Genomic DNA, 115343 nt, shown 5'->3' with positions numbered 1-115343 from the left:
AAATAATCAAGCTTTGTTAAATACAGCAAATCTTTGATTTTCTTCTCAAGCTTTTCCGCTTCGCCTTCAATCACTTCCACCGTTTGTTCAAGATCTCCTTTAGGAAAAATTCCATCTTTAATAGACTGCGTATAACCGCGGATGACCATCACAGGTGTTTTTAAGTCGTGTGATATATTTTGCAAAAGTGTTCGTTCTGTTTCATCCTTTTGAATGAGCTTTTGTCTCATTTCTTCAATCGTATGCCCCAGCTTGCCGATTTCATCTTGCCGGTCAACAATCACAGGATCGTCCCAGTCTTCTTGTGCAATGCGCTTGACGTGCTTTTCAAACGCAACAATTGGACGTGATAAGTAGCGGGCGAGCCAAATCGATGGAATCCAGCTTAGTAAAATAACCGTTCCTAAGATGAATATCAGCTGTTTAAACAGCGTAAAAGACAAGTCATCTCGATAAGAATCGGGTGCATATGACAAGAGAATATATTGTGTATTGCCTGTTGAGACTTTTTTGATCACAAAAAAGATATGCTGGCCATTCACTTCTTCAGAATAGCGTTTTGTTGCGCTTTTTTGTTTTTTAACAAAGGACTGCACTTTTTCAATAAAGGCATGCGGGAAAAACTGAGCCATTTGATTTAATTCATCTGACGGAATCAGAATGTGCTGAACCGAGCGGTTTTCTGGTGTCGACTTTGGTGAGCCGTCTCGATTCAGAGGGTATTCTGTTAACACTTGCTGCTCGTTTTCGATGTTTTTATAAATTTCATTCGTAAAGAAGCTGCGTAATGTATTTGAAAATAAAATGATCAGGACAATCGAGATGGTGAGTAAAATGCCAGAGATGACAACCCAGATTTGAAAAGCGAGCGGTTTGTTCTTCATCCTTTTAGCATCCTATAGCCAAATCCATAAATGGTCTCGACTTTTAAGTCAGGCATTTTTTTGCGCAGCCGTCTGACAAGATCATCGACCACACGATCTGTCCCGAAGTAATCGTGCCCCCAGATCTTGACGAGGATATCTTCCCGGGAAAAGGCATGTCCTTGATGATGGGTAAATAAGAGCAGCAAATCAAATTCCTTAGACGTTAAGTTAATCAGCTGATCTCCTTCATACACCTCTCTTACGTCCTCATGAATGATATAGGAAGAAACGGGTGTGACGCTTTGCTGCGGTGTGTCACTGTTTTTATATACAAGCTCCAGCAGCTTTTGCACGCGGATGATCAGCTCGCGCGGGAGAAAGGGTTTCGCAATATAATCACTGCTCCCAAGTTCTAAGCCAAGCACACGATCAATATCTGCATCACGTGCCGAAATAAAAATAACCGGTACGTCAGGCGAGGCTGCTTTGATTTCTTTAATGAGTGTGTAGCCGTCTGTATCAGGCAGCATAATATCTAAAATCCATAGATGCGGGGGCTTGTTCATTGCTTTGCGTGCCGCTTCTCCGGTTAAAAAAGAGGAAACATTCCAATTTTCACTCTCTAAATATTTGGTCAACAGTTCATTTAAATTCTGCTCATCTTCAACTAAATAAATGGTGTACGACAAAGTCTTCCACATCCTCTCAACGTCATTATAACGGGATACAAAGGCGGCATGTCAACAATCACACGCTTTTTTCACAATTTCACATATTCTTCTCATCATTATCCCATAATGTTTGTTTATGATAAGCTCAAGGGAAAAAAGGGCATAGACAAAAGGCTAATGAATAGGTGCTTTTCACCAATGTGCGCACCTTGCTTTTTTTCTATGAATAAGTATTATATAATTTGACATATTGTCATAAAGAATTTTTCAATGATATTGCCATTAAGAGGACATGAGTCCTGTCTAGACATATGAATGAAGCATTTCATGAAAATGATGCAAAGGAGTGCAAGCGATGGATTTCCGAAGAGAAGATGAAGAGAAAAAGATGAATGATCAAGAACACACACATCAAGAGAATGAGAAACAAATAGAAGAACCAGAAAAAGAGAAAGAACTCGTTTTTCACCACCATGAAAACGAAGCATCTGCCTCTCAAGAGAGGGTGACAAACGGATCTCCTCAAGTGATTGATGACCGTTCGTCTAAAAAGGAGAAAAAACGAAAGGCTGCATGGCTGAGTCCTATTCTTGGAGGGATTATTGGCGGCGGTCTTGTGCTTGGCATTACACCGCTTTTACCGCAGTCGCAAGATACAGCGGCAAACACTCAAACCCAAACAGCATCAAGCGAACCGGCTTCATCTGAAAATTTCTCAACAAAACAAATCACCAATGCGACGAATGTTGCTGATATGGTAGAAGATTTAGAGCCGACGATTGTAGGGGTCTCAAACTATCAATCTACACAAAACTCGTTCGGTCTTAGCGGTGATTCAACTGAAGCAGAAGCTGGAACGGGTTCTGGTGTCATCTTCAAAAAAGATGGCAAAAAAGCATACATTATCACAAATAACCATGTAGTCGAGGGTGCCAATAAATTAAAAGTCACACTATACGATGGAAAAACAAAAGATGCGAAGCTTGTCGGCAGTGACGTAATGACAGATTTAGCTGTCGTGGAAATAAATGCTGACGGCATTGATAAAGTTGCAAGTTTTGGAGATTCCTCTAAGCTTCGTGCTGGGGACAAAGTCATCGCAATCGGGAACCCGCTCGGTGCGCAGTTCTCTGGTACAGTAACAGAAGGGATTATTAGTGGTCTCGATCGTACCGTTGAAGCCAATACATCATCTGGAACCGTTGAGATGAATGTGCTTCAAACAGATGCAGCCATTAACCCTGGAAACAGTGGTGGTCCGCTGATCAATACAGACGGTCAAGTCATCGGCATCAACAGCTTGAAAATTAGCGAAAGCGGAGTAGAATCACTCGGATTTGCGATCCCAAGTAATGATGTAAAACCGATCGTAGATCAGCTGTTGAAAAATGGAAAAGTCGAACGTCCTTACCTTGGCGTACAAATGATTGACCTTGAGCAAGTGCCTGAAACGTATCAGGAAAATACACTTGGCCTATTTGATAAACAAATCGGTAAAGGCATCTATGTAAAAGATGTTTCTAAAGGATCTCCTGCACAAAAAGCAGGCTTGAAGTCTGGAGATGTCATCATCAAGTTCAAAGGAAAAGATGTAGCGAACAGCTCACAACTGAAAGAAATCCTTTATAAAGAAACAAAAATTGGCGATAAAACGACAATGACTGTCATCCGTGATGGAAAGAATAAAAATCTTGATATTACCCTTGGGCAGTCTGATAACGAATAAAAGAAAACAGGTGGATAAAAGATCCACCTGTTAGATTGTTGACAAAGGGCTAAAATGAACTTGATTTTAGCCCTTTGTCTTCTTTTTTTCAGCGTGATAGAAAACCTTTGAAGTCTAGGAAGGACGAGTACTGGCGCGGAGCGAATTTGACATTCGTGAGCACCAGCACGCAGGACTGACAAAGAATGCGAAGGTTTGTCTACACGCTGACAGGTGGATAAGCGATCCACCTGTTTTTTTGTGCCTATTTTTTTGAGGATAGTGTCCGTAAAATAATGTTTTCCCATACATTCCAAGGCAAGAGCTGCTTTGCTATGAATGAAAGCCGAACACCTTTCCCGACAAGATACCTTAGCTTTTTTAGCCGCTTCTTCTCTGCAAGCGAAACCACAAGCTCTGCAACTTCGCCAGGATCTCCATAGTTGTTTTTTTGCGCCTCTATATAGGACATCATTTTTTCATAAATAGCTGTGTATTTAGAACCTTCTGCTGGCGGCGTCATTTGCTCATTCATGGAGGTGTTCCAAATGTTCGTTTGGAAAGAACCCGGCTCAATCAAAGCGGCCTGAATGCCAAACGCAGCCAGCTCAATTCGCAAACTCTCTGTATAGCCCTCTAGCGCAAACTTTGACGATACATATGGAGAGAGTGCGGGCATTCCCATGAGTCCGCTGATACTGCTCATATTCAATATTTTTGCACCTCTCGTCATCAACGGAAGGACTGCTTGTGTCATTTCCATCACACCAAAGACATTCACTTCAAATTGCTCTCGGTACTGATCAACAGGCACTTCTTCAGCAAAACCAGCATAGGCCGTTCCTGCATTGTTCACAAGCAGGTGAATCGGAGCATAGGCATTAAGCCTTTTCTGAAATGTTTGAATGGACTGTGTATCTGTCACATCTAATGCTTCAATATGTATCGATTCGGATAAAGCGGCGTTCTTTACTTCTTCGGCAAGCTTTTTCGCTTTGGTCTCCTGTCTTACGCCAGCAATCACAGTGTACCCTTGCTGAGCAAGACGCAGTGTGATGAGCTTTCCGAAACCGCTGTTGGCACCAGTCACAATGGCTGTTTTATTCATCATCCGGTTCTCCTTTTTGTTTTAATCTACCATAGTCTGCTGTTTTATTGAATAACGAAAAGGGGCTTGGAGAAGAATAAAAAACGATGCTATGAAATAGGAGGAAATACATGATGTGCTGGAAGAAGGCGGGACTGCTAGGAGTGCTGTTCTTTATGCTGTCTGGCTGTCGTTCAATCGAACCAATACAACATCCACATGAAGCAGAAGCTGAAAGTCTGTCAGCTGTTCAAATGAAGGAATTGCCGTTTCAGCATTTGCAATTGCACGTACAATATGGACAAAAAAGCGAATTATATGAAGCTACCTATCGTCAAGCTGGTGGAAGAGAAGAAGCACTAATTCGAGATCATATGAATGGTGTCCGCTATGAAGGAGAAGAAGCTTTACGTGAAATGAAGATGAAGCTCAATGATATGTCGATTCCTAGTGCAAAGCTGAACGAAACATATGTCAATGAATTATTATCTGCTTTTAATTTAGATGATGATTATCAGCGGATACGAGTCGATATCAAGCTCGAAGATGGGACAAAACGTGCATTCGAAAAGAAAAAGTAAACGAGACTTTCTCATTTTTTAATTGAAAATGATTTTCAAGATCACTTAAATCTGATACACTAAATTGAGATAAGTGATCTTTGACGTCTACATAGACGATATTCAATATAAAAAATTTGGATGAGAAAAGGAGCGTTTGAGCGGAATGAGTGCCATTTCTACTGAAGGTTTAAGCTTAGGTTACGGAGAAACAATGATCATAGACGAACTAAATGTGTCAATCCCTAAGGGTGAAATCACAGTATTTATTGGCAGCAATGGATGCGGTAAATCCACGCTACTTCGCTCTTTGGCCCGTCTCATGAAGCCAATGGGTGGTTCTGTCCTGCTTGAAGGTCATTCCATTGCCAAATTACCAACAAAGGAAGTGGCGAAACAGCTCGCCATTCTTCCGCAAGGACCAGAAGCGCCAGAAGGATTAACGGTGCATCAGCTCGTCAAGCAAGGGCGATATCCTTATCAAAATTGGCTGAAGCAATGGTCAAAGCAAGATGAAGAAGCGGTTAATCGCGCACTAAAGTCAACGAAGATGGAAGATCTTGCTGATCGAACGGTTGATTCATTATCAGGTGGACAAAGGCAGCGTGCATGGATTGCGATGACACTGGCTCAGGAGACGGATATTATTCTATTAGATGAGCCAACAACGTATTTAGACATGACGCACCAAATTGAAATCCTGGATCTTCTTTTTGATTTAAATGAAAAAGAGCAGCGCACGATTGTCATGGTTCTGCATGACCTCAATCTCGCTTGCAGATATGCGCATCACCTTGTGGCCATTAAAGACAAGTCGATTTATGCAGAAGGAAGACCGGAAACTGTCATTAACTGTGATCTTGTGAAAAATGTCTTTGATATGAACTGCCAAGTCACAACAGATCCTTTATTCGGAACACCGTTATGTATTCCGCACGGCAGAGGACGCTGTATTGTCCAACAGGCACAAGCTGAGACATTTCTTGCTGCAAGATAATCGTATGTGAAAAGCCTGACATCTGTTACACGCAGAGTCAGGCTTTTTTCTGAAAAAAGGAGCGGAATACCAATGGGAAATGAATTAGATGAAAAGCTCGAAGGCCTGCTTGATAAATATACAGAGCTGCTGCTTGGTGAAACGAATGAGGAACTGAAAAGAGATGTCACGCAGTGGATCATCTATTCTCATATTGCCAAAAGCATGCCGCCTTTAGCCAAGCATTTTAATGACACGTATCCAGAGGCAAAAGAAGACATCAAAGAAACCATTCAGCGGATCAAACAATTAAATGAAGCTCATCGTGCGAATAAAGACCGTTAAAAAACTGCCAGTACGAGCTGGCAGTTTTTCTTTATGACATGGGTGATGATCCGTACGGTGATTGATCAGTCAGTGTTTGCTGGAATTTCTGGTGTGCCTGCTGGAGCTTTTGCTGTTCAGCAGCTTCGACAGAGTACCAGCCATATTTGAACATGACATCATATAAATGTCTTTGCGTTTTTTGTGTTTCTAGCGCAATTCGCTGAATATCTTGGTAAAGAGATTCATGGCTGAATTCATTGAGCGCTGTGTTATATCCGTTTGTCATATATTTTTCAGTCGACAACAGGTCTGTGACAAAGTCGCGATCGTTCATGTTCGTAGTGGTTGGAACCGGCGTTTGTGGATTCCCGATTTTTTGTTGGTTTTGCTGTTCCATGTCTGTTACCTCCTATTGCATAAAGCCAGAAGACTGGCCTTGCCCTGAGCTGCCTAAATGCTGAAGAATTTGTGTGTAATGCTGATGATGCATTTGGCCAACTTGATTGAGTTCTTGTTTCAATGTTTGATCCTGACAATGCTCGGCCATAAAATGAGCCTTTTTCATGGCGATCAAATTCCAGTTCAGCATATCCTCTAGGTACAAGGAATCCTTTACTGAAATCACCTGTGGGGGCATATTCATTTGCTGGTTGTTCAAGATGTGTTCCTCCTTACGATTTCTTTTTATATTGCTGATTTTGACTGGTCTTTTTACCACCTAGGTCTGCTTCTTGTGATGGACCTGCGTTTCCTTTCACACTTGCAGCACTTACGCCTGCTTTTGATGGGTTCTTTTGCAAACGAGACATGTGGACATCACCTCCATTCTTACAATTCCCCCTCGTCTTTAATTCATACGCTGTAAAGAAAGACGCATGAGAATGTGTAAATTTTTGAAATCTGCTATTGAACTGTTTCGGAAAATCTTTTAAGATAAAGAAAGAGGCATTGCTTTTTTTTGGACAAAAAATGAATGACTGTTCATTCAAAATGTTTAGGGGGATATTTATGGGCAAACATATTCGCAAGGCGGCTGTCATTGGTTCAGGTGTCATGGGCTCAGGCATTGCTGCACATCTAGCCAATATCGGGATACCAGTAACATTGCTAGATATTGTGCCACATGAACTGACAAAGGAAGAAACGGCAAAAAAGCTAACGCTTGATCACCCTAGTGTTCGGAATAGATTAAGCCAAGACGCAATGAAAAAATTGTTAAAGCAAAAGCCAGCACCTCTTACTTCAGCCAAAAACCTATCATACATCACACCCGGAAATCTCACAGATCACCTTTCCTTATTACACGATGCTGACTGGATCATTGAAGTCGTCACTGAAAAGCTCAGCATTAAACAACACGTATTCTCTCTCATCGACGAACACCGCAAAGAAGGCAGCATCGTATCCAGCAATACATCCGGTATTTCTGTTGAAAAAATGGCAGAAGGCCGATCAGCTGATTTTAAACGCCACTTTTTAGGCACTCACTTTTTTAACCCAGCTCGTTATTTAAAGCTGTTAGAAGTAATTCCTATTCAAGAAACAGATCCAGAAGTACTCTCATATATGAAAACATTTGGTGAAGATGTACTTGGCAAGGGTGTGGTCGAAGCAAAAGATACACCGAACTTTATTGCCAACCGAATTGGCACTTATGGGCTTCTTGTCACAGTGCGTGAAATGCTTGAGAACAAATACACGATCGGAGAGGTCGATTCTGTTACAGGTCCACTCATTGGCAGACCGAAAAGTGCGACCTTCCGCACACTTGATGTGGTGGGACTCGACACATTTTCTCATGTAGCCCGCAATGTGTATGAACAGGTAGAAGGAAAGGAAAAAGATATTTTTCAGCTGCCTGAGTTTATGGAAAGAATGCTCGAAAAAGGGTGGATCGGCAGCAAAGCAGGGCAAGGATTTTATCAAAAAAACGGAAAGAGCATTTTAGAGCTTGATCCTGTCACACTCACATACGGAGAACGGACAAAGCTGAAGGATCCGGGCATTGACATTGCCAAGCAGCAAAAGGGGACAAAAGCGAAATTGAAAGCGCTTATTTATCAAGATGGCCGTGCTGGGCAATTGCTTTGGAATATGACCGCACCTGTTCTTCTTTATTCAGCTCATCTAAAAGGCGACATTGCGGATGATATTCAGTCCATCGATAACGCCATGAAATGGGGATTTGGCTGGCAGCATGGCCCGTTCGAGCTATGGGATGCGATTGGCGTGAAAAAAGCCGTCAGTCGAATGGAAGCGGAAGGGCACAGCATCCCGTCCTGGGTGCAAGATATGCTTGCAGAAGGACATGACACGTTCTATCAAGAAAATGCCGAAGGAGACCGTGCATTTTATCAGAATGGTGCTTATGAACAGGAAAAGGGAAACGACAAGAATATTTCGTTAGCTAGATTGAAAAAGAAACACGATGTCATTTTTAAAAATACGGGTGCAAGCTTGATCGATATCGGGGATGATGTTGCCTTGCTTGAATTTCATTCGAAAAGTAATGCCATTGGGCTTGATGTCATTGATATGATCAACCGTGCTGTAGATGAAACGGAAAAGAATTATAAAGGGCTGGTCATCGGTAACCAAGGAAAGAACTTCTGTGTTGGTGCGAATCTCGCCTTAATTTTAATGGAAGCACAGGACGACAACTTCTTCGAAATTGATTTTGTCATTCGCAGGTTCCAGCAGGCGATGATGAAGGTGAAGTATAGTGACCGTCCAGTTGTGGCTGCACCATTTGGTATGACACTTGGCGGAGGGACGGAGCTTTGTCTACCAGCAGCCGCAATTCAAGCGTCTAGTGAAACGTATATGGGGCTTGTCGAAGCGGGGGTCGGACTCATTCCGGGCGGAGGCGGAAACAAAGAACTCTATATTCGCCATCTGCAAGGAGCGGAAAAGCCATCAGCAACTGCGATCCAAGATGCTGCGCTACAAACCTTTGAAGCCATTGCGATGGCAAAGGTATCTACATCAGCAGAAGAAGCGCGTGATATGAAGATGCTCCGAGTGAATGACCGGATCAGCATGAATGGTGATCATTTAATCCATGATGCGAAACAACTCGTTCTTTCTCTTGATGAAGCGGGTTATCGTGCACCTCTGAAGCGAAAGGTGCCCGTGATGGGGGAAACAGGATACGCAGCAATGGTGCTGGCTGCTGAAAACATGAGATTGTCTGGATACATTTCAGACCATGACATGACCATTGCGAAAAAACTAGCACATGTCATTTCTGGCGGCAAATTGCCATTTGGTACAGAGGTGGATGAACAATACTTATTAGAGCTTGAAAGAGAAGCCTTTTTAAGTCTTGTAGGGGAAGTCAAATCTCAGGCACGCATGCAGCACATGCTCGTTAAAGGAAAACCTTTACGTAACTAGGGGGGAGTCAAAATGAGAGAAGCAGTGATTGTAGCTGGCGCAAGAACACCAGTAGGGAAAGCCAAAAAAGGATCATTAAAACATGTCAGACCTGATGATATGGGCGCATTGTGTGTAAAAGAAACGCTAAAGCGTGCCGGTGATTATGATGGAACAATCGATGATTTAATCATCGGATGTGCGACACCAGAAGCAGAGCAAGGGCTGAATGTGGCCCGGAATATCGGGGCATTAGCAGGTTTGCCATATACAGTACCTGCTATTACCATTAACCGCTATTGCTCTTCTGGTCTGCAGTCAATTGCTTATGCAGGTGAACGAATTATGCTTGGGCAGGCAGAAACCATTTTAGCCGGAGGCGTCGAATCGATGTCGCAAGTCCCAATGATGGGTCACTCCATTCGTCCAAACGCTCTTTTGGCAGAGCAAGCGCCTGAATACTATATGAGCATGGGCCACACAGCGGAGCAAGTGGCGCAAAAGTATCAGGTCACAAGGCAAGATCAAGATGCTTTTGCGGTGAGGAGCCATCAAAAGGCAGCAAAGGCACTTCAAGAAGGGAAATTTTCAGATGAAATTGTTCCCGTTGATGTGACAGAAAGACGGGTAGGAGAGCAGAATCAACTAGAAGAACGCCAATTTACGTTCTCACAAGATGAAGGTGTCAGAGCGGGCACAACAGAGGAGGTTCTCTCAACGTTACGACCTGCCTTCTCAACAAAAGGCACAGTGACTGCAGGAAACTCTTCGCAGACGAGTGATGGAGCGGCATGTGTCATGATGATGGATCGCGAAAAAGCATCTTCTCTTTCTCTTCAGCCGCTCGCCAAGTTCAGGGCGTTTGCTGTTGGCGGTGTACCACCTGAAGTCATGGGGATTGGGCCGGTTGAAGCCATTCCGCGTGCGCTGAAAATCGCTGGTCTAGAGCTGAAGGACATCGGGCTGTTTGAATTAAATGAAGCATTTGCTTCTCAGGCGATTCAAGTCATTCGTCATTTAGGGATCGATGAAGAGAAGGTAAATGTCAACGGCGGCGCCATTGCATTAGGACATCCGCTAGGCTGTACAGGAACGAAACTCACGCTGTCCCTCATACATGAAATGAAACGGCGAAATGAACAATTTGGTATTGTGACGATGTGTATCGGCGGGGGCATGGGAGCAGCAGGCATTTTTGAATTGATCTAAAGGGGGAAAACAGGATGAAAGCAATGGAAGATGTAAAAAAGGGTGGCAGTTTCTTAATTGATGAGACGAATTATGAGCATATCTTTACACCAGAGGATTTCTCAGATGAACATCAAATGATCGGGAAAACAACAGAAGATTACATTTTACAAGATGTCGTTCCGCACATCGATCAAATTGAAAATCATGAATTCGAGCATTCTGTTCGTCTCTTGAAAAAGGCTGGAGAGCTTGGCCTGCTTGGTGCTGATGTTCCTGAGGAATTTGGCGGGCTCGGGCTAGATAAAATCAGCTCAGCCATCATTACTGAAAAATTTGCAAGAGCAGGCAGCTTCTCTCTTTCTTACGGCGCCCATGTCGGGATCGGTTCTTTGCCGATCGTGCTGTTCGGCAGTCAAGCGCAAAAGGAAAAGTACCTGCCAGGACTCGCCTCTGGAGAAACAATTGCGGCCTATGCCCTAACAGAGCCAGGGTCAGGTTCTGATGCGCTAGGTGCGAAAACATCGGCAGTCCTGAATGAAGCTGGAACACATTATGTCCTCAATGGGGAAAAACAATGGATCACAAACTCTGCATTTGCCGATGTGTTTGTCGTGTATGCGAAGATTGATGGGGAACAATTCTCTGCTTTCATCGTAGAAAAGGATTTTCCTGGAGTCAAAACAGGGCCTGAAGAGAAAAAGATGGGCATTAGAGGGTCTTCGACGAGAACGTTAATCCTTGAAGATGCCGAAGTGCCAAAGGAGAATTTGCTTGGTGAAGCAGGCAGAGGTCATGTCATTGCCTTTAATATTTTGAACATTGGACGCTATAAACTGGCTGTAGGGACAATCGGTGCATCAAAACGAGTCATTCAATTATCAGCAGAGTATGCCAATCAGCGTAAGCAGTTTAAAACACCAATTTCTCAATTTAGCTTAATTGGCGAAAAAGCAGCCAACATGTCGGCAAAGCTTTATGCCATGGAAAGTGCTGTATACCGCACAGTCGGGTTATTTGAACAAAGAATGGGTCTGTTAAGTGACGAGGAGCAAAAGGATGGGAAACAAATTGCGCAATCCATTGCAGAATATGCGATTGAATGCTCTCTTTGTAAAGTGCTTGGCTCTGAAACGCTCGATTATATTGTGGATGAAGGTGTGCAGATTCACGGCGGATATGGTTTCATGCAAGAATACGAAGTCGAAAGAGCCTATCGCGACTCACGAATTAACCGTATTTTTGAAGGAACGAACGAAATTAACCGATTGCTTGTGCCAGGCACATTCTTGAAGAAAGCGATGAAAGGAGAGCTTCCGCTTCTTCAAAAAGCGCAAACCCTGCAGGAAGAGCTGATGATGATGATGCCGGAAGAGCCGGGTGATCAGCCGCTTGATCAAGAGAAATACTTACTTGCCCATGCGAAAAAGATTGCCTTAATGGTATCTGGAATGGCGGCGATGAAATATGGGAAAGCATTAGACAAAGAGCAAGAAATCCTTGTGAATATAGCAGATATCGTCAATGAACTCTTTGCGGCTGAGTCGGCGGTCTTGCGTACGGAAAAAGCAATCGCTGCATCAGGCGCAGAAAAAAATGCACAAAAGCTGGCGTATACACAAATTTTCACACAGGAAGCCTTTTTAAAGATTGAAGCTCATGCGAAAGAATCATTGATTGCCATGGAAGAAGGAGATTCACTCCGTATGAGTCTGTCAGCCCTTCGCAAGCTGACAAGATTCACGCCAATGAATGTCATCGCCAAAAAGCGCGAAGTGGCGAAACGAATCTTTGAAGCAGAGAAATATATCGTATAAGACGGCTTAAAAGGTGCGGATATCATGTCGCACCTTTTTGTAAGCATACATTTAGGTTTTTCATATGTTTTGTGATAAAATGTTGTCACTATTTGCAGGAGGTGAAAATGGTGGCTTTAGATTTTTACGAATACCCATCTTGCGGTACATGCCGAAAAGCAAAGAAATGGCTGGAAGAACACAATAAAGACATCAACAGCATACATATCGTCGAAGAGACGCCTGATAAAGAAACATTAAAAGCCCTTTACGAAAAAAGCGGTTTAGAGCTGAAGAAATTTTTTAATACGAGCGGTCAGAAATACAGAGAGCTGCAGCTGAAAGATAAACTTCCTGCAATGTCAGAGGACGAGCAGCTTGAATTACTTGCGTCTAACGGAATGCTGATCAAGCGTCCAATTACAACAGACGGCAAACGAGTGACAGTTGGATTTAATGAAGATACATTTAAAAGCGTCTGGAAATGATGTAACTTTCATTCAGATTGTGGTATCTTCAATATAGATTGTAAGAAAAGACTGGAGGGGTATGAAATGAGCACACCAAAAGATTTACGTTATTCAGAAGAACACGAATGGGTCAAAGTAGAAGGAGATAAGGTGCGTATCGGTATTACGCATTTTGCTCAATCTGAGCTAGGCGATATCGTGTTCGTTGAGCTTCCTGAAGTAGGAGACAAAATTACAGCGGACGAGCCTTTCGGAAGTGTAGAATCAGTCAAAACAGTTTCTGAACTATACGCACCGATTAACGGCACAATCGTTGAAGTAAACGATGAGCTTGATGACAGCCCAGAGTTCGTCAACGACTCTCCATACGAAAAAGCTTGGATGATCGTAGTAGAGCCAGCGGATGCGTCTGAAATCGAGAACTTAATGACAGCTGAGCAATATGAAGAAATGACAAAAGAAGACTAATTCATGTGAAATTGGACACTCTACCTATATGGGGGGTGTCCAATTTGTCTTTTCAAAAAGAACAGGTGGATATAACAGAGCATGTCACTGGACGATTCAAAGAGAGCGGCATGGTGCTTTACCATCAAAACGAAGAGATTGGCACGATGATTAGTGAAAATCAATATGAATTAAAATCAGGTTATTCCTATGATCAAAACCGTTTTTATCGTCTGTCAGATACGTTGACCCATGGGACTGAAAAATATGTAGACTGTGACGATGAAAATGGCTGGTGCTGATCACAGATAAGGCTGCAGTGATTGCTGCAGTCTTTTTGTTGATCAATTGCCCAATCTTTACAACCTGAATGAAAGATTGTAATCTAAGGAAGAAGTGAATCAACGTCAAAAGGGCCGGGTGATCGTGATGAATGTCGAGATAGAAAAGGTCATCATTGTAGAAGGTAAATCAGATAAACAGAAGCTAAAAGAAGTCATAAGTGAACCTGTTACCATCATTTGCACCAATGGCACGATCAGTACTTCGAAGCTGGATCAGCTTGTGGACGATTTATTCGGGAAAGACGTTTACATATTAGCAGACAGTGACGATGCTGGCGACAAACTGCGGAAGCAATTTCGAAAAGAATTCCCTGAAGCACTGCATCTTTTTGTCGACAGAACGTACCGCGAAGTGGCCGCTTCACCGTCAGCCCATATTGCATCTATTCTATTAGCTGCAAACATTGATGTTCATTCGAAATATTTATAAGGGTGACGTATATGAAAGAGATTGAAGAGCATGAATTCAAGGAGATAGAGGACGATTTATTTCTTTTGTACTTATATACACCATTTTGCGGAACATGCCAGCTGGCAAAGAAGATGCTGGCAGTGGTTGATGCCATGCAGCCGGAAGTTCCTTTTTATGAAAATAACTTAAATTACTCGCCAAGTTTTGCAAAAGCATTTGAGATCGAAAGTGTCCCTTGCTTTCTCCTGTTTAAAAAGGGTGAAATCGTGCAAAAAGGCTATGCCTTTCACTCCGTTCCATATCTTCACGAAATGATTGAAACCGCTAAATAAAGCGGTTTTTTGTCATATTTCAAGCAATTCATTTGAAAATTTGTCGAGCTATTTATAAAGGACAAGCCGATGTTTGTAGAGAAATGTTATGTATAACCAAATGACAGGGAGGTTATACATGTGGAAAATGTGAAAGCCCATGGAAGTGCAGGGCAGCGATTATTGTTAAAGCCGTTGCTCTCATCATCATCCTTGAAGATTACATTTGAGGCGGAAACGGACTCTTGTACATTGATTGTGGATGAACGTGGTGAAGTGAAGAAACTACCTGCAATTGAGTTATCGGATCTCATCTTTTATGGTGAGCGAAAAGAGATTTTGCAATTATTAGATGGAGACATGTCCTTACAGCAGCTGATCAGCAGAGGACAAGTGAAAGTGAAAGGCTCATTTCGAGCACTTCTTAGACTAGAAGCGGTACTTTGGCTGACGAACGGTTTTTTTCGAAAAATGATAACGTAGTCGTTTACTTGGAAATTAGCGATTTACAGCGTTGACATATCTCAGATAGCATGATATTCTACGTTAGTAAAAACATGAACATCACATAAAACAACATATTTTCTCTTATTAAGAGAGGTGGAGGGACGTGCCCTATGAAACCCGGCAACCGTCAGCATAGCTGAAATTGGTGCCAATTCACTCAAAGCCGCAACGCTTTGAAAGATGAGAGAAAGGCGTATTTGATATAAAAGGCCTTTCTGCTTGCGTTGCAGTTAGGTCTTTTTTACTGACCTTGCGTCAGGCTAGAGTCATAACAGTCGGAAGAATAAATGAACGTATGTGATGGCAACCTATAGATTCAGCAAGAAAGCAGGTGAACAGACTGTGATCCATTTACAGAATGTATCAAAAACGTATCATTCAAAAAGCGGAAATGTTGATGCCGTGAAAGACGTCAACTTGGATATCGATAAAGGTGAAATATTCGGAATTATCGGGTATAGCGGCGCTGGGAAAAGCTCCCTGATTCGCCTATTAAACGGTCTGGAGTTGCCAACAGAAGGAATCGTTGAAGTGGCAGGCAACCGGATCAATGAAGTATCGAATGCGAAACTTCGGAAAGCAAGACAAGAAATCAGCATGATTTTCCAGCACTTTAACTTGCTCTGGTCAAGAACAGTGAGACAAAATATTATGTTCCCGCTCGAGATCGCAGGTGTACCAACGTCAAAACGGAGAGCTCGTGCAAACGAACTGATTAAATTGGTCGGTTTAGAAGGAAAAGAAAATGCATATCCTTCTCAGCTCAGCGGCGGGCAAAAGCAGCGTGTAGGGATTGCGAGAGCATTAGCGAATGACCCAAAAGTTCTGCTATGTGACGAAGCCACTTCTGCGCTTGATCCACAAACAACGGATTCCATCCTTGAGCTTTTAGCCGATATTAATAAACGACTAGGACTCACCATTGTATTGATCACACACGAAATGCACGTCATTCGCAAAATTTGTCACCGTGTGGCAGTGATGGAGAATGGCCGTATTGTCGAAGAAGGCGAAGTATTACGTGTCTTCAGACAGCCGAAAGAAGAAATGACGAAGCGATTCGTGAAACAGCTTGCTGAACCAGAAGAAGCAAAAGAAACGATCGAGCACGTCCTAGAGAGAGTAAAAGAAGGTCAGGTCGTCAGGTTGTCCTTTATTGGAGATTCTGCCGAACAGCCGCTGATCACGGAAATTATTCGATCCTTCAAGGTCGATGTGAACATCCTGCAAGGAAAGATTTCTCAAACGCAGGAAGGCGCGTTTGGAACACTCTTTATCCATATTAATGGAGACGAGAACGAAGTTAAAAAAGCCATCGCCTATATCCAAAGCAAACAGGTTGAAATCGAGGTGATGACACATGTTTGAGAAATGGTTTCCGAACGTTGATCTAGAGGTTATTTGGAACGCGACGGGTGAAACGGTGTATATGACACTCATTTCATTGGCATTTGCCTTTGTGATCGGCATTATTCTTGGCCTGCTGCTCTTCCTTACAGGAAAAGGCGGTCTTTGGGAAAATAAACCGATCAATGCTGTCATCGGCGGAGTCGTCAACATTTTCAGATCGATTCCTTTTATCATTTTAATTATTCTTTTACTAGGGTTTACGAAATTTTTAATGCATACAATTTTAGGTCCAAATGCAGCATTACCAGCCCTTGTCATTGGCTCAGCCCCTTTCTACGCACGTCTTGTTGAAATTGCACTGCGTGAAGTAGACAAAGGAGTCATTGAAGCAGCACGATCTATGGGAGCAAAAACGTCGACCATTATTTTCAAAGTATTGCTTCCAGAATCACTGCCAGCCCTTATTTCAGGAATTACTGTAACAGCGATTGCTCTGATTGGCTCTACTGCGATTGCAGGAGCAATTGGAGCAGGCGGACTGGGTGACCTTGCTTATGTAGAAGGATACCAATCTGGTAATACAGATGTCACACTTGTAGCCACTGTGTTTATTCTGATCATCGTCTTTATCATTCAAATAATCGGTGATTTGATTACAAATAAAATTGATAAACGTTAAGGGAGGAATTATTCATGAAGAAATTGATTTTAAGTGCACTATTTCTAGCATTTGCAGGCATTTTAGCTGCTTGCGGTTCATCAAATAACGCAAGCGATAACAAAACCATCACGGTTGCAGCTTCAAAAACACCACATGCCGAGATTCTTGAAGAAGCAAAACCACTTCTAAAAGAAAAAGGGTACGATCTAAAAGTGAAAGTACTGAGCGATTATAAAATGTACAACAAAGCATTAGCTGAAAAAGAAGTGGATGCGAACTTTTTCCAACATATCCCTTACTTAAACGAAGAAAATAAATCAAACAAAGATTACAACCTAGTAAGTGCTGGTGCCGTTCACCTTGAGCCTTTCGGTATCTACTCTAAGAAATACAAATCAGTAAAAGATATTCCAAACGGCGGCACGATCATCATGACAAACAACGTAGCTGAGCAAGGACGTATGCTTGCTCTATTACAAAATGCTGGTGTGATCAAGCTTGATCCAAAAGTAGATACAATCAACGCAACAGTCAAAAACATCAAAGAAAACCCGAAGAACCTAAAATTCAAAAAAATCGCTCCTGAACTAACAGCGAAAGCTTATGAAAATAGTGAAGGCGATGCAGTATTTATTAACGTTAACTATGCCATCCAAAATAAATTGAATCCGAAAAAAGATTCAATTGAACTTGAGCAAACGAAAAACAACCCGTATGCAAACATCGTCGCTGTTCGCAAAGGTGACGAAAAATCAGAGAAGATCAAGGTATTAATGGAAGTTCTTCACTCTGATAAAATCAAAGAATTCATCGACAAAAAGTATGATGGTGCAGTGTTGCCTGTATCTGAATAACAACTTGTAAACCTCGCTTTCATGAAAGCGAGGTTTTTTGTGTATTTTTTCAAATCTCGCTCATAATAAAAACGAACAAATGACCTGAAGGGATGGAATGAAGATGAATGAACAACATATGAGCGGATCGATGCAGCAATCATTGACGGATTATAAAACGGCAATGGGTGAATTCCAGAAGAAAATGCCGGTGTTTGGCAAGAAATTTAATGAATTTACGGAGCAGTGCTTCCAGAGCGATTCATTAACGCAAAAAGAAAAACAAATGATTGCCCTTGGCATCAGCATTCATGCACAGGATGAATATTGCATGATTTATCATACAAAGGGAGCGCTCGACCAAGGCGCAACAGAAGAGAATTTGCTGGAGGTCGTCAGTGTGGCTGCAGCGTTTGGCGGCGGTGCTGCGCTAAGTCAAGGCATCACAGTTGTTCAGCAATGTATTGATGAATTTGGAGGACAGACGCATTAAGGGAAGGATAAGGTGGTATTTTTCCATATCAGGGAGTTGAGTTCTTCTCAGCCAAGTGTGTGAGAAAATATGCCAGTATACCGCGTCATATCCTTTTTGAGTGAAGCAGCATGCCTTTGATACAATAAAGCTACACTCAGAGAAGGGAATGGTTTATTATTTGTTCGGACCAGAGTACACTGGGATTGGATTATACCGCCGAGATGGAAAAGGCCATGCATCAATCTCATGGCATGAGTTATGCAGAGTACGAAAGAGACCATGACTTACGAATGAAAGTAGAACTTAAACGAGAGCAGTCCTATCGAGATGAGAAAAGACAGCTCGCAAAAATGAATATACGAGGCTATTGATAGCTAAGGGGCGGGGAGAACAGTTTCCCGCCCTTTCTTTATGAAAACAGTCTTTTCGACATAAATCCTTTTATCTACCTGTATTTTTTGTTAGAATTTTGAGAGCATCCTCTCACGCTTGTCGTGAATGTGTTGTATTCACTTTTAATTTGTTATAAAATTAGAATGAGAATAAATTGAGAATAATGATTATTTTGGAGGTATCGATATATGACTGCTTCGACATTAACAATTAAGGACTTGCACGTTGAGATTGAAGGGAAAGAAATCTTAAAAGGTGTAAACCTAGAAATAAAAGGTGGAGAATTCCACGCAGTAATGGGACCAAACGGTACAGGTAAATCTACTTTATCTGCTGCAATCATGGGCCATCCTAAGTATGAAGTGACAAAAGGCAGCATTTTGCTTGATGGCGAAGATGTTCTTGAAATGGAAGTAGATGAGCGCGCTCAAGCGGGTCTTTTCCTTGCAATGCAATATCCATCTGAAATTAGTGGTGTAACAAATGCAGACTTCCTTCGTTCGGCTATTAACGCACGCAGAGAAGAAGGCGATGAAATCTCTCTCATGAAATTCATCCGCAAAATGGACGAAAACATGGAATTCCTTGAAATGGACCCAGATATGGCACAGCGCTACCTAAACGAAGGTTTCTCAGGTGGGGAGAAAAAACGTAACGAAATTCTTCAATTAATGATGATTGAACCAAAAATCGCCATCCTTGACGAAATCGACTCTGGTCTTGATATCGATGCACTGAAAGTTGTTTCTAAAGGGATTAATAAAATGCGCGGCGAAAGCTTCGGCTGCTTAATGATCACTCACTATCAGCGCCTATTGAACTACATCACACCAGATCACGTTCATGTTATGATGCAAGGACGTATTGTGAAATCTGGCGGACCAGAACTCGCGCAGCGTCTAGAAGCAGAAGGTTATGACTGGATTAAAAAAGAGTTAGGAATTGAAGACGAAACTGTTGGTCAAGAAGCGTAAGCGTTAGGAGGATTATTGATGACATTAGAAACGAAATTATCAGTAGATCAAGATTATGTCAAAAGCTTCTCCGAGAAGCATCAGGAACCGGCATGGATGAGTTCCCTTCGCTTACAGGCTCTTGAAAAAGCAGAAGACCTTCCAATGCCAAAGCCTGACAAAACGAATATTTCAAAATGGAATTTAACCAATTTCAAACAGCATACAGTCGAAAGTGCGCCATTTGGATCTTTAGAAGAGCTTCCTGAAGAAGTGAAGTCTCTTATTGATTTAGAGGACACAGATAAGACAGTCTATATACAGCGTGATCAAACGCCAGCATACTTGTCTCTTTCTACGGAAGCAAAAGACAAAGGCGTGATCTTCACTGATATCCATACAGCGATTCGCGAACATGGAGACTTAGTAAAGAAATATTTCATGACAGATGCAGTGAAAGTGGATGAGCACAAACTAACAGCTCTACATGCTGCTTTAGTGAATGGCGGAGCTTTCCTCTATGTACCGAAAAACGTAGAGCTTGAAGCACCAATTCAAGCCGTTTATCTTCATGAAAATGACGAAACAACGTTGTTCAACCATGTCATCGTTGTAGCAGACGATCATAGTGCTGTGACATATGTCGAAAACTACATCAGTACGGCAACACCAGAAGAAGCGATCTTCAATATCGTGTCTGAAGTCTTCACAGGTGCAAATGCCCGCGTCACTTACGGTGCAGTGGATAACCTTGCAGAAGGTGTGACAGTCTATGTGAATAGACGTGGTATGGCAAATGGTCGTGACAGTAAAATCGAATGGGCGCTTGGTCTGATGAATGATGGAGACGTTGTGTCTGAAAACATCACAAAGCTTATGGGCGACGGTACATTCGGAGATACGAAATCAGTTGTTGTTGGCCGCGGGAATCAAACGGAAAACTTCACAACAAGCATCATCCACTTCGGTAAAAACTCTGAAGGGTATATCTTGAAGCATGGTGTCATGAAGGATCAAGCATCCTCTATCTTTAACGGAATTGGTAAAATCGAGCATGGCGCAACGAAGTCAAATGCAGAGCAAGAATCTCGTGTTCTCATGCTGAGTGAGAAAGCACGCGGTGACGCTAACCCAATTCTTTTAATCGATGAAGATGATGTAACAGCAGGACACGCTGCGTCTGTTGGGCGTGTTGATCCAATTCAACTCTATTACCTCATGAGCCGTGGGATTTCCAAAGAAGATGCAGAAAGACTTGTCATTTATGGCTTCTTAAATCCAGTCGTCAAAGAACTGCCGATTGAAGGAGTTAAAAAGCAGCTCGTTTCTGTGATTGAAAGGAAAGTAAAATAATGAATATCAAAGACGTTCGTGAGCAGTTTCCAATCCTTCATCAGCAAGTGAACGGACATGATTTGGTGTATTTGGACAGTGCAGCGACATCTCAAAAACCACGAGTTGTCATTGATGCAATGAATGAGTATTACCGGTCTTACAACTCGAACGTCCACCGGGGTGTTCATACCCTTGGCACAAAAGCAACGGACGCATACGAGGGTGCAAGAGAAAAAGTTCGAGCATTCATTGGCGCTTCTTCTGTCCAGGAGATTATTTTTACTAGAGGTACAACAACAGCACTGAACACAGTGGCAATCAGCTATGCTAGAGCAAACCTTAAAGAAGGCGATGAGATCGTCATTACGCATATGGAACATCATGCGAATATCATCCCTTGGCAGCAGGCAGCAAAAGCAACTGGCGCCACATTGAAATATATTCCGTTACAGGAAGACGGCACGCTGTCGCTTGAAGATGTGAAGCAAACCATCACACATCAAACGAAAATCGTTGCTGTCACACATGTCTCAAACGTATTAGGAACCATCAACCCAATTAAAGACATCGCAAAGATTGCTCACGATCATGGTGCAATTATCGTCGTCGATGGTGCCCAGAGCACCCCGCACATGCAAATTGATGTTCAGGACTTGGATTGCGACTTTTTCGCCTTCTCTGGGCATAAAATGTGTGGACCGACTGGCATTGGTGTTCTTTACGGGAAGAAGGACCTTTTGAATAATATGGAGCCTGCTGAGTTTGGCGGTGAAATGATCGACTTTGTGGATCTATATGATTCTACATGGAAAGAGCTGCCGTGGAAATTTGAAGCGGGAACACCGATTATTGCAGGAGCAGTTGGACTCGGAAAAGCGATTGATTTCTTAAATGACATCGGAATGGAGGAAGTCAGCCGTTACGAGCATCAGCTTGCGACTTACGCACTTGAGCGCTTTAAAGAGCTTGAAGGTGCCACGGTTTACGGACCGCAGCACCGAGCTGGACTTGTGACGTTTAACTTAGACGACGTCCATCCTCATGATGCCTCAACTGTTCTAGATACGGAAGGTGTCGCCATTCGTGCTGGACATCACTGTGCACAGCCGCTCATGAAATGGCTTGGTGTATCAGCGACTGCAAGAGCAAGCTTCTATCTGTACAATACAGAAGAGGAGATTGACGAGCTCATGGCAGCGCTCCGTAAGACAAAGGAGTATTTTACGAATGTCTTTTAATGTAAACTTAGACACACTGTACAGACAAGTGATTATGGATCATTATAAAAATCCGAGAAACAAAGGTGTGCTAAACGACAGTATTGTCGTCGATATGAACAACCCAACGTGTGGTGACCGCATTCGTCTCACGATGAAAATCGAAGACGAAAAAGTCATCGATGCGAAGTTTGAAGGAGAAGGATGCTCGATTTCGATGGCATCTGCCTCTATGATGACGCAGGCGATTAAAGGGAAAGATATTGAAACAGCTTTGAAAATGTCTCAGATTTTCTCCGATATGATGCTAGGAAAAGAATACGACGATTCCATTGATCTTGGTGACATTGAGGCGCTGCAGGGAGTCGCAAAATTCCCAGCGCGCATCAAATGTGCAACATTATCCTGGAAGGCGCTTGAAAAAGGCGCATCTGCCGAAGATAACGGCAAATCATAAGATTGGAGTGAAAATGGATGGCTAAAAAAATGCCAGATGTTGGTGAATATAAATACGGCTTTTCTGATAAAGACGTTTCCATTTTCCGTTCAGAGCGCGGACTGACAAAAGAGATCGTTGAAGAAATTTCTCGTATGAAAGAAGAGCCTCAGTGGATGCTCGACTTCCGTTTGAAATCTCTTGAGCACTTTTACAACATGCCGATGCCACAATGGGGCGGAGATTTAAATGCATTAAACTTTGATGAAATTACGTACTACGTAAAACCATCAGAACGCTCTGAGCGTTCTTGGGATGAAGTACCAGAAGAAATCAAACAAACCTTTGATAAGCTTGGAATCCCTGAAGCAGAGCAAAAGTACTTAGCAGGTGTATCTGCTCAGTACGAATCTGAAGTTGTGTATCACAACATGAAGCAAGATCTTGAAGATTTAGGCATTGTGTTTAAAGATACAGACAGTGCATTAAAAGAGAACGAAGACATCTTCCGTGAGCACTGGGCAAAAGTCATTCCTCCGACTGACAACAAATTTGCTGCGCTTAACTCGGCTGTATGGTCTGGTGGTTCATTCATCTACGTACCCAAAGGCGTAAAAGTAGATACACCACTTCAAGCATACTTCCGAATCAACTCTGAGAACATGGGTCAGTTCGAACGTACACTGATCATCGTTGATGAAGGCGCACACGTGCATTACGTAGAAGGCTGTACAGCTCCAGTTTACACAACAAACTCACTTCACAGTGCGGTTGTTGAAATCATCGTGAAAAAAGGCGGCTACTGCCGTTATACAACGATTCAAAACTGGGCAAACAACGTCTTCAACCTTGTGACAAAACGTACGATTTGTGAAGAGAATGCAACAATGGAATGGATTGATGGAAACATCGGTTCTAAGCTGACAATGAAATACCCAGCGGTTATCCTAAAAGGTGAAGGCGCTCGTGGTATGACATTAAGTATTGCCCTAGCAGGTAAAGGTCAGCACCAAGATGCAGGTGCAAAAATGATTCACCTTGCACCAAACACATCTTCAACGATCGTATCGAAATCGATTTCCAAACAAGGCGGTAAAGTCACATACCGCGGAATCGTTCACTTCGGACGCAAAGCAGAGGGTGCACGCTCAAACATCGAGTGTGACACACTCATCATGGATAACAAATCAACATCTGATACGATTCCTTACAATGAAATCTTAAACGACAACATTTCATTAGAGCACGAAGCGAAGGTATCGAAAGTATCAGAAGAGCAGCTATTCTACTTGATGAGCCGCGGAATTTCTGAAGAAGAAGCAACAGAAATGATCGTCATGGGCTTCATCGAGCCATTCACAAAAGAACTACCAATGGAATACGCCGTTGAAATGAACCGTTTGATTAAGTTTGAAATGGAAGGTTCTATTGGTTAATGTCCAAAAAACCTATATATTGCGGGTTTGCGGGGATTTTATATCGTGCCAACTTGGTGGCGTACCAAATTCGTGCCAAGTTGAACTCATCTTTTAGTATAGGAGGCGAACTTTTGAAGTTCGTCTTCTTCTATTTTCTTGTTAATATCAAGATAAGTATCTGCTGTTGTTTTGATGGTTTTATGTAACGAGCGATTTGATACATATTTAAGGCTTGCCCCTGATTCAAGCAGCAGCACCGCATGCGTGTGCCTAAAGCCGTGGGTGCCTTTATAATCAACACCAGATTTTTTACAGTAATCTTGCATGGTTTCAAAAATAGTAGAAGGTGTTAATTAATACCTATTATAATTTTGGAGGATAATCCCATCTTCATTTTTGCGAAATCTTGGATTTCTTAAAATCAATTCATTTTGCTTCATCTTAAATTTCTTCCTTTTGAAATGACTAGTGAAATGTTCAAGAATCAGTCTCGGACTGCAAAGCCAATATTAGACGAAAATTAGAAGGAAGAGTTTGACCTTCGTATTGAATACGCAACAGAATACAATTATCCGGTTAAACTAACCATTTGGGATATGGGATTTACTCACGACATTACTGGGTATGTTCATTACGTGGATTCAATTACGCATGAGGTGCGGATTGAGGTGAACCCTGGGGAATTTGAGCGGGTGGCATTCGAAAGTGTTGTCGGAGTCAAGGTTTTATGTTAGTTGGACATCATATATTGGGTCAACCTTGTGGCGCTGGCATTTTTCAATTATCTCAAGACTGCTATTTAATAGGACATGTAATAAAATTCAGACCATGAGAAAATGGACTTTTATAGGCGTGAAAAATCAAAGAGCAGCCTCCTTGCCTAGAATGGATTAAGTCAGTAAAGCCTCTCTTTGTTTGGTTTTAATCGTGCAAAATAACCAGACCTCAACATTCGATGAAGCTCATCACTTGCTTTTCCTTTTAAAACTGACTTGCATAGGATTGGTTAAGGGTTATTTCTTTAGCATTAGTTCTTTTAACAACTTCTGTAATGCTGTTCGTGTAAGCATACTCTTTGATAATCCATTTTTCCAAGGTATCCGTTTGATATTTTTCTACCAAGGTTATGTACTGTTGCAACCTTTTTATCTCAGCTTGTGCCCTTGAAACAGTTATTAGTTTTGTTGCCATGAATCTCACCTCCCTATTAGTGAATTTTCTACAGGTTTCTATTTATTCCTTTCGATTATGAACGATAGGTGCTTTTTTTGAAACTTGTTTCAAGAGGAAAATGCGAACGGTTCCCCAAAGATGTAAAGAATACAATCCCCGGATTACACCAACTAATCGTAAAGAGACTGAATTGTTAATAGGAGGATTAAAAAATAAAGAACCAGTACAATGAATTATTCGTGCTACAATGTATATAAAAAGACCCTAACTTTTTGTTGGGGTCTTATGAAAAAGATATTTTGTTTGATGGATGTTCCAAGTGAAAACCCTTAGTAATCAGATGTCCATTAATTTTGATGAGCATTTTTCTCTTCTTCCAGTCTTTTTTGGTATTTATTTTTGGTTGCTTCACCGCCTCTTATGTGTCTAACTTCTTTATGGTGGTTTAAAACTTTTAAAACCTCTTGGTATAAATCCTTATCAATTTCAGGTAATCTTTCGGTTATGTCATGATAAACTGTCATTCTTGCTACACCGAATACCTTTCCTGTTTGGCGTATGGTGGTTTTATGTTCAACCATGTATTTACCAATTTCAATTGCCCTTTTTTTTATATAATCCTTAAAGTTGTTTGCCACAAAATTCCCTCCTGTATTAGCCGAAAGAAAACAAATTCTTTAATAGGGATTGGGCTTTTTAATAGGACAGGTTTTGGAAAGGTGAAAATGTCTGTATGTTCTCTCGGTGTCTTATTACAATCAATAATATTATGAAGATTTAATAATATTCCGGCTATTTACAGATGTTTATTTATGCTTTACTACTAAAAGAAATATTAAATTAATGTATAATGAACAGAGATTATTTTTATAGGAGTAAAAGAAATGTCGAAACAAATTGATGTAAGTCCATGGTTCGAGGCAAATAAAGAACAAAAACAGCAACTATTAGGACAAGTTTACACACCAATCAATATAGCAGATGTTATGACGGAAATAGCCATGTCTTTAAAGCCAAACAAAATTCTTGACCCCTGTTTCGGTAAAGGAATATTTATTGATTCCTTACTAAAAAAAGGTTATCCAAAAGAAAATATTATTGGTGTTGAAATAGACCCTTTTTGTTATAATGATTATAAGGAATCGAACGTTAGTTTGGATTTAGAGAACATAAATTTTTTTAATTTTAATAAACAGGTGGATTGCGTTATTATGAACCCGCCATATGTAAGACAAGAAAACTTAACGACGGATATGCCTGACTTTTTAAATAAAAACTATCTTAATGAAAAACTAAAAAGTCTAAGGGTAGAATTATCCGCAAGGAGTAATTTATATCTTTATTTTTTTGTAAAGGCATGGTCTATACTTAAAGATAATGGTAGCATTATCGCAATAGTTCCTAATACATGGGCAATTGCGGATTATGGTACAAAGTTTAAAGAGTTCCTTTTAGATAATTTTTTAATCGAAAAATTTATTTCTTTTGATAAGGATGTTTTTCCAGACGCAGATGTTGAGAGCTGTATCCTTCAATTAACCAAAAAAGGTAGAGAAGAAAAATATCCAAACCATAAAATGGAATTTGTTGATATTTCTAATAAAATAAATGGCTCATTTAAAAATATTTTTATGGAAAATAAGGAATCCAATTTTAATCAGTATTATCAGAAAGATTTAAAAGTAAAATCCAATTGGATAACTATTTTTAAGAATGAAAATGAATGGGATGAAAGTAGCTTAGTTAGTTTAGATTCCTTAACTGTTATAAACAGGGGCATTGGCACTAATGGAAATTCCATTTTTATTGATGAGGCTTCAAAATTTAAGGATATGTTTAATCAATTTTTCCAACCAATTGTTTGCAGCCCTAAAGATGTTACTGGATACACTACTGGTTCTCGTATTAAGGAAGATTTTATATTAATGACTGATGCAAATAAAGAGGAATTACCGAAAGAGCTATTAGATTTTCTTGAGGAACAAGAAATAAAATTAGCAAATAATAAGAAGCCCAAAACTTTGTATGAAAAGTTCAAGAAAAACCCGGATTCTTGGTATCAAATAAAAAGAACACAGCCTTCAACAATAATTTTCAGCTATATCATAAGAGAAAATAAGAAGTTTATTTTTAATGAAAGCAGATTAATTGCGAGGGATAATTTTTACGAAATTAATGTTAAGGAAGGAGTTGATCCTTTCTTATTGTTTTCAATTCTTAATAGCAACATTACTTCTTACTATTTGGAGGGAATAGGAAGAACCCATGGAAAGGGGTTGCTAAAGGTTCAAAAATATGAGTTAGACCAATTAAAAGTAATAAATCCAGCAACCATATCAAGTGAAGATAAAAAAACACTAATTGCTTTGGCAAAGCGGTTAATAGCGGAGAATGATAACAGTTTAATCGGTACTATAGATACGATTCTCTTGCCTTATTTATCGGAAGGATTGAAAATAGAACAATTACTACATTTGCTGAAACAAAAAGAACAAGAAAGGTCAGCTAAGAAAAAGGTGTAAAAAGATGGGGATAAAGACAATAAGTTTATTTTCAGGCGGTGGAGGCTTAGACTTAGGTTTTAAACAGGCTGGGTTTGACATCGTATGGGCTAATGATATTGAAAAAGATGCAGTACTTAGTTATGAAGCAAATATAGGAAAACACATTATTCTAGAAGATATAACCAAAATTGATAAAGCTATTATTCCAAAGGCGGATTTATTGATAGGTGGTCCGCCATGTCAGTCATTTTCGTTGGTTGGGAAAAGACATGTAGAAGACGATAGAGGGCAACTTGTATGGAGTTATATGGATGTAATTTCTGAAGTTCAGCCTAAATGTTTTGTATTTGAAAATGTTACTGGGCTAAAATCAGCCAAAACAAAAGAAGGGAATCTTGTAATCGAGGACTTAATAAAGGCTTTTAAAGAAAAAGGTTATACCGTTAGTTGGCAAATAATAAATGCTGCTGATTATGGGGTTCCACAGCGTCGTAAAAGGGTGATTTTAGTTGGTGCAAAAGGAGAAAGGAAATTTCAATTTCCTGAACCTACTCATGATGAGAAGGAGAGCCTTTTAAAAAAGAGGTGGGTATCTGTTCACGATGCATTATCAGACCTTCCAAGTCCGAACGAGAGTGAAACAAATGAGTACACTACTCCACCATTAAACGAATTTCAAATTAAAATGAGGGAAGGTAGCAGGCTAATAACAGAGCATGCATTACCAAAATTAAGCGAATTAGATAAAATAATAATTGATCACGTTCCTGTTGGCGGTAATTACATGGATGTACCAGATTGGGTACCTTCAAAGCGTATCAAAACATTTAAACAGACTGGTGGGCGTACAACATGCTACGGTAGGCTAATACCAGAAAAACCTTCATATACAATTAACACACACTTTAATAGACCGAATGTAGGTTGTAATATCCACTACGGTGAAAAAAGATTAATTACTGTTAGAGAAGCAATGAGGCTACAAAGTTTTCCTGATAGCTATAAATTAGTATCTACAACTAAACGAGGTAAACATACTATCGTAGGAAATGCAGTTCCTCCAATATTAGCAAGGGTGCTTGCTGAAAAAATAAAAGAGTTTATGTCTAAAATTTGAATGTAAAAGCTGCTTTTTTGAAAGCAGTTTTTTTCTTTCTTATATTAATTAATGAAATATATGGTAATATTGATATAGGAGTAATAAATTTTTTGGGGGGAAAAGGCTTGAATAACTGTGTATTTTCGTATTTGCCAAGTTATGGTGACGATGAGGTAAGTGTGTATCACCCAATTTGTGAGGCGGCGTTGAATCAGGCTCTAGTGAACACCGGTCTCGATAGTACATATGAAGTAGTTCACCATGAATTAGTAGGAAGTATAGAAGCTGATTTTGTGATTAAGAACAAACAAACAAAAAAGTATTTACTGATCGTTGAGGTAAAAAGAACAAAATCACAGGTTAGTAGTACGAGGTATCGACTTCAAGCTCAATCCTATGTTAGAGAAGCAAATATAAAGGTTGAACAACATTACTATTGCTTAACTAATTTGGAGATTATTGACTTTTTTAAGCACGACCCGAATAAACCTGTCGTATCCCAACAAATTATTGAGCCAAGTCCAATTGTTGTAGGAAACTTTTCTGACACTGTTTCAGAGTTTTATAATCGATTAGTCGAAGCATTTCAAAATATCATTGATATTTCTGTAAATGATGCAGGAACATATAAAAGCTCAACAGCGAATCTCGTTGATATATTAGAGAACAGAAAAGATAATTCTACTAGTTGGCATCAAGCACTAGTTGTTGCGGGCTATGAGTACATAAGAGGGGTTTTAAGAGGACAAAACGTAGAAGTACCTACAAGAGATGCTATTTACTTTAAATCTAGACCAGGAAGGCTATTGGAGGAAGGTCGGAAAATTGACTTTAATGTTTTATTTTCAGAACCGGAACCAAATACAAATGATAATGATATTTGGAATGTTAATCTTCTTAGTTCCTTAAATGATTTAGGACGCAGAATCTTAACAGGAGATGAACTTGCCGAATTAATTCACGATATAGCTACAAGAGGAAGAGGACATGAGGGTGTAGTACCTACCGATATTGAATTGGGAAAGGTACTATCAATAATTTCACAACATATTTTAGGCAGACCATTAACCGAAGATGAGGTAATTAGTGACCCTGCAGCTGGAAGTGGAAACTTATTAGCAACGGTCAGCGCAGGTTTTAATAACGTTATGCCTCGGCAAATTTGGGCAAACGATATAGAAACTCTTTTTTTGGAGCTTTTGTCAATTAGATTAGGATTATTATTTCCACAATTAGTAAGTTCGAATAATGCTCCAACTATAACCGGTGAAGATGTTTGCAGTTTAAACCCAGAGGATTTTGCAAACGTAAGTGTAGTCGTTATGAATCCACCTTATGTGTCAGGGGTAACTGATCCTGCCATTAAACGAAAATTTGCACATAAAATAATACAACTAACTGGAAATAGACCGCAGACACTTTTTGGACAGATTGGTGTGGAAGCACTGTTTTTAGAATTGGTAACTGAATTAGTGCAGGATGGCACTGTAATTTCAGCTATAATGCCTAAACAATATCTAACTGCTCAAGGAAATGAATCAAAAGCTTTTAGAGAATTTTTAGTTGGTAACTTTGGACTTGAACACATTTTTCTGTACCCTAGAGAAGGTTTGTTTGAAGAGGTTATAAAAGATACAGTTGTCTTTGTTGGTAGAAAGGGTTCGAGTGTGGAAGAGATTGAGGTATTAGATTCCTTTACCCCATTAGAACAGGTGGATTTACACAATCTTAAAAGGGCATTGAGTAATTCTTCTAACGAGCAAATTATCCAACCAATGGGCATGGAGTTAAGAAAAGAGAAACGAGAAGAACTTGAAAATAGAGTCACAGTTGGATGGAGGCATATTACCAGTAATGGAAGAGTTGCGGAAGAATGGATTACTAACAACCTAGAAAGCCATTGTATAAGACTTGTCGCTTCAGATTATGACCTTAGAAGAGGAAGAGTGGGAAATAAAGGGGCTTCTGATTTGTTATTTATTAATTCCAAGAAAAAGTTATGGGATTTGTTAGATGAGAGTGTTCCTAGGGATTGGCTATATCCCGCACTAAGAAAAGTAAATGAAATCAATACTCCAATTTTTAATGAGGATGCTACTCCTGTAAGGTTTTTATGCCCTCCTAATAGCGCATATCAGGATGGTACGGGTGAATCAATTATCTTAGATAAAATCTTGGATGTTTATGTAGATTTTCAAGTTTATAAATCTAAACAAAAGAAGTTTGAAAAATCAAAGGAAGAATTAAAAGAGATTCTATACAAAGAGTCAGATTTTTATTCAAGTGAGCATACGGTTTTTATCCCAAGAGCTTTACGAAGAAGTGCAAGAGCCTTTATTAACGAGCAAAAGGTATTTTGTTCAACCAATGCTTTAGAAGTATTTGGTGGAAATAGCGAAGAAATGTGGTTGTTACTTTCATGGTTATCGAGTGTTTTTGCACAATTACAATTTGAAGCAATGGCAAAGGACCAAGAAGGGGAACGTAAGCTAGAGAAAAAAAGTATTCAAAACCTTTATATTCCAAATTTAGGAGATATAGATGATGTGCTCAAACAAGACCTTATTGAAGAGGTAAGGGAAATTCATTTCTTTGACTTATGCCGACCAAGAGTTAGAAAATTAGATTTATTATGGGCTAAAGTATTTTGGTCAGGAAATGAAATGTCAAAAACTAAAGAGGCAGCGGAACTCCTAGAGGATTTAGTTTTTGAAAGATACCCGGAAGGTAGCCAAATTGGAGAATAAAAATAAAAAGCAATTCATTTTGGAAGATGGCATTCAACTATAAAAAGTTGGATGTCATTTGTATTAAATTAAAAAGAAAAGTGAAGTTATAATCAATTTAAATTTCACAGATTACATCTACCTGTAATAAAAGCGAGGGAAAGAATCTTTGGTTCTTAATCAAAGGAAAAAGCAACCATAATAAATGGATGCTTTTTGCAAAAGTCAATTTATTATCTTTTAACCAAAAAGCTTCTTTCGTGCAAACACCGTGCCAAGTCCATGCCAAGTTGAAATTATAATCTATTTTAAAACATTTGAAGGGATGGCTTTATATCAAAGGTTTGACCGGATTTATTGTTAATCAGTGCCTGCCATTTCGAGCAACATTAATCAAATTCGAGATGGAAGGTAGTATCGGATAATATACCTGAAACGCCTGATATATAAGGATTTTAAAGGTATTGAAAGAATAATGAGAATCGGTGGTGCCGATTTAGATTTTATCTTTTGATTGGAGGCGAACTTTTTAGTTCGTTTTCTTCTATTTTCACAGTAATATCATTTCATTCTGTTTTAACTTGAATTTTTAAGTTCTTTTAATACTCCATCATTTAATCATGCGATAAGAGGATGGCATGGTCTTTAAGGTTGTTAAAATTACTTTATTGCTCGTATCCCACCTAACCTATTTTTCAATATTCACTTTATTTCTTCAAGATCCCCGACCAATTTAAAGTTTAACGCTCCGCTTATAAGCAAGCTTGTTCTCTCAAAAAGTATATAAGCATATAATTGAATTGGTGATATTTGTATGATTGTGTTTATAGGTTTTCATGTTATCGAGTATAAGTTTTAATTCATCCAAACTATAATATTTTTATTTAGCTTAACAATTGTCTTTCACTGTAAACCTTTTAACTATTAGATGATTTTTTCTAGTATCTCTACTTAAATAACAGCATAATGCAAGTCTCTTATCCCATTGTAGAAAATGGTTTAAAGAGATTATTCAAGCAATACATTTTGATTGAAATGCTTGGCAATTTGGGAAGGGGGGAGGTAGTATGATCCTAACGCTTTGAAAAATCATTGGAATCAAATGATCAGAACAACAAATTGTAGTGGATAATGATACTATTTAACTTTTCTAGCACAACAGTAAAAAATGCTGTCGTAAATATATACAACAACCAAGATGATTGATAAATTTTGATCGGAGAAATTCATAATAGCATTATGACATATGGTGATTTTGAGGGACTTAAAATGATCTTTAATTGCAGAGCAGAGTAAATAAATGAAGATATAATTATAATGGATATTAAAAAGACTATAATTTCTAATTCAAACTTAAAGTATATACAATTTGAACAATCTGAAATGACCGTTTAGTAGAATTGTATATTGCAATTCAACAATGACATAATAAATAAAGTAAGACCTAGATAGCTTTTAATTGCCGTCTGGGTCTTATAATCTCAAATTTAAATAAACAATTCCTAAATATGTACTAACAAATTAATTCCATTGTATTTTTAAATCAAAGTATGATGCGCCAAGACTAGGTCTTGTATCTACTACTTCAATATAATTCCAACCTAAAGTTATGTCCGGAAAAAATGCAATGTCTGTTCCAACTTCAAAAAAATTCCCATTTAATATACTTATTTTATGAGATCCCTTACTATCAAATATTACAGAGACGCCCTCATAACCATCAAAATAAAATTTATAATATTTAATGGGGTTATACTTGCCCGTATAAGAATTACCTATACCTCCATTTTTTAGTTCAAAAGCTTTATCATGAATACTGCTAGATGTCTTCATGATAGTAGAACCATTTTGATTTTGATTGTAGTTTTTTGTTTCAGCAGCAGATACATCATCAGTTATTCCACCAAATAATCCAAGGGAAATAATGGGGATGAGTAATGATTTTTTCATAAAGAAAAACCTCCTGGAGTTAGAAATATATTACATTATTATGATAACATAGATATTTTTGGTTATCAAAACAATTATTAGTTTTATTTAATAGGTATATATTCCAATGAAACTTCATAGATACAGTTATAGGTATTGTTGATTAGTCATCAAAATAAATAACCAGACGCTCATGAAAGAGAGAACCTGGTCCTTTTTTGTTTATTCGTCATATCGTCTATATTTCTTGTGTAGTGTTTCGAGTTTCTCTATTTTCTCTATCATTACGTTTAAAACCTCTTGAAAAATAACATTACCCTTTATATAGAATTGCTTATGATAGTCATTTTTTCTAAATGATCATAAATACTTGCAACATATAATTTAGTACTGTATAGTTCTACTTATGACAAAGGTAAAATTAATGAATCAAAAACGTGTACTTGAAGTAGCTGCAACATTGTTTTTAGAAAAAGGGTTTGCTTATACAAGTATGGATGAATTGGTACGTGTAAGCAAAGTATCAAAGTCTAATGTGTATTATCACTTTTCTAATAAGGAGGAATTATTAGAAGGGGTCGTTGATTATTGGATTGACATGTATCAATCTGCAATGGATGACGTACTGTCTCAGACCCAATTTTCAGTTGAAGATCGAATTCAATTGTTTTTAAAGCAATTATCACAAGGAGTTCAGTCTAGAGATTATAAGGGGAGCTGTCCATTTATTACTCTTTATATTCAAAGCCCTGTAAAGGCCACACAAATAAAAGAAAAAATAGGTCTTTTTTTCACAGGATTACAAGAGAAAGTTTCTCTATTACTGAAACAAGGGGTAGAGAATGGGGAATTCAGACATACGATTCATATTGATGAGGTGGCATCACTTTTTATGACAAATCTTGAAGGAGCGTTATTTATTTCAGAAACATTGAAAGATGCCACTGTCATCACAAAAACAGCAGATCATTTATTTAACTTGCTTCGATAAAGAAGCATTTTTTTTACATCAAATTAGTACTGAATAGTACTAAAAAGGAGATTTCACATGAAAACAGTATTTTTAACGGGTGGAACAGGGTTTATCGGAAAGCAATTAGTCGAAGAATTAGCGAAAGAGGATGTGAACATTCTTCTTTTAGTGAGGTCAAAAAGTAAAGCAACACGCATTTTTCAAGAAAGAGGTATTTTAAAAGAGTCAGTGATGCACTTTGTTGAAGGGGATTTGACGAAAGTCGATTTGGGTCTAAGTGCTGAAGATCAGGAGAGGGTATTGAAAACGGATGTGATCATTCACGCAGGAGGCCCTATGGATATTCAAGCGACAAGTAAAGAGGCAGCTTCCGTCTTTTTAAATGGCGCCAAATATATTGATGAGTTAGCTAAAAGTATTCATCAATCGAAGGGTTTACAGCAATTTATCCATGTTGTCGGTTATATGAGTCCCTTTGATGATCAAAATAGCAAGATTGCCATCGACGTGTTTGAAGAAGGAAACGATTACTTGAAAATAAAAAATCCTTATGAGAGAACAAAGTTTTTAGCAGATCTTTATATTCGTCAACAGGCATCAGCAGTAGGTTATCCGCTTTCTATCATTAATCCGCCAACTGTCGTTGGTAGTAGTCAAACAGGGAGTACAGAGCAAATTGCAGGATTGGGTTTGCTTGTAAAGAGTATGCGAAGAGGGCTCATGCCGGTGATTCCTGGAGGTAAGGACTATCGGTTACCACTTATTTCAAACGATGAGTTTGCGAAGTTTATTGTACAGGTTTTCAAGTTGGAGCAGCCAGCTATTCAAACATATACACTTGTTGATGACAAAGAGCACGATCAGAACGTTGCTGGACTATTGAGTGTTATGTCAGAAAGCATGAATATGAAGGCACCAAACATCTCTATCCCAATGCCACTGATGAAAGCTATCATGAATAGTGGTGTAAGTAAACTCACAAACATTCCTTCTGACGGATTGAATTTTATGACAAAACGAACGTTTTCAAATGTTTCAGCGAAAAAAATAATGGGAGAAGATTGGTTTAAGAAGACGAGTGTCATGACATTTTTCCCTGCTGTAGTAGCGGATCTAGATTATCGAATGATGGATCAACATGGTGAGCACCAACATTTATTTAAACGAACATTATGCGATAATAATACCCTTTACCAATTACAAGGAGAAGGGAAGCCATTTATTTTATTACATGGTTTATTGAGTGATGGAGAAGATTTATTTCCTTTAGCACAGGAGCTTCATGAGAAAACAGGTCAACCTGTATGGATCTTGGACCTTCCTGGTTTGGGGCGTTCTCCATTTAAACGAGAGAAACATCTTCTAGATATCTATTTAAATGTAGTGAAAAAAGTAATAGAGAAAGCGACGAATGGTGCACATCTAATCGGTCATTCATTCGGTGCGTATATTCTTCTAGAAGCTTTGGCACAAAATTACATAGATAAGAAGTATTTCATCACTTTACTTCAGCCGCCTGTTGCTAAACAAAAGGCAAAATCACTATATGTTCCTCAATTTCTGAACAAATGGACATTAAGATTGGCAACGACTCATTTGATAGAGCGTTATGTGTTAAGAAATGGTTTGTTTGAAAGCACGGAGAGCATCCCTAAACATTATATTGAAAAAATCAGAAACAGCTTTACTTCTCCTAGAATTTTAAATACGACGGTTCAGCTTAGCCATTTATTACTGAAAACCGGTCAAGGTGACTTTAAAGAAGTCACAAAGGATCATCTTCACATGATTTGGGGGGAGTATGACAGAGGCTATTCTGCGCCATCGCATCTTGGGAAGGTTGATTTTGTTCCGTATGGCCATCATTTCCCTCTTAGCCATCCGAGTGAAACGGCAGCATTAGTCATCAATAATATTTGTACTAGCAGATAGGAGTCACCCCAAAACGAAAAAATAAGATTGATGACAAGTGAGCAAAATTTTTCGTTCTGGGTCTTGAAAATATAGAGGTTAACTAGGTGCATAAAACGCATCTAAGGTTTTCGTCATGTCATCAGATGCAGATTGTAAGATAGTCCTTTGATCTAAAATCGCTGTTCCTTGTGCCCGGACAATATGAAATTGTTGAAAACCCATCAAGTTTTGGAATATTTCCTTTAGATAATAATATGAAAATTCCAGTGGTGTGTACCGATCGTTATTTGTGAAAATTGAGCCACTTGCTTGGAGCAAAAGTACACGATAATCGTCAGTCATCAGACCAACTGAACCATCTTCTGTATATTTAAACGTTTCTCTAGCAATAAAGATATTATCTATATAATCTTTCATTCGTGAACTCACATTGAAATTATGAACAGGTGATACAATCACGATTCGATGATGTGCTTTGAATTGAGCCAATAAAGCTGATGAGGAAGCGGCGATTTTTTCCTCCGCAGCTGTTAATGTTTGTTCAGATGCTTGCTTTTCCCAAATACCTAGCAGCTGTTCTTTTTCGATACGGGGAATTTCAGTTTCATATAAATGTAAAATGGTAGGCTCCTCATGAGGGAATCTCTCTTTAAACTGTTCTAAAAATAGTGTTTGCAGTTTGTTTGAATAACTTTCTCGATGAGTGAAATCTGGGTGCGCGTTAATGATTAGTGTTTGCATATACATGCTCCTTTTCTTTTGATAAACTGAGTATAAAATATAAAGGTGACAAAACATGTCACCTTTTTCAGAAGGAAAATCAAATGAAAAAATCAGAACGCTTAAACCAAGAGCTTATTTTTTTAAGTGATAAATATTCATTTCAATTAAAAGATTTAGAAACTGAATTTGGCATTTCTAAACGTACGGCTTTAAGAGATATGGAAGAGCTAGAGTCCATGGGCTTAGCTTTTTATGTTGAAAATGGCAGACATGGAGGATATCGGCTCGTGAATCAATCTCCATTGGTTCCGATCTATTTTCAAATAGATGAAGTTCAAGCCATTTTTTTCGCTCTTAAAGCCTTAGATCTGTTGTCAGCAACACCGTTTAAAAAGTCTTACTCACAGATTCGTCAAAAACTGTTTGCTACAATGTCTGATGAGAGAAAACATCGGATCACGGAGATTTTGGATGTGATTCATTACTACCATGTTGCGCCAGTGAGTGAACAACATCATTTGGATTTGATATTGCAGGCAATGATGGAAGATCAAATCGTGAAGATGACATACACTCAATATGAACATAAAAGGATCAGGCTACAATTTCTTGAGTTGTTTTATCGAAATGGGATTTGGTTCACCGAAGCATATGATGTTCAGAATAAAAAGTGGGGCATCTACAGATGTGATTGTATGACGGACTTGATGATCGAAGAAGAAACGAAAGACACTTTTACGAAGGAAGAATTAAAAGCACTGCAGCTCGAATACGAAAAAACCTATCATGATATCTCTTTTAAATGTCGATTAACGGAACAAGGGAAAGAGAAGTTTTTGAAGAATCATTATCCGAATATGAGATTGGAGACCATTGATGATACGCCTTATATAGTGGGTGGGTACAACCAAGAAGAATTATCGTATATGACTCACTATTTGATCTCATTTGGGAAACATGTGAAAATTGAATACCCCGATGAATTAAAAGAGAGTTATTTGACTCAATTGCAAGAAATGATGGATCAATATTAAAAATGAACGGATTGTATCTGAATCACAAAAAACTTAACACATTAAAAAAAGGCGAACTGTCGTAATTCGCCTTTTTTCTATTACTTCGCCGCCTGAAATGTATTTGTTTTCGATTTGTCATTTATCTTTCCATACGTCAGCTGACGCCAGATAAATTCCATCGGTCCAGACTTAAATCGCTTTAACCATAACGTACTGAAAAGGACAAGGAAGGCATACACGCCAATGCCAATGAAGAACGTACCAGCGGGTTGAAGATGATCTGCAAGTCCGGCTCCATATTTCAGAAACAGCACTGTTCCAATGATCGAGTGAAGCAAATAGCAGGTCAGGGACATCCGTCCGACCTTGGTAAAAACCATCAAAGCACCTCGCAGCTGAGGAACGTGCAAAAACAGCATCGCGAGTGAACTCATATAGAACATACTGCCAGTTAATCCACCGTTTTGCTCAAGTGTAGAGACAATGTTCATCCATGGCGTATGTTCAAAAGGGGTGACCGCTGTCATAATCGTACTGCCTTGTGTGATAAGAAAAGCGATTGTACAAATCATCCAAATACGATTCCAAATCGCTTTTTTCGTCTCCATGTTTTTGAAAAACGACATTTTCACAAAATACACACCAAGTAAAAACATGAAGAACATCGAATAGACAGTGGAAAATGAGCTGGAAGCCATCGTGACCATATCGGCCCACCGGTCACCAATAGATGCTAAATAAGTCAGACTGTTGTGGCTAGTCAGCTCGAAATCAGCAAAATCCGGCTTGCCTGATGATCCTGTACTGATGGTGTTGAGCAGCATTGAGAAAAGAGGCGTGAGCAATTGAATCACAAAGAGTGTGATCAGCCAGTACAGGAGGGTTTTGGCTGTGCGTTTGTAAAAGAAAAGCAATAAGAAGCCCGCGACAGCATAATAGGTTAAAATATCTCCAATCCATACAAACGTGACATGCAGAAGACCAATCCCTAAGAGAATGGTTAATCTGCGAGCAAACAACTTGTTCGGGCTGTCCACCTTTTGAGCGGCTCGATCCATAAATATCATAAACCCAACCCCGAATAGAAAGGAAAATAACGTAATGAATTTCCCTGAGGCGAACCAATTCACCAAGTTGTGAAATACATCATTAGACTCCATCTCAAATCCCTTGACCGAATCCACAATCAAAAAATAGTTGACCAAAATAATTCCCATTAAGGCGAATCCTCGTACGATGTCCAAGAAATGCACCCGTTCTTTAAGACTCATTGGTTGTCCGTGTTCTACCTTGCTTACATTCATATTAATGCTCCTTTTCATGTATTGGATCTAAAGATAGATCCTTCAATGAATCAATATACAGGTCAATTCTTAATCATTTATGAAGATCCAATTTTTTGAAAATAAATGTGACAACTTGATGGCAATTGATCATATTCATAAACACTTAAGATTTATGGTGTATCTTTTCACATAGCTAGATGATATATAGTAATAACATATAAGAATGAAGTCATGGAGGATGAGGTGAGAGAGATATGACCCATCGAATATTAGTTGTAGAGGATGATCAGGATATTAGTGACCTGTTGCAGGAATCTCTGACACGTACAGGGTATGAGGTGTTGAGAGCCATGAATGGCAAGCAGGCATTGTATGTTGTAGATGATTCGCTTGATTTGGTGATTTTGGATGTCATGATGCCAGGTATCTCCGGTATAGAAACGTGCCAGCAAATAAGAGCCTCCTCAAACGTTCCCATTTTATTTCTGACAGCCAGATCAAGTACATTGGATAAAACCGAAGGATTACTCGCTGGCGGAGATGATTATATGACAAAACCTTTTTCAGAAGAGGAGCTTCACGCTAGGGTCATGGCGCAATTGCGCAGATATACCATCTATCAGGAAAAAAAGGAACAGGAAGAAACCTATTTAGTTGGCGGTAGCCTGAAGGTGAGTGAGGAATTTAATGAAGTGTGGAAAAATGGGCAGCAAATCAAGTTATCTGATTTAGAATATCGGATATTAAAACTGCTCATGAACAAACGAAACAAAATATTTTCTGCTCAAAATATTTATGAAAGCGTGTGGGGCCAGCCTTATTTTTATTGTTCAAACAATACGGTTATGGTGCATATCCGAAAGCTGCGTGCCAAAATTGAAGATGACCCGGCTCGTCCCGTGTATATCAAAACAGAATGGGGGAGAGGATACCGGTTTGGCACATCGTAAATATACGCTGACCAAAAAGCTGTCACTGCTCATTTTGGTCGCTGCTATCGTAAGTGGTGTTGTCTTTTTGACACTGCAAAAGATCACTGATCACCTGATTGAAGGATATTTAAGTTCGGATGAGTACTATAAGGAAGAATCTGCTAGATACATTCAAACATTCAGCCGCTACGTTTCAGAACATGAGCTGACTTCAACGGATCGAAAAGCATTCGGTGAGTGGGTGAAAAAAGAAGATTATATTAATCTCACTGTTTACAAGGATGAAGTGCTTCAATATGACTCGATTTACTCTGTCGCTGACGAATCGGCCTATGGGAAAGAAAAGGTGACCGACTACGCAAAGCGTCATTCTTACCCGGTTCAATTTAGCGACGGAGAAGGTAGGGTTATGGTAGACGGATTTTACTCCTCTCGATATCACGATCTCGCCTTTACACTAGAACTGCTTGGTGCAACACTCATTTTTCTCATGATTGTGCTTGTTGGCATTCGCCGAAGTCTGCGGTACTTGCAAACGATCCGTGAAGAGATTCATATTCTTGAAGGCGGTGAGCTCGATTATGAGATGACAGTGAAGGGGCATGATGAATTGGCCATGATTGCAAAGAGTATTGAGGATTTAAGAACAGCCTTTTTGGACAAGCTTCAGGCTATTGATGATCTGCAGGAAGAGAGCCGCAGCTTGGTGACCGAAATGTCGCATGATATGAGGACCCCGCTGACATCACTCATCATGAATCTTGAATTTGCGAAAAAAGAGGAGGCTCTAGCGGATACCCGCAAGGAGCAATATATAGCGAGTGCGTATGGAAAAGCCCTGCAATTAAAGAATCTGTCTGACAATCTATTTGCCTATTTCCTGCTAGATAAAGATCACGAGTCAGAGCTTGAAACCGTTGCAGTGAAAGAAGTGATTTATGATCTTCTATCAGATCAGGTCGCCCTGCTGCATCAGGAGAATTTCACGGTCCATATTGTAGGCGAAATGCCGGATAGCTATATTAATGTGAATGTCGAGGAGCTTGGCAGAGTATTTGATAATGTGATGTCTAACTTACGTAAATACGCAGATCCTGAAAAGGACATTCAGATCACTTTTTTATCCGACCAAGATGTCTTTGAAATCCATGTGAGCAATGCGATAAAAAAGACAGACATCATACCGGAAAGCAATGGACTCGGGGAACGAAGCATCAAGCGGATGATGTCCCGAATGCATGGACAGTTTGAAAGTGTAGAAAAACACGATACCTACTACATCGTACTGCGATTTTGGAATACCAAAATATAGAGAGCAAAAACAACATCATGGAATGGGGAAACAATCTGATGAAACGATTCAACAATTTCCAAAAGGTACCTGATCTCTTGCAAGGCCTTCTGAATATCTGCCTGTTCTTTCTAGCGATTGCGCTAAGCGTACTCTTAATTAGTGAAACATGGTACATCGTACAATTCGTCTATAAAACATTGTTTAACAAAGGAGAAAGCTATTATGGAATGCTTGGCGAGCTGCTGATCTTCTTTATGTATTTTGAATTTATCGCCTTAATTATTAAATACTTTAAATCTAACTTTCATTTTCCGCTTCGCTATTTTATTTATATAGGGATCACAGCGGTCATCCGTTTGATTATCATTGATCATGAAGAGGCGGTATCGACGTTCTGGTGGGCGCTGGCCATACTTGCAATGACCTGTGCACTCTTTATTGCGAGCAAAAGAGATGCTGCTCAAGAGCATGAGGAAGTGAAGTAAGGAAGAAGAAGGACGAGTGGTCAACACTCGTCTCAGCGTGTAGACAAACCCCCGCATTCGGTGTCAGTCCTGCGCTCCGGTGCTCACGAATGTCAAATTCGCTCTGCTCTGGTGCTCGTCCTTCCTAGGGCTGCAAAGGTTTTCTATCACGCTGAAAAGAAGACAAAGGGCTAAAATCAAGTTCATTTTAGCCCTTTGTCAACAATCTGGGACGAGTGGTCAATACTCGTCTTTTTTGTGTTTAAATGAACAGTTTTTGAATATGTGTTGATTAATGAACAATGATTGAAAGATTGACAATTGATGATGATGTATCTAGAAAATATAATATAAATAGACAGTTGTTCATAAATGAATAGGTGTATAGAAAAAGTATTCTGTCCAAAGCAGTTAACGGATTCACAAGTTCTTATGTTATGCTTTAGAAAAAGAGAAACCATTCTTTTCCTAGACATTGATTGTCATCATTCTATCTATAGGGGTCGATCGTATGCGAAGTATTCAAAGTTTGTTTGTTGAATGGTTACTTGTACTTACAAAGAAGAAACTGAATGTTGAGGGGTATTTAGAGGAACGAAGAATGGCGAATCAATTACCTTATGTGCTGCCTGAGAAGTTGAAAAAGAAATATCACATCACCAAAAGCAGCATGTTTTCAGTCGATACGTACATGTTGAAATCAGATGTGCAGCCAGATGATCATCAGGTGCTATTTTTACATGGAGGAGGCTATATTGAGCAGCCGCTCGTATGGCATTGGCGTTTCTTGGATCGATTGACGAAGCAATTAAATAGTACGGTATATGTGCCAGTTTATCCTAAAGCACCGAATCATCAGTATATGGATGCAATCGAGAGTGTTCTCCCAATTTACCAAGCTCTTTTAGAAAAAGGAACACCAGAAAAAATCGTCATCATGGGTGATTCTGCTGGCGGCGGTTTATCGCTCGCCTTTGCTCAATACTTAGCAAAAAAAGGTCTTCCGCAGCCTGGAAACTTGATTCTATTATCACCATGGCTTGATGTGACATTAAGTAATCCTGATATCGCTAAAATGGTTCCAAAAGAGCCAATGCTCAACCTAGATTTACTAATCGAATCGGGCAAAGCCTATGCAGGTGATACAGATGAAACACATCATTTGATCAGTCCAATCTATGGAGAAATCAAATCGTTAGGACGAATTTCTGTTTTTATTGGCACTCATGAATTCTTTCTCCCAGATGCCCGGAAATTCAAAGAGATGGCAGACAAGCAGGGTGTTCCCATCAACTATATCGAATACCCAAAAATGAATCACGTCTTTCCTGTCTTCCCTATTCCCGAAGCGAACCAAGCGTTAAAACAAATTGTCGCCATTATTGAGAGTAAGACGTTCCCTTTGAGGGATATGACAAAATAGGATGCGAACATGAGGATGGCCAGCAATGCTCTAGCCATTCTCGTTTCTAATTGGAGGATCAAAAGTTAATTATGAACGAAACAGAACCGTTCTCATTTACAAGTATGCAGGAAGTAGCTCCTGTAGCTATTCCAGAAAGACAGTTCATTCAATCACATGACGGCATTCGTCTTGCTTATTATCCGTTTTTATCAGAAACAAACACGCAGACCAATGTGATCATCATTCATGGCGGAGGCGCTCACAGCTTGGCTGGTTATGAGCATATTGCCTATACATTGCAACATGATTTTCACGTGAATGTGTTTCTGCTGGATTTGAGAGGCCACGGATATTCTGAAGGAAAGAAGGGGGATACACCCAAAGTCACTGACGTGTGGCAAGATATTTCGCAAGTTGTGGATGTCATCAAACAGCAGCACGAAGGAGCAATTTATCTTTGTGGTCATTCCTCTGGAGCTGGATTGCTGCTTCAATATCTATCTTGGGATGAAAAAAGAAAAGTAGACGGTTACTTTTTTATTGCTCCTGAATTTGGCTACAAATCTGACACAGCGAAGTCTAATCAAGTCCCTTTTGCCACAGTTCAAGTTTGGAAATTCGTGCTATCTGCGATGACAAAAGGAAGGCTGATGGGGCATTCAGAAGCTGTACGATTTCACTACCCAGCATGGGTAATTGCACAAGATCCACTTCTTTTAACAGGCATTACCATCAATATGTCTCTTGCCTTAACGCCATCTGCACCTCAAAAACAATTTGCAAGGCTGGACCAGCCTTATGGCATGTTTGTTGGAAGCGAGGATGAGTTATACGACGTAGACAAATTTCATCCATATCTGGCGCTTCCAAATCAGCAGGTGAAAAATCAATCTGTTTACCAAGTGATAGAAAACCATACTCATTTGTCCATTTTACTAGAATCAGGAAAAAAGATTGGGCGTACCATCCAAATGTGGAAAAGTTCCATTTAACCTGAACAACTAGTCAACACTCTACCTTTTTCTTAAAAATTTACATTGACACCATCCTTTTCTATGATAAAATCATAGTGTGATAATGAGAATCGTTATCAAACGATATGACTACATATAGAATGGATAGGTGAGGTACATGTTCAAAAAATCTTTTTGGTCGCTATTAGTTGTGCTCTCCATCGTATTACTTGCGGCTTGTGGCAGTAATAGCAGTGAAGGCAAGTCAGATAGTAATGAGAAAACAAGAACCGTTGAAAGCGCTATCGGTTCAACTGAAATTAAAGGATCGCCTAAACGTGTGGTGACGTTGTATCAAGGAGCAACAGATGCAGCCGTCGCTATGGGCATTAAACCAGTGGGTGTTGTAGAATCTTGGCTTGAAGCACCTACGTATAAATATTTAAGAGATGATTTAAAGGGTGTCAAAATTGTTGGGCAGGAAACACAACCAAACTTAGAAGAAATTGAAAAGCTGAAGCCAGATTTGATCATTGCATCAAAAATCCGTCACGAGCAAATTTTTGATCAGCTGAAAGAAATCGCGCCAACTGTTGCAACAGAAACAGTGTTCACTTTTAAAGACACAGTGAATTTAATGGGTGAAGCGTTAAACAAGCAAGACAAATCAAAAGAATTGCTGACGAAGTGGGATGACCGCGTCGCTGACTTCAAAGAAAAAGCAAAGAAAGACATTAAAAACTGGCCAATGAGTGTGTCTGTGGTGAACTTCCGTGCAGATCATGCAAGAATCTATCAAACTGGGTTTGCAGGTTCAATTTTAACAGAGCTAGGCTTTGAAGGTCCTAAAAATGTCAAAGATAAAAAGCAAGATATCATTACACTTACAGACAAAGAGAGCATTCCACAAATGGATGCAGATGTGATCTATTACTTCATGGATGATCAGGATAAAGCAGTTGAAAAAGCATATAAAGAGTGGACAAGTCATCCTTTATGGAAGCAGCTTGATGCAGTGAAAGCGAAACAAGTGCATAAAGTTGATGAAATCACTTGGAACATGGCTGGCGGTATCACTGCTGCAAACATGATGCTTGATGATATTTATGATCGTCTAGGGCTTGATAAATAAGTGTAGCAGAGGAGAAAATGTGAAAAACCATTTTCTCCTTTTTCCATAACAGATTGAAAGCGGGAATCAGATGAGAAGTTTATTAAAAAAGGATTCGAGCAAGGCACTGCTATTTGCTGGATTCATCGTATTGATGTTGGTCTTTTTTATGCTCAGTATTTCTCTTGGGCAAACCTCAATTTCCCTCAAAGCCACCATCCATGCGTTTCTTCAGTTTGATGAGTCAGATCCAAACAGTGTGATTGTCATGACATCCAGATTATCAAGAGCTTTAATTGCGACGGTTGTTGGATCAAGTCTAGCGATTTCAGGTGCACTCATGCAGGCATTGACGAGAAATCCGCTGGCTGCACCAGATCTTTTAGGTATTAATGCAGGTGGACTCTTTTTTATTGTGATTTCGATTGTTTTCTTTTCTACCGAGTCGTTAACAGGTTATATGTGGACGGCCTTTTTAGGCGCTGCCATTGCAGGTATGCTTGTCTTTCTTCTAGGCTCCATTGGAAGAGACGGACTGACACCGGTCAAAATTGTACTCGCAGGTGCTGCGATATCTGCTCTGTTTGCGTCCTTTACGCAAGGACTTTTAATCGTGAATGAACAGTCCATTCAAAGCATCCTGTTCTGGATGGCTGGTTCAGTGTCAGGAAGAAGTATAGATATGCTGCTGCCTGTGCTGCCTTATATTCTTGGGGCGACTGTGGTGGCGCTGCTTCTTGGCCGCTCGATCAATGTCCTTTTATCGGGTGATGATATTGCGAAAGGGCTTGGCCAGCGTACGTTGCTTTTGAAGATGACGATGGGGGTACTTGTCGTCTTTTTAGCAGGTGGTTCCGTCGCTGTCGCAGGATCCATTGGATTTGTTGGTTTTCTTGTGCCGCATATTGTGAAAAAGCTTGTTGGACCTGACCACCGCTGGGTACTGCCGTATTGTGCCGTTGTAGGGGCGTCGCTTTTACTTGTCGCAGATCTTGCCGCTCGTTTTCTGATCATGCCGCAGGAAGTACCGATTGGTGTCATGACGGCGGTAGCAGGAGCGCCTCTATTTGTTTATCTCGTGCGCAAGGGGTTGAAGACAGGTGGCTAAAACATATACAGTGCGTTCAAAGGGCGGGCGCATTTCATTTCAATTTTCAAAGCGGACGTTTTTGATTTTACTATTATTGACAGGCGTTGCCTTTGGTTTATTTATTCTGAGCCTTTGTATGGGCAGCCGCTTTATTCCGCCTGCTGATGTGCTGCTACATATCTTCGGACAAGGCGAGGGAAATACGTTTGTATTAAATACGTTGAGGATTCCAAGGACCCTGCTTGCGGTTTTAGTGGGAGCGGCACTTGCGGTATCGGGGCTTATTTTACAAGGTCTCATTCGAAATCCGCTTGCATCGCCTGACATCATAGGAATTACGAGCGGTGCGTCGTTTGGCGCCATTATGTTCATCGTCTTTTGGATGGGCACTGTGCCTATTGCTTATCAGTCGTTGTGGGCAATTGCAGGCGCTTTTGCGGTATCATGCCTGATTTATTTGCTTTCATGGAAAAAAGGCGTCAAGCCGATCACGCTCGTCTTGATGGGGATTGGGATTTCCGCCATTATGAAGGCGTGTGTGACGTTTACTCTTGTGCTCAGCGATACGATGACCACGACCAAGTCATACATCTGGCTGACGGGCAGTTTATATGGTTCTACAATGAAGGACGTCATCGCAATGCTTCCTTGGGTATTGATGATTTTACCGATTGTCATGGTGCTGGCAAGAACGATGAATGTGAAGGAGCTTGGAGATGATCTTGCAACAGGTCTCGGGGTGAAAGTACAGGCAAAAAGGTTATTCTTTCTACTGATGAGTGTGACATTAGCCGGTATTGCCGTTGCATTCGCAGGTGGTATTGAATTTGTTGGACTGATGGCGCCACATGTGGCAAGGATGATCATCGGTCGTTCCTTTATTGCGCTTGTTCCAGCATCTGCGCTTGTTGGAAGTATTCTCGTGATGCTGGCAGACTTAGTTGCGAGAACGGCCTTTCTTCCGTTAGATGTTCCGGCAGGCGTTTTTACGGCGGCAATTGGTGCACCGTTCTTTATTTATTTGTTATATCAACAGCGAAATCGCTAAACGAAAGATGGGGGTTTTGATATGAGGCCAGAGTGGGTTGAGAGAGAATTACTTGATTTCGGGGTACACATCACAAATGGACCAATGACATCTGATCGCACACTTGCTGCGCTTTTTTCAGAAGCATCTATCAGACGTTTATTAGAAGCTGAAAAGGAAGCGATGCATGCCCCGAATATAGCAGTGGCGGCATCCATGTTTTCAAAGCGCTATGCCTATTTAGTTGTTAGTTCTACTTTGTACTTGATGACGATGTATGATGCTGTCTATCGGTTTTCACCAGAGGCGTGTGTCTTTAGAGAAGATCGTAAAATTGAGCTAGATGAAATGCTCTGTTCTTTTGTTCAGTTAGAAGGAGATCGTCATGAGTGGAGAGAGCAGGTCGTCCGCATGCTATTTACGCAGTGTGTCACACCTCTTTTAGATGTATTGAAACGTACTTCAAGACTTCCGTATTCAATTTTATGGGAAAATGTAGCGGTACGTATCAATTCTCTTTACCGTAGCATGATGCGAGAAACGGAAGAGCCTAAAATGAAAGAGCGCATACGGGAGGATTATTTGTTTCTGAAGAAGGCGTCGGGTGATCTTTTCGGAGCGAAGCAAAATCCTTTCCAGCACAGCTTAAATTTAGATGAAAGTTTGCTAGACACATCAAATCGAAAGACTTGCTGTATGTATTATAAGCTTGAGAAAAAATCAGAGAGCCTTGATTATTGTCTCGTCTGTCCGCTAAAGTAAAAAAACACCTTATGCAAGGTGTTTTTTTATTAGATTAGATTTTTCTTAAATATTTATATGTAAATTTAAATATGATATTTATGTTATATTGTTTCATTATATCATCATTTATGGAAGGAACTGATATGAAAAAAATTATCATATATATCATCTTTATTTTCATCATCATCATTGGCTTGTTCTTCATTCAACCACTTAAAAACCACATCTCTTTTCTTAAAGTAAAAAGTACAAATCTTACTGAATTAAAGGTGGGAGAATTGAAGTTGGGATTAATAAAGAGAAACTATAGTGAAAACGAGTGGATTAAAACTTCAAATTCAAATTATTTTAAAGTGAATAATAGAAAAGAAATAGTGGCAATCTCTTTAGAAAATAATCAAAGTAATATAAACAACACAATAAATATTCATTCAACTAAAAAAGATATCTATGATTATTTAGGTGAAAATTATTATCGTAGAAATGACGATCAGGGATATGAAATTTTAGGCTATAAGGATTCAAAGCATGATATCAAAATAGAATTTTTCTGTTTAGATCGCAATGTAGAAAGAATTATTATTAGTAAATTGGGGGAATAAACATAACATAATGATCAGAATCTTTATAAGTTGAGAAGTGTGTTTGATGTTGCATGATCATCTTTTATAGATGTAGTAATGGGAAGAGGCACTGCTTGTTCATAGCAGTGCCTCTCTTTTTTATTCCCAAATATCGCTTACCCATTCAGGGTGATCAATAAAAGGATTGCGATTGTGCTGGTACGTTTGATAGATGATTTCGTTACGATTTCGTTCGATTTGATCGACTGGATCTTGCTTGTGCCATTTTAATAGGACAGACATTTTGCCGTGAAGAGGGGCGCTTCCATTATTCACTTTGTTGTTTAATTCTAAATCTGGGAAGCGGTCATCGCCTTCATATCGGACGGCCATATAAAAGAGCATTCTTGCTACATCTCCTTTCACCCGGCTATGAGGTTCAAATGAGTCGTTGTCGTAGAAGTTGCCCGGCGCTCCCTTGTATTCATTTCCGCCTATATCAAAATCTAAATTTCCTCGTGTGCTATTCGTTTGTACGTCTGTTGCCCGAAGGTGATGGAGATCTGTACCAGGTCCTTGGCTCGTCCCAAAATTGCCGTGAGATTTAGCCCACACATGCTCCCGGTTCCACTGTCCCACGTTTCCTCCATTTGCTTGCTTTGACCTGGAGATACCGCTATAGAGCAAGAGCACATTGCTTGGATTTTTTGGATCTTCATCTGTTTTCTTTAATGCATCCCAAACCTGGCTGTAGGATAGCTGTGTATGATCATCAATAATATCGTGTAATGCTTTCTTAAGAGCAGGACCAGATTTGCCAGCAGCAGATTGGTAATAGGAATCAATTTGACTTGAAGCGGTTGTTTTCACTTGTTGAGCAGATGTTTCGGTTTGAAGCTGTAACGGGGAAAAGGTGATGGTTTGACTCGGTTCATTCAGAGTAAAGCCTTGAGCATTTGCAGCGGGAGGCAGCGGAGCGGCAAATGTACCGAAAATCATGATTCCGGCGGCCACAGTTCCAAATAAAGATCTTTTCATTCTATTTCCTCCTTCATAGGGAATGTATACTCTTTAGTTCTATCATATTGCCATAAAGAAATAAATGGATTTATCGTAAATTTTATGTAATCAATTCGTAAGAAAAGAGATTGCTATTTTATCAGCATTGCTGTATAAGTGGGCATATAAGGATGGACACAGCAAGGGAGAGGATGGATAACGTGAAAGAACTACACACACCTACTAGAACCATTATGACACCAGGACCTGTCGAAGTAGATCCGAGAGTCCTTCGGGTGATGAGTACACCAATTCTTGGTCAATTTGATCCTGCATTTACAGAGATCATGAATGAAACGATGACCTTATTACGATCACTTTTTCAAACAGAAAATGAATGGGCTTATCCAATTGATGGGACGTCCCGCTCAGGACTTGAAGCTGTGCTTGCCAGTGTGATCGAGCCCGGAGATGTCATGCTCGTTCCGGTCTTTGGACGCTTCGGTCATTTGCTGATTGAAATTGGACAGCGCTATGGTGCTGAGGTACATACAATGGAATGTGAATGGGGAACGGTTTTTAAGCAAGACGACATCATCGCAGAGATGCATCAAGTCAAGCCGAAAATTGTTGCGATGGTTCATGGTGAAACATCTACCGGAAGATTACAGCCGCTTGAGAAAATTGGAGAAGCATGCCGAGCGCTTGATGCGCTTTTTATTGTAGACGCTGTGGCGACAATTGGTGGTGTCGAGGTCAAGGTAGACGAATGGAAAATTGATGCGGCAATTGGGGGCTCACAGAAATGCTTGTCTGTTCCATCAGGGATGTCACCGATCACATATAATGAACGAGTGGCAGATGTCGTACAATCGAGAAAGAAAGTAGAAAAAGGGATTGCAACACAGGACGAACTGCAGAAACAGGTAGACATTTCTCCAATCAAAAGCAATTACTTTGATCTAAGCCAGCTGCAAGATTATTGGAGCCCGAGGCGGTTAAATCATCATACAGAAGCGACGACGATGCTTTATGCACTGAGAGAAGGGGTTCGTCTTGTGCTGGAAGAAGGCCTGAAGGAACGTTTTCAGCGCCACTTGTTTCATGAAAAGGCTTTAATGGCAGGACTTGAAGCGATGGGGCTTGAATTATTTGGTGATCCAGACTGCAAAATGCCAGTCGTGACGTGTATCGTCATTCCAAGTGATATCGACGGAGAAGCGGTCCGGGCTGATCTTCTTCATCATTTTGGAATTGAAATTGCGAGTTCATTTGGGCCGCTTGCAGGACGGATATGGAGAATTGGCTCAATGGGTTATAGCTGCCGAAAGGAAAATATTCTATTTGTTTTAGCAGGCCTTGAAGCCATCTTGATGAAATACGGCGCAGCCATCAATTGTGGTGCCGGGTTACAGGCGGCTCTTTCCATCTATGAACAAGCTGAATAAAAAAGGGATACTCAAAATACTCGCCATCTGCGGGTATTTTTTATTTGGGAAAAAACGCTGTTTTTTGAAAAACTAGACTTATAGAGAGCGATATCGCTATACTGAAGAAGTTCTTATCATTTTTGTCATCATTTTCATTTATTTTGAAGAAAGAGGTTTTGATATGAAAAAAATGGGCAGATTGTACATTTTGATGCTCAATATTTTTATTGCCATGCTTGGATTTGGTCTGATCGTTCCTGTCATGCCAAGTTATATTGAAGCCTTTGGCGCAACTGGGAAAACACTTGGTTTCCTCGTTGCTGCAACTGGCCTCACACAATTTGCTTTATCACCCGTCGCTGGAGCGCTGACTGATCGGTTTGGACGCAGAAAATTGATTATTGCCGGGATTGCCGGCTTTACGATTGCCCAGTTTATTTTTGCATTTGCGGATCAGCTTTGGATGCTGTTTGTGTCTCGATTTTTAGGCGGAGCTGCTGGTGCGCTGCTGATGCCCGCCATGTTTGCCTACATTGCTGATATCACAAGTGAAAAGGACCGAGGGAAAGGGATGGGTCTTTTTAGTGCTGCAATGACACTTGGTTTTGTCATTGGACCGGGTGTGGGCGGTTATTTGGTTGAGTTTGGAATTGCTTTTCCTTTCCTCATCGCTGGTTCTTTTGCAGCCCTGTCGACGCTGTTGTCTTTCTTGTTCTTACCTGAAACCTTAACAAAGGAAAAGCAGGAAGAAGCACGATTGAATAAAGAGCTTCATTTCAATCCTTTTACGCAGATGATTCAAGCTTTAAAAACACCATACGGTTTTTTGTTTATCTTGGCCTTTGTTTTGAATTTCGGAATCATTCATTTTGAATCGATCTTTGGCTTATATGTGGACCAAAAACATGGCTTTACACCGAAGGATATTGCATTTGTCATTACGGTAGCTGGACTTGCCGGTGTCATTGTTCAAGGTGCTTTAGTAAATACCTTTGTGAAACGATTTGGCGAAATGCGAGTCGTCCGTTATGCCCTTTTAGCTGCGGCATTTATGCTGATCGCCTGCCGCTTTGCCCCTTCCTTTTGGCTAATTTTTACGGGCTCCATTTTATTTTTATCGGCCACCTCGTTTGTTCGTCCAGCTCTCAATACATTACTATCTAAAATGGCAGGGAATCAGCAGGGGGTAGCAGGCGGCCTCAATACATCCTTTATGAGCCTTGCGAATATCGTCGGGCCAAGTCTTGCGGGTATTTTATTTGATGTGAATATTGAGCTGCCTTTTATGTTTGGAACGCTGGTGCTTTGTATTAGTTTCATTGCTTCTATTTTATGGGCGAAAAAAGCGCAGCAACATTCCCATGCCGTATCGTAAAGACAGCATAGAAAAAACCGATCAGCACAAATGGATCGGTTTTTTTTCGTCATCGCTCATACTTCACGACTGGTGATTTTTCTTTATGCAGCGAATGAATCAATGCATCGTCTACATGCAAATGCTCCTTCACTAATTGAGGAGGGGTTAAGGCCATCCATTGGTTCAATGAAATATCTGCAAATCGATCGCTTTTAAACATTTCTAGAAACCAAAGGCTCGTTTGCCCGATATTTTGTATGTAATGCCCCATTCCGAAGGGAACATAACCAACATCACCTGCTCTGTAATTAAAGGTGCGAGCTGTCCCGCCTGCTCCAAAAACCGTCATTTTGGCTGTGCCGGTTAAATAGTATTGCCACTCATCATTATTCGGGTGCCAATGCATTTCTCTCATCCCGCCAGGTTTTACCTCCACAAGTGCAGCAGCAATCGTTTTCGATACTGGAAAATTGCGTGAGTCGACGATTCGCACGGTTCCACCAGAGGTCACGATTGGTTTTTGACGAAGGAGCTGGTGGGTAAATGGCGGTTTGATGCCGCCGTATGGATCAGAGACTGTTTGGCTTTCAATGGATGCTGGTGAAGAGCCTTGAAACATATAGCGTTGTTTATGTGGAATGTGGTCAAATAGCTTGATTGGCACGCCGAAATTAGCAGAAAGAATGTCTTTTGGTGTATGAGCAAACCAGTCTGTGATGGTGAACGTATCAAATTCAGAAAAAGCACCATCATCAAACACAAGGAGAAACTCACAGCCATCCTCAAGACCTTGAATGGAGTGCGGAATACCGGGCGGGAAATACCACAAGTCTCCTTCTTCTACATCAGCGATCATATTCCGTCCTTCTGCATCTACAGATGTGATCCGGGCTTTGCCTAAAATCATATATGCCCATTCCGCCTGCTTATGCCAATGAAGCTCACGAACACCTCCGCGCGTAAGCCGCATGTTCACACCAGCAATCGTTGTTGAAACAGGCAGCTCTCGCTCGGTAATTTCCCTCGACCAGCCGCCATGATTCAAGTGCATATGTGTATCAGAATAGGAAAATTTTAAATTAGGAATCGTCCCTGCATCCGTTTTGGGGGGGACGAACATATCTGGGTTCTCCAAATCGCGCAGAACGTCTCGCGGGCCTAAATCGGTTGCGCCTGCCCCATCGTCTCGAATCGGTTGCGGGATGTGACGAATCTCCTCATCCATTTGACACCACTCCTTGTCATTCACATTTCTCCTCCAAAATATATGAGGCGTAAGAAAAAAAGATTCAATTGGAATCGGATGAAAGGTGCTTTTGAATCCGCAAAGCTAATCGCAAGCGCAATGTTGCGTCAGGATCTTTTAGGCTGATCTGGAGCAGTTCTTCACATTTCTCCAGTCGATATATCACGGTGTTGCGATGAACAGATAAACGCTTGGCTGTTTCTGAAATATGGCAATGTGTTTCGACATAAACAGATAAGGTGTGGAGAAGGTTTGGATCGACTTGTGGTTGTTCATGTAATGGGTGGAGGTACTGCTCATAGAATGTTGTTAAATCTTTTGCTGGGATGAGCTTCAGTAAATCTGACACATCTTTTGCTTGATAGAACTGAATATATTCAGCTCGTAATGAGAGCTGGGCTGATTGCAGAGCATGGGCAGCTTCACTGAATCCTTTTGGCAGATCGGTGATGAGATAACCGCTTAAGCTTACACCAAAGGAAATGGTGGCATTCACATGCTGTTTAATAAGGATCTGCATTTGTCTTAAAAAAGAGCAGATCGATTTGTTCATTGCCTGCCAGCCGCCAGTCTCTTCTATAAGGAAGATGCCGATATCTCCTTTGACAAAAAGAAAGGCGGGAAATGGACAGTGCGAAAGGGTGCTTTCAAGTAAAGCAAACACGTCATCTACAAGGGTTTGCTGCTTAAGGAAACAAGAGAAATGACTGCTCTGATCAAGTTGACAGACAATACATAGATAGGGAATCGTTGTGTTTAATCCAAACATGCGTGCTAGGCGGGTGACATCTTGCTCTGAGGAAATCGTGCCCTCCATCCATTTGCGAAACCATTCATTTTTGGCTCGCTCTGTCGATTGCTTGATAGCATGTTGTTTGATGCGTGAAATGGACATGGCATTTACAGCTTGTACAATGGCCAAATGTAGCTCCATGTCGTCTTGAGGATGAATGAAGGCGGGAACGACTAAATAATTATAAGATTGTTCGTTTATATAGATAGGAAAAACAGAAAGGCTTTCTTTTGAATGAACCATAGAAAAATATTGCTGCTGCGTACTGTGAAGCAAGCGGAGCATTTGTATCCAATCTGGATTTGTCATACCTTGGGGTGAGGTGAAAAGAATACGTCCATACTGATTGATCAAATAGACAGGCTGATGAATTCTTTGGGCCACTTTTTGCAATGCTTCAACATGATGATCGACAATGTTCATATCCACTCATTCTCCTTTTTTAGAGCTGAAGCCTTTGGTGAAGATGAATAAAAAAATGGACAATCGCTGTCAAAGTCTCTGATATAAATGTTATGTTATCAGCTCCATTCAATTTAGATAGAAAGTTGTGATGTAATATCACAAAAAAGATGGCAGGGCAACATCACATCAGTCATCTTCATTCAGAAAAATGGGTAAATATGATATGTTGTAGACAGAAGAATTTCTTTCAGAAAGATGGGTATCCCAAGAAACAAAGACTTTCAATGGGAAAATCCGTTTAGACAAGCAAGCGGCAAGAGGTGAGATAGATGATTTATATCGGATTAACTGGTTGGGGCGATCATGACAGTCTGTACCCGCCGAGAATCGGCAGCTCTCAAAAGCTGTTTCACTACGCATCAACGTTTCCCATTGTGGAACTGGATGCAAGCTTTTATGCTGTTCAGCCTGAGCGCAACCATGAAAAATGGATAAAAGATACGCCAGACGCCTTTCAATTTGTCGTGAAAGCATATCAAGGAATGACCGGGCATCAAAGAGGCGAGATCCCGTTTGCTTCAAAGGAAGAAATGTTTGATGCCTTTATTCTTTCACTGACTCCTCTCATTCGAGCAGGGAAACTGGCGATGGTTCTGTTTCAATTTCCACCATGGTTTGATTGCAAAAAGGAGCACGTCCACTATTTAAGATGGTGTAAGGAGAAGATGGGGGACATTCCTTGTGCACTTGAATTCCGAAACCGGACTTGGTTTTCAGACGAGTTTTATGAACAAACCTTATCCTTTATGGAGAAAGAAGGGTGGATTCATTCCGTCTGTGATGAACCGCAAGTCGGAGAAGGGTCTATACCGCCAGTCATAAAAGCCACACACCGTGACAAAACATTGGTCCGTTTCCACGGAAGAAATAAACAAGGCTGGCTTCACCCGGCAGATCATGAGAACTGGCGTGAAGTTCGTTACTTATATTTATATAATGAAGCTGAACTAAAGGAATGGAAAAAGAACCTCGACATCCTGCATCAGCAGTCGAAAGATGTATATGTCGTATTTAATAATAACTCAGGCGGAGATGCGGCGACGAATGGCCAGCAAATGATTGATTTGCTGGATTTGACGTATTCAAGCTTATCCCCGAAGCAGTTAGATTTATTTAGTTAAACGAGAGCTGCGGCTTTCAACTTGAACGAGACGGTTCAGTGACAACTTGAGGGAGAGATCAACATGCTGCAGAAGCTATGGTTATATCATACAAACGACTTGCACAGCCACTTTGAAAATTGGCCAAAAATCGCAGCTTATATTGAAGAAAAGCGTCAAGTTCACGATCAGATGCTCTTATTTGATATTGGCGATCATATGGATCGAGTAAACCTTGTATCAGAAGCGGATTATGGAAAAGTGAATGTCAAACTCCTCAATCAGCTTGGCTATGATGGCGTCACAATTGGTAATAATGAAGGCATTACGTTGCCTCATGAGCAGCTCGACCGCTTGTACAAAGACGCGCAATTCCCGGTGATTTTATCTAATTTATTTGAAAAAGGCAAAAGACCATCGTGGGCAAAGCCTTATGAAGTGATCACATTGAAGAATGGACTGAAAATCGCCATCTTAGGGGTGACCATTGCGTATACACCTGTCTATGAAAAGCTGGGCTGGGACATTACAGACCCATTTGAGAGCATACGGGAGATGCTGCAAGAAGTGAAGGGACAAGCTGATGTCATTGTTCTTCTTTCCCATCTAGGCATCATCCATGATCGAGAGGTAGCCCATGACTTCCCGGAAATCGACATCATCTTAGGCTCACATACGCATCATCTTTTAGAACAGGGCGAGATGGACAATGGAGTTCTTCTTGCATGTGCTGAAAAGTATGGGCATTATATTGGCTGTGTCGAGCTGACCATTGATACAGCGAGTAGCGAGCTCATCGAGAAAAAAGCGACGGTGCAATCAGTGGACCAGCTGATCAGTGAATCCGATGAAGCGATCACGACTTTACAGAAAGCTGAAAGAAGAGCGAAGTCACTCATGCAGGAAAAAGTGACATCCATTGAATCAAAGCTCGAAACAAAGTGGTTTGATGACTCCCCGCTTCCGCAGCTTTTAACAGATGCCATTAAAGAATGGTGCGAGGCAGATATCGGCATGATGAATGCAGGGATGGTGCTTGATTCATTAGAGGCTGGCATCGTCACAAGAGAGGACATTCACCGGATATGTCCGCATCCAATTAATCCAATCAGGGTGACACTTACTGGGAAGCAATTGATCGAAACAGTGTCTCGTGGCTGTGAAGAAAAAATGGAACAGCTACGCATCAAAGGCTTTGGCTTTAGAGGCGAACTGATGGGGAAAATGCTATACAGCGGTTTGACTTATTCATTAGAAGAGGGCGAAACCAAACGAGTAAAAGATGTCTATGTAAACGATCAACTCGTCAAAGAAGATGATTCCTATACGGTTGGCACAGTGGATATGTATACACTTGGCTCTCTTTTTCCTCATATACGTGACCATGAACACATTGAATATTTCATGCCGGAATTTTTGCGTGATGTCCTGAGCTGGCGATTGAAGGACGCAAAGTGAAATCCGCTCCAGCCTAACAACACTTGCCCTCCTTTCACATAGATTGTGTTGAAGGGAGTGAAGGGATATGGTGAATTTAACACCTATTACAATTGATGGCCATTCCTTTACAGCCGTCACCGTCAAACTGCCAAAGACCAATTTCATGGCAGTGACAAATGAGCATGGTTATATTATGTGCGGTGCACTTGATGTCGGGCTCCTAAATGAAAAGCTTGCAGATAGAGGAATCATCGCAGGAAGAGCAGTCGGTGTAAGAACCATCGAGCAATTGCTGGATGCACCTTTAGAATCTGTGACATATGCCGCTGAGTCGCTCGGCATTCATGCTGGCACAATTGGAAGAGATGCATTATTAAAAATGGTGAAATAAAATGAACAGATGATTCCTATCCCCCCGCCTGTCTGCATACACTTGTAATGGAGAAGGGGGGATTTTTTATTGAGATTAAACCGCCGTTATCGCCCCTATAAAAAGGGCCCTCTGCCATTTCGTTATGTCATGCTGCTTGCCATATTATTTTTTGTGCTCTCAACTGTCATTAGCCTATTCTTCATCAATCGTTCCATTAAACCAACTTTGATTCACATTGCTGAACTAGAAACAGAACGAATCGCCAATCATCTCATCCAATATTCTGTTCAGGATTTTGCAGATGATCAGGAGAATATGAAAGATATGGTTGTGATGAATACAAGTGAGAACGGAAAAGTGACAACTATCGACTTCAATGCGCAAGCAACATCGAAAGCAATGGCTGACCTGTCACGTCACCTTCAAAAAAATCTAGAGGACATTGAAAAGGGGAATTTTCAAAAAGAGGCAAAAGAAGCATTAAAGGATCAAACAGATGGACATGACGGCATTATATATAACATTCCGCTTGGGCAAGCGTCCGGAAATGCACTTATCGCCAACCTAGGACCAAAAGTACCTGTACGATTTAGTGTCATTGGTGACCCGCATACGGACGTTGAAAAAAACATCAAGCCATATGGCATCAACAATGCCTTGATTGATATTAGTGTGCTCATTGAGGTGAAAGTGAGAGTCATCATCCCATTCGCCTCAGAAACCATCGTCGTCAAAAACTCCGTGCCTGTCTCCATCCAAGCCGTTCAAGGAGACGTCCCAGATTATTATAATGGCAGCGGAACAAATTCAGGCGCTCCATCGATTGTTCTGCCAGAGAAAAAGGATAAGAAAGAATAACAGCCCAATGGACGAATTGGGCTGTTTTTTTTCATACGCTGTGATTGCATATAGTGTTTTTGTGATGCACGTTTTATTGTTACGAAACAGACAGTCTTGTCCTTGCATCATTTTCATCGGTGATATAGGTCACGTCTTCAAATCCACAATCCGTTTTAGCACTTCATGGTAAAGGTCATTCCTCTTTTCAAAAAACAGCCCCCCTAACTCTTTGTGAAGTAATTATTCATTGGCTGCGATGCTTAGACTTTTTTATGTGATCTGTTCATCTTATCCTAATTAACCACTTGATTCCATACGAATCACGTGCCATGATAAATGTTCATTGTTTTCCTTTTTTGGATAGTGTAGCTATCCTGAAGGCTGATTTTTTACGATCGTCTGTTATGAAAGTGAGAGGAGGATTTGAATGATATGAAGAAAATTCATGTAAGCGGATTTTGTTTTTTAGTATTTGCCATTGTATTTAGTGCTAAATATATGTCAGCATCGATATTATTAGCTGGGAGTGACAGTTTGAGTGTCGACTTATTTAGAGGGATGTTTGACATGATTCCACTTGAAGTAACAGTTGTGTATCTCCTTTTTTTCATCATGGGTATTCTTTTTTTAGTTTTAGGATTGAAAGAGAAGCATAAGCAGTAACAGTAGACAAGTGATGACCGGGAAAATGTTGATACATATCAAAAGGAGAAGCAAGCGGTATCGCTAAACTTCTCCTTTTATTTATCGACGTTTCCGCTCGGCTCTTTCCCATGCCCTCAAATGAGGGTAAGGATCAAACGACCATTCAGTTCGTCCATTGTCTTTATACATGCCGTAATGAAGGTGTGGCGGGAATTTTCCTGCTGTGCCAGGTGGGCCGTAACCGGAGCTTCCGACTGATCCGATGACTTGCCCAGGTTCTACAATCTGCCCAGCTTTGAGTCCTTTTGCAAAGCCATTTAAGTGGGCAAAATAATGATAATGATTATGAATATCTCGAATGCCGATCCGCCAGCCGCCAAAGCGGTTCCAGCCTTTCATTTCAATCACGCCGTACGATGTCGCACGAACAGGAAGACCGTAATGAGCAAAAAGATCAGTGCCCTCATGAATTCTTCTGCCTCCAAAGCCTCTCGCATCACCCCATGTACTCCTGTAGCTGTAGTCAGCGCCAACCGGAAGAGGAAACGCATGCTTTCCAAGGTCAAGATGGCCGTAATGCTTATAGAGCTTCATAAAAGATGAAATGATTCCAACGGTTTGATCACGTCCGTAATAATCCCACAGCGCGATTTTTAATTGGTCGATGCTGCTGCCGTAATGAAGCAAGTATTGAGCAAACGTGAACAGGACATCTTCATCGTTATCGATTTCCGCTTTTCCATCCCCATTTCCATCAAGCCCAATACCGTCGAACACTTTAATGCTTAATGGTGAGGTATCTTGCTTATTTGGATTTTCTGGTCCTATCCACATTTCCCGGGGAATGTAGATGCCAATCACACCTGTTTGTTTTGGTAAATCTCTTCTGCTTTTGCGGATATTGTGTTCATACTGATCAACCGCAGCAAGTACATACCACGGAACCTGTGTGGTGATGGCGATCTTTTCATACAGTGCCATTCGCTGTTTTAATTCATCAGGCTGTTTGTTTGCACCTTGTGCATGGACTGGTGCGGGAATCATTGAAAGAGCGATGATGATCGCTAAAACCACTTTCACAAACGTCCATCTCCTTTCTTCGAACATCTCTTCTACCGTTTAGTGTGGTTTGATCACGTTATTTCATAAGAAGAAAATGTTAGTAATTTTCTTCTGTTATTTTAGGAGTCTTTTGGGTATTTTTGCAGCTCATTCCCTTGTTGTTCAATCTGTACTATGTTAAAGTGTCTAAAGAAAAGGCCTTAGGCCGAAGATTCAATTTTTTGCGGCAATAGCTGCATCCATCGTATATAGCGGGAAGATGATTGTATATGCACCTTTAACGAATTCATATGGAGATGATGGAATTGGCAAAGAAGGAAGAGCACGTAAGAAAACCGGACTGGCTTAAAATTAAGCTGAATACGAATGAAAACTATACCGGTTTGAAAAAAATGATGCGGGAAAACAACCTGCATACCGTTTGTGAGGAAGCGAAATGTCCGAATATTCACGAATGCTGGGCAGTGAGAAGAACTGCTACATTTATGATCCTCGGATCTGTTTGTACGCGCGCATGCCGTTTCTGTGCGGTGAAAACCGGACTTCCTACTGAGTTAGACTTGCAAGAGCCAGAACGCGTGGCAGATTCAGTGGCTTTGATGAATTTAAAGCACGCTGTTATAACAGCGGTTGCAAGGGATGACCAAAAAGATGGCGGAGCAGGTGTATTTGCTGAAACTGTTCGTGCCATTAGAAGAAAAAGTCCATTCACAACAATTGAAGTTCTCCCTTCAGACATGGGTGGCAATTATGATAATTTGAAAACGTTAATGGATACACGCCCTGATATTTTAAATCACAATATTGAAACAGTACGCAGGTTAACACCAAGAGTTCGTGCACGGGCTACATACGATCGTTCATTGGAATTCTTGCGTCGTGCAAAAGAAATGCAGCCTGACATTCCAACGAAATCAAGCATTATGATTGGACTTGGTGAAACGAAGGAAGAAATCATTGAAGTTATGGATGATCTTCTTGCTAATAACGTCGACATCATGGCAATTGGTCAGTATTTACAACCTTCGAAAAAGCATTTGAAAGTGCAAAAATACTACCATCCAGATGAGTTTGCAGAGCTGAAGGAAATTGCCATGTCAAAAGGCTTTAGCCACTGTGAAGCTGGACCGCTTGTCCGTTCTTCTTACCATGCAGACGAACAAGTAAACGAAGCGTCTAAGAAGCGTCAGGCGCAAGCATAACAAAGAAAACGCCAGAGCTCTCTGGCGTTTTTTCTCGTGTTAATTTTGGCCGTAAGGTGTGTTTCGTCTCATGGTCCGATCGGAATTCGTCATGCCATTGGCATCTTCTTTCGTTGAAATATCTCCGCCTTGAGGAGAGTATTTCATTTGTTGAATCGTTTTCGTTAAAATTTGATCAAAATCACGTGAATTGGTTTGAAGACGTGAAAAATTGGCAATGGATTGAAAGTGCTCTGGGTTATCAGAGACGTACACATGATAATAACGAGGGAGAACAGAAACCGCTGTTTTTTTCACTTGATCGGCTGATTCATCTCGGTTTTTGTTGCCTGTTCGATACACAATGAGGGCATCCTCGTCTGTGACAAGTGTTGCTGCATCCTTTATATTTGGCAGCTGGATGGCTAAACTTGTAATCACGTGGGCAAGGTGCTCACGATTTAAAGCAGGGGTTCTTTCCTTTTGATCGGTTACTTGCTGGCGCTGATAACGAACATAGCCTGCTCGATTCGTATCTGCTTCTGGCATGTTGGAATTATTTCCTTCATGACGATCAGACAGGCGAATTGTCTTGCTGGAAGAGTCTTCATCCACTTGCCGGTTCATTCCTGATTGAAAGCCGCATCCGCCTAAAAGCATGCATAGGAGAATAGTGGCTGTCAGTTGTTTCATCATAAATGTGACCTCCTTTTTTCTTTAGCTTCGGCTAAATCGGAAAAAACATGCTTTAGCAATTGATGGAGTTGTTCCAATGAATTATCATTAAAGATGGATCGTTTAAAAAGAGGTGAGAAGATGATCGTCATTCAGAATGCTACCTTTGATCTTGTAAGAGATATCAAAGACGGCTTTGATGAGGAAGCGTTTAAAGCAAGGTACTCAGATATTTTAAATAAGTATGATTATATTGTGGGGGATTGGGGCTATAACCAGCTTAGGCTGAAGGGGTTTTTTGATGACCAAAACCAAAAGGCCACATTCGATACAAAAATCAGTACACTCGATGAATACATTTATGAATACTGTAATTTTGGCTGTGCCTATTTTGTCTTAAAGCGGATTAGAAAATAACGCAAAGGGGAGCGTCATGATGTATTTCGTAGACAGAAAGAAGATTGAAGAGACATTACGTTTTTTTGAGGAGCAATATGATTTGATGCGCAGCCATCAAACATGGTCAAGTCCTTTAGAAAAAAAAGCGCTGGAACGAATTGTTCATTTGCTCGTCGAATGTATTCTTGATACAGGAAATGATATGATTGACGGCTTTATCATGCGGGACCCAGGAAGCTATGATGACATCATGGATATCCTTGTGGACGAAAAGGTTGTACCAACAGAAGAAGGCACTCACCTGAAAAAACTGGTCTCGTGTCGTAAAACACTTGTTCAGCAATACCAAGAAGTGGTTCATCAAGATTTGTTGCAGGTCATCAGTGAGGTAGAACAGGCGCTGCAAGTCTTCCCGAATCGAATTCGCACTTACTTGGAGCAGGAGCTTGGACCAGTATCAGCGTTTAAATAAACCATTGGAGTTGTAAGCAGCATGAAATACAAAGGCTATTTAATTGATTTAGACGGGACGATGTATAAAGGAACAGAAAAGATCGAAGAGGCGGGGCAATTTGTTCACAAGTTAAATGAGTTGAACATCCCTTATTTGTTTGTCACGAATAACTCTTCACGCACACCGAAGCAAGTAGCAGAGAAACTCGTTTCATTCGATATCCCAGCAACGGAAGAACAAGTCTTTACAACAAGTATGGCAACGGCAAACTATATCGCAGAACAAAAGAAAGATGCCTCGGTGTATGTGATCGGAGAAGAAGGAATTCAGCAGGCCATCGAAGAAAAAGGACTGTCGTTTGGTCAAGAAGACGCTGATTTCGTTGTCGTTGGAATAGACCGCAGCATTACATATGAAAAACTAGCGGTAGGAGCCATTGCAATCCGTCAAGGTGCACAATTCGTTTCAACAAATGGAGATATTGCCATTCCGACAGAAAGAGGGCTGTTACCTGGAAATGGATCGTTAACATCTGTGCTGACGGTTACCACAACAGTGCAGCCAACATTTATCGGAAAGCCAGAGTCTATCATTATGGAACAGGCCATGCGGGTGCTCGGGACAGATGTGTCAGAGACGCTCATGGTGGGCGATAACTATGATACCGATATTATGGCAGGGATGAACGCAGGGATGGATACACTGCTTGTTCATACAGGCGTCACGACAAAAGAGCTACTTCAGAAATATGACAAACAGCCAACCTATGTCATTGATTCATTATCTGAGTGGATCGAACGATTATCTTAATGAAAAGAGGACAAGCGTCAGACGCACGTCCTCTTTTTTGTTTTATTCTGCATTTCTCGCACTATGTGCCAGTCTGCTTGATGCTGCCGCAGCAATAGCACCGACAATGTCATCTAAAAAGGTGTGGCATTCGCCTGTGGATTTATCGTTGAGTTTCCCAAGAATCCCTGGTTTTTCTTTATCGATATATCCGTAATTCGTAAAGCCGATGGAGCCATAAATATTAACGATGGCAAAGGATAAAATTTCATCCACACCATATAGACTTTCATCTGTTTCAAGAATGGATTGCAGCGGTTCTGTCAGCTTTTTTTGCTCAGCGAGAACGTCTAGTTCAACGCCTGTTAAGATGGCATTTTGGACTTCACGTTTTGCGATGACACGTTCCACATTGTGGATGCACTCTGTCATGTCTAAGCCAGGATGATATTTTTCCTGTAAAAAGAAGACAAGGTCTGCTATATCTTGAATGGTTACGCCTCGTTCTTGTAAACGGCGTCTTGCTGTTTTTTCTACTTCGTTCATCTCATGATGATGCGGCATGTTCCTCACCCAATCCTCGTAATTTGTCCACAACGTGTGAAAAAGCTTCGGATAGTAAATAGTATTCATAAATCCCTCAACCTGCGACTACGATATGATAAGAGACTGATTTTATGAACGCAGGTGAAATCATGAAAGAAACCATTTATCACACATTTGGTATTGATGTGCGTCAATTTATGCCATATGGCAGTTATCAGAGCTTTCAAACGGCGAAAGCTCTCTTCATCATTGTTCCCGTGTCTCATTTGCGAGAAGAAGAACTCACAGAGCTTTATCATATCAGTCAGTATTTACTGAATGACGGTGACCCATACGTTGCCGTGTTTGAATTAACAAACGAAGAGAAACCGACTTTTACCCATGGAAAAGAACTGTACGCTCTATTAAAGGCAGCACCGCGGGTCACAAGCCGCTCATTTCAGCACGCACCAGAGCTGGCGGCCTTTCATGTCAGGGGGAGAGGGTTTCCTTATGAGGTGTCTGAAACAAAACGTGTCGGAGCTTGGAAGGAATTATGGGCAAAACGGTTAGACCAGCTGGAAGGCTTTTGGATGCAGCAAATGCACCAAAAACCACTTGAACGATTTGAAAAGAAATTTATTGAATCCTTTCCGTATTATCTCGGATTAACGGAAAATGCCATTCAATATTTAGTGGATACAGAGCTTGATGATGAACCAAAAGAATGTGATTCAGGTACTGTTTGTCATCAGCGCTTTTCACGTATGACCTGGCCACATGAGCAGCCGCTTCGTTTACCTGTTGACTGGGTATTTGACCATCCAACAAGAGACATCGCAGAATATTTAAGAGAAACCTTTGTCCAGCATAAGGAGGATTTAATTGAAGAGGGATTTTCCTTTTTGCAGCAATATGAGCAGGTTACGCCTCTTTCATCATTTTCAAAGCGTCTGCTGTACAGCCGTCTTCTGTTTCCGCTTCATTATTTTGAAATTGTCGAAGGTTATTATATGTCAGGAGAAAATGAAAAATCTTATTATGAAGAACGATTAGATTATGTTTTAAATGATGCGAACCGCTACGAATATTTTCTCAAGGTGTTTCAAGAATTGAGTGCCATGCGCAGCGGTGGGCATCTCATTCCTCCTGTTGGATGGATTCATCAATCCGCTGATTTGAAGTTTCAGTGAACAGACGAAACGTCTCTTTTCTCTTGAGGCGTTTTTCGTTATGCTTAAAGAAATCAATCAAAGGAGTGTTCTTCTTGACGAAACCGTATGTCTATATCACAAGAAAGCTTGATGAAACAACACTTACACCATTAAAAGAAGTCGCTCATATTGACATGTGGACGAGCGAGGATGAGCCGTGTCCAAGAGAAGAGTTAGAAAAACAAGCTGCTCAAGCAGATGGGCTGCTCACGATGCTGTCAGATCAAGTAGATGAGACACTTTTATCAAATGCTCCAAATCTAAAAGTGGTCGCGAATCTCGCGGTCGGCTATGACAATATTGATCTAAAGGCAGCTAAAAAGCACGGGATCACGGTATGTCATACACCGGACGTCTTAACAGAATCGACAGCTGATTTAGCCTTTGCGCTTTTGATGGCGTCAGCAAGACGAATTGTCGAAGCGAGTGATTGGATTAAGGATGGGAACTGGACAGGCTGGGGGCCGCTTCTTCTAGCCGGTGCGGATGTTCATCATAAAACGTTAGGGATTGTCGGAATGGGCAGTATTGGAACCGCACTTGCCAAGCGGGCAAAAGGTTTTGATATGAATGTTCTTTATCATAATCGTTCAAGAAAGCCAGAAGCAGAAGCGCAGCTAGGTGTGACCTATGCCGCATTTGATGAGCTGCTTACGCAGTCTGATTTCATCGTTTGTTTGACGCCTTTAACACCTGAAACGAAAGAAATGTTTAATAAGAAAGCATTTGAGCAGATGAAGAACACGGCTTACTTCATCAACGTTTCCAGAGGGCAGACGGTAGACGAAGATGCTTTATATGATGCTGTCACGACAGGAAAAATTGCAGGAGCAGGTCTGGATGTATTTAGCAGGGAGCCTGTCAGTCCGGATCACCCGTTAACGTCATTACCAAATGTGACAGTGCTTCCTCATATCGGAAGTGCGAGTGTTGAAACGAGAAAAAACATGATGCATTTATGTGCTGAAAATATTGCGCTTGTCCTGCAAGATCAGCAAGCCAAAACGCCAGTTCAGGCGTAATCTCAAGCTTCCCGGCTTCGGGAGCTTTTCTCACAAAAATATTTTGAAAATATAGAATCTTGATATAAATAGCTGTTAAGCGGTTTCATTCTCATATTCTCTTATTTTATTACCTTGTCAAAATGAGGATACCCCTTTATAATGTGTGTACATTGAATGTCTGTGTTAGGTTAACAAATGTCTTTTTAGAGAGGACATTTACGGAGAAAGGTGGAATTTCAGGTGAAGGCAATTCGAGTTGGACTACTAGGATTAGGAACAGTGGGGAGCGGTGTCGTTAAGATTATTCAAGATCATCAGGATAAATTAATGCACCAAATCGGCTGTCCGGTATTAATACAAAAAGTGCTTGTGAGCAATCCCGATAAAAAAAGAGATGTGGATGTGGCAAGAGAGGTCTTCACAACTGAAGTATACGATGTGATTCGAGATCCAGAGGTCGACGTCATTATTGAAGTGATGGGCGGCATTGAAGAGACAAAACAATATTTAATAGATGCATTAAATGAGAAGAAGCATGTCATTACAGCCAATAAGGATTTAATGGCGCTATATGGCTCAGAGCTTTTACATGTAGCAAAAGAAAACGGCTGTGACCTTTACTATGAAGCAAGTGTCGCAGGTGGGATTCCGATTTTGCGTACACTAGAGGAAGGTTTAGCCTCTGACCGCATCACAAAAATGATGGGAATCGTGAACGGGACAACGAACTTTATTTTAACAAAAATGAATGTCGATAAAAGCGCGTATGAAGATGTATTAAAAGAAGCGCAGGATCTTGGCTTTGCAGAAGCAGATCCGACGGCGGATGTAGAAGGACTGGATGCGGCAAGAAAGATGGCCATCCTGGCAAGACTCGGCTTTTCCATGAATGTAGACTTAGAGGATGTGAAAGTGAAAGGCATCTCTGACATCTCTGATGAGGACATTAATTTCAGTAAACGTTTTGGCTATACAATGAAGCTGATTGGAATTGCCCAAAGGGACGGAGAGAAAGTGGAGGTCAGCGTACAGCCAACTTTACTTCCTGATCATCACCCGTTATCTTCTGTCAACAATGAATTTAATGCTGTCTATGTTTACGGAAGTGCTGTCGGAGAAACGATGTTTTACGGACCTGGAGCAGGCAGCCTGCCAACGGCAACAGCTGTTGTCTCTGATTTAGTCGCTGTTATGAAAAACATGCGTCTTGGTGTGAATGGCAGTGGATTTATTGCACCGCAATTTGAGAAGAAAATCAAATCATCATCCGAAGTATTTGCTCAGCAATTTTTAAGAATACATGTGAGAGATCAAGTCGGAGCTTTCTCCCGCATTACATCCATTTTTTCTGAAAGAGGCATCAGCTTTGAAAAGATCCTTCAGCTTCCTGTCAAAGGGCATGATGAGCTGGCTGAAATTGTGATTATTACACATCAAACATCAGAAGAAGATTTCTCAAATATCCTGCAAACATTAAACGATCTCGACGTGGTGGTTCAAGTTAAGAGCACGTACCGAGTAGAAGGGAACGGTTTAAGCTGATGAAGTGGAATGGACTCATTGAAGAATTTCAAGAATTTTTACCAGTAAACGAACAAACACCTAAACTAACATTAAATGAAGGAAACACACCGCTGATTCATCTCGCAAAGCTATCTGAAAAGCTTGGGATTGAACTTCATGTGAAAACAGAAGGCGTCAACCCTACAGGTTCTTTTAAGGATCGCGGGATGGTCATGGCCGTCGCAAAGGCAAAAGAAGAAGGTAATGATACGATCATGTGTGCATCGACAGGGAATACGTCTGCAGCAGCGGCAGCTTATGCGACGCGCGCTGATATGAAATGTATTGTCATCATTCCAGATGGAAAAATTGCCTTCGGTAAGCTGGCGCAGGCTGTCATGTACGGAGCAGAGATCATTGCCATTGACGGCAACTTTGATGATGCACTTAAAATTGTCCGCAGCATCTGTGAAAAAGCACCGATCGCACTTGTTAACTCCGTCAATCCATACCGAATTGAAGGACAAAAAACAGCGGCATTTGAAATCTGTGAGCAGCTAGGCTCCGCACCGGACGTACTGGCGATTCCTGTTGGGAATGCGGGGAATATTACAGCGTACTGGAAAGGCTTCAAAGAATATCATGAGAAAAAAGGCACTGGACTGCCAGTCATGCGTGGTTTTGAAGCAGAAGGTGCTGCAGCCATCGTTCGAAATGAAGTCATTGAGCAGCCAGAAACAGTCGCAACAGCCATTCGCATCGGAAACCCTGCAAGCTGGAAACAAGCTGTAGCAGCGGCAGATGAATCGAACGGGAAAATTGATGAAGTGACAGATGAAGAAATTCTTCATGCCTATCAATTGATCGCACGTGAAGAAGGTGTGTTTGCAGAGCCAGGCTCTTGTGCATCAATTGCAGGTGTACTCAAACAAGTGAAATCTGGAGAAATTAAGCCAGGCAGTAAAGTCGTCGCTGTACTGACAGGAAACGGATTAAAAGATCCGAATACGGCGATTGATATTTCGCACATCAAACCGGTCACACTGGATGCAGATGAAGATCAAATTCTGGAACATTTAGAAAAGGCCGCACGCGTATGAGTAACGCCTCCATGCTTTTTTCAATCACAGTACCGGGAAGCACTGCCAACTTAGGACCAGGCTTTGACTCAGTCGGAATGGCGCTCAGCCGCTATTTAAAGCTATCGGTCTATGACCATGATAGCTGGCTGTTTGAAGCAGAAACAGATGTCGTGTCTGGTATTCCATCAGGCACCGATAACCTGATCTACCAAACAGCTAAAAAGGTCGCAGATGACTTTGGAAAAACACTCCCGCCTGTTCATGTCAAAGTGTGGAGTGATATTCCATTAGCAAGGGGGCTGGGCAGCAGCGCTGCTGCCATTGTCGCCGCTATTGAGCTCGCCAATCAGCTGCTTGAATTAAAGATGACCGATGATCAGAAGCTCTTTTTTGCAAGTGAGGTAGAAGGTCATCCAGATAATGCGGGTGCCTCTTTATTCGGTGGTTTACTCATCGGTCTTCATGAAGAAGACAAGACACATGCCGTTAAAGTGCAGCATGTGGATGTAGATGTCGTCGTCGTGATTCCTTTTTATGAAGTACTCACAAAGGATGCCCGTGATGTCCTGCCAGAGGATTTTTCCTATAAACAGGCCGTGAGCGCGAGTGCAGTGAGTAACGTCCTTGTCGCCGCCTTAATGACGCAGAACTGGCCGCTTGTAGGGGAAATGATGAATAAAGATTTATTTCATCAGCCATACCGCACGATGCTTGTCCCAGAGCTATCAAAGGTGGAGCACGTTGCTTCATTAAAAGGCGCATATGGAACAGCATTAAGCGGTGCTGGGCCGACCATTTTGACCTTAGTGGAAAAAGGAAAGGGAGAAGCGCTGAAAAAGCAGCTTGCCCAAAATTTCCCGCATTGTGAAGTAGATGTGCTGACGGTGCCGGTAGAAGGTGTCATCGTCGAGCATCATTCTGTGAATCAAATGAAGAACGTGCTATAAATGAGCACGTTCTTTTTTTATCCTTGTTTTTCACAACAAAAGCAGGGATTATTATTTAGAGAAGCGAACTATTTTTGATACATAAAAGGGGGAGATCTATTGATGAAGAAATTGATAACAGCAGAGGATTTAACGCAAATCGTGTCTGTTTCTCATCCAGTCTATTCACCAGATGGAAAAAAGGCTGTTTTTACAAAAGTATCGGTGAATGAAAAAAAGGATGATTACAATATTCATTTATGGGTTCGAGATGAAGAGACAGGGGAGCTGTCTCAATGGACATTTGATGATGGAAAGCATCATCAACCAGCATGGTCAAAAGACGGAAAGCAGCTTGCGTTTATTTTGCAGAAGCCAAAGGAAGTCCCTCAGCTCGCACTCATTCAGAGCGATGGCGGCGGAATTCGTACCTTAACGAATATTCCGTACGGCGTCTCTCATCCTGTATTTTCACCGGATGGAGCGTTCATTTATGCAGCGGTCTCATTAAAACAAGATGAATCTGTTCATGATGAAAAAAAAGAAGAGCGTGATGACTTTGCTCCGGCAGTATATGATGATTTGACTTATAAAGCAGATGGCAGAGGCTTTTTAGACGGGCGGCTGACGCAAATTGTACAAATCGATGTCTGCTCAGGGGAGGTAGAGACGGTTACGAGTGAGCAGCAGCATCATGTGAATCATGTCGTCTCTCCTTGCGGGAAGTGGCTCGCCTATATTCAATCCAACCCGCAGACGTTTTACATAAGTGATATCTGTCTCCTGTCATTAGAGGACGGTACATCCAAGAAAATCACCCAATCAACAGGCGCTTACTCGACCGTATCATTTTCTCCAAATGGAGAAAGCCTTTTGTACATTGGACACGAGCGTGAATTCCAAAATGCGACCTTCCCATCATTGTGGCTGTATGATCTGAAGGAGAAAAAGACCGTTCAACTGTCAGAAATGCTCGATATGTATGTTGGTAACTGTATGGCAGGGGATAGTGTCATGGGTGAAGCCAATCAGCTTCCGCAATGGACGAAGGATAGTCAGGGGTTTTATGCGCTTGTTTCTGATCAAGGGAGTACCGGGATTTATTATTTCTCTATTGAAGGCTTAGCTTATCCCGTTCGTTTAGAGGCAGAACATGTGACGAATTTCAGTCTTCATCCAGATGAATCAAAAATGCTGATCAGCCGTCTTTCACCTGTCTCGCCTAGTGAGCTGTATGAGCTGACTTTAGGAGAATCCTCACTCAAGCAAATCACGTTTGAGCATGATGACTTTCTAAAGGAACATGTCATATCCGAACCTGAACCAATTTCTTTCCAGTCAAAAGAAGGAGACGTTGTACATGGCTGGTTTATGAAGCCTGCTCAGATGGAAGAGGGGAAGACATATCCACTTATCTTAGAAATTCATGGCGGGCCGCATGCGATGTACGGTCATACGTATTTTCATGAATTTCAAATGCTCACCGCTGAAGGGTATGCGATTGTGTACATCAACCCTCATGGCAGTCATGGATACGGACAGATGTTTACAGACCGGGTAAGAGGCAGCTATGGTGACGTTGATTATGGGGATGTCATGCTGGCTGTTGATCATGTGCTCGAAGCCTATGACTTCCTTGATGAAACAAGGCTTGGCGTAACAGGCGGCAGCTATGGCGGTTTTATGACCAACTGGATTGTCGGACAGACAGACCGTTTCCGTGCAGCTGTTACACAGCGTTCCATCTCGAACTGGATTAGCTTTTATGGCATCAGTGATATCGGCTATTTCTTTACAAAATGGCAGGTGGATGGGGATATTTATGATTCGGTTGATAAGCTATGGGATCGTTCGCCGCTAAAGTATGTAAAACAGGTGAACACACCGCTCCTCATCCTGCACAGTGATGAAGACTACCGCTGCCCAGTCGATCAAGGAGAGCAGCTTTTTGTGGCATTGAAGGAGCTTGGAAAAGACACGAGATTAGTCAAGTTTCCTAAGGCTTCTCATGATTTATCCAGAAGTGGCCACCCTGGGCAGCGTATTCAAAGACTGACCTTTATTCAAGAATGGTTTAGAGAGAAATTATCCTAATTAAAAAACGACCCAGTAAGGGTCGTTTTCATGTCATATATGAATTAGAAAACCTGTTCAACTTCTACAACGCCAGGTACTTCTTCTAATAATGCGCGCTCAATACCGGCTTTCAATGTAATGGTTGAACTTGGGCAGCTGCCGCATGCACCAAGAAGGCGTAATTTCACAATGCCATCTTCAATGTCTACAAGCTCACAGTCTCCACCATCACGTAATAGAAATGGACGAAGTTTGTCCAGTACTTCCTGTACTTGGTCTTTCATTTCGACTTCAGTCATTAGATATAATCGCTCCTTTCACAACATATCACCATTATATTCATCTGGACGATAAAAATCTATTGATTGGTTTCAAAGTTTCCTTCTCATTATAGCACAATCTCATCTTGAAACAAAAAGTGATTTTGACTTTTTTCATACAGAAAATTCAGCTAAAATAAAGAAAGAATAGGGGGCTTGTCAAATGAACAAAACCGTTGATCTTTATGTATATGGAAGAGATGTCCTGTGCGCTAGTTGCGTGAATCTGCCTTCTTCAAAAGATACATTTGAGTGGCTAGATGCAGCATTAAAACGAAAATATCCAAATCAGCCGTTTCGCATCACATATATCGATATTGAGCACCCGCCTGAAAACGAACGCCAAAAAGAATTGTCTGAACGAATTCTTGATGATGAATTCTTTTATCCGCTTGTCCTTGTTGAGGATCAAATTGTTGGAGAGGGCAATCCGAAATTAAAAGATATTTATCAAGAAATGGAGAAATACGGGTACCGAGAGAGCAGTGAATGAGCTGTTCTTTTTTCAGGAAAATAAACAGAACAAACGTTCCTTTTTAGGTTGATTTAGAACGTTTGTTCGGTTATAATGAGATGAAAGGAGCGTGAGCATCATGAATTATTTACTAAAACAATCTCTTCATCAACAAATACCGATTGATATGATTTATATGAAGAAAAATGGAGAGTGTTCGAAACGAAAAATCATTGTACATCGTCAAACTGAACAGTTCATACAAGCGTATTGTTTATCGAAGAAGACGATCAGAACGTTTCGTAAAGACTGCATCCTTGCGCTTGCTCCTATCAAAGTGAACCATCCATCGGTACATGCCGTTTCATAATAAAAGCTCCTTCATTAGAAGGAGCTTTGAGAAAAAATTCATATCATTTTATCCATTGTGATGCTTGTACATCCAAAGAAGTCCAGATTTTAAGAGTCTTGGAACACGACCAACAAGTGGACGATCCGCCACTAAACCAAAGCCGGCTTTTTTCCCTAAAGAGCCGAGTACGCCTTTTAACTTAAACTGCGGGTAAGCCTCAGGAAGCGGCTCGTTCTTCCAGCGTTTCTGTAGAGATTGCACAATTTGCTCTGCCTGTGCCTCGGCAAGCTGTGCACTTGGTGCGTGCGGCAAGCTTGCGCAGTCACCTACGACATAGACATGCTCATCTCCAGGGAGATTGTGATGAGGAGTTAAGACGACACGGCCTTGTGCATCTTTTTCAACATCCATATCTCGCACGACTTTACTTGGCTGAATTCCTGCTGTCCACACGATGACATCTGCTTCAATGGCATCGTCATGGTTGTACACAACTCCTTCTTCAACCTTTGTAATATTGGCGCAGTTAATGATCTTTACATCATTTTCTTCAAACCATTTTTGTACATATAAACTTAATCTTTTTGGGAAACTGGAAAGAATCAGTTCTCCGCGGTCAAAAAGAATGATGTTTAAATCAGAACGGCTTTCACGTAGTTCACTGGCTAGCTCTACCCCGCTAAGTCCAGCACCGACGATACCAACCGTTGCACCTGCACTCAAATTGTTTAATTTGTTATACGCAAGCCTTGACTGATCAATGGTTTGAATGCTGTATGTATGTTCTTTCGCCCCAGGGACATTGTGATACTTGTCCTCACAGCCGAGTCCGATTACCGTATCATCATATGGAATCGGTTCACGGTCGCTAAATAAGATCTGTTTGTTTTCAATATCAATTTTTTCTACTTCCCCGTATTGAATATCCAGCTTCGGATGCTCTGGAAAAGATACTCGAATGTGATGATCAGAGATCGTTCCAGCAGCAAGTGCATAATATTCTGTTTTTAAACAGTGGTAAGGATTTCGATCAATTAATGTGATAGTAACATCATCAGGTAATTGATTTGGCAATAAGCGGTGGAGAACCCGCATATTCCCGTAACCTCCGCCGATCAAGACTAAATTTTTCATGACGATTCTCCTTTTCCCCCTAGACATTGAAAAACACTTATACTAAAAAACTTTAAGTTAAAATACCAAATAAAATTATATCGAATTTACTGTGAAACCACAATAATTGTTTCAAAATAACCTACATATTCATTACTTAGTCCTAAATAGTAAAACATTTTACGGGGAATAGGCGTAACGATTTATTGAAGCTCATGTTTTGACTAATAGAAGGAATTTCGGTAGGATAGTAAGGCAAATGTGAGGTGAAGCACAGTGTTTCCACTGATCGAATTTTGTGTAAGTAATCTTGCACAAGGGTCTCAAGAAGCAAAAGAGAAGCTAGAAAAAGACCCAAACTTAGATGTAATGGAATACGGCTGTTTAAGCTACTGCGGCAAATGTATGGACTCCCCATTTGCGCTTGTGAATGGAGAATTTGTTTCAGGAGAAAATGCAGAGCAGCTAGTCGAGCGTATTTATGCTTTTATAGAGGAAAACGACATGTTTTAAATGCACCACATGGGTCATGAGGTGCATTTTTTTCATATATTCAGTTTCCGTTTTTTAGGAAAAAGTGTAGAAAGCGCATCCAATATGTTATGCTAATAAAATATCATCAAAATGAAGCATCACACGAGAGAAAAAGGGGCATATGCATAATAAAAGCCCTTTGCCATGGCAGCAAAGAGCTTCTATGTATGAAAAACGGGGGATGATAAGATTGTCTCCTGAATCGACTCCTTTTATACTATAAAGAAACAACATTTTTGGAGGACGCTCATGACATCATTTCAATTCACGAAAATGCACGGACTAGGAAACAATTATATATACGTCAATCAGATGAAGGAACAGCTTCCAGAAGAGCAGCTGTCAGAGATAGCGATCCGCGTTTCTTCTGTTTATACAGGTATCGGTTCAGACGGAATGATCCTCATTTGCCCATCAGATGTTGCGCCTGTGAAGATGCGCATTTTCAACAATGATGGATCTGAGGGGAAAAACTGCGGTAACGGTCTGCGTTGCGTGGCAAAATATGTGTATGAGCATCAAATCGTAACAGACACAACGTTCCAGATTGAGACATTGTCAGGACTCGTTGAGGCGACCGTTCATGTGCAGGATGGTCATGTTCAGTTAGTGACAGTAGATATGGGTAAACCTCGTTTTGAAAAAGAAGCGATACCAATGCTTGGTGAACCGGCCAGTACAACGATTAATGAACCGCTTGATTTTGGCACGACGACCTTAAATGGAACAGCTGTTTCAATGGGGAATCCCCATATCGTTTTCTATTTAGAAGACATTGAACAGGCGCCGCTTGATTCACTTGGGCCAATCATTGAAAAGCATGACATGTTTCCAGAAGGCGTCAATGTAGAATTTGTGGAACGTGTCAGTGAAACAGAACTGCATTTTCGCGTGTGGGAAAGAGGATCAGGGATTACGCAAGCGTGCGGAACAGGAGCATGTGCTGCGGCTGTATCAACGATTGTGAATGGACATGCGAAAAAAGAAACGGATATGACCGTTCATCTAGCTGGCGGAGACCTCATCATTCGCTGGAAAGACAATGACCATGTGCTGATGACAGGACCTGCTGAAACGATTTGTGACGGCACATTCTATCTCTAAACCATTTATTTGAGAAAAGGCAACATCACGTTTATAATTGAAAAGAAACATCCAGTCAAAAGGAGGGATGATCGTGAGTACACCAGTAACGATTACAGAAGCTGCTGCATTGCAGATTAAAGATATGATGAAAGAACATGAAGAAGAAAATGCGTTCCTGCGAGTGGGCGTAAAAGGCGGCGGCTGCAGCGGTCTTTCATACGGGATGGGCTTTGACCATGAAGTCTCAGAGAAAGACACGCAGTTCGAACAGCACGGCATCAAGGTTCTTGTCGACTCCGAAAGCCTTGACATCATGAACGGCACCATCATTGATTTCAAACAATCACTAATGGGCGGCGGTTTCACGATTGACAATCCGAACGCCATCGCGTCATGCGGATGCGGTTCTTCGTTCAGAACAGCCACGAATACCGGTACGCCGGAAGAGTGTTAATATCTGATCATGGATAAAGATAAGCCTTCTTGTTTGTTTGCTTTATGAACAAGAAGGCTTTTTTTAAAGACAAATATAAAAGAGATGCTCGTTCAGCATCTCTTATTCCATTGCTTCTTCTATTTTCAATAGTTCTTTATCCAAGACATCTACCAACTCTTCGGTGCTAAACAAATAGATCACCACTTCTTTATTGCCATCTTCCACATGAACTTCAACCTCAATTTTCATATTGGCTGGTTCTCCAAGATACATTACTTTAAAAGTGCTCATTCTTTTTGTTTCGTTGTTTTTATTCATTTTTTGAACGTTGGTGAGTATCTGTTTGATTTCTTGATTACTCAAACCAGAATCCAAAATCGAAGTGGACACATGTGTTAAAAAAGGTTCTAGCTGATCAACATCCATATTCGATCCGGCAGCGAATTGAGCATAATGTTTGTTATAATCTTTTGCGAACACTTCTACTGAGCCGCCAATCATCAGTAACAAGCTCAAACTAATCATGAAACGCTTTATCATCTTTCCACCTATCCTTCATGACAATCTTCTACTTCTTATATCGGTTGAACCAATCAAACCTTCATTCATTCCATTCCTTCTTAAACAATTTGTAAATCGCTCAATTTTGTTACAGCTTGTCCTCACAACTGGCTATTTCCCCTCGAAAAGAGTATCATGAGAACCAAACATATACTGTCATCAGAAAAGAGGTTGCTGAGGTTTGAGTGAACAAATCAATTGCAGGAACTGTCATGAACTGATTCCGTATCGTTCAAAAACATGTCCGTCTTGCGGGATAGACAAGCCGCTTCCGAAAAAGGAACGTGTGAAGGATCGGGTAATTTTGGTTGTGGCAGGAATTGTTGTGGTGTTACTTGCTGCAATGGTACTTGGAATGGCGAATGCCTATATTGGGATTTTTAAATAAACAAAAAAGGAGTTCCGCAGATGGAACTCCTTTTTTTGATCCGTTCTTATTTATTTTCAAATAAGCTTGTGGAATGGAGCGGCTGTACACGGGCTTTCGGGTCCATGTAGGCTTTCGCGTTGTTCACAGCAGTTGGTGCTTCACCAAATCCGCTTGCGATTAATTTGACTTTTCCTTCATACGTACAGATGTCTCCTGCCGCATAGAAGCCTTCGATGTTTGTTTCCATCGTGGATTTGACCACGATAGAGTTCTTTTCGATTTCAAGGCCCCATTGTTTGATTGGTCCAAGGGAGGAAACAAAACCGAAGTTGACGATCACATCGTCCACATCTAGTACTTGTTTTTTATCGCCTTTCACTTCTTCAAGTACAATTTGTTCAATGCGTTCTTCACCAATGAGCTCAGTTGGCACAAATGGTGTCAGCACATTGACTTTCGAGTTGTGCAAGTTTTCTACACTGTGCTCATGTGCACGGAATTTATCACGACGGTGAATAATCGACACTTCTTTTGCGATTGGCTCAAGCATCAGTGCCCAGTCAACCGCAGAGTCTCCACCGCCAAGAACAGCAACACGTCTGCCAGCGAATTGGTTCAGGTCATTGATGAAGTAATGCAGGTTGCTTCCTTCAAATGATTCTGCTGCATCTAGCTCAAGCTTTCTCGGTTGGAATGCACCGTTACCAGCTGTAATGATGATTGTTTTTGAATAATGAACCTCTTGGTTTGTAACGAGTTTGAAAATACCGTCTGCTTGTTTTTCAACCGTTTCCACAGCTTGCTCTAAGCAAATGGTTTGATCAAATTTATCCATTTGTTCCTTTAAATTATCAACTAATTCTTGTGCGCGGATTTTTGGGAAACCAGCCACATCATAAATGTATTTTTCAGGGTAAAGAGCGGATAGTTGACCGCCGAGCTGAGGAAGGCTTTCAATGATTTTCACACTTGCCTGTCTCATGCCTCCGTAAAACGCAGTAAACAATCCGACTGGGCCGCCCCCGATAACGGTAATGTCATATACCTTAGAATCTTCTTGCATTCCTTAATCCTCCCAAATGAAAATTGTTATCACTATATCATATCATACCACATATCGTCGTTTGACTTGTTTTGAAAAACTTGTCGTTTTTTGATGCCGATGCTGTGAAAAGGGGAAAAAAGAGAGAAAGACCGTTTATCCTAATGATTTTCAGTTTAAAGCCTTGAAAAAAGGAGCAGAACTCGCTATTATTGTTAAGGGAACTAAATATTAATTTTTTATGAATTTTTGTCGGATACGGTCAAATGCTTTCGTTTTTTGTAGGTGAAAGTTCAGATTTTCACATACTTATTTTTTGTTTAAATTTCATAAAATGCCGCAAAGCGGTTGAGAATAACGATATGTAATTCTTTATCCGTTTTACAGCAAATTTAAAAAAGGTGGATGTGATTCCAGTGAATAAACCGAAAATCGTTGTATTAGGTGCAGGTTATGGCGGATTAATGACTGTAACAAGATTAACAAAACAGCTTGGCACAAATGATGCGGACATTACTCTTGTGAACAAGCATAATTATCATTACGAAACAACATGGTTACATGAAGCAAGTGCAGGTACTCTTCATCATGACCGTTGTCGTTATCAAATCAAAGATGTGATTAACAGTTCCCGTGTCAACTTTGTACAAGCAACAGTTGAAAGCATTAATAAGGAAGAGAAGAAAGTTGTGACATCAGATGGCGAACTTTCTTATGACTACCTTGTTGTTGCGCTTGGTGCTGTTCCTGAAACATTTGGTATTGCAGGACTGAAAGAATATGCATTCTCAATCTCTAACATTAACTCTGCTCGTCAGCTTCGTGAGCATATTGAGCTTCAATTTGCGACTTATAATACAGATGCTGAAAAGCGTCCAGAGCGTCTGACAATCGTTGTCGGCGGTGCAGGCTTCACAGGTATTGAGTTCCTTGGTGAGCTTGGAAACCGTGTACCTGAGCTTTGCAAAGAGTATGATATTGATCAAAAAGACGTGCGTATTATCTGTGTAGAAGCTGCACCAACAGCTCTTCCAGGATTTGATCCTGAATTGATCGACTATGCGATGAACTACCTTCAAGGTAAAGGTGTTGAGTTCAAAATCGGTACAGCGATCAAAGAATGTACGCCTGAAGGCATCATTGTTGGAAAAGACGATGATACAGAAGAAATCAAAGCTGAAACTGTTGTATGGGCTGCTGGTGTACGTGGTAACCCAATCGTTGAAGAAGCTGGATTTGAAAACATGCGCGGCCGCGTAAAAGTGTCTCCAGATCTTCGTGTACCAGAAAATGAAGATGTATTCATCATCGGTGACTGCTCATTAATCATCAATGAAGAAATTAATCGTCCATATCCACCTACTGCACAAATTGCGATGCAGCAAGGTGAAACAGTAGCGAAAAACCTTGCAGCACTAGTAAAAGGTGGCACGCTTGAAAGCTTTAAGCCAGACATCAAAGGAACAGTTGCTTCTCTTGGTGAACACGACGCTGTAGGTGTTGCGTTTGGTAAAAAACTTCAAGGAACAAAAGCTTCTGCAATGAAAAAAATCATCGACAACCGTTCATTATTCATGGTTGGCGGACCAGGACTTGTTCTGAAAAAAGGAAAATTCAAGTTCTTCTAAACCGATATAGACAAAAACGTGTATCCCTGTGGTACACGTTTTTTCATGTTTTACGGAATATTTTCTCACTTGGTACTGGACAGAAAAATATGTTATGATTAATTATCAGAAAATTTAGATTAAGGAGTGAGCAATATGAATGCACAAACGAAAGAAAAAAAGTCAACTTGTCAGTATTGTTCAGGAAAAGGGTATTTTCAGTTATTGCTCGGCGGATCAGAAACATGTGAGGAATGTAAAGGGACAGGAAAGAAGCATTAATCTTACGGCTTTTTCCATTGATTGACTTCATCTCTATTTCCAAGTTAAACTAATGATGGGATATTTGGGGGTGGAGATGAAGTGATCAGTTTACCAGTCGTTATCATTTCAGTTATTTTATTTTTCGTGTTATTCTTCGGCATTGGCTTTTTGCTGAATATGCTGCTGAGAATGTCATGGATTATGGCAATTTTATATCCAATTGTATGCCTTTTCATTATCAATAATCAAAAGATGATCGCTTATGTAAGAGAACCAGGTATTGCTTTTTCCGGGATAGGAGACCGCATCGTTTCTCTTGCTGCGGCAGATATCATCATTTTATTAAGTGGTCTAGTTGGTGCCATTGCCTCAGGTTTTGTCATCAATGCCCTTCGTAAAAGAGGCTATCAAATGTTTTAACTCACTTGTCTACACGCAAGTGGGTTTTTTTGTTTCTCCTTTGCATAGTTTCCATTTTGTTTGGAAACAAATAGATGGGTAGAGGAGTGACAAATAGAGATGAAAACATGGATGAAACGATTGTTCATGACAGCCCTGTTTATGCTTGCCTTGATGACAAGCTTTACGGGCATATCTGGCGTAGAGCCAAGTGATTTAGCTGCATGGGTGAAAGAGACCGATGCCGGTAAGCACGTATCTTCTTTTTTAAAGCATCCAAAAAGGCAGACGATGGCGGTGAAAAGTGACGATTTGCGAGCTGTTTCTCTCGAAGAAGCATTTAATTGGAACGATTATCCGAAGCAAAAGGTTGTCGCCACAGGTTATACAGCAGGTGTAGAATCAACAGGTAAGACGAAAGAACATCATGCATATGGCATTACATATTCAGGCGTCAAAGTAAAACGTGATTTATATTCAACCGTGGCAGCGGACCCATCTGTCTTTCCGATAGGAACTGTCCTGTTTATCCCTAATTATGGCTATGGTGTAGTCGCAGATACTGGGAAAGCGATTAAAGGTCATAAGCTTGATTTATATTATGAAACGGTTGATGATGTGTATAGAGAATGGGGTAAAAAAGTGCTGGACGTTTATGTGATTAAAAAGGGTGAAGGAACGCTGACAGAAAAAGACTTAAATCAGTTGAATGAAGCGGAATCGATGCAAGTGTTCCGGCAGCAGTTTCAAGCCAATAAAGAATAAAAAAGCTTTGGATCTCAAAAGGTCCAAAGCTTTTTCGCTTCTACATGAAGTAATAATCTAAGATGAGAGTGAGCAAGATTCCTGTTAAGCCGCCGAAGAAGACTTCGATTGGCTTATGCCCAAGAAGCTCTTTCAATTTCTTTTGCTTCTCTTTTTCTTCCGCATTTGGGAAGTTCTTTGCCTCGGCAACAAACCGGTTAAAATCTGTGACCAGTTTGTTTAGGACAGTTGCCTGTTCTCCTGCCTGTCTGCGAACACCAGTCGCATCAAACATTGTAATAATGGCAAAGATGGCGGAAATGGCAAAAATAGATGTTCCTAGCCCGTGCTCTAAAGCAACTGCTGTTGAGAGTGCTGTTACTGCTGCGGAGTGTGAACTTGGCATTCCGCCTGTGCTTGTAATGAGCGACCAATCTAGTCGTCTAGAAATGATAAATTGAATCGGTACTTTTACAAATTGTGCAAAAAAGATGGCTGCAAGGCTGGCAAGCAGCGGAAAATTCGTCAGTACGCTCATGAACAAGAAACATCCTCTCTTTAAGAAAAAATAACGTGCAAAATGATGGAGTATTTACCCTAGTAAGATAAAAAAATGATGGCAGTAAGAACTGTTGCCAAGTCCATGTTCATTATAACATTAAAGAAAGTAGATGTGGAACGAGGAGACCATGGACAGGCTGCTATGGATCACTGCCGCTTTTTCATGATGCCCTTCCGCGTGCCAAAATATAAATGTTCTTCAAGAGAAGACAGGCTGGCAATGATCGTATCAGCACATAAATTTTGATATAATAGAAGTTCCAATGTGAAATATGGAGTTCATTGAAGGAGCGTGTGATAAATATGTTTTTCTCGACAAATGAGTTGCAACATAAAGATACACTGGCCATCGGACTTTTTCAAAAGAGCCAATTATCAGGAAAAGCAAAAGAAATGGATGAGTTACATGGAGGAAGAATCACTGAATTATTAAAAGAAGGCGATATTTCATCTAAACGAAATCAGCTTTCGAAATTTTTCCCATCCCCTGAAACCGGCATTAAACGCATTTATTTTGTCGGGCTTGGGAAGGAGTCAGATTACACGTTTGAAGAGGCAAAGGAAGTGTTTGCGCATTTATTTAAAAAGCTTCATCAAGATAAAAAGCAAGCGGTTTCGGTCTTGCTTGATACATTCACAGGAAAGGATCTGCCTGTTCAAGATGCAGCCCATGCCCTTTCTGAAAGCTGCCTTTTAGCTACATATGAATTACAAGATTTTAAACATAAAACGAATGAACCGGATCGCTTTATCGAATTTGTTTATGCAACGACGGATCATGATGCAGCTGAAGTTCAGGCAAGTCTGAAAGTGGGCGAAGTCTACGGACAATCGGTCAATTCGGCTCGTACACTTGTGAATATGCCGCCGAACATGCTCACGTCCTCTGATCTTGCTTCCTATGCGGCTGAGCTTGCTTATAAATATGAATTCGAGATTGAAATTTTAGATAAAGAACAAATGGAAGAGCTCGGAATGGGCGGTATTCTAGCCGTTAATAGAGGCTCAACAGAACCACCAAAGCTGATTGTATTGAAATATCAAGGCAAGGAAGAATGGACAGACGTCATCGGCCTTGTCGGTAAAGGTATTACGTATGATACAGGTGGGTATTCCTTAAAGCCAAGAGCAAGTATGGTGGGGATGAAAACAGATATGGGCGGCTCAGCCTCTGTTTTAGGCGCAATGGAAATCATCGGTGAACTTCGTCCAGAGCAGAATGTCATTGCGGTCATCGCCTCAACAGATAATATGGTCTCAGCAGATGCCATGAAGCCAGATGACGTCATTGTCTCACTAAGCGGCAAAACAATCGAAGTGCTTAATACGGATGCAGAAGGTCGTCTTGTTTTAGCAGACGGTGTGACATATGCGAAGCAGCACGGTGCCTCTGTTCTTGTAGACGTTGCAACATTAACAGGCGGTGTCATTGTGGCACTTGGGAATGAAACAACAGGCGTGATGACAAATAACGATGAACTGTATGCCCAGTTTAAAGAGGCATCAGAAGAATGCGGGGAAATGATTTGGCAGCTGCCAATCACCGAAAAAGATAAAAAACGAGTAAGAAACAGCAAAATGGCTGATCTGAATAACTCACCAGGTCGTGATGGTCATGCGATCATGGCAGGTGCATTCATTGGGGAATTCGCTGAAGACACCCCTTGGGTTCACTTAGATATTGCAGGAACAGCTACGACAGAAAAGCCTTCATGCTTTGGACCAACAGGAGCAACAGGTGTGATGGTTAGATCATTAGCGACATTTGTGGAACGATTTGAACCGAAGAAATAACGACGGAAGCTCTGCCAACTGGCAGAGCTCAGCGTGTAGACAAATCCTCGCATTCGTTGTCAGTCCTGCGCTTCGGTGCTCACGAATGTCAAATTCGCTCCGCGCCGATGCTCGTCCTTCCTAGACTGCAAAGGTTTTCTATCACGCTGAAAAGAAGACAAAGGGCTAAAATAAAATTCATTTTAGCCCTTTGTCAACAATCTGAGCTCTGCCAACTGGCAGAGCTTTTTATGTAGGACATACGCCATTTGACGAAGTAAATTTTCTATGGTAACATACGTTGGTACTTTAATTATCTACTACATTAGTAAACTAAAGGATTTCGGGGGTTTCACCATGAATGCAGTTGTTTTAGCGGTTGTTTTAATGTTGATATTAAGCTTGCTGCGGGTCAATGTCGTGATTGCGCTGGCACTTGGTGCTTTAGCGGGCGGACTTGCAGGTGGATTAGGTCTAGGGGGAACAGTTCAAGCGTTCACTGACGGTCTTGGCGGAAATGCGACAGTGGCGATTAGTTACGCACTATTAGGTGCATTCGCAGCCGCACTGACGAAAACGGGTCTTCCTGATGCCATGGTCGAAGGAGCAGTAAAGCTTCTTGGAAAAGAAGGCGATTCAAGAAGAAAAACATTATCAAAAGTGCTCATTATTCTGGTCATTTTGATCGTATCTTGTTTTTCTCAAAACGTTGTTCCTGTTCATATTGCCTTTATTCCGGTCTTAATCCCACCATTATTAAAGGTGTTTAACGAGCTTCAAATTGACCGCAGACTGCTAGCATGTGTGATGACTTTCGGACTTACTGCACCATATATTTTACTTCCGGTCGGTTTTGGACAGATTTTTCACGGAATGCTTCGTGACAACATGAAAGATGCAGGTTTAACAGTGAATTTAGCAGACATTCCGTATGCGATGCTGATTCCTGTAGGCGGCATGGTTCTTGGCTTGATCGTTTCACTCTTTGTATATCGTAAGCCAAAAACATATGAAAATCGTGACATTACGGATGTAGAAAAATCAGCATATACAAAAAAGAGCTTATTCTTTGCTGGACTTGCGATCCTTGTATCACTTATTGTTCAGTTATATCTCTCTCAAAGCCTTGGAGTCGAAGGGATGATCTTCGGTGCGCTTGCAGGCTTGCTTGTCTTGTTTGTAACGGGAATGATGAAACGCGATGAAGCAGATGCGCTGATTACATCTGGCATGAACATGATGGCATTTATCGGATTTGTCATGCTTGTTGCAGCTGGATTTGCCAATGTTTTAACGAAAACAGGAGATATTGAATCTCTCGTCAAGGCATCTTCTCAATTTATCGGAAACAGCCAAAGCTTAGCGGCCATTTTAATGCTACTGGTGGGTCTGCTAGTGACAATGGGCATTGGCTCATCATTTGCAACGATTCCGATTATTACGACGATCTTTGTACCGCTTTGTTTACACTTAGGGTTCAGCCCAATGGCGACTATTGCGATTATTGGTTCAGCTGCGGCTGTAGGAGATGCAGGTTCACCTGCAAGCGACAGTACACTCGGACCAACATCTGGACTGAATATGGATGGACAGCATCACCACATTTGGGGTACATGTGTCCCAACATTCGCCTTTTATAATATCCCGCTCGTCTTGTTCGGCTGGCTTGCGGCAATTATGCTATAAATGAAAAAAGGTTCCTTACTCTTAGAGTAAAGGAACCTTTTCTGATGTTAGGAAGCTGTTTGTTCTTTTCGAAAGGATGTAGCTTTTGAAACAGATCGATAAATTTTAGGTGCTAGCATCGCAAGGAGGATGGTCAGCGCATAGTCTTTTACCATAAACCAAATCATGAAGAACCATGTGGTTTGATAAGAGATTGGTGCATTCAGCCATACATTTAATGCGATGTACGTATAAGTTGTCCCGATCACATACATCACGGTCGTTCCTGCAATGGCTGCAAATAAAAAGCGGCCAAAACCAGGGTTTTGTCTTTTTTCAAGAATGAATCCGGCAAGCCATGCAGCAGGAATGTATGATAACACAAAGCCACCGCTTTTTCCTAAAATAACGCCGAGACCCGCCGAGAACTGTGCGAATACAGGTGCACCAGCGATCCCAACAAGAGCGTAGACAATCATGGCCAATGCGCCAAGTCGTCTGCCCAGCAAAAGACCAGCAAGCACACAAAAAAACGGCTGCATCGTAAGTGGGATTCCGCCGACCTGTAAAAATGGCACAATGGATGTGATATTGGCTCCGATAGCCATGAGTGCAGCAAACATCCCGACGAGCACAAAGTCAGCTGTTCTTGTCTTCTTTTGCATGATATTTCCCCCTGTCTTATCTGTACAAATAGATTAAGGGGAAGAGGTTCTTTTGTCAACTCATTTTTATTTTAGGTTAACAATAAAACCCGCCCCTGAAAAGGGCGGGCTGGATATTAAGCTTCGGTCATGGAAGAGGTTTCAAGGGCTTTACTAACAGGCACATAATCATAGCCGAGATCACGAGCGACAGCTTCATAGGTGATATGTCCGTTCATCACATTGACGCCTTCAGCAATCGCCTTGTTTTCTTTGATCGCTTTTGCAGCGCCTTTATTTGCAATCTGCAGTGCGTATGGGACCGTGACGTTTGTTAAAGCAACTGTCGATGTTCTCGGAACCGCTCCTGGCATATTGGCAACAGCATAATGTAAAATGCCGTGCTTTTCATAAGTAGGCTGATCATGTGTTGTGATATGATCGATTGTTTCCACAATCCCGCCTTGGTCAATGGCTACATCGACAATGACAGAACCAGGCTTCATTTGTTTCACCATTTCTTCTGTGACAAGGGTTGGAGCTTTGGCACCTGGGATGAGAACCGCACAAATGAGCAGGTCTGCCTCGCTCACTGAATCTGCAATGTTAACAGGGTTAGACATTAACGTTTTCATTTGATGACCAAACTGATCGTCCAGCTGACGTAATCGTTCCGCATTTAAATCAATAAGAGTGACATCTGCGCCAAGTCCGATCGCCATTTTCGCTGCATTTGTTCCAACGACACCGCCGCCAATAATGGTGACTTTCCCTCTCGATACTCCTGGCACGCCTGCGAGCAGAATGCCTTTTCCGCCTTTTGGCTTTTCTAAAAATTGAGCACCAATTTGAGCAGCCATTCTACCTGCAACTTCAGACATTGGCGTTAATAGAGGGAGTGATTTTCCGTCCGTTACCGTTTCATAAGCAATGGCTGTCACACCTTTTTGTTTTAATGCTTCAGCCAAGGAGGGCTCTGCTGCAAGATGCAGGTACGTAAATAAGATCAGACCTTCTCTGAAATATGAATATTCTTCTGGTAATGGTTCTTTTACCTTCATAATCATATCAGAAGATGCCCACACATCTTTCGCTTGATCAAGAATCTCTGCACCAACAGATACATAATCGTCATCAGTGAATCCGCTTCCAAAACCAGCGTTCGTTTCAATTAAAATCTGGTGTCCAGCTGAAAGCAATTGAGATGCTGCTCCTGGTGTTAATGCGACCCGGTTTTCATTGTTCTTAATCTCTTTCGGAATGCCGATGATCATATCAATTCCTCCTATGCTTATCTATTGATATTGTATGTCTAGTGTATCCTGAAAGTTTAGAAAATTCTTCGGTTGAATGAAAAAATTAAAAAACGCCTCTTTGTGAAATTTCACAAAGGGACGTTTTTTAGCTTCATATCAAGATAAATGGTCATTTTCTCATTCATGTTTTTTAAATCAATTTCTGCAATGTCCGTAATCCGCTTCAGTCTGTAATTCAGTGTGTTGATATGAATATTTAACTGCTTTGCGGCGATATTGGCGTTGCTGTCACAATCAATAAATCGTTCAAGGGTCTCGACGAGGTTGGAATGATGCCTGAGGTCGTAATCCTCAAGCTTTGATAAAGAGTAACTGGAATAAGACGATCCCTTTCGTTTTTCAGCAAGCACATCTAAGTATTGATAAATACCCAGTTCAGAAAAGCTGTTCAATTGTTCTGTTTCCACAGGAAAGCGTTCTTTTGTTTTTAAGACTGCCAGTGCTTCTTTATAGGATGGCTGAATATGAGTAATGTGATCATAAATTCCACCAATGGCCGCCTGAACGTGATGGATCTGATACCGATCAGACAACTGCTTTAGCATGCCGCTTGTGAATTGTTTAATATCTTGAAGCGGATGTTCTGTTTTTGGCGAGACAAGAATAATGAATTCGTTAAAATCAACAGTTGTTAAAAGCACCTGCACTTGCTGCGTTGTTTCAAGCAGATAGGAGAGCTTCTTTTCCGTATCTTCTGTGAGTTCATCACGAAGGCGAAAGATAATAATGGCATACGTGTCTGGACATCTCATCCCAAGCCTCAAGAAGAGATCAAGCATCTCATCCTTTTCATGAATATGTCCTGTGAGCATCTTCCAAAATAGCTCCTGATTGCGTTCTTCTGTTTTCGTTTTTCGAATTTGTAAATTGAGTAATTTGTTTTTCACGGCATGTGCTGCCATCTTGAGAAGGTCCATTTCTTCATCTGAAAAAGGCTGCGTGGATTCAATTGCCCAGATAAAGCCGAGCACCTCTTTGTCTTTCCATATGGAAATGGCGACCCTGCTGGATAGACCGACTTCTGCAATTTGAGGTACGCGAAGCGGTTCATCTGTTTTAAGGAGTGTAGGAATGATACCGTCTTTCCAAAGCCGATTAATGACTTTTTCCGGTACACGGCGGGAGATAATGGTTGAAGTTCTGGCGGGATCAGTGAAATCATTATGTGTGCTATAGGCTAATAATCGATGATGAGTATCTTCTATAGTAATAGGGCAATTGAGCACATCACTAATTTGGTCTGCCACATCCTCTAAACGATCAAGGCTATACTTAAATGGATCTGTCTTTTTTGTCATAAAAAACCCCTGCTTTTTCGAATATTTCACGTACTTACATTATGAAGAGAATCAGGTACGTAAATCAACAAGAAAATGCCATAATCATTAAAAAAACAAAAAGCTTGAGAAATGAGCACATTGGTCATGCGTTGATCACAAAAAGAAATAGTACAATAATAATGTAGTAAAAAATCAATAGGCGGAAAGATTCATCGAAGTGCACGCCCTTTTATTAAGAATATATGACCAAAAAATTGTTAAATACTAGATAAAGAGCGAAAAAACAGTAATTCTATAGACTCATTTTGTAAAATAAAAACAGATTTGTTTGACTGTGTATCATTTCTGTTTTTATAATAATAACGTCAAAAAATAAGTGGATTAGCCCATTATATGGCGGCTATGCACGGGAGGTAATGAGGAATATGTCAGGAATTATTCGCGTAACCCCAGAAGAACTAAGAGCGACCGCTAAGCAATATGGTGTTGAAAGTCAAGAAGTGTTAAACCAAGTTGATCGTCTAAATAGAATGATCTCTGACCTAAAAGGAATGTGGGAAGGTGCTTCTAGTGAAGCATTCGCTGATCAATACGAACAGCTTAAACCTTCATTCATCAAAATGTCTGATCTATTAACAGATGTCAGCAATCAGCTTGATCAAACTGCAAATACACTTGAAAGCACTGACCAAGACATCGCTAGCCAAATCCGCGGCTAATCAAAGGGATTTCCTTTCTAAGTGTGAAAAGCAGAAAAAGCGCCGAGTCTGTCAGTTGATGCCGGCGCTCTTTCTATTTTGTGAGGTGGAAATTTGTGTATATCGATATTACCATCGACTTAAAAAACTATGATGGCAGTGTGTTTGATTTGAGACTATCAAATTATTTACATATTAAACAAGTCATCCATATCGCCTGGCAGGCAAAACAAATCTCACTACCTAAACGAGATGGCGGATGGGTGCGTGTAGTCAATAAGAAAGCTGTGTTTTCAGGCGAATATAAGCTGTCAGACTGTGGAATCACCACAGGAGACAGGCTGGAAATACTATGAAAGGACTTTTGTAAATGGCAGATAAAAAGAGTTCCTATTTAGAAGAACAATTAGAAGCAGTCATGAAAAAAGAGGAAGGCACTTACACCTTCATTTTTCAAAGAGAGACAATTAAACTCTTAGACGGTTTAGAAGCGGCACCGATTAAAGACATCAATCCTTCATTTAAAAAAGAGATCCAATTAACCGAAGGTGAGGTCATCATTTCGATTCAACCGCCTCCTGCCTATCAGGAATTTCGTTTCATCCATGCAAAGGATGAAAAAAGCAAATGGATTTTTTCATACCAGCTTGTCGATGCAGTGTGCAAACACGACGTGAAGCGGCTGCATCCTATTGTTTCTCCTGAAAACATTGTTTTTCATCAAGGCTTAGCGCCTGCATTTTTGCATTACGGGGTCAAAGAAAGCATCCCGCCATATGAAACCGACCAACATCGTTTGTTAAAAGAGGTCAAAGCCGTCATTCTTCGAGTGGTGGACCATGAATATCAGTTTCAAGAATATTTGGCTTATCATGATACGTTGAAATTATCTGAGCAGGCAAAGGAAATAAGTGATACACAGTCACTGGAAGAATTGTCTGCATTAATTCAACAAAAAATAGAAGCCATCGAAGCAAAAGAAAAGACGCTCTTAACCATTCCAAAAAAGAAATGGAAGATTGAACGATACATTGGACTGGGTCTCCTTGTTCTTTTGATTCCTGCATTGGTGTATACCATTTACACGTTCTTTTTCGCCATGCCGAAACAAGAAGCGTATGTGGAAGCGAACAAATATTATCTCAATAAACAGTACAGCCAAGTGGTGGATACGCTCGAAAAATACAAAGCCGATCAAATGCCAGTCTCTCTTCAATATGAACTGGCCATTTCGTATGTGCAAACGAATCAAGGGAATCTATTGCTTGACCAGCACAAAAAAGAAATCACGGATACGTACACATTACAGACAGACCCGCAATACTTCCTGTTCTGGATTCATATTGGACAAGGCAATAGCAAGGAAGCTCTGGATATTGCAAGGGTGCTCGGGGACGACCGATACATATTCACAGCACTCGTCGCCTACCGCAATGAAATTCAAAATGATGACAGCCTATCTGCTGAAGAAAAACAAAAACAGCTAGATCCAATCATTAAGGAAATGGCGAAGTATGAAGAAAAAGAAACAACGGAGACGAGCACCAATGACTCCTCAGATGCAAGCCAAACAGATGAAACAGCTGAACAAAAAGAGCAGTCAAAAGCCGATCAGGAGAAAAAAGAGAAAGAATCTGATGCAAAAAAGAAAACCTCTCAGACGAAAAAAGATGAGAAAAAATAATTCTTTCGATACAACTGACAGTTGGTGCTGTCCGATGAGGAGGTGGAGCGTTTGAGTCTTCTATGGGTTTTTTATGAGGAAGATTATCAAACCGTCCGTTTAGATGAGCAGTTCAACCGGGAAGCTGTGATTGGACCTGAAATAGAGCATACAGTAACGATTCCTTCCCTTTCGTTTGATGAAGGATTGATTCGTTTATCTCCAGATGAAACGAATGACGGCTTTTCTCTTTATCAGGGCGAAAAAAAGAAAGGTCACTTACTTCCACATGAACCATATCAGGTTGGTTCACTCACACTCATGTTGATGGATTCACATCATGATCAAACCATTTATTACCTAGGAAATAGAGTCGAAGTGACTATTTCAAGTGAAGAAATAGATGAAGCGGATGTGTGGAAAGAAGAAGCCCATTCAATGTTTCAAGATGCCAAATCCTTCACGTTGGAAAAAATAGAAGGCACTTGGTATGTGATTCCCCAAGATGAAACGATCTATGTGAACGGGAAACAGCTGCACGGTCCACAGCAGCTTCTTGCTGGAGATGAGCTGTTTTGGAACTTTTTGACGCTGTCATTGAAAGATGATGATTTATTGCAAGTAACAGCATTTGAACCATTTCAAACACGTTTAGAAAAAACAAGGCCGCCGAGTACCGAAACGAAACAAAAATATCCTTTATACAGACGAACACCGCGTTTGATTTACGATCTGCCAGATGACCGGGTGTCTTTCAGCTTTCCTTCACAGGAGAGTGAAAATAACGGCAGAGGACTTTGGCTTGTAGTTCTCCCGCCGCTTGTCATGCTGATTGTCATGGGGATCGTGGCCCTTGTACAGCCGCGAGGCATCTTTATTGTCGTGTCGATGGCAATGTTTATTATGACGTTAATTACATCGTCCGTTCAATATTTTAAAGAGAAATCACAGCGCAAAAGACGAGAAGAGAAGCGGCAACGCGTTTACTCTCTTTACTTAGAAAATAAGCGGAAAGAGTTACAAGAGCTGTATGACCGTCAACAATTTATTTTAACGTATCATTATCCGTCTTTTGAACAAATGAAATATTTGACGTCAGAAATCAGCGGGCGTATTTGGGAAAAGACACTTGTCAGTGATGATTTTTTACAGCTGCGTCTAGGGACAGGTGCAGTTCCTTCAAGTTATGAATTATCGACGAGCGGCGGCGATATGGCCAATCGTGACATCGATGATTTAATGGAACAAACACAGCATATGCAAAACGTCTATCGCGAGGTAAAAGATGTACCGATTACGTTCGGTCTTGCGGACGGTCCAACCGGATTAATAGGAAAACCAGCAATTGTCAAAAATGAGCTTCACCAGCTTGTCGGCCAGCTTGCTTTCTCGCACAGCTATCATGATTTGAGATTTGTTTTTATCTTTAATGAACAGGAGTATGAGAACTGGGAATGGATGAAATGGCTGCCGCACTTCCAACTTCCTCATACATACGGGAAAGGGTTTATATATAACGAACAAACACGTGATCAGCTCTTGTCTTCTATTTATGAAATTTTACGAGAGCGTGATCTGGAAGAGGAAAAAGAGAAGAAAATCTTTACGCCTCACTTTGTGTTTATCGTGACAAACCATGAACTCATTGCGGAACATGTGATTTTAGAATACCTAGAAGGCAGCCGGACGGATTTAGGCATCTCAATTATCTTTGCGGCAGAAACAAAGGAAAGCTTGGCTGAAAATATTTCAACGCTTGTTCGTTACATTAACGAAGAAGAAGGAGATATTCTCATTCAGCATAAGAAGGCCGTACGAATTCCATTTCAGCTGGATGCACATGAGCGAGCGGACAATGAGCTGTTTGCCAGAACCTTAAGAACATTAGATCATCAAGTCGGGATGACCAACTCGATTCCAGAAACGGTCTCCTTCCTTGACCTGTTTCATGCCAAACAGGTAGATGACATTGGCATTCGTGAAAAATGGCTGACATCTGAAACAGCAAAGTCATTATCTGTGCCTATCGGTTATAAAGGAAAAAACGATATTGTCGATCTGAATCTGCATGAAAAAGCACATGGACCGCATGGTCTGTTAGCAGGAACAACGGGATCAGGAAAAAGTGAGTTTTTACAGACGTATATTTTATCCTTGGCTGTTCACTTTCACCCGCATGAAGTGGCGTTCCTGCTTATTGATTACAAAGGAGGCGGAATGGCGCAGCCGTTCCGAAATATTCCGCACTTACTTGGTACGATCACAAACATTGAAGGTAGCAAAAACTTTAGTGAAAGAGCACTTGCCTCTATTAAAAGTGAACTGAAGAAAAGACAGCGCTTGTTTGATCAGTATCATGTGAATCATATCAATGACTATACGAAACTCTATAAAGAGAAAAAGGCGGAACAGGCGATGCCTCATTTGTTCTTAATCTCTGATGAGTTTGCTGAATTAAAAAGTGAAGAGCCAGATTTTATTAGAGAGCTTGTCAGTGCCGCTCGGATTGGACGAAGTCTCGGTGTCCATCTCATTTTGGCGACACAAAAGCCCGGCGGGGTCATTGATGATCAAATTTGGAGTAACTCCCGCTTTAAAGTCGCATTAAAGGTACAAGATGCATCAGACAGTAAGGAAATTTTGAAAAATAGTGATGCAGCGTCAATTACCGTGACAGGTCGTGGATATTTACAAGTGGGGAACAATGAAATCTATGAATTATTCCAGTCGGCTTGGAGCGGTGCACCGTATATGGAAGATGGCTACGGATCAGAAGATGACATTGCCATTGTAACGGACACTGGACTGATCCCATTATCAGGGGTAAGTACAGAGCCAGCAGTGAAAAAAGAGACAGTGACGGAAATTTCCGCTGTTGTGGATGAAATTGAACGTATGCAGCAGGAGCTTGGAATTGAAAAGCTTCCGAGTCCATGGCTTCCACCGCTTGAAGAGCGGATTCCAAAAACACGTTATGCATCAAGTGAAGAGCACGTTTTCCATTTTGCTCTTGTCGATGAGCCAGATCAGCAAAGCCAGCATCCACTTTCTTATCAAATGATGGAGGATGGCAATATTGGCATCTTCGGTTCATCCGGCTACGGCAAATCACTTGCTGCAACAACACTGCTTATGAGCTTCGCAGAAAGATATTCACCTGAAGAATGGCATGCATATATTTATGACTTCGGTAACGGCACCTTGCTACCGCTTGCCAAACTTCCGCATACGGCTGATTATTTCTTAATGGATCAAATGAGGAAGATTCAAAAGTCGATGAAGCGTCTGCGTGAAGAGGTTGAATATCGCAAGCGTTTATTTAGACAGCAGGAAATGAGTCATATCAAAATGTATAATGCGTTGAATGAGAAAAAGCTTCCATTCATATTTATCGTGATTGACAACTTTGACATTGTGAAAGACGAAATGCATGAACTCGAATCTGAATTTATTCAGTTAAGCCGTGATGGACAATCATTGGGCATTTATTTCTTAATCACAGCGACTCGTGTCAACGCAGTACGCCAATCGCTTATGAACAACTTGAAAACAAAGATTGTCCATTACTTAATGGATCAAGGAGAGGCATACTCCATTATTGGCAGACCGAAATTCAGCTTAGAGCCAGTTCCAGGCAGAGTCATTATCAACAAAGAAGAGCTTTACTTTGCCCAAATGTTCCTGCCAGTCGAAGGAGAGAACGATCTCGAATTGTTTGAGCATTTAAAACAAGAGATCCAGCTTCTAGACGCTCGCTTTGAATCAGCTGAAAAACCAAAACCTGTGCCGATGCTTCCTGATAAGCTGACCATTTGGGAGCTAGAGAGTCGCTTAGAAGAACAAAAACAGCCGTATCACATTCCAGTCGGACTAGATGAGGAATCTGTTGCACCTGTTTACTTTGACTTGAAGAAGAATAAACACTGCCTCATCATCGGTCAAACGCAGCGAGGGAAAACAAATGTGACCAAACTAATGCTTGATCAGCTATTAGTAGCAAAACCTGAGAAGCTGGCCGTCTTTGATTCGATTGATCGGGGGCTCTCTCATTATGCAAAAGAAGAAAACATTGATTACCTTGAAACAAAGGATGATATCACAGAATGGGCAGAGGAAATAGATCGTTTATTCAAGGTGCGTGAAGAGATGTACGTCGAAGCTGTGCGCCGAGGAGAGACTGATCAGTTGTCGTTCTCTCAAATTGTGCTTGTGATTGATGGCATTACGCGTTTTCAGCAGACAATCGACCCGCGTCTTCAAGATCAATTGGCTGATTTCATGAAGTCATATGCACACTTAGGCTTCAGCCTGATCGCATCAGGGAATCATACCGAATTCAGTAAAGGCTATGATGCACTCACAAACGAAATCAAACAAGTTCGTCATGCCATGTTACTGATGAAAAAATCAGAGCAAAACATCATACCGCTTCCGTATGCAAGACAAGAACCAGAGATTCAGCCAGGATTCGGATATTTGGTTGAAAACGGGAAAGAGAAGAAAATCCAGGTTCCTTTATGTGCGGTAGAAAGGAAGAGTGTTCAATGACAGAGCAGCAAAAAAGCTCCATCAAAATCGTGTCGACCATGATACTGATTCTCGTCTTGCCGGTTCTATTTTTCCATCTCATTGGGGATGATCCGGCAAAACAGAAAAAGAATGCCACACGTAACATTGCAGTGGTCAATGAGGATATGGGGGCGAGCGAAAGTGAAAATACCGCTCGTTTCGGACAGGATGTGGTGGCGGCATTATCAGAGCGTCCAGATTACACATGGACAGTCGTCAATCGAAGTGCGGCAGAAAATGGACTGAAAAATAGAAAGTACGATGCAGTTCTCTATATTCCATCTGACTTCTCTAAAAATGTGCTGAGCTATGATAAGGATCATCCTGAGAAGGCATCTATCCAATTCTCAATCCAAGATCAGCTCAATGCAGTGAATAAAGAAAAAGTACAAAGAGAGCTAGAAAATGCTCAAAAGAAAATGAATGAACAAATGTCGACTTTATATTGGAGTTTTGTATCACAGGAAATCGGCAATGTCAGAGAAGAGTTTGAGCATATTGTTGGCAAAGAGGTCGAATTCCAAAACACGATGTACAACTTCTATAAGCCAAATTCAAACAAACTATCTGATGCCGTCCAGCAGCAGAAGAAACAAATAGAAGAACTAAAAAATGCGATGGCCGATTCACAAAAGCAGTATAAAGACGGTTTAAGTACAACAGAAGAAGCGAAAAGCCAGCTGAAGGATTTCGTAAAAGTAGTTGATCAATATCAGCAGTATCAAGACAAACAAAAGGATCTCTTGATCAAATCGCAATCCACAAGCAAAAAACAAATCCAGCAAGGACTCAAACAGCTTGCGGAGATCCAAAATCAAAATGCCCGCAGCTTTAGCGATCAAATGGGCGGACTAAAAACCGACATCAATGGGGTCCAAAGTCAGCTTAAAACAACGGACAGCGCAATTCAATCTGTTCAAAGGGCAAGAGAAGACGTAATTCCTAAGCAATCGTCGGGATTAACGGACCTTGTGAAGGCGTCTCAAGAAGAACTATTGAAGAATTATGAAGGTCAATACTTAGAGGCCTATAAAAGTAAGATCATCGCCTTGCAGAATAAGCTAGAGACAAAAAGGCAAGAGTTAATGAACGCGCCCGAGCAGCCAGCTGATCCTGATGATGACGGGCAATCAGATCAAGATAACGAGAACCCAGAAGAGATTGGCATTAACTTAGATGATGAAACAAATGAACTCTCGCAAATTTCATCGGAAATGAACGATCTAGCTGATCAATTAGAAGATCAGACTGCACCTCCTACTAATGAAGATGATAAAGAGAGTGAAAATGGCCAGGATGCTGTTCAGCCAGATAACAGCGGCACGAATCAATCAAAAGACGACCTGAAAGCACTGTCTAATCGTTTAGAAGAAGTGAAAAAGAAGATTCAAGAAAAAGCGGCCGCTCATAACGACCAATTGAAAGACAAAGTAAGTCAAATGAGTAAGGAGCTTGAAAGCCTCACGAAAAAAGTAGAGAAGCTTGAAAAGATGATTCTAAGGTTACAAGATCGATATAACGTCATTCCGAATGAAATCAAAAATCAGGAATCCTCTATTTTAAACAAAGTGCAAGAGCTGAAACGAGTAAACTCGCCGATTGGCAACACTGTGAATACGAAAATATTTGATCAAGAGTTTAAAACAAATTCAACAAGCACCAAAAAGTTAATGGAATACTCCAATCAACTGTCTCAGCTAGAGATGATGCTTGGGAATCTATATCAACCAACAAACAACTCATCTCTACTAGACACAAAAGGAGATGAAATCCAGTCCATCCTTGCCATCAAAAAAGAAGAAACGGAAAACTGGGATACACTCAAAAATCAAATGCTGACGTCAAATGATGATGTGTCTACCTTTATTGATGAGATGCAAAAATTCTCAGATGGCTACGCAGAATACATTTCGACTCAGCAGGCAAGCATGGAACAGGAGTTAAATGCCATTTCTGAAAGTGCGGACACAGTAGCTGAACAAATGGCTGATCAAGGAGATGCGGTGTATACGGCAGACCTTGCGGGCAGTTCGATTGTTGTGAGTGCACAGGATTCAATTGGTCAGGAAGTGCTTCGTCTTTCTGAAAATATGAGTTCGTTAACCGACCGCCAAAAAGGGGTGGCGGATTATACGAATAATATTGAAGAAAGTGTCACAACCGTTCAAGAAAAAGCAGATACGTTGAACGAAAACTGGAGTAAGAATGTCAATTCTACGAAGCTTGTTCAACAAGATTTGAAGGGTATTTTAGGCAACACTTTAGACGATCAAGGCAACAGCAACTATGTGTATAACCATTTAGCCAATCCGCTGAAAATTAGCGGCGATGTGCCAGAAGAAAAAACGCAGACTGTACCGCCAGTAGTCATTTTGGTTATTGTCATGATCAGCAGTTTGTTGATTGGCTTTTTTAGCTCGTACTATGCGTCAGCGCCAATGCTGGTCAAAGGTGCACTGTTTGGTATTTTAAATCTGTTAGTCGGGCTCATGATCAGCCTGTTTGGACTCAACATTTACAAACTAGCTGATGACCAAGCCATTCAATGGTCCATCTTTACGATTTTGCTGCTAGTGGCATGCTCTGCCTTTATTCGCACAGCTTTCCTTTTCGGTTCAATTGCCGGATGGATGGCAGCAACGGCGCTTATATTCTTCTTTGTTGCACCGTTAATTGATTTGGTCATGCCAAACTTCCATTTTACAAATCCAGTGACAGACGTGTATCTGTCTATCCAATATGGAAATGGAGACAACTTCGGTATGGGCATCACAGGGCTACTGATTTTAACGATATTGTTCATGGTCATTCCACTAGTGAAGAAGCTATGGAAAGACAAAACAGAGGAACGTGATGTCACTCATGAGGCTTAATCTATTCGTCAAAGGGATGGCACTTGGTGTCATATCCCTTTTTCTCCTCAGTCCTGCTGCTTTTGCTGCTACAGGTGAAGATACGGATACGAATGTCAAGCCGAATGAATATCAAGAAAAGAACCTCAATATTAATTCGAGTATATTGAGGGATCAAACGAAATACGAACAAAGCAAAACAACATCTAAAGTCAAAACGGACATTCACTTTGCTGACCCGCCTAAGACCTCTGGTGGTCAACTTTCGCCACAAATTTTTAGTGATCTGAAAGAAAATCCGCCTAAAACGCCAGCTCGTATGATGAAAGAGATGAATATCTCTTTCAGCGATTCGGCTGTATCAACGCCTTCTGGCGATGATCATGAAAAGCAGAGATCGGCGCTTCTGCCAATCATTTTTGGCATCTTGATCGCCTTTGGCATCATTGTCATGATCATTCTGATTCCAAAAGTGAATGTGAAGACGGAAAAGAAATAGCCTGCCTTTTGAAAAGGGCAGGCTTTTCTTTATGCAGATTGCTTGATGTGATACCGATTCACTATTTAAAATAGTATTATTAAGGGAGGAGATTGTCATTCGAATTTCAATCGTCACAGGCGGATCAAAAGGATTTGGTTTAGCACTTGTCAAACAGCTACTTTCACGCGGGGATAACGTGTACACCGCTGCAAGAAGTGAGTCGCCAATATCCCATCCACACCTCACGCATTCACAGGTCGATCTCACAGATGAGGAATCGGCTGCAAAATGGCTTCAGGGCATCTTGTCTTCGCAAACTCTCGCAGACGCTGATGACGTCTTGCTTGTCAATAATGCAGGAATGGTGACTCCTATCAAGCGTGCAGGGCAAGGCGGAGAGGATACGCTTCATCAGCATTATACGCTGAACCTTGTCATCCCTGTTTTGCTCAGCCATGTGTTTGTGAGGGAGACACAATCTCTTGAAGGGAAGAAAACCATCGTGCATCTTTCTTCTGGGGCAGCTAAAAACCCGTACAAAGGATGGAGTGCCTATTGCAGTTCAAAAGCAGGGCTTGATATGTTTATGAGGACTTTACATGAGGAACAGCAGGACGAAGCATATCCTGTCACCACGTTTTCCTTTTCACCCGGTACGATTGATACGGATATGCAGGGAGAGATTCGGAAATCCTCCAAACAGGACTTTGAACAAATTGAACGGTTTCAGCAATTACATGAAACAGGTACGCTAAAGAGCCCAGATGAAGTGGCCTGTATTTTACTCGACCTTCTAGCAGATGACCCAGCTGGCGGTTGTGTATATGATGCCCGTGAGTATGAAAAAAAGCAGTCATAACGGCTGCTTTTTTCGTATTGTACAAGCAAAGACAGCTTATCGAGCATAAGCTAAACTTGAGACTCATCGGAAATATGACAGAACATTTGAGTTTCTTTTCAGAATATGTTAGGATGCTAAAAATATAGATAAGGAGGGGTTTCCATGAGAAAGGTTACATTAATGGATGTTTACACCCATCCAGTCGCTCAAAAATATTTAAATCGTTCAGGAAAAGCCCACGCTATTGCTTGTGCTTATCACGCATTCAAACTGGCGATGCAGGCGGGGATTAACCCGGATCTTGCTGTGAAAGCAGCACTCTTGCATGACATCGGCCACTATGAATGGTATACAGCAGGCGGAGAATGGGATTACGAGACATATAGACGGAATGATATTCATGCCATTAAAGGGGCAGAGCGGGCACATAAACTGCTCATACGGCTCGGCGAGGAACCAAAAGCAGCCAAAGAGATTGCCCTTGCGATTTTGCTTCACACAGATTCATATTTGCCAGAGGGCGACCTGCATAAGGACACACTCCAGCAAATTGTGAAGAAAGCAGATGAAATGGACGAAGAGCCTGGTGGACACCATCATTACAGACAAATAGATGAATCACTTGCGCTCAAAAAAATTGCTGATTTGGATCAGAAGGTGCAGCAGGCGCTTCAGCCCATGAAACGCTCTGTTTAGTTTTAATATGGAATATCTCCATGAATCGTTCCGTGCTGATCCACATACAATGTGCGGATCACAGTACGGTTAAATGCAGACGTCCCTGACGCAGTGAGACCCGTGTAATGAACCGTGACGGAATAAGCACCTTCTTTTTTCAATTGAACGGCTGATGAAGAGCTCGTTTTCAGTGGATGATCCTTCTCGGCATCTTTAAAATATGTGGTCTCTACAGTTTTGCTTAATCGTTTAATCAGCTTGCTCGAATGTGTCGATGCATCTCCTGATTTCGCTGCAACGATTTTAATTTCTTCATTCAATGGTGAATCAAAGGATACAAGTAGCAAATAAGGATCCTTTTTTACTGAATTTGATCGAATCGTCCATTTTCCTGGAACGGGTTTATTGATTTGTACATGGTGTGAATAGGCGCCTTCATATGGGAATGATGCTTCGGATGTCGTCAAATTGGTTAAGATATCGCCATTTGGTGCAACGATTTCTGGATTGACTTCCTGTCTTTCATTTAACCACTGAATCGATAGGCCATTCGTTCCTTCCTCTACATAGAACGCTTCTGTTTTATCCTTTTCACTTTCTCCACCTTTCACATAAACGTTTGTATTTAGCTCCGAAGAGACTGGTTCTTGCTCTTGTTCGTCTTCACTTTCAGCGCTTGCGGTACTTGCATGCAGCTGTGCCTGAAATACGGGGAACATGCTTGTGCCGTTTTTGATCGAAAAGTGATCCCACTTTCCTGTTAAAATATTGTTTGCATATGCTAGCTTTGTGCTGCTGACCGTCACAGCGCCATCGTTTGCACCAAAGCTTTTTAAATACATGCCGCCTAAATAAAGCACTCCGCCAAAGGTTCCCCAATCTGAACCAGAATAGGTCACATATTTATGAGGAAACGTCTCCAGCCGGTCGGTTTCACTTCGAAAAGCTGCCATCATCCCGGTTTGCAGAGAATAGAGCGCGTCGCTCTTTTGTCCAAGGATTTGCGCAAGCCAGCTTCCGCCTTTGCTATAGGCTAAATCCGCAAGCGGCGTCCCATAGTGTGGAGAGCCAAGTGTGATGACTTTCTCTACATATGGATGAGCGTTGTAATACACGAGGGCAGCCTGCGTATCCACTCCGCCTTTACTATGACCGATTACGATCAGTTTTCTGCCGAAAAATTCATAGATTTCTTTTAACTTTTCTGCTAATAGTTTCCCATTCTTTTTCATGTCCTGATCTGGATACAAATCTATGAACGCGCTTTCGTATCCGTTCAGAACAGCTTGTTTTGCCATATCGTTTCGATCAGACCATGTGGAGGAAGAACTGTTTATGCCATGAACAAAAACAAGTGGGGGTTTTGACAGGTCTTTTTGTACCGGTTCTTCTCCTTTAAACCACTTCCCTGGTGTACCAGGTGCATCTCCAATTGTGCCTGCGTGCGCATAACTTGCAGAGGATAGTAAGAGCATGACAGCAACGATACAGATTAATTTTTTCAAGATCATTCACCTCTTCAAATAATTTAAGATGTTGGCAGCACCAATCTATTATACTTCTAAAAATTGTAAAAAAATACGAAATGTAAAAATACGGTAATAATGTTGTGGGTTTGCTGAGTGACACTCACATGGGTCATTGCATACGCTGTGGGTAAATACACAAGTAAAGGGGCAGGTAGCATGGCACAACAAGGAAGTCCACAGCTTGTTTCATTAGTTGATCCATATGTTTATCAAACATTGCAGAAAGTAGTCGGTATGAGATTGATTGTTCAAACAGTGAAAGATACAGTACGTGGAAAGTTGAAGGAAGTGATGCCGGATCATATTGTGATTGAGGCGGGGGCAAAATCAGTGTTTTATGTGCGGATCCAGCAAATCGTGTCGGTGATGCCTGATCACAGTGAAAGAGTGTAGCAAGCAGACGCACAGGTGTCTGCTTTTTTCAATGCTTACAGAATGTATATCTGGAAAAAGTGCATGATATACCAATTGTTCTTTTTTTTTCAAAAAATATGGTTCTAAAACAAGAAGCAGTTGACAGAAGGTGGGTTGAATAGTAGTTTTTTAATAAGGTCAATACGTAACAGGAGGAGCATCTTTGTTAAAATCTAAAGTTCATTTTTGGACATTCCAAATATTACTGGTTTTACTGATTGTGTACGTATCAACAAAAGTTTCGTTTTTATTTCAGCCGATCATTTTATTTGCTTCAACGTTGTTTGTTCCTATTTTACTGGCAGGTATTCTCTTTTTCATCTTTAATCCGATTGTACGATTTTTGTCGAAGAAGATACCTAGGACGCTCGCCATTCTGATTATTTATCTCCTATTCATCGGGCTTATCACGTTTGTTGTCAATGCTGCTGGACCTGTCATTGTCACGCAGGTGGGTGGACTTGTCAAAAGCTTCCCGGGGTATGTCACGGACATGCAGAAATTTATCAACGACTTCTCGCATTCTAAAACATTTACGTGGATGATGAACCAAGATTATGTGTCTGTTTCAAAGTTTGAACAGTCGATCGTTTCGACATTAAAAGATTTACCGGAAAATATTGCTTCCAGTATGTCGGCGGTGTTTGGCGTGATTGCGAATATTGCTCTCGCTGTCATTACCGTTCCATTCATTTTATTTTACATGCTAAAAGACGGGCATAAGTTTCCGGACAAGCTCGTTCAATTTTTGCCAATGCCTTACCGTAAGGAAGGATTGAAGATTTTTAAAGAATTAAACGATACGCTTGCTGCTTACATACAAGGGCAAATCGTTGTTTGTTTATTTGTCGGAGTTGCTTGTTTTATCGGATACTTATTAATTGGTGTGAAATATGCGCTCATTCTCGGCATCATTATTGCGGTGACAAACGTCATTCCATATCTTGGGCCATATCTTGGTGCGGCACCAGCTGTACTCATTGCTTTTCTTGATTCGCCTGGAAAAGCGGTTGTGACTGTTATTGTCATTCTTGTTGTTCAGCAGATCGATGGAAACGTCATTTCTCCATTGATCATTGGAAAACGTCTCAACACACATCCGTTAACAATTATCTTGCTATTAATTGGGGCAGGAAGTTTTGGCGGAATCCTTGGCATGATTTTTGCCGTCCCTGTCTATGCGCTGCTGAAAGCCATCACACTCAATATTGTCAGATTGGTTCAGCTGCGTCAGCGCTCTCGAAAAGAACAACATCTAAACGTTTAGGGCAGATGCACAACTTTTCCCTTTTTGCATAACATAACTCACATAAGCGAATAGGGAGGAGAAGGAAGATGCCTGCGATTGTTGGACCCATCCATATTGAGTCTTTAGGCGGAAACGGCTCGGCTACTTTTGGTGACGTTCTCGCCATTGCCCCTTTGGCTGTAGATCACTCGACCGGTGGAGCGGGAGCTTTTAATTCAGGTGATTATATGTCCCTGACAAGCGATCCGAATGCCACCATGCTTTGGGACTTTACACTGTTTGGCCAGCCTCAATCATTTAATGCATAAAAGACAGCTGATCATATGACATATCAGCTGTCTTTTTTATGTTGGATAGACACGTATTGTTCCGCTAGGCATATGATGAGGGTAGTAAAGGTGGTGGAAAGATGCCAGCAATTGTTGGACCCATTCATATTGACCGTGTCATAGGAAACGGTTCTGCACATTTCGGCGATGTGTTTGCCATTTCGCCAAAAAGTGTGGATCATTCCGCTGGTGGTTCAGGCACCTATAATGCAGGAGACTTTGTTCAATTCTTCAACAATCCGAACGTCACATTTGTTTGGGATTCAAACCTGATCAGCCAGCAAAAGAGCTTTAACGCATAGCCAGCTTTGAAAGGGTCTCCTTTTCAGAAGCTGTCTTTTTTTATGGTACAATGGATAGAAGAAGGAAGAAGAAAAGGGGGGTAAAACACATCAAATGAAAATAAGAAAAGCGCATCTGACAAGCGGGCAACCAACAACCTACAATGTATATTTACATGAAAATAAAAAAGAATATAAAACGCTTGTCGCTGTACCTGACATGGAATGGAGTATTTCTATCGCGTATGAAGACGAAAAAACGCAGCTTGAGCAAGCACTAGAACAATCTTTAAACAAAAGAGTAGAAATAGACGAAGCCCGTGAACTCGCACAAAAAATTGTGCACTGGGTCACAGAAATGTAAATTCAGAAACCAGGAGTGAACACAGCAATGAAAGAAGAATCCGTAGACTTTTATTTGCAGCAAGGGATATTTGGACATGCTGAAACAAAACCCGATGAACGAAGAATGTTTCTCGGCTCATTAAGAGAACGTGCTCTTCTCGCTCTGACAAAAGGGCAAGTATCGAGACATAAACCGTATCAAGAGGTAGAGCAAGTATTGAAGGCAAACCGAGAGGCCACTGTTCTTTTAAATGGTGAATTGTCATATGCTTCTTATTCTCCATATGTCAAAATGGCAAATGCCGCTGGTTGTTCTTTTAAAGTGGTCAACCATCACGAGTCACATTCACCTTTTGGGCTTGTGATAGAGGTGCCGCATGCGATCAATCAAGAGCACATCTATATAGAAGATGAGCTTTTTCAAAAAGCTTTTTCTCGTGAATCTGTTGAATAGGTTTCCCTAGTGAAATGAATAAGCTATAATGATTCAAAAGAGCATATGGGAGAGATGCGGATGGGCAAAGCATTGATTTGTATTGATTATACAGTTGATTTTGTTGCAGACGATGGAAAACTGACGTGCGGAAAGCCTGGACAGGCGATTGAGTCGAAGATCACAGAGATCACTTCTTCATTTATTGATGAAGGACACTTTGTTGTTTTTGCCGTCGATCATCATGAAGAGCAAGATCCATATCATCCAGAGACAAAGTTATTTCCGCCCCATAATATTCGCGGGACAGAAGGAATTGAACTTTACGGAAAACTAAGTTCACTATTTCACACGTCAACACATTTAAAACATGTCTATTATATGGAAAAAACAAGATACTCTGCTTTTGCAGGCACTCAATTAGAAATGAAACTGCGCGAGCGTGGCATCACTGAACTTCACCTAGCCGGAGTGTGTACCGATATTTGTGTACTTCATACAGCTGTTGATGCGTACAATAAAGGCTTTGAACTTGTGATTCATGAGAATGCCGTGGCGAGTTTTAATGAAGCGGGGCACGAGTGGGCACTTTCTCACTTTGAGCATACGCTTGGTGCGAAAGTGGTTAAGTAAGGGAAGGAGAATGGAAGTTGGAGCATCGGTTTATTGACGACAGTTTATCACTACATACAGATCTTTATCAAATTAACATGGCAGAAACGTATTGGAGAGACGGCATTCATGAGAAGAAGGCAGTCTTTGAACTTTTCTTTAGAAAGCTTCCATTTGACAACGGCTTCGCTGTATTTGCTGGTTTAGAGAAAGCGATTGAATATTTATCGGACTTCTCCTTCACCGAGAGCGACCTTGCATATTTAAAAGATGAACTCGGTTATAAAAGCGATTTCATTGAATACTTAAGCGGATTGTCATTTACAGGGACACTTCATTCAATGAGAGAAGGAGAAATTGTCTTTGCGAATGAACCTATTATGCGCATCGAGGCAACACTTGTTGAAGCGCAGCTAATTGAAACGGCACTGCTCAACATCGTGAACTTCCAGACGCTAATTGCAACAAAGGCGGCTCGTATTAAAGGAATCATTGAAGATGAGACAGCATTAGAATTCGGAACAAGACGTGCCCATGAAATGGATGCAGCCATGTGGGGAGCAAGAGCAGCACTGATCGGCGGATTTCAGGCAACAAGTAATGTCCGTGCAGGGAAACGCTTCAATATTCCCGTATCAGGCACACATGCCCATGCGCTTGTACAAGCATATCGCGACGAATATACTGCATTTAGAAAATATGCCGAAACACATACAGACTGTGTCTTTTTAGTGGATACATATGATACGGTCAGATCAGGCATTCCAAATGCGATTAAGGTAGCGAAAGAATTCGGTGATAAAATCAACTTTATTGGAGTCAGACTTGATAGCGGAGACCTTGCCTACTTGTCTAAAAAGGCGAGAACGATGCTGGATGAAGCTGGATTCCATGACGCAAAAGTCATTGCATCAAGCGATCTTGATGAACACACCATTATGAACTTAAAAGCACAAGGTGCAAAAATTGATGTATGGGGTGTTGGAACGAAACTAATTACCGCATTCGATCAGCCAGCTCTTGGTGCTGTATATAAGCTTGTATCGATTGAAGAAAACGGTCAGATGAATGACACGATCAAAATTTCTTCTAACCCAGAGAAAGTGACAACACCAGGCCGTAAACGAGTGTATCGCATTATCAATCAATTGAATCATCACTCTGAGGGAGACTACATTGCCCTTGAAGAAGAAGATGTTCAAAGTGAAGATAAGCTGAAAATGTTCCATCCAGTTCATACATTTATCAGCAAATTCGTGACAAATTTTGTGGCAAAGGACCTTCATGTCCCAATTTTTGAACAAGGGAAGCTGGTGTATGATAATCCAGATATCCAAACGATTCAAGCATATGTGCAGGACAGTCTCGGACTCTTCTGGGAGGAATACAAACGAATCAGCAAACCAGAAGAATACCCAGTCGATTTGAGTCAAAAATGCTGGGATAATAAGATGCAGTTTATCCATGATGTGAAAAATAAAATCAAAAAAGAGCTTTATGAAAGCTGATTACCCCGGGAAAGGAGATCATCAAGCCAGATGGTCTCTTTTTTTAATGTTGGACGATTCAAAATGAACCTTATGGGCAATCATTTGGTATACTGAAAGCACATCTTGTTTGTCATTGCATAAAGGAGGAATGGAGCAGTTGAGGGTGTTTGTTGCAAGGCAGCCTATTTTTAACAGAAAAGAACAAGTCGTATCATACGAGCTGCTTTATAGAGATAGTGAAACCAATACATATAGCGCTGAAGATGGTGATCAAGCGACAACCGACCTCATTATCAATAGTTTTTTAAACATTGGCATCGAAACACTGACAGAAGGAAAACGATGCTACATCAATTTCACCGAAAGCTTGCTTTCGTCTGATCTGCTCACTTATTTTGATCCACATCAGCTTGTGATCGAAATATTAGAAAATGTACCGATTACTCCGGCACTTATTATGAGATGTAAGCAATTAAAAAAGTGGGGATACACGATTGCGCTCGATGATTTCTTTCTGAGTGGAACACATTTTCATGACAAGTTACTCGATGAACTCCTCTATTGCATTGATATTTTAAAAATTGATTTTCTGAAAACAACATGTGAAGAACGAAGAGACATTTTACATACATATAAAAAGTATCGACTTCGATTCCTTGCTGAAAAGGTAGAAACGCGAAAAGAATATGAAGAAGCGTTAGAAGCTGGCTTCCATTTGTTTCAAGGATATTTCTTTAGTGAGCCGCACGTCATTTCGGGACGAGCCTTATCGACTAGCTTCCACGCATACCATCAGCTATTGAATGAGCTGAGCAAGGAGCAGCCGAATATTCAGACCGTGACGCACTTTATAGAAAGTGATCTTTCCCTTTCATATCAATTATTAAAAATGCTGAATTCTGGCGGCATGAGACGTCTTTATCAAATCAAGAGTATTCGTCAGGCGATTATCCTGCTTGGGTTTAATGAAATACGGCGATGGATCTTTATCCTTTCATTTAAAGAACTAAATGTCCAAGCCAACTCAAGCCAAAAGGAAATCATCAAAATGTCGTTCATTCGTGCCAAAACGTGTGAACTCATTGCTAGTCGAACTGAACGAGAGCATCCCGCTTCTTATATGCTAACAGGTATGTTTTCACTCATTGATACGCTTGTCAGGGCGGACATTACTGAACTTGTGAAAGAACTGCCTCTTTCGGATGAAGTAGGTGAGGCACTGCTTGGCTATGAAAATGACTATTTCCTTGTGTTAGACGTTGCCAAACGTATTGAACGAAATGAATGGGATGATGAGATGTTAGGTGGAAGTCTCCCTAAGCAGGAAGCCTACGGCTGTTATATAGAAGCCATTGAATGGTGTCATAAAATGTTTGAATCTTAAGAAAAGCCGCTCACACTAGAGCGGCTTCTTTCTTTGTTATCCCCACTGTAAAAGTAGAAAAAGCCTGCTTGAAGAGAGGGATAAGTAGATGCGGATGCCTTCTGGACTAAAGCGGATATCGATATTGCTTTTCACCCCAATCTGCTTCAGCATTCGAATCACACTTGCGGTGTCAGCACGTTCAGCAGCTTCCATGATTCGCTGTCCAAACGAAAGCGAACCGGAAATCTGCTGTGTAATGAGGGATGCATCAGCAACGAGACGGGTTGATTCCTTTGCAGCCTTTTGAAACGCATGAGCATCTACTGGAGGAAAAGTCATAGGTGTTCGCAGGTATGCGTTCCCCATTGCGGGAACCTGCAAAGGAGGATAAGGAACATAGTAAAACACATGGTCACCTCTTCTCTCATTGAAGTGAATTTGGACGGATATCTGTTCTAAATGTATGAAGAAAATCCGAATAAAGAATCAAAATGATCTTTCTACCTTTGCATATTCATCATAAAAATAGGTACTTTTGCGGTCAATTTCGGTGAATGTCGCCAAAAAATTGCGGTGTCTACAGTAGAGCCTGTCGTCTGACCTATAACATGAAAAACCGAGGAAACAGAAGGGATCATACGTTCTGTTACACAAGAATTGTGACGAATGATGCCTGTTCATGTCGCAAAAATGACGTATTTCCTTTGAAATTGAGATAAAAGTATCATTTGAAAAGTCTGAAAATGATGAAAAAAGACCTATTGAATTTTGCGGTATCACGCACACATTTTGTGCATACTTTTCGGTGAAAAAATACTCAATAGCATTTACACTGTTAGTAACAGATCAAATACTTATGACCCAATCAACATACACAAATACATTGATCTTCCAAAAAAGGAGAGTGGAATCGATGGAAAAGTATGAAATCGAAGAACTTAAACAATTATTATGGAAACTTGAAAACGAAATTAGAGAAACAACGGCTTCTCTTCATAACATTAACAAAAGCATTGATCAATACGACAAATATGAATATGTGAAAATTTCTTAAAGACTTGATAACCATCAAGTCTTTTTTTTATCCAAATACATACAAAAAAAGGATATATTATTATATAATTGTTAAATAGTGATGTCAGTGGACATTTGCTTATTTCTTTTTAGTAAAATAAGAGGCGAGAGGGTGAGGATCAAGATCGAGTATGCTAAACTATCTAGAGAATACAAAAATCAAGCAGAAAATGTCTGATTTTATTCAACATGCAGTCAGGCAAAATGATTTACAAAAGCTGCTTCTCGAATTTACAGATATAAAGAATGAATTTCCTTTTGGACAATTGGCTTACCAACATTATGAGGCATTTGGCGGACAAGACGAGCAAGCGATTACAAAACTGGCAGCAGGGATTGAACTTCTCATCTTATCTGCCGATATATTAGATGATATTGAAGATCAGGACAATGATTCGTATCCTTGGATGAACGTCAACCAAGGGGCGGCCATCAATGCTGCTACGTATTTGTATACGGTGAGTATCCAATTCATCACATCAATTTGTGAAAATAATTCTCAACTAATAGAGAAACTGTTCCACTTCATCAAAATGTCTATGGAAGGGCAGCATGAGGATTTGAGTCATTTGTATGGAACAGAAGAAGATTGTGTAGAGGTTTTAAGGAAAAAATCGGGATCTTTAACAGCTCTTTCTAGCGTACTGGGTGTTTATTTAGCGACAAGAAAAATGAATGCCACTGTAGAATCTTATTCGATATATTATGGTGTTGCTGAACAAATCAGTAACGATTTTTTTGCGTTATTTTCAAAAACAAACGGAGATTTTCAAAAAAAACAAACGCTGGCATTTAGTTATTTACAAAGACATTTTAACAATGTCAGTCTAGAGCTTCTTTCCTTCTTTTCTAACCGGCTGGATGAGTCAGAGCAAAAGCCGTTTCAACTGAAGCAAAAGTTACTTGAAGCTGGTTTGACTCAGTACATGGTATCGATGAGAGAGATTATGCTGTTAAAAATGAAGCAAGGAATTGCACAACTTGATTTGCCTAAAACGAAAAAGGAACAATTATATGCATATATGACAAAGGAGGGCAATGATTGAACATTCAAAATGTTATTGCATATTTAGTGAAAAATCCTAGTGTTGTGAATGAATTGGACTTAGGGAATGCAAGTTTAATTCACACAGATGAGGAAACGATGAAAGCAATCATTCAAGGCATAAAAAAAGGGCAAATGTCTGCAGATTATATATGGTACTATAAATGATACTTGATTTAAAAGTTCTCCAGTTAAGGATGTTTTATACATGAAGATAACTTATACGAAACTATCTGCTTTTTTTGTTTTTCTGTCTTTTTTATTTGTGATCTATGTTTCATATATTTATGTATTTGATATTTTTAATGGAGCACGTGTTGAGGAGAACAAGAATGGTCAAGCAGAAGTTGTCAAAGTCGAATATCTTTCTTTAGCCTACACATCAGGATTAGAAGAAGGAGATATTATACTTAAAATCAATGGAGAATCTGCTAACAACAAAGATCATTTGATCAATGGTGAGCTTAGGAATGTGCAAAGAATTGATATTCAAAGAGGCAACCAAATGATCACCCTAAAAAATAAGACATTGATTGGTCAAGAAAGTTTATTTGTCTATATAATTCCTCTCATCCTGTATTCAATATGTTTATTTTGTATCTTCTTTATCATTCGTATTAACAAAGAGATCCAACGAAAATCAGCATTTCTTTTAGTTTTATTTTTATTAACGATTTGTATCGGATATCTTAGTGCAGGTACTTCGGGTATTGGTGATAGATTTAGCCATTATGTCATCACATTTTGTTTATCAAGTGTATTTATCTTTTATATTCATTTCATTTATCAATATTTCAAAGAGTTTGACCTGCATATAACGACTCGAAAAACAATTTATATTTTATATAGTCTTCCTATAACTAATCTAGTAATAGAGCTGTTTGTTCCAATTGATTCGGCGATAGCCAGATACATGCCGAGTTTAAATCTTTTATTCTTTTTTGCTTCTATTATCATGTCATTCAAAGTCATTATTAATGGAATGCAGAAATATAAAGAGACAGAGCAGGGGTCTGTTTTAAAGTTTTTTGTCATGATTAATATCATAGCATTTTGTCCGTTTATATTTTTATTTGCAATTCCATATGTTTTGTTTCGTATTTATGTTGTAGATCCCTTTTTCTTAACTTCTTTTGTATTGCTCATTCCTTTTTCACTCGTGTATCAATTCATGACGAACAAACTTTACAATATGGATTTCTTGATTAGTAGACTTAAATACTATGGATTTATTGCCATTACACCGACCATTTTAGTTGTTGTCACGTTTTATATTCTGCAAAAACCAGAAGATTTAAAGTACACACTGAAGCTCGCATTCATCACATATACACTCATGTTGGCTGTTTTCTATTTCAAAGAAATTTTAGATTTCCGTTTTCGTTTGAAACGTTTTTCAGAGAAGTATAATTACCAAGACAGCGTGTTTAAATTTACGCAGCTTATTCGTGAGGCGTCATCACTTCATCAAGTACTGTATCATTTGAAATACACCATTTTAGAAGTGCTCGTTGTGAATAAAGCCTTTGTGCTAGAGGTGAAGGCTAATGGAGAAATGATTGAAATTGATGAATCAACAAATGATAGTAAGTTATGGAAAGAATACGTGGATCAATTTCAAGATATTTTAGGTGAAGTTGGGAAAATCATCGAGCTTGATAAAGGGTTTATGATGAAAATTGGAGAGCGGGGCGGTCACTCGTTTATGATTTGCTGCTTATCCAATATACAGACGCCGAAATTGACCCGCGATGAAATCTCATGGCTGAAAACATTGGCATTTTACACAAGTGTCAGTTTAGAAAATGTCGTCAAGATTGAAGAATTGATGGAGCATCTTGAGGATTTGAAACAGCGGGAAGCCAATCCCGCCTGGCTGAAGAAAGTCATGTTCGCCATGGAAGAAAAGCAGCGTTCAGATTTAGCAAGGGATCTTCATGATTCTGTGCTGCAGGATTTGATTTCACTGAAGAGACAGTCCGAGATGTTCTTAACCAATTTCCAAAACAACCAATGCCCAACATCTATTGAAAATTCATTGATCTCATGGAATGAACAAATGTCTAAGGTGATTCAAACCACGAGAGAAACATGTCATGAACTTCGGCCGCAGCTCCTCTATGATTTGGGGTTAGTGAAGGCAATTTCGAAGCTGACTTCGCAAATTCAAGAGGAAGCGCCATTTCATATTAGGCTGAATACAACCCGCTTTGATAAAGAACTGGACATTGATATTGACTCACAGCTGAATATTTACCGGATTGTGCAGGAGCTGTTATCCAATGCGTTGAAGCATTCTAAGGCCAGCCAAGTCTTAGTGATGCTCATTTGTATTAAAGATCAAGTTGTTCTCCATTATGAGGACGATGGAGTCGGATTTGATGCAAGCCAGCTTGATCAGCACACGATGAGCATGGGTCTTTCTGGCATAAGGGAACGAGTCAAAGCTCTAAATGGAAAGCTTCAAATTCACACGGCACCTGAAAAAGGGCTCAAGGTGAAAATTGAAATGGAATTGTAACGATTTCTTAAGGAATAAGACTTGGCATCTGCCAAGTCTTTTATATAAAATGGAAGTGAGTGATTTAAAGGGAGGAAGACATGAAGAAGATATTGGTCATTGATGATCATCCGGCTGTCATGGAAGGGACAAAAAGCATATTAGAATCAGATCAGCAGCTATCAGTCGATTGTTTAAGTCCTGATGCAGAAGGCGCCTTTTTAAAGACGCATGACTTTTCCATCTATGATGTGATCTTGATGGATTTAAATCTCGGGGATATCAATGGAATGGACATTGCCAAACAAATTCTAGAAACGAATCAACAAGTGAAAATTATCATTTATACAGGATATGAAGTAGATGATTATTTCGAAGAGGCCATTCGAGCTGGATTGCATGGTGCAATAAGTAAAACAGAGACAAAAGACAAAATTATTGAATACATACACCGCACATTGCAAGGAGAAGTTGTCATTCAGCTATCCTATTTAAAGAAATTAATTTCACAGCAGCAAGAGAAGCCAGAACAGGCGCAGCAGACGGATCATGAGCTGTTAACAGAGCGTGAATGTTTAATCTTAAGAGAAGTGGAAAAAGGGTACACAAACCAAGAGATCGCCGATGTGCTTCATTTGAGCAAACGCTCAATTGAATACAGTTTGACCTCCATCTTTAATAAGCTGAATGTTGGATCTCGAACAGAAGCGGTGTTAATTGCAAAATCGGAAAGTGTGCTGTAAACGTGTGAAGGGAGAGGGCCTTGATGGATGTGAGTGGTTCAAATACACTGCTTGAGGCACTGGGGATTGAGATTGTGGAATGCAATACGTCACGATGCGTGGCGACAATGCCAGTCGATCACCGAACAAAACAGCCATTTGGATTACTGCACGGAGGAGCATCAGCTGCTCTAGCAGAAACAGTGGCAAGCATGGGTGCTGCTGCTCATTTAGACTTAACTCAGCAGGTTTGTTCAGGTATTGAAATCAATGCCAATCATTTAAAATCTGTACGTGATGGAGTGGTGACAGCTACAGCTGTTCCTGTACATGTAGGACGGCGTACAATGGTATTCCAAATCGATATAAAAGATGATCGAGACCGTCATATCTGTACGTCAAGATGTACACTCGCTGTCATTGATCGCATATAAAAAAGCTCCCGGTGCAGCGGAAGCTTTTTTTAATACCCTTTTATGAACATGCAGGTAAAGTGAACAAGACCTGAATGTCAGGTTCTTCATTTATAAATAAGAGTCTTCTTTTCGTTTAATCACAAAGTTACGGAAACCGCCATAATCATCTTGGACACTTCGTTTGTCCATTTTCACACCAGTGTTGTAAGCGGCTCTTCCGATCAAATGAGCGCCGACTGGTGCGGTCAGAAAGATAAAGACAATTCCAAGCAGGATTTTCGCAGAGATGATCCCTGCAAGAAACCATTCATGAAAGAATACACCAACTAAAATGAGAACAACACCAAGTGTCGATGCTTTTGATGCAGCATGCATACGTGTGTAAACATCCGGTAGGCGAAGGACACCAATGGCTGAGACCAGACAAAGAATGGCGCCAAGCAGAATAAAGAAAATCACGATCGCTTTAGCGATGACGATCATTTTCAATCACTTCCCCTTTCTCAAGGAATTTGGAAAAAGCGACAGTGCCGATAAAGGCAAGAATACCGAGCAGTAAAATAATTTCAAAGAACGTCGTGGTTTTCAGTAAGATAGACACGATGGCTGTCATCCCAA

General features: G+C 40.8%; 122 protein-coding genes, 2 pseudogenes and 1 riboswitch (2 of these 125 only partly in view). Of the genes and pseudogenes, 93 read left to right on the top strand and 31 right to left on the bottom strand.

From position 1 onward, the window contains the following. Both NST15_RS15350 and NST15_RS15345 read right to left on the bottom strand, forming a co-directional pair. Positions 1–884, bottom strand: the 5' portion of a protein-coding gene (locus NST15_RS15350; protein ID WP_065461027.1) for a HAMP domain-containing sensor histidine kinase. 448 nt of this gene lie to the left of the window's left edge; only the first 884 of its 1332 coding nucleotides appear in the window; the start codon lies at positions 882–884; the stop codon falls past the left edge of the window. Beyond that, entirely contained in the window at positions 881–1555 is a 675-nt protein-coding gene (locus NST15_RS15345) for a response regulator transcription factor (RefSeq protein WP_058213630.1), read from the bottom strand. Before NST15_RS15345 ends, NST15_RS15350 begins: the two co-directional genes overlap by 4 nt. Positions 1556–1892: 337 nt before the next feature. On the opposite strand from NST15_RS15345, the gene NST15_RS15340 reads away from it, so the two are divergent. Next, entirely contained in the window at positions 1893–3263 is a 1371-nt protein-coding gene (locus tag NST15_RS15340; protein ID WP_008347064.1) for a trypsin-like peptidase domain-containing protein, read from the top strand. A 244-nt stretch (positions 3264–3507) separates the two neighbouring features. Here NST15_RS15340 and NST15_RS15335 read toward each other — a convergent pair whose 3' ends face one another. After that, a complete protein-coding gene (locus NST15_RS15335; protein WP_342498631.1) occupies positions 3508–4350 on the bottom strand; it encodes an oxidoreductase in 843 nt (280 codons plus the stop codon). Between the two features lie 113 nt (positions 4351–4463). Here NST15_RS15335 and NST15_RS15330 point away from each other — a divergent pair, with 113 nt between their 5' ends. The 3 genes from NST15_RS15330 to NST15_RS15320 all read left to right on the top strand — a co-directional run bounded on the left by NST15_RS15330 (position 4464) and on the right by NST15_RS15320 (position 6210). Further along, a complete protein-coding gene (locus tag NST15_RS15330) occupies positions 4464–4910 on the top strand; it encodes a YusW family protein (RefSeq protein WP_171465740.1) in 447 nt (148 codons plus the stop codon). 145 nt (positions 4911–5055) lie between these two features. Continuing rightward, complete coding sequence (locus tag NST15_RS15325; RefSeq protein ID WP_008347057.1) at positions 5056–5886, top strand: ABC transporter ATP-binding protein; 831 nt, start codon at positions 5056–5058, stop codon at positions 5884–5886. A gap of 72 nt (positions 5887–5958) precedes the next feature. Then, positions 5959–6210 carry a YusU family protein gene (locus tag NST15_RS15320; protein ID WP_008347055.1) on the top strand — a complete coding sequence of 84 codons (252 nt, stop codon included), beginning with the start codon at positions 5959–5961 and terminating at the stop codon, positions 6208–6210. A gap of 31 nt (positions 6211–6241) precedes the next feature. Here the strand turns inward: NST15_RS15320 and NST15_RS15315 are convergent, their stop codons facing one another. Genes NST15_RS15315 through NST15_RS15305 form a run of 3 tightly spaced genes read right to left on the bottom strand, consistent with a single transcriptional unit; the run spans position 6242 to position 7001 of the window. Beyond that, positions 6242–6589 (bottom strand): spore coat protein, encoded by a 348-nt coding sequence (locus NST15_RS15315; RefSeq protein ID WP_008347053.1) that lies wholly within the window; start codon positions 6587–6589, stop codon positions 6242–6244. A gap of 12 nt (positions 6590–6601) precedes the next feature. Beyond that, a complete protein-coding gene (locus tag NST15_RS15310) occupies positions 6602–6853 on the bottom strand; it encodes a hypothetical protein (RefSeq protein ID WP_060698253.1) in 252 nt (83 codons plus the stop codon). Positions 6854–6863: 10 nt separating this feature from the next. Next, positions 6864–7001, bottom strand: coding sequence for a YuzL family protein (locus NST15_RS15305; protein ID WP_008347049.1), 138 nt, complete (start codon positions 6999–7001; stop codon positions 6864–6866). Positions 7002–7200: 199 nt separating this feature from the next. On the opposite strand from NST15_RS15305, the gene NST15_RS15300 reads away from it, so the two are divergent. The 19 genes from NST15_RS15300 (at position 7201) to sufB (ending at position 24131) form a co-directional block, all read left to right on the top strand. Next, positions 7201–9588 (top strand): 3-hydroxyacyl-CoA dehydrogenase/enoyl-CoA hydratase family protein, encoded by a 2388-nt coding sequence (locus NST15_RS15300; RefSeq protein WP_076821076.1) that lies wholly within the window; start codon positions 7201–7203, stop codon positions 9586–9588. Between the two features lie 12 nt (positions 9589–9600). Next, the gene (locus tag NST15_RS15295) at positions 9601–10776 is read left to right on the top strand and encodes an acetyl-CoA C-acetyltransferase (protein ID WP_007500336.1); all 1176 of its coding nucleotides are present in this window, start codon (positions 9601–9603) and stop codon (positions 10774–10776) included. 14 nt (positions 10777–10790) lie between these two features. Continuing rightward, the gene (locus tag NST15_RS15290; RefSeq protein ID WP_342498630.1) at positions 10791–12572 is read left to right on the top strand and encodes an acyl-CoA dehydrogenase family protein; all 1782 of its coding nucleotides are present in this window, start codon (positions 10791–10793) and stop codon (positions 12570–12572) included. Positions 12573–12682: 110 nt separating this feature from the next. Further along, positions 12683–13039, top strand: a complete 357-nt coding sequence (locus NST15_RS15285; protein ID WP_008356673.1) for an arsenate reductase family protein — start codon at positions 12683–12685, stop codon at positions 13037–13039. Positions 13040–13105: 66 nt separating this feature from the next. Continuing rightward, complete coding sequence (gene gcvH / locus NST15_RS15280; RefSeq protein WP_008347039.1) at positions 13106–13489, top strand: glycine cleavage system protein GcvH; 384 nt, start codon at positions 13106–13108, stop codon at positions 13487–13489. Between the two features lie 44 nt (positions 13490–13533). Further along, positions 13534–13770: a YusG family protein gene (locus NST15_RS15275; protein ID WP_008347037.1), complete on the top strand. Its 237-nt coding sequence runs from the start codon at positions 13534–13536 to the stop codon at positions 13768–13770. A gap of 127 nt (positions 13771–13897) precedes the next feature. Continuing rightward, positions 13898–14242 (top strand): toprim domain-containing protein, encoded by a 345-nt coding sequence (locus NST15_RS15270; RefSeq protein WP_008347035.1) that lies wholly within the window; start codon positions 13898–13900, stop codon positions 14240–14242. 11 nt (positions 14243–14253) lie between these two features. After that, positions 14254–14556 carry a thioredoxin family protein gene (locus NST15_RS15265; protein WP_007500346.1) on the top strand — a complete coding sequence of 101 codons (303 nt, stop codon included), beginning with the start codon at positions 14254–14256 and terminating at the stop codon, positions 14554–14556. 120 nt (positions 14557–14676) lie between these two features. Further along, on the top strand, positions 14677–15018 hold the full coding sequence (locus tag NST15_RS15260) for an SCP2 sterol-binding domain-containing protein (RefSeq protein ID WP_008347033.1): 342 nt from the start codon (positions 14677–14679) through the stop codon (positions 15016–15018). A 102-nt stretch (positions 15019–15120) separates the two neighbouring features. Further along, positions 15121–15229, top strand: a riboswitch (SAM riboswitch). 155 nt (positions 15230–15384) lie between these two features. After that, positions 15385–16410, top strand: coding sequence for a methionine ABC transporter ATP-binding protein (locus NST15_RS15255; protein ID WP_008347032.1), 1026 nt, complete (start codon positions 15385–15387; stop codon positions 16408–16410). After that, the gene (locus NST15_RS15250; protein WP_268448441.1) at positions 16403–17071 is read left to right on the top strand and encodes a methionine ABC transporter permease; all 669 of its coding nucleotides are present in this window, start codon (positions 16403–16405) and stop codon (positions 17069–17071) included. Before NST15_RS15255 ends, NST15_RS15250 begins: the two co-directional genes overlap by 8 nt. Positions 17072–17085: 14 nt before the next feature. After that, positions 17086–17907, top strand: a complete 822-nt coding sequence (gene metQ / locus NST15_RS15245; protein ID WP_007500351.1) for a methionine ABC transporter substrate-binding lipoprotein MetQ — start codon at positions 17086–17088, stop codon at positions 17905–17907. Between the two features lie 103 nt (positions 17908–18010). Then, on the top strand, positions 18011–18379 hold the full coding sequence (locus NST15_RS15240; protein WP_003212803.1) for a carboxymuconolactone decarboxylase family protein: 369 nt from the start codon (positions 18011–18013) through the stop codon (positions 18377–18379). A gap of 215 nt (positions 18380–18594) precedes the next feature. After that, positions 18595–18732 (top strand): hypothetical protein, encoded by a 138-nt coding sequence (locus NST15_RS15235; RefSeq protein ID WP_008356693.1) that lies wholly within the window; start codon positions 18595–18597, stop codon positions 18730–18732. A 210-nt stretch (positions 18733–18942) separates the two neighbouring features. Next, on the top strand, positions 18943–19728 hold the full coding sequence (sufC, locus tag NST15_RS15230) for a Fe-S cluster assembly ATPase SufC (RefSeq protein ID WP_007500355.1): 786 nt from the start codon (positions 18943–18945) through the stop codon (positions 19726–19728). An 18-nt stretch (positions 19729–19746) separates the two neighbouring features. Further along, complete coding sequence (gene sufD, locus NST15_RS15225; protein WP_008347022.1) at positions 19747–21060, top strand: Fe-S cluster assembly protein SufD; 1314 nt, start codon at positions 19747–19749, stop codon at positions 21058–21060. Continuing rightward, the gene (locus NST15_RS15220; RefSeq protein WP_007500359.1) at positions 21060–22280 is read left to right on the top strand and encodes a cysteine desulfurase; all 1221 of its coding nucleotides are present in this window, start codon (positions 21060–21062) and stop codon (positions 22278–22280) included. Before sufD ends, NST15_RS15220 begins: the two co-directional genes overlap by 1 nt. Next, entirely contained in the window at positions 22270–22716 is a 447-nt protein-coding gene (gene sufU / locus NST15_RS15215; protein ID WP_008347017.1) for a Fe-S cluster assembly sulfur transfer protein SufU, read from the top strand. Before NST15_RS15220 ends, sufU begins: the two co-directional genes overlap by 11 nt. A 17-nt stretch (positions 22717–22733) precedes the next feature. Next, positions 22734–24131 (top strand): Fe-S cluster assembly protein SufB, encoded by a 1398-nt coding sequence (gene sufB / locus NST15_RS15210; protein ID WP_017368012.1) that lies wholly within the window; start codon positions 22734–22736, stop codon positions 24129–24131. Positions 24132–24217: 86 nt separating this feature from the next. Here the strand turns inward: sufB and NST15_RS15205 are convergent, their stop codons facing one another. After that, positions 24218–24451, bottom strand: a complete 234-nt coding sequence (locus tag NST15_RS15205; RefSeq protein ID WP_342499063.1) for a tyrosine-type recombinase/integrase — start codon at positions 24449–24451, stop codon at positions 24218–24220. Positions 24452–24658: 207 nt separating this feature from the next. Here NST15_RS15205 and NST15_RS15200 point away from each other — a divergent pair, with 207 nt between their 5' ends. Further along, positions 24659–24847 (top strand): YolD-like family protein, encoded by a 189-nt coding sequence (locus NST15_RS15200; RefSeq protein ID WP_342499062.1) that lies wholly within the window; start codon positions 24659–24661, stop codon positions 24845–24847. A 247-nt stretch (positions 24848–25094) separates the two neighbouring features. Here NST15_RS15200 and NST15_RS15195 read toward each other — a convergent pair whose 3' ends face one another. Further along, positions 25095–25304: a hypothetical protein gene (locus tag NST15_RS15195; protein ID WP_342498629.1), complete on the bottom strand. Its 210-nt coding sequence runs from the start codon at positions 25302–25304 to the stop codon at positions 25095–25097. Between the two features lie 329 nt (positions 25305–25633). Continuing rightward, a complete protein-coding gene (gene spoIIID / locus NST15_RS15190) occupies positions 25634–25924 on the bottom strand; it encodes a sporulation transcriptional regulator SpoIIID (RefSeq protein ID WP_342498628.1) in 291 nt (96 codons plus the stop codon). 246 nt (positions 25925–26170) lie between these two features. Between spoIIID and NST15_RS15185 the strand changes: the two genes are divergently transcribed. From NST15_RS15185 to NST15_RS15175, 3 genes are read left to right on the top strand one after another with little or no spacing between them, the layout of a single operon-like run. Next, positions 26171–27808 (top strand): N-6 DNA methylase, encoded by a 1638-nt coding sequence (locus NST15_RS15185; RefSeq protein ID WP_342498627.1) that lies wholly within the window; start codon positions 26171–26173, stop codon positions 27806–27808. Between the two features lie 4 nt (positions 27809–27812). Then, entirely contained in the window at positions 27813–28907 is a 1095-nt protein-coding gene (locus NST15_RS15180) for a DNA cytosine methyltransferase (protein WP_342498626.1), read from the top strand. Beyond that, positions 28904–31636, top strand: coding sequence for a BpuSI family type II restriction endonuclease (locus tag NST15_RS15175; RefSeq protein ID WP_342498625.1), 2733 nt, complete (start codon positions 28904–28906; stop codon positions 31634–31636). Before NST15_RS15180 ends, NST15_RS15175 begins: the two co-directional genes overlap by 4 nt. 1500 nt (positions 31637–33136) lie before the next feature. On the opposite strand, the gene NST15_RS15170 is transcribed toward NST15_RS15175, so the two are convergent. After that, the gene (locus NST15_RS15170; RefSeq protein ID WP_342498624.1) at positions 33137–33565 is read right to left on the bottom strand and encodes a hypothetical protein; all 429 of its coding nucleotides are present in this window, start codon (positions 33563–33565) and stop codon (positions 33137–33139) included. Between the two features lie 403 nt (positions 33566–33968). Between NST15_RS15170 and NST15_RS15165 the strand changes: the two genes are divergently transcribed. Together NST15_RS15165 and NST15_RS15160 are read left to right on the top strand one after the other, a co-directional pair. Then, a complete protein-coding gene (locus NST15_RS15165) occupies positions 33969–34535 on the top strand; it encodes a TetR/AcrR family transcriptional regulator (protein WP_342498623.1) in 567 nt (188 codons plus the stop codon). Positions 34536–34592: 57 nt separating this feature from the next. After that, positions 34593–36449, top strand: coding sequence for an alpha/beta fold hydrolase (locus tag NST15_RS15160; protein WP_342498622.1), 1857 nt, complete (start codon positions 34593–34595; stop codon positions 36447–36449). 78 nt (positions 36450–36527) lie between these two features. On the opposite strand, the gene NST15_RS15155 is transcribed toward NST15_RS15160, so the two are convergent. Beyond that, positions 36528–37172: an NAD(P)H-dependent oxidoreductase gene (locus NST15_RS15155; protein WP_342498621.1), complete on the bottom strand. Its 645-nt coding sequence runs from the start codon at positions 37170–37172 to the stop codon at positions 36528–36530. Positions 37173–37255: 83 nt separating this feature from the next. Between NST15_RS15155 and NST15_RS15150 the strand changes: the two genes are divergently transcribed. Continuing rightward, positions 37256–38188: a WYL domain-containing protein gene (locus NST15_RS15150; protein ID WP_342498620.1), complete on the top strand. Its 933-nt coding sequence runs from the start codon at positions 37256–37258 to the stop codon at positions 38186–38188. Positions 38189–38268: 80 nt separating this feature from the next. Here the strand turns inward: NST15_RS15150 and NST15_RS15145 are convergent, their stop codons facing one another. After that, positions 38269–39474 (bottom strand): DUF418 domain-containing protein, encoded by a 1206-nt coding sequence (locus NST15_RS15145; RefSeq protein WP_025207933.1) that lies wholly within the window; start codon positions 39472–39474, stop codon positions 38269–38271. 236 nt (positions 39475–39710) lie between these two features. Here NST15_RS15145 and NST15_RS15140 point away from each other — a divergent pair, with 236 nt between their 5' ends. The 10 genes from NST15_RS15140 to NST15_RS15095 all read left to right on the top strand — a co-directional run bounded on the left by NST15_RS15140 (position 39711) and on the right by NST15_RS15095 (position 49078). Then, positions 39711–40406, top strand: coding sequence for a response regulator transcription factor (locus NST15_RS15140; RefSeq protein WP_008347003.1), 696 nt, complete (start codon positions 39711–39713; stop codon positions 40404–40406). Continuing rightward, complete coding sequence (locus NST15_RS15135; protein ID WP_116306170.1) at positions 40393–41700, top strand: HAMP domain-containing sensor histidine kinase; 1308 nt, start codon at positions 40393–40395, stop codon at positions 41698–41700. The genes NST15_RS15140 and NST15_RS15135 overlap by 14 nt, the downstream gene beginning before the upstream one ends. A gap of 38 nt (positions 41701–41738) precedes the next feature. Next, on the top strand, positions 41739–42167 hold the full coding sequence (psiE, locus tag NST15_RS15130; RefSeq protein WP_116306167.1) for a phosphate-starvation-inducible protein PsiE: 429 nt from the start codon (positions 41739–41741) through the stop codon (positions 42165–42167). A gap of 490 nt (positions 42168–42657) precedes the next feature. Beyond that, a complete protein-coding gene (locus tag NST15_RS15125; protein ID WP_342498619.1) occupies positions 42658–43569 on the top strand; it encodes an alpha/beta hydrolase in 912 nt (303 codons plus the stop codon). Between the two features lie 71 nt (positions 43570–43640). After that, on the top strand, positions 43641–44543 hold the full coding sequence (locus tag NST15_RS15120; RefSeq protein WP_017359301.1) for an alpha/beta fold hydrolase: 903 nt from the start codon (positions 43641–43643) through the stop codon (positions 44541–44543). 139 nt (positions 44544–44682) lie between these two features. Next, a complete protein-coding gene (locus tag NST15_RS15115; RefSeq protein ID WP_007500381.1) occupies positions 44683–45636 on the top strand; it encodes an iron-siderophore ABC transporter substrate-binding protein in 954 nt (317 codons plus the stop codon). 70 nt (positions 45637–45706) lie between these two features. Continuing rightward, positions 45707–46723, top strand: a complete 1017-nt coding sequence (locus tag NST15_RS15110) for an iron ABC transporter permease (protein WP_007500383.1) — start codon at positions 45707–45709, stop codon at positions 46721–46723. Next, positions 46716–47753: an iron ABC transporter permease gene (locus NST15_RS15105; protein WP_017359303.1), complete on the top strand. Its 1038-nt coding sequence runs from the start codon at positions 46716–46718 to the stop codon at positions 47751–47753. The genes NST15_RS15110 and NST15_RS15105 overlap by 8 nt, the downstream gene beginning before the upstream one ends. Positions 47754–47774: 21 nt before the next feature. Next, complete coding sequence (locus NST15_RS15100) at positions 47775–48494, top strand: IucA/IucC family C-terminal-domain containing protein (RefSeq protein ID WP_017359304.1); 720 nt, start codon at positions 47775–47777, stop codon at positions 48492–48494. 125 nt (positions 48495–48619) lie between these two features. Beyond that, on the top strand, positions 48620–49078 hold the full coding sequence (locus tag NST15_RS15095) for a hypothetical protein (RefSeq protein WP_025207927.1): 459 nt from the start codon (positions 48620–48622) through the stop codon (positions 49076–49078). A 120-nt stretch (positions 49079–49198) separates the two neighbouring features. Here NST15_RS15095 and NST15_RS15090 read toward each other — a convergent pair whose 3' ends face one another. After that, a complete protein-coding gene (locus NST15_RS15090) occupies positions 49199–50077 on the bottom strand; it encodes an endonuclease (RefSeq protein ID WP_048002229.1) in 879 nt (292 codons plus the stop codon). A 173-nt stretch (positions 50078–50250) separates the two neighbouring features. On the opposite strand from NST15_RS15090, the gene NST15_RS15085 reads away from it, so the two are divergent. Further along, complete coding sequence (locus tag NST15_RS15085; protein ID WP_048002230.1) at positions 50251–51486, top strand: alanine--glyoxylate aminotransferase family protein; 1236 nt, start codon at positions 50251–50253, stop codon at positions 51484–51486. Between the two features lie 163 nt (positions 51487–51649). Further along, positions 51650–52843, top strand: a complete 1194-nt coding sequence (locus NST15_RS15080; RefSeq protein WP_342498618.1) for an MFS transporter — start codon at positions 51650–51652, stop codon at positions 52841–52843. A gap of 49 nt (positions 52844–52892) precedes the next feature. Here the strand turns inward: NST15_RS15080 and NST15_RS15075 are convergent, their stop codons facing one another. After that, entirely contained in the window at positions 52893–54050 is a 1158-nt protein-coding gene (locus tag NST15_RS15075) for an oxalate decarboxylase family bicupin (protein WP_342498617.1), read from the bottom strand. 64 nt (positions 54051–54114) lie between these two features. After that, positions 54115–55287 carry a helix-turn-helix domain-containing protein gene (locus NST15_RS15070; protein ID WP_342498616.1) on the bottom strand — a complete coding sequence of 391 codons (1173 nt, stop codon included), beginning with the start codon at positions 55285–55287 and terminating at the stop codon, positions 54115–54117. A gap of 311 nt (positions 55288–55598) precedes the next feature. Here NST15_RS15070 and NST15_RS15065 point away from each other — a divergent pair, with 311 nt between their 5' ends. From NST15_RS15065 to yunB, 4 genes are all read left to right on the top strand, one after another. Continuing rightward, a complete protein-coding gene (locus NST15_RS15065; protein WP_007500400.1) occupies positions 55599–56450 on the top strand; it encodes a DUF72 domain-containing protein in 852 nt (283 codons plus the stop codon). A gap of 63 nt (positions 56451–56513) precedes the next feature. Next, positions 56514–57887 carry a bifunctional UDP-sugar hydrolase/5'-nucleotidase gene (locus tag NST15_RS15060; RefSeq protein ID WP_224564074.1) on the top strand — a complete coding sequence of 458 codons (1374 nt, stop codon included), beginning with the start codon at positions 56514–56516 and terminating at the stop codon, positions 57885–57887. Positions 57888–57954: 67 nt separating this feature from the next. Then, complete coding sequence (locus tag NST15_RS15055; protein ID WP_007500404.1) at positions 57955–58260, top strand: DUF1805 domain-containing protein; 306 nt, start codon at positions 57955–57957, stop codon at positions 58258–58260. Between the two features lie 69 nt (positions 58261–58329). After that, positions 58330–59100 (top strand): sporulation protein YunB, encoded by a 771-nt coding sequence (yunB, locus tag NST15_RS15050; RefSeq protein WP_135226246.1) that lies wholly within the window; start codon positions 58330–58332, stop codon positions 59098–59100. 79 nt (positions 59101–59179) lie between these two features. Here the strand turns inward: yunB and NST15_RS15045 are convergent. After that, positions 59180–59248: pseudogene (locus tag NST15_RS15045) on the bottom strand (hypothetical protein); the annotation flags it as partial. A gap of 266 nt (positions 59249–59514) precedes the next feature. On the opposite strand from NST15_RS15045, the gene NST15_RS15040 reads away from it, so the two are divergent. Beyond that, complete coding sequence (locus NST15_RS15040; RefSeq protein WP_008346846.1) at positions 59515–59745, top strand: hypothetical protein; 231 nt, start codon at positions 59515–59517, stop codon at positions 59743–59745. Positions 59746–59826: 81 nt separating this feature from the next. Here the strand turns inward: NST15_RS15040 and NST15_RS15035 are convergent, their stop codons facing one another. After that, entirely contained in the window at positions 59827–60771 is a 945-nt protein-coding gene (locus tag NST15_RS15035; RefSeq protein ID WP_231583249.1) for a M23 family metallopeptidase, read from the bottom strand. A 323-nt stretch (positions 60772–61094) separates the two neighbouring features. Between NST15_RS15035 and lipA the strand changes: the two genes are divergently transcribed. Beyond that, entirely contained in the window at positions 61095–61991 is an 897-nt protein-coding gene (gene lipA / locus NST15_RS15030) for a lipoyl synthase (protein ID WP_008360456.1), read from the top strand. 39 nt (positions 61992–62030) lie between these two features. Here lipA and NST15_RS15025 read toward each other — a convergent pair whose 3' ends face one another. Beyond that, positions 62031–62666 (bottom strand): YhcN/YlaJ family sporulation lipoprotein, encoded by a 636-nt coding sequence (locus NST15_RS15025; protein WP_008346841.1) that lies wholly within the window; start codon positions 62664–62666, stop codon positions 62031–62033. Positions 62667–62786: 120 nt separating this feature from the next. Between NST15_RS15025 and NST15_RS15020 the strand changes: the two genes are divergently transcribed. The 3 genes from NST15_RS15020 to NST15_RS15010 are packed head-to-tail and all read left to right on the top strand — an operon-like array spanning position 62787 to position 64308. Beyond that, positions 62787–63062, top strand: coding sequence for a YutD family protein (locus NST15_RS15020; RefSeq protein ID WP_003213192.1), 276 nt, complete (start codon positions 62787–62789; stop codon positions 63060–63062). Between the two features lie 19 nt (positions 63063–63081). Further along, entirely contained in the window at positions 63082–63516 is a 435-nt protein-coding gene (locus tag NST15_RS15015) for a DUF86 domain-containing protein (protein ID WP_050826575.1), read from the top strand. A 21-nt stretch (positions 63517–63537) separates the two neighbouring features. After that, entirely contained in the window at positions 63538–64308 is a 771-nt protein-coding gene (locus tag NST15_RS15010; protein ID WP_050826574.1) for a TIGR01457 family HAD-type hydrolase, read from the top strand. A gap of 42 nt (positions 64309–64350) precedes the next feature. Here the strand turns inward: NST15_RS15010 and NST15_RS15005 are convergent, their stop codons facing one another. After that, positions 64351–64851: a phosphatidylglycerophosphatase A gene (locus NST15_RS15005; protein WP_029575457.1), complete on the bottom strand. Its 501-nt coding sequence runs from the start codon at positions 64849–64851 to the stop codon at positions 64351–64353. A gap of 113 nt (positions 64852–64964) precedes the next feature. On the opposite strand from NST15_RS15005, the gene yutH reads away from it, so the two are divergent. From yutH to NST15_RS14975, 6 genes are all read left to right on the top strand, one after another. Continuing rightward, positions 64965–66005, top strand: a complete 1041-nt coding sequence (yutH, locus tag NST15_RS15000) for a spore coat putative kinase YutH (protein ID WP_007500419.1) — start codon at positions 64965–64967, stop codon at positions 66003–66005. A 74-nt stretch (positions 66006–66079) separates the two neighbouring features. After that, positions 66080–67048 (top strand): D-glycerate dehydrogenase, encoded by a 969-nt coding sequence (locus tag NST15_RS14995; protein ID WP_060781364.1) that lies wholly within the window; start codon positions 66080–66082, stop codon positions 67046–67048. 222 nt (positions 67049–67270) lie between these two features. Beyond that, positions 67271–68572, top strand: coding sequence for a homoserine dehydrogenase (locus NST15_RS14990; protein WP_281215792.1), 1302 nt, complete (start codon positions 67271–67273; stop codon positions 68570–68572). After that, the gene (thrC, locus tag NST15_RS14985; RefSeq protein WP_342498615.1) at positions 68572–69633 is read left to right on the top strand and encodes a threonine synthase; all 1062 of its coding nucleotides are present in this window, start codon (positions 68572–68574) and stop codon (positions 69631–69633) included. Before NST15_RS14990 ends, thrC begins: the two co-directional genes overlap by 1 nt. Continuing rightward, positions 69630–70562 carry a homoserine kinase gene (thrB, locus tag NST15_RS14980; protein ID WP_136944521.1) on the top strand — a complete coding sequence of 311 codons (933 nt, stop codon included), beginning with the start codon at positions 69630–69632 and terminating at the stop codon, positions 70560–70562. The genes thrC and thrB overlap by 4 nt, the downstream gene beginning before the upstream one ends. 102 nt (positions 70563–70664) lie before the next feature. Beyond that, positions 70665–72635, top strand: coding sequence for a S9 family peptidase (locus NST15_RS14975; RefSeq protein ID WP_342498614.1), 1971 nt, complete (start codon positions 70665–70667; stop codon positions 72633–72635). 44 nt (positions 72636–72679) lie between these two features. Here the strand turns inward: NST15_RS14975 and NST15_RS14970 are convergent. After that, positions 72680–72979: pseudogene (locus NST15_RS14970) on the bottom strand (NifU family protein). Positions 72980–73100: 121 nt separating this feature from the next. On the opposite strand from NST15_RS14970, the gene NST15_RS14965 reads away from it, so the two are divergent. After that, entirely contained in the window at positions 73101–73430 is a 330-nt protein-coding gene (locus tag NST15_RS14965; protein WP_017367980.1) for a YuzD family protein, read from the top strand. A 100-nt stretch (positions 73431–73530) separates the two neighbouring features. Then, entirely contained in the window at positions 73531–73761 is a 231-nt protein-coding gene (locus NST15_RS14960; protein WP_017367979.1) for a hypothetical protein, read from the top strand. Positions 73762–73809: 48 nt separating this feature from the next. Here the strand turns inward: NST15_RS14960 and NST15_RS14955 are convergent, their stop codons facing one another. After that, on the bottom strand, positions 73810–74877 hold the full coding sequence (locus NST15_RS14955; protein ID WP_017367978.1) for an NAD(P)/FAD-dependent oxidoreductase: 1068 nt from the start codon (positions 74875–74877) through the stop codon (positions 73810–73812). 255 nt (positions 74878–75132) lie between these two features. Here NST15_RS14955 and NST15_RS14950 point away from each other — a divergent pair, with 255 nt between their 5' ends. The 3 genes from NST15_RS14950 to erpA all read left to right on the top strand — a co-directional run bounded on the left by NST15_RS14950 (position 75133) and on the right by erpA (position 76930). Further along, positions 75133–75369 carry a YuzB family protein gene (locus tag NST15_RS14950; RefSeq protein ID WP_008346813.1) on the top strand — a complete coding sequence of 79 codons (237 nt, stop codon included), beginning with the start codon at positions 75133–75135 and terminating at the stop codon, positions 75367–75369. Between the two features lie 270 nt (positions 75370–75639). Next, positions 75640–76494, top strand: a complete 855-nt coding sequence (gene dapF / locus NST15_RS14945) for a diaminopimelate epimerase (RefSeq protein ID WP_116306149.1) — start codon at positions 75640–75642, stop codon at positions 76492–76494. 73 nt (positions 76495–76567) lie between these two features. Then, positions 76568–76930 carry an iron-sulfur cluster insertion protein ErpA gene (gene erpA / locus NST15_RS14940; RefSeq protein ID WP_008357254.1) on the top strand — a complete coding sequence of 121 codons (363 nt, stop codon included), beginning with the start codon at positions 76568–76570 and terminating at the stop codon, positions 76928–76930. A gap of 102 nt (positions 76931–77032) precedes the next feature. On the opposite strand, the gene NST15_RS14935 is transcribed toward erpA, so the two are convergent. Then, positions 77033–77452 carry a hypothetical protein gene (locus NST15_RS14935; protein ID WP_342498613.1) on the bottom strand — a complete coding sequence of 140 codons (420 nt, stop codon included), beginning with the start codon at positions 77450–77452 and terminating at the stop codon, positions 77033–77035. A gap of 202 nt (positions 77453–77654) precedes the next feature. Between NST15_RS14935 and NST15_RS14930 the strand changes: the two genes are divergently transcribed. After that, entirely contained in the window at positions 77655–77861 is a 207-nt protein-coding gene (locus tag NST15_RS14930; protein ID WP_008346803.1) for a hypothetical protein, read from the top strand. A 46-nt stretch (positions 77862–77907) separates the two neighbouring features. Here the strand turns inward: NST15_RS14930 and yumC are convergent, their stop codons facing one another. Continuing rightward, a complete protein-coding gene (gene yumC, locus NST15_RS14925; RefSeq protein ID WP_008346801.1) occupies positions 77908–78906 on the bottom strand; it encodes a ferredoxin--NADP reductase 2 in 999 nt (332 codons plus the stop codon). Positions 78907–79295: 389 nt separating this feature from the next. On the opposite strand from yumC, the gene NST15_RS14920 reads away from it, so the two are divergent. The 4 genes from NST15_RS14920 (at position 79296) to NST15_RS14905 (ending at position 81920) form a co-directional block, all read left to right on the top strand. Continuing rightward, the gene (locus NST15_RS14920) at positions 79296–80513 is read left to right on the top strand and encodes an NAD(P)/FAD-dependent oxidoreductase (RefSeq protein ID WP_162149727.1); all 1218 of its coding nucleotides are present in this window, start codon (positions 79296–79298) and stop codon (positions 80511–80513) included. Between the two features lie 135 nt (positions 80514–80648). Then, entirely contained in the window at positions 80649–80774 is a 126-nt protein-coding gene (locus tag NST15_RS14915) for a YuiA family protein (protein WP_008346797.1), read from the top strand. A gap of 81 nt (positions 80775–80855) precedes the next feature. Then, positions 80856–81176, top strand: coding sequence for a YuiB family protein (locus tag NST15_RS14910; RefSeq protein ID WP_017367973.1), 321 nt, complete (start codon positions 80856–80858; stop codon positions 81174–81176). A 99-nt stretch (positions 81177–81275) separates the two neighbouring features. Continuing rightward, positions 81276–81920, top strand: coding sequence for a 3D domain-containing protein (locus tag NST15_RS14905; protein ID WP_007500437.1), 645 nt, complete (start codon positions 81276–81278; stop codon positions 81918–81920). A 40-nt stretch (positions 81921–81960) separates the two neighbouring features. On the opposite strand, the gene NST15_RS14900 is transcribed toward NST15_RS14905, so the two are convergent. After that, the gene (locus NST15_RS14900; protein WP_008346791.1) at positions 81961–82437 is read right to left on the bottom strand and encodes a divergent PAP2 family protein; all 477 of its coding nucleotides are present in this window, start codon (positions 82435–82437) and stop codon (positions 81961–81963) included. A gap of 78 nt (positions 82438–82515) precedes the next feature. On the opposite strand from NST15_RS14900, the gene NST15_RS14895 reads away from it, so the two are divergent. The 3 genes from NST15_RS14895 (at position 82516) to NST15_RS14885 (ending at position 85919) form a co-directional block, all read left to right on the top strand. Beyond that, positions 82516–82707, top strand: a complete 192-nt coding sequence (locus tag NST15_RS14895; protein WP_341298832.1) for a hypothetical protein — start codon at positions 82516–82518, stop codon at positions 82705–82707. 56 nt (positions 82708–82763) lie between these two features. After that, complete coding sequence (locus NST15_RS14890; protein ID WP_255234037.1) at positions 82764–84254, top strand: leucyl aminopeptidase; 1491 nt, start codon at positions 82764–82766, stop codon at positions 84252–84254. A gap of 336 nt (positions 84255–84590) precedes the next feature. Continuing rightward, entirely contained in the window at positions 84591–85919 is a 1329-nt protein-coding gene (locus tag NST15_RS14885) for a Na+/H+ antiporter family protein (RefSeq protein ID WP_008345907.1), read from the top strand. Between the two features lie 47 nt (positions 85920–85966). Here the strand turns inward: NST15_RS14885 and NST15_RS14880 are convergent, their stop codons facing one another. From NST15_RS14880 to NST15_RS14870, 3 genes are all read right to left on the bottom strand, one after another. Then, positions 85967–86563: a biotin transporter BioY gene (locus tag NST15_RS14880; protein ID WP_008345905.1), complete on the bottom strand. Its 597-nt coding sequence runs from the start codon at positions 86561–86563 to the stop codon at positions 85967–85969. 116 nt (positions 86564–86679) lie between these two features. Continuing rightward, a complete protein-coding gene (ald, locus tag NST15_RS14875) occupies positions 86680–87816 on the bottom strand; it encodes an alanine dehydrogenase (protein ID WP_048002196.1) in 1137 nt (378 codons plus the stop codon). Between the two features lie 110 nt (positions 87817–87926). Further along, positions 87927–89156 (bottom strand): PucR family transcriptional regulator, encoded by a 1230-nt coding sequence (locus NST15_RS14870; protein ID WP_046526545.1) that lies wholly within the window; start codon positions 89154–89156, stop codon positions 87927–87929. A gap of 407 nt (positions 89157–89563) precedes the next feature. On the opposite strand from NST15_RS14870, the gene NST15_RS14865 reads away from it, so the two are divergent. From NST15_RS14865 to NST15_RS14830, 8 genes are all read left to right on the top strand, one after another. After that, complete coding sequence (locus NST15_RS14865) at positions 89564–89857, top strand: WXG100 family type VII secretion target (RefSeq protein ID WP_003213769.1); 294 nt, start codon at positions 89564–89566, stop codon at positions 89855–89857. Positions 89858–89952: 95 nt separating this feature from the next. After that, positions 89953–90192 (top strand): EsaB/YukD family protein, encoded by a 240-nt coding sequence (locus NST15_RS14860; RefSeq protein WP_008345897.1) that lies wholly within the window; start codon positions 89953–89955, stop codon positions 90190–90192. Positions 90193–90206: 14 nt separating this feature from the next. After that, a complete protein-coding gene (gene essB / locus NST15_RS14855; protein ID WP_045034547.1) occupies positions 90207–91520 on the top strand; it encodes a type VII secretion protein EssB in 1314 nt (437 codons plus the stop codon). 51 nt (positions 91521–91571) lie between these two features. Beyond that, positions 91572–96047 carry a type VII secretion protein EssC gene (essC, locus tag NST15_RS14850; RefSeq protein ID WP_342498612.1) on the top strand — a complete coding sequence of 1492 codons (4476 nt, stop codon included), beginning with the start codon at positions 91572–91574 and terminating at the stop codon, positions 96045–96047. Continuing rightward, positions 96044–98941 carry a type VII secretion protein EsaA gene (gene esaA / locus NST15_RS14845; protein WP_342498611.1) on the top strand — a complete coding sequence of 966 codons (2898 nt, stop codon included), beginning with the start codon at positions 96044–96046 and terminating at the stop codon, positions 98939–98941. Before essC ends, esaA begins: the two co-directional genes overlap by 4 nt. After that, entirely contained in the window at positions 98922–99419 is a 498-nt protein-coding gene (essA, locus tag NST15_RS14840; RefSeq protein WP_041091830.1) for a type VII secretion protein EssA, read from the top strand. Before esaA ends, essA begins: the two co-directional genes overlap by 20 nt. Before the next feature lie 97 nt (positions 99420–99516). Next, positions 99517–100260, top strand: a complete 744-nt coding sequence (locus tag NST15_RS14835) for a (S)-benzoin forming benzil reductase (protein WP_342499061.1) — start codon at positions 99517–99519, stop codon at positions 100258–100260. A 144-nt stretch (positions 100261–100404) separates the two neighbouring features. Beyond that, on the top strand, positions 100405–100938 hold the full coding sequence (locus tag NST15_RS14830) for an HD domain-containing protein (protein WP_019743370.1): 534 nt from the start codon (positions 100405–100407) through the stop codon (positions 100936–100938). Positions 100939–100940: 2 nt separating this feature from the next. Here NST15_RS14830 and NST15_RS14825 read toward each other — a convergent pair whose 3' ends face one another. Then, positions 100941–102425 carry an alpha/beta hydrolase gene (locus NST15_RS14825; RefSeq protein WP_342498610.1) on the bottom strand — a complete coding sequence of 495 codons (1485 nt, stop codon included), beginning with the start codon at positions 102423–102425 and terminating at the stop codon, positions 100941–100943. A gap of 180 nt (positions 102426–102605) precedes the next feature. Here NST15_RS14825 and NST15_RS14820 point away from each other — a divergent pair, with 180 nt between their 5' ends. From NST15_RS14820 to NST15_RS14780, 9 genes are all read left to right on the top strand, one after another. Beyond that, on the top strand, positions 102606–102842 hold the full coding sequence (locus NST15_RS14820) for a YuzF family protein (protein WP_003213721.1): 237 nt from the start codon (positions 102606–102608) through the stop codon (positions 102840–102842). Positions 102843–103026: 184 nt separating this feature from the next. Further along, the gene (locus NST15_RS14815; RefSeq protein WP_008345881.1) at positions 103027–104130 is read left to right on the top strand and encodes an AI-2E family transporter; all 1104 of its coding nucleotides are present in this window, start codon (positions 103027–103029) and stop codon (positions 104128–104130) included. Positions 104131–104198: 68 nt separating this feature from the next. Further along, the gene (locus NST15_RS14810) at positions 104199–104420 is read left to right on the top strand and encodes a spore germination protein (RefSeq protein ID WP_008345880.1); all 222 of its coding nucleotides are present in this window, start codon (positions 104199–104201) and stop codon (positions 104418–104420) included. Positions 104421–104521: 101 nt separating this feature from the next. Next, positions 104522–104743, top strand: a complete 222-nt coding sequence (locus tag NST15_RS14805) for a spore germination protein (protein WP_008345878.1) — start codon at positions 104522–104524, stop codon at positions 104741–104743. Positions 104744–104837: 94 nt separating this feature from the next. Next, entirely contained in the window at positions 104838–105086 is a 249-nt protein-coding gene (locus NST15_RS14800) for a YueH family protein (protein ID WP_008345876.1), read from the top strand. A 27-nt stretch (positions 105087–105113) separates the two neighbouring features. Continuing rightward, positions 105114–105521, top strand: coding sequence for a YueI family protein (locus tag NST15_RS14795; protein WP_046344389.1), 408 nt, complete (start codon positions 105114–105116; stop codon positions 105519–105521). A 60-nt stretch (positions 105522–105581) separates the two neighbouring features. Beyond that, entirely contained in the window at positions 105582–106133 is a 552-nt protein-coding gene (locus NST15_RS14790; RefSeq protein ID WP_025207909.1) for an isochorismatase family cysteine hydrolase, read from the top strand. Between the two features lie 17 nt (positions 106134–106150). Then, positions 106151–107620, top strand: a complete 1470-nt coding sequence (locus tag NST15_RS14785) for a nicotinate phosphoribosyltransferase (RefSeq protein WP_007500472.1) — start codon at positions 106151–106153, stop codon at positions 107618–107620. Between the two features lie 139 nt (positions 107621–107759). Further along, a complete protein-coding gene (locus tag NST15_RS14780; RefSeq protein WP_035701209.1) occupies positions 107760–108986 on the top strand; it encodes an HDOD domain-containing protein in 1227 nt (408 codons plus the stop codon). 36 nt (positions 108987–109022) lie between these two features. On the opposite strand, the gene NST15_RS14775 is transcribed toward NST15_RS14780, so the two are convergent. Next, complete coding sequence (locus NST15_RS14775) at positions 109023–109376, bottom strand: hypothetical protein (RefSeq protein ID WP_017358939.1); 354 nt, start codon at positions 109374–109376, stop codon at positions 109023–109025. Between the two features lie 505 nt (positions 109377–109881). On the opposite strand from NST15_RS14775, the gene degQ reads away from it, so the two are divergent. From degQ to NST15_RS14745, 6 genes are all read left to right on the top strand, one after another. Continuing rightward, the gene (degQ, locus tag NST15_RS14770; RefSeq protein ID WP_003213123.1) at positions 109882–110022 is read left to right on the top strand and encodes a degradation enzyme regulation protein DegQ; all 141 of its coding nucleotides are present in this window, start codon (positions 109882–109884) and stop codon (positions 110020–110022) included. 151 nt (positions 110023–110173) lie between these two features. Next, positions 110174–111088 carry a polyprenyl synthetase family protein gene (locus NST15_RS14765; protein ID WP_342498609.1) on the top strand — a complete coding sequence of 305 codons (915 nt, stop codon included), beginning with the start codon at positions 110174–110176 and terminating at the stop codon, positions 111086–111088. Next, positions 111085–111255 carry a competence pheromone ComX gene (gene comX / locus NST15_RS14760; protein WP_074041927.1) on the top strand — a complete coding sequence of 57 codons (171 nt, stop codon included), beginning with the start codon at positions 111085–111087 and terminating at the stop codon, positions 111253–111255. Before NST15_RS14765 ends, comX begins: the two co-directional genes overlap by 4 nt. A 40-nt stretch (positions 111256–111295) precedes the next feature. Then, positions 111296–113608, top strand: coding sequence for an ATP-binding protein (locus NST15_RS14755; RefSeq protein WP_035701206.1), 2313 nt, complete (start codon positions 111296–111298; stop codon positions 113606–113608). Between the two features lie 80 nt (positions 113609–113688). After that, positions 113689–114330 carry a response regulator transcription factor gene (locus NST15_RS14750; RefSeq protein ID WP_007500477.1) on the top strand — a complete coding sequence of 214 codons (642 nt, stop codon included), beginning with the start codon at positions 113689–113691 and terminating at the stop codon, positions 114328–114330. A gap of 23 nt (positions 114331–114353) precedes the next feature. Beyond that, positions 114354–114743, top strand: a complete 390-nt coding sequence (locus tag NST15_RS14745) for a hotdog fold thioesterase (protein WP_008345855.1) — start codon at positions 114354–114356, stop codon at positions 114741–114743. Between the two features lie 90 nt (positions 114744–114833). Here the strand turns inward: NST15_RS14745 and mnhG are convergent, their stop codons facing one another. Both mnhG and NST15_RS14735 read right to left on the bottom strand, forming a co-directional pair. Then, positions 114834–115208 carry a monovalent cation/H(+) antiporter subunit G gene (mnhG, locus tag NST15_RS14740; RefSeq protein ID WP_035701201.1) on the bottom strand — a complete coding sequence of 125 codons (375 nt, stop codon included), beginning with the start codon at positions 115206–115208 and terminating at the stop codon, positions 114834–114836. Further along, positions 115192–115343, bottom strand: partial view of a Na(+)/H(+) antiporter subunit F1 gene (locus tag NST15_RS14735; RefSeq protein ID WP_008345849.1) — the 3' portion only. 130 nt of this gene lie beyond the right edge of the window; only the last 152 of its 282 coding nucleotides appear in the window; the start codon falls outside the window, past its right edge — the gene reads right to left on this strand; it ends in the stop codon at positions 115192–115194. Before NST15_RS14735 ends, mnhG begins: the two co-directional genes overlap by 17 nt.

Origin of the sequence: Bacillus sp. FSL R5-0820 (genome assembly GCF_038593385.1) — a bacterium.
Taxonomy (GTDB): Bacteria; Bacillota; Bacilli; order Bacillales; family Bacillaceae; genus Bacillus; species Bacillus altitudinis.
This window is presented reverse-complemented; position numbering and strand designations above follow the sequence as displayed.

Bases quoted from the DNA above. Each gene is read 5' to 3' on its own strand.
- NST15_RS15115 (WP_007500381.1), top strand. From the start codon at position 44,683: ATGTTCAAAAAATCTTTTTGGTCGCTATTAGTTGTGCTCTCCATCGTA.
- thrC (WP_342498615.1), top strand. From the start codon at position 68,572: ATGAAGTGGAATGGACTCATTGAAGAATTTCAAGAATTTTTACCAGTA.
- NST15_RS14755 (WP_035701206.1), top strand. From the start codon at position 111,296: ATGAAGATAACTTATACGAAACTATCTGCTTTTTTTGTTTTTCTGTCT.
- NST15_RS15005 (WP_029575457.1), bottom strand. From the start codon at position 64,851: ATGCCGCATCATCATGAGATGAACGAAGTAGAAAAAACAGCAAGACGC.
- NST15_RS14880 (WP_008345905.1), bottom strand. From the start codon at position 86,563: ATGCAAAAGAAGACAAGAACAGCTGACTTTGTGCTCGTCGGGATGTTT.
- NST15_RS15170 (WP_342498624.1), bottom strand. From the start codon at position 33,565: ATGAAAAAATCATTACTCATCCCCATTATTTCCCTTGGATTATTTGGT.
- NST15_RS15140 (WP_008347003.1), top strand. From the start codon at position 39,711: ATGACCCATCGAATATTAGTTGTAGAGGATGATCAGGATATTAGTGAC.
- NST15_RS14870 (WP_046526545.1), bottom strand. From the start codon at position 89,156: ATGACAAAAAAGACAGATCCATTTAAGTATAGCCTTGATCGTTTAGAG.
- NST15_RS15335 (WP_342498631.1), bottom strand. From the start codon at position 4,350: ATGAATAAAACAGCCATTGTGACTGGTGCCAACAGCGGTTTCGGAAAG.
- NST15_RS14765 (WP_342498609.1), top strand. From the start codon at position 110,174: ATGCTAAACTATCTAGAGAATACAAAAATCAAGCAGAAAATGTCTGAT.
- NST15_RS15070 (WP_342498616.1), bottom strand. From the start codon at position 55,287: ATGAACATTGTCGATCATCATGTTGAAGCATTGCAAAAAGTGGCCCAA.
- NST15_RS15075 (WP_342498617.1), bottom strand. From the start codon at position 54,050: ATGGATGAGGAGATTCGTCACATCCCGCAACCGATTCGAGACGATGGG.
- NST15_RS15300 (WP_076821076.1), top strand. From the start codon at position 7,201: ATGGGCAAACATATTCGCAAGGCGGCTGTCATTGGTTCAGGTGTCATG.
- NST15_RS15120 (WP_017359301.1), top strand. From the start codon at position 43,641: ATGAACGAAACAGAACCGTTCTCATTTACAAGTATGCAGGAAGTAGCT.
- NST15_RS14790 (WP_025207909.1), top strand. From the start codon at position 105,582: ATGGGCAAAGCATTGATTTGTATTGATTATACAGTTGATTTTGTTGCA.
- NST15_RS15090 (WP_048002229.1), bottom strand. From the start codon at position 50,077: ATGAAAAGATCTTTATTTGGAACTGTGGCCGCCGGAATCATGATTTTC.
- psiE (WP_116306167.1), top strand. From the start codon at position 41,739: ATGAAACGATTCAACAATTTCCAAAAGGTACCTGATCTCTTGCAAGGC.
- NST15_RS15340 (WP_008347064.1), top strand. From the start codon at position 1,893: ATGGATTTCCGAAGAGAAGATGAAGAGAAAAAGATGAATGATCAAGAA.
- sufD (WP_008347022.1), top strand. From the start codon at position 19,747: ATGACATTAGAAACGAAATTATCAGTAGATCAAGATTATGTCAAAAGC.
- sufC (WP_007500355.1), top strand. From the start codon at position 18,943: ATGACTGCTTCGACATTAACAATTAAGGACTTGCACGTTGAGATTGAA.
- sufU (WP_008347017.1), top strand. From the start codon at position 22,270: ATGTCTTTTAATGTAAACTTAGACACACTGTACAGACAAGTGATTATG.
- NST15_RS15165 (WP_342498623.1), top strand. From the start codon at position 33,969: ATGAATCAAAAACGTGTACTTGAAGTAGCTGCAACATTGTTTTTAGAA.
- NST15_RS15085 (WP_048002230.1), top strand. From the start codon at position 50,251: ATGGATAACGTGAAAGAACTACACACACCTACTAGAACCATTATGACA.
- NST15_RS14905 (WP_007500437.1), top strand. From the start codon at position 81,276: ATGAAAACATGGATGAAACGATTGTTCATGACAGCCCTGTTTATGCTT.
- NST15_RS14895 (WP_341298832.1), top strand. From the start codon at position 82,516: ATGGCAGTAAGAACTGTTGCCAAGTCCATGTTCATTATAACATTAAAG.
- NST15_RS15125 (WP_342498619.1), top strand. From the start codon at position 42,658: ATGCGAAGTATTCAAAGTTTGTTTGTTGAATGGTTACTTGTACTTACA.
- mnhG (WP_035701201.1), bottom strand. From the start codon at position 115,208: ATGATCGTCATCGCTAAAGCGATCGTGATTTTCTTTATTCTGCTTGGC.
- ald (WP_048002196.1), bottom strand. From the start codon at position 87,816: ATGATCATCGGCATTCCGAAAGAGATTAAGAACAATGAAAACCGGGTC.
- NST15_RS15185 (WP_342498627.1), top strand. From the start codon at position 26,171: ATGTCGAAACAAATTGATGTAAGTCCATGGTTCGAGGCAAATAAAGAA.
- essA (WP_041091830.1), top strand. From the start codon at position 98,922: ATGTCACTCATGAGGCTTAATCTATTCGTCAAAGGGATGGCACTTGGT.
- NST15_RS15240 (WP_003212803.1), top strand. From the start codon at position 18,011: ATGAATGAACAACATATGAGCGGATCGATGCAGCAATCATTGACGGAT.
- NST15_RS15060 (WP_224564074.1), top strand. From the start codon at position 56,514: ATGCTGCAGAAGCTATGGTTATATCATACAAACGACTTGCACAGCCAC.
- NST15_RS15035 (WP_231583249.1), bottom strand. From the start codon at position 60,771: ATGATTCCCGCACCAGTCCATGCACAAGGTGCAAACAAACAGCCTGAT.
- NST15_RS15150 (WP_342498620.1), top strand. From the start codon at position 37,256: ATGAAAAAATCAGAACGCTTAAACCAAGAGCTTATTTTTTTAAGTGAT.
- NST15_RS14900 (WP_008346791.1), bottom strand. From the start codon at position 82,437: ATGAGCGTACTGACGAATTTTCCGCTGCTTGCCAGCCTTGCAGCCATC.
- NST15_RS15195 (WP_342498629.1), bottom strand. From the start codon at position 25,304: ATGGCAACAAAACTAATAACTGTTTCAAGGGCACAAGCTGAGATAAAA.
- NST15_RS14965 (WP_017367980.1), top strand. From the start codon at position 73,101: ATGAACAAAACCGTTGATCTTTATGTATATGGAAGAGATGTCCTGTGC.
- NST15_RS14820 (WP_003213721.1), top strand. From the start codon at position 102,606: ATGGCACAACAAGGAAGTCCACAGCTTGTTTCATTAGTTGATCCATAT.
- NST15_RS15145 (WP_025207933.1), bottom strand. From the start codon at position 39,474: ATGAATGTAAGCAAGGTAGAACACGGACAACCAATGAGTCTTAAAGAA.
- NST15_RS14885 (WP_008345907.1), top strand. From the start codon at position 84,591: ATGAATGCAGTTGTTTTAGCGGTTGTTTTAATGTTGATATTAAGCTTG.
- metQ (WP_007500351.1), top strand. From the start codon at position 17,086: ATGAAGAAATTGATTTTAAGTGCACTATTTCTAGCATTTGCAGGCATT.
- NST15_RS14975 (WP_342498614.1), top strand. From the start codon at position 70,665: ATGAAGAAATTGATAACAGCAGAGGATTTAACGCAAATCGTGTCTGTT.
- NST15_RS14935 (WP_342498613.1), bottom strand. From the start codon at position 77,452: ATGATAAAGCGTTTCATGATTAGTTTGAGCTTGTTACTGATGATTGGC.
- NST15_RS14800 (WP_008345876.1), top strand. From the start codon at position 104,838: ATGAAAATAAGAAAAGCGCATCTGACAAGCGGGCAACCAACAACCTAC.
- NST15_RS14890 (WP_255234037.1), top strand. From the start codon at position 82,764: ATGTTTTTCTCGACAAATGAGTTGCAACATAAAGATACACTGGCCATC.
- NST15_RS15290 (WP_342498630.1), top strand. From the start codon at position 10,791: ATGAAAGCAATGGAAGATGTAAAAAAGGGTGGCAGTTTCTTAATTGAT.
- thrB (WP_136944521.1), top strand. From the start codon at position 69,630: ATGAGTAACGCCTCCATGCTTTTTTCAATCACAGTACCGGGAAGCACT.
- NST15_RS14830 (WP_019743370.1), top strand. From the start codon at position 100,405: ATGAGAAAGGTTACATTAATGGATGTTTACACCCATCCAGTCGCTCAA.
- NST15_RS15100 (WP_017359304.1), top strand. From the start codon at position 47,775: ATGAGGCCAGAGTGGGTTGAGAGAGAATTACTTGATTTCGGGGTACAC.
- NST15_RS14915 (WP_008346797.1), top strand. From the start codon at position 80,649: ATGAATGCACAAACGAAAGAAAAAAAGTCAACTTGTCAGTATTGTTCA.
- NST15_RS15270 (WP_008347035.1), top strand. From the start codon at position 13,898: ATGAATGTCGAGATAGAAAAGGTCATCATTGTAGAAGGTAAATCAGAT.
- gcvH (WP_008347039.1), top strand. From the start codon at position 13,106: ATGAGCACACCAAAAGATTTACGTTATTCAGAAGAACACGAATGGGTC.
- NST15_RS15040 (WP_008346846.1), top strand. From the start codon at position 59,515: ATGAAGAAAATTCATGTAAGCGGATTTTGTTTTTTAGTATTTGCCATT.
- NST15_RS15110 (WP_007500383.1), top strand. From the start codon at position 45,707: ATGAGAAGTTTATTAAAAAAGGATTCGAGCAAGGCACTGCTATTTGCT.
- NST15_RS15160 (WP_342498622.1), top strand. From the start codon at position 34,593: ATGAAAACAGTATTTTTAACGGGTGGAACAGGGTTTATCGGAAAGCAA.
- NST15_RS15330 (WP_171465740.1), top strand. From the start codon at position 4,464: ATGTGCTGGAAGAAGGCGGGACTGCTAGGAGTGCTGTTCTTTATGCTG.
- NST15_RS14750 (WP_007500477.1), top strand. From the start codon at position 113,689: ATGAAGAAGATATTGGTCATTGATGATCATCCGGCTGTCATGGAAGGG.
- NST15_RS15095 (WP_025207927.1), top strand. From the start codon at position 48,620: ATGAAAAAAATTATCATATATATCATCTTTATTTTCATCATCATCATT.
- NST15_RS15025 (WP_008346841.1), bottom strand. From the start codon at position 62,666: ATGATGAAACAACTGACAGCCACTATTCTCCTATGCATGCTTTTAGGC.
- NST15_RS15180 (WP_342498626.1), top strand. From the start codon at position 27,813: ATGGGGATAAAGACAATAAGTTTATTTTCAGGCGGTGGAGGCTTAGAC.
- NST15_RS15080 (WP_342498618.1), top strand. From the start codon at position 51,650: ATGAAAAAAATGGGCAGATTGTACATTTTGATGCTCAATATTTTTATT.
- NST15_RS15220 (WP_007500359.1), top strand. From the start codon at position 21,060: ATGAATATCAAAGACGTTCGTGAGCAGTTTCCAATCCTTCATCAGCAA.
- NST15_RS15265 (WP_007500346.1), top strand. From the start codon at position 14,254: ATGAAAGAGATTGAAGAGCATGAATTCAAGGAGATAGAGGACGATTTA.
- yumC (WP_008346801.1), bottom strand. From the start codon at position 78,906: ATGCAAGAAGATTCTAAGGTATATGACATTACCGTTATCGGGGGCGGC.
- NST15_RS15325 (WP_008347057.1), top strand. From the start codon at position 5,056: ATGAGTGCCATTTCTACTGAAGGTTTAAGCTTAGGTTACGGAGAAACA.
- NST15_RS14810 (WP_008345880.1), top strand. From the start codon at position 104,199: ATGCCTGCGATTGTTGGACCCATCCATATTGAGTCTTTAGGCGGAAAC.
- NST15_RS15020 (WP_003213192.1), top strand. From the start codon at position 62,787: ATGATCGTCATTCAGAATGCTACCTTTGATCTTGTAAGAGATATCAAA.
- NST15_RS14960 (WP_017367979.1), top strand. From the start codon at position 73,531: ATGAATTATTTACTAAAACAATCTCTTCATCAACAAATACCGATTGAT.
- sufB (WP_017368012.1), top strand. From the start codon at position 22,734: ATGGCTAAAAAAATGCCAGATGTTGGTGAATATAAATACGGCTTTTCT.
- NST15_RS15315 (WP_008347053.1), bottom strand. From the start codon at position 6,589: ATGGAACAGCAAAACCAACAAAAAATCGGGAATCCACAAACGCCGGTT.
- NST15_RS15010 (WP_050826574.1), top strand. From the start codon at position 63,538: ATGAAATACAAAGGCTATTTAATTGATTTAGACGGGACGATGTATAAA.
- essB (WP_045034547.1), top strand. From the start codon at position 90,207: ATGGCAGATAAAAAGAGTTCCTATTTAGAAGAACAATTAGAAGCAGTC.
- NST15_RS14865 (WP_003213769.1), top strand. From the start codon at position 89,564: ATGTCAGGAATTATTCGCGTAACCCCAGAAGAACTAAGAGCGACCGCT.
- NST15_RS15235 (WP_008356693.1), top strand. From the start codon at position 18,595: ATGCATCAATCTCATGGCATGAGTTATGCAGAGTACGAAAGAGACCAT.
- yutH (WP_007500419.1), top strand. From the start codon at position 64,965: ATGAACGCAGGTGAAATCATGAAAGAAACCATTTATCACACATTTGGT.
- NST15_RS15250 (WP_268448441.1), top strand. From the start codon at position 16,403: ATGTTTGAGAAATGGTTTCCGAACGTTGATCTAGAGGTTATTTGGAAC.
- NST15_RS15065 (WP_007500400.1), top strand. From the start codon at position 55,599: ATGATTTATATCGGATTAACTGGTTGGGGCGATCATGACAGTCTGTAC.
- NST15_RS14795 (WP_046344389.1), top strand. From the start codon at position 105,114: ATGAAAGAAGAATCCGTAGACTTTTATTTGCAGCAAGGGATATTTGGA.
- degQ (WP_003213123.1), top strand. From the start codon at position 109,882: ATGGAAAAGTATGAAATCGAAGAACTTAAACAATTATTATGGAAACTT.
- dapF (WP_116306149.1), top strand. From the start codon at position 75,640: ATGACATCATTTCAATTCACGAAAATGCACGGACTAGGAAACAATTAT.
- NST15_RS15305 (WP_008347049.1), bottom strand. From the start codon at position 7,001: ATGTCTCGTTTGCAAAAGAACCCATCAAAAGCAGGCGTAAGTGCTGCA.
- NST15_RS15155 (WP_342498621.1), bottom strand. From the start codon at position 37,172: ATGCAAACACTAATCATTAACGCGCACCCAGATTTCACTCATCGAGAA.
- NST15_RS14745 (WP_008345855.1), top strand. From the start codon at position 114,354: ATGGATGTGAGTGGTTCAAATACACTGCTTGAGGCACTGGGGATTGAG.
- NST15_RS15295 (WP_007500336.1), top strand. From the start codon at position 9,601: ATGAGAGAAGCAGTGATTGTAGCTGGCGCAAGAACACCAGTAGGGAAA.
- NST15_RS15055 (WP_007500404.1), top strand. From the start codon at position 57,955: ATGGTGAATTTAACACCTATTACAATTGATGGCCATTCCTTTACAGCC.
- NST15_RS15320 (WP_008347055.1), top strand. From the start codon at position 5,959: ATGGGAAATGAATTAGATGAAAAGCTCGAAGGCCTGCTTGATAAATAT.
- NST15_RS14805 (WP_008345878.1), top strand. From the start codon at position 104,522: ATGCCAGCAATTGTTGGACCCATTCATATTGACCGTGTCATAGGAAAC.
- esaA (WP_342498611.1), top strand. From the start codon at position 96,044: ATGACAGAGCAGCAAAAAAGCTCCATCAAAATCGTGTCGACCATGATA.
- NST15_RS15015 (WP_050826575.1), top strand. From the start codon at position 63,082: ATGTATTTCGTAGACAGAAAGAAGATTGAAGAGACATTACGTTTTTTT.
- NST15_RS14955 (WP_017367978.1), bottom strand. From the start codon at position 74,877: ATGAAAAATTTAGTCTTGATCGGCGGAGGTTACGGGAATATGCGGGTT.